The sequence below is a fragment of the Enterobacter dykesii genome (genome assembly GCF_008364625.2).
Taxonomy (GTDB): Bacteria; Pseudomonadota; Gammaproteobacteria; order Enterobacterales; family Enterobacteriaceae; genus Enterobacter; species Enterobacter dykesii.
In genome coordinates, this window is sequence record NZ_CP126604.1 from 1038090 (window position 1) to 1152234 (window position 114145).

Annotated in this window: 106 protein-coding genes and 1 tRNA gene (2 of these 107 only partly in view); 53 read left to right on the plus strand and 54 right to left on the minus strand. The window is 57.9% G+C overall.

The window, feature by feature from the left end:
• From adk to F0320_RS04845, 3 genes are all read left to right on the plus strand, one after another.
• Window positions 1–393: the 3' portion of an adenylate kinase gene (adk, locus tag F0320_RS04835; protein ID WP_006809841.1), read on the plus strand. Its footprint begins 252 nt before the window's first position; 393 of the gene's 645 nt are visible here — the last part of the coding sequence; the start codon falls outside the window, past its left edge; it ends in the stop codon at window positions 391–393.
• A gap of 125 nt (window positions 394–518) precedes the next feature.
• Window positions 519–1481 carry a ferrochelatase gene (gene hemH, locus F0320_RS04840; protein ID WP_126329086.1) on the plus strand — a complete coding sequence of 321 codons (963 nt, stop codon included), beginning with the start codon at window positions 519–521 and terminating at the stop codon, window positions 1479–1481.
• A 62-nt stretch (window positions 1482–1543) separates the two neighbouring features.
• Window positions 1544–2848 carry an inosine/guanosine kinase gene (locus F0320_RS04845; protein WP_029741032.1) on the plus strand — a complete coding sequence of 435 codons (1305 nt, stop codon included), beginning with the start codon at window positions 1544–1546 and terminating at the stop codon, window positions 2846–2848.
• An 86-nt stretch (window positions 2849–2934) separates the two neighbouring features.
• On the opposite strand, the gene ybaL is transcribed toward F0320_RS04845, so the two are convergent.
• Both ybaL and F0320_RS04855 read right to left on the minus strand, forming a co-directional pair.
• Window positions 2935–4611 carry a YbaL family putative K(+) efflux transporter gene (gene ybaL, locus F0320_RS04850; RefSeq protein WP_126329085.1) on the minus strand — a complete coding sequence of 559 codons (1677 nt, stop codon included), beginning with the start codon at window positions 4609–4611 and terminating at the stop codon, window positions 2935–2937.
• Between the two features lie 228 nt (window positions 4612–4839).
• Window positions 4840–6048, minus strand: a complete 1209-nt coding sequence (locus tag F0320_RS04855; RefSeq protein WP_126329084.1) for an MFS transporter — start codon at window positions 6046–6048, stop codon at window positions 4840–4842.
• 169 nt (window positions 6049–6217) lie between these two features.
• Here F0320_RS04855 and ushA point away from each other — a divergent pair, with 169 nt between their 5' ends.
• Window positions 6218–7870, plus strand: coding sequence for a bifunctional UDP-sugar hydrolase/5'-nucleotidase UshA (gene ushA / locus F0320_RS04860; protein ID WP_126329083.1), 1653 nt, complete (start codon window positions 6218–6220; stop codon window positions 7868–7870).
• Window positions 7871–7915: 45 nt separating this feature from the next.
• Here ushA and ybaK read toward each other — a convergent pair whose 3' ends face one another.
• The 3 genes from ybaK to copA all read right to left on the minus strand — a co-directional run bounded on the left by ybaK (window position 7916) and on the right by copA (window position 11938).
• Window positions 7916–8395 (minus strand): Cys-tRNA(Pro)/Cys-tRNA(Cys) deacylase YbaK, encoded by a 480-nt coding sequence (ybaK, locus tag F0320_RS04865; RefSeq protein WP_023310615.1) that lies wholly within the window; start codon window positions 8393–8395, stop codon window positions 7916–7918.
• Window positions 8396–8594: 199 nt separating this feature from the next.
• Complete coding sequence (locus tag F0320_RS04870; protein WP_045400748.1) at window positions 8595–9389, minus strand: TraB/GumN family protein; 795 nt, start codon at window positions 9387–9389, stop codon at window positions 8595–8597.
• Window positions 9390–9439: 50 nt separating this feature from the next.
• The gene (gene copA / locus F0320_RS04875) at window positions 9440–11938 is read right to left on the minus strand and encodes a copper-exporting P-type ATPase CopA (RefSeq protein ID WP_126329082.1); all 2499 of its coding nucleotides are present in this window, start codon (window positions 11936–11938) and stop codon (window positions 9440–9442) included.
• A gap of 108 nt (window positions 11939–12046) precedes the next feature.
• Between copA and cueR the strand changes: the two genes are divergently transcribed.
• Complete coding sequence (cueR, locus tag F0320_RS04880) at window positions 12047–12457, plus strand: Cu(I)-responsive transcriptional regulator (RefSeq protein WP_023310618.1); 411 nt, start codon at window positions 12047–12049, stop codon at window positions 12455–12457.
• Here the strand turns inward: cueR and F0320_RS04885 are convergent.
• The 3 genes from F0320_RS04885 to F0320_RS04895 are packed head-to-tail and all read right to left on the minus strand — an operon-like array spanning window position 12454 to window position 14713.
• Window positions 12454–12906 (minus strand): NfeD family protein, encoded by a 453-nt coding sequence (locus tag F0320_RS04885; protein WP_126329081.1) that lies wholly within the window; start codon window positions 12904–12906, stop codon window positions 12454–12456. The genes cueR and F0320_RS04885 overlap by 4 nt on opposite strands.
• Entirely contained in the window at window positions 12903–13817 is a 915-nt protein-coding gene (locus tag F0320_RS04890) for an SPFH domain-containing protein (protein WP_032661456.1), read from the minus strand. The genes F0320_RS04885 and F0320_RS04890 overlap by 4 nt, the downstream gene beginning before the upstream one ends.
• Window positions 13818–13861: 44 nt before the next feature.
• Entirely contained in the window at window positions 13862–14713 is an 852-nt protein-coding gene (locus F0320_RS04895; RefSeq protein WP_126329080.1) for a hypothetical protein, read from the minus strand.
• A gap of 143 nt (window positions 14714–14856) precedes the next feature.
• On the opposite strand from F0320_RS04895, the gene fetA reads away from it, so the two are divergent.
• Entirely contained in the window at window positions 14857–15528 is a 672-nt protein-coding gene (gene fetA / locus F0320_RS04900; protein ID WP_126329079.1) for an iron efflux ABC transporter ATP-binding subunit FetA, read from the plus strand.
• The gene (gene fetB, locus F0320_RS04905; protein ID WP_244997241.1) at window positions 15470–16303 is read left to right on the plus strand and encodes an iron efflux ABC transporter permease subunit FetB; all 834 of its coding nucleotides are present in this window, start codon (window positions 15470–15472) and stop codon (window positions 16301–16303) included. Before fetA ends, fetB begins: the two co-directional genes overlap by 59 nt.
• Before the next feature lie 54 nt (window positions 16304–16357).
• Here fetB and F0320_RS04910 read toward each other — a convergent pair whose 3' ends face one another.
• The 3 genes from F0320_RS04910 to tesA are packed head-to-tail and all read right to left on the minus strand — an operon-like array spanning window position 16358 to window position 18693.
• Window positions 16358–17212, minus strand: a complete 855-nt coding sequence (locus tag F0320_RS04910) for a co-chaperone YbbN (RefSeq protein WP_126329078.1) — start codon at window positions 17210–17212, stop codon at window positions 16358–16360.
• 58 nt (window positions 17213–17270) lie between these two features.
• Entirely contained in the window at window positions 17271–18041 is a 771-nt protein-coding gene (locus tag F0320_RS04915) for an SDR family oxidoreductase (RefSeq protein WP_014882827.1), read from the minus strand.
• Between the two features lie 28 nt (window positions 18042–18069).
• Window positions 18070–18693, minus strand: coding sequence for a multifunctional acyl-CoA thioesterase I/protease I/lysophospholipase L1 (tesA, locus tag F0320_RS04920; RefSeq protein WP_185807251.1), 624 nt, complete (start codon window positions 18691–18693; stop codon window positions 18070–18072).
• On the opposite strand from tesA, the gene ybbA reads away from it, so the two are divergent.
• The 3 genes from ybbA (at window position 18664) to F0320_RS04935 (ending at window position 23090) form a co-directional block, all read left to right on the plus strand.
• Complete coding sequence (gene ybbA / locus F0320_RS04925) at window positions 18664–19350, plus strand: putative ABC transporter ATP-binding protein YbbA (protein WP_047650473.1); 687 nt, start codon at window positions 18664–18666, stop codon at window positions 19348–19350. The two genes, tesA and ybbA, sit on opposite strands and share 30 nt — an antisense overlap.
• On the plus strand, window positions 19347–21761 hold the full coding sequence (gene ybbP, locus F0320_RS04930) for a putative ABC transporter permease subunit YbbP (protein ID WP_126329076.1): 2415 nt from the start codon (window positions 19347–19349) through the stop codon (window positions 21759–21761). Before ybbA ends, ybbP begins: the two co-directional genes overlap by 4 nt.
• A gap of 183 nt (window positions 21762–21944) precedes the next feature.
• A complete protein-coding gene (locus F0320_RS04935; protein ID WP_047650475.1) occupies window positions 21945–23090 on the plus strand; it encodes a porin in 1146 nt (381 codons plus the stop codon).
• 82 nt (window positions 23091–23172) lie between these two features.
• On the opposite strand, the gene mnmH is transcribed toward F0320_RS04935, so the two are convergent.
• The 6 genes from mnmH to ppiB form a co-directional block, all read right to left on the minus strand.
• The gene (mnmH, locus tag F0320_RS04940) at window positions 23173–24243 is read right to left on the minus strand and encodes a tRNA 2-selenouridine(34) synthase MnmH (RefSeq protein WP_047650476.1); all 1071 of its coding nucleotides are present in this window, start codon (window positions 24241–24243) and stop codon (window positions 23173–23175) included.
• Window positions 24244–24327: 84 nt separating this feature from the next.
• A complete protein-coding gene (purK, locus tag F0320_RS04945) occupies window positions 24328–25395 on the minus strand; it encodes a 5-(carboxyamino)imidazole ribonucleotide synthase (RefSeq protein WP_047650477.1) in 1068 nt (355 codons plus the stop codon).
• Window positions 25392–25901, minus strand: a complete 510-nt coding sequence (gene purE, locus F0320_RS04950; RefSeq protein WP_014882834.1) for a 5-(carboxyamino)imidazole ribonucleotide mutase — start codon at window positions 25899–25901, stop codon at window positions 25392–25394. Before purE ends, purK begins: the two co-directional genes overlap by 4 nt.
• Before the next feature lie 171 nt (window positions 25902–26072).
• Window positions 26073–26282, minus strand: coding sequence for a YdgH/BhsA/McbA-like domain containing protein (locus F0320_RS04955; protein WP_008499325.1), 210 nt, complete (start codon window positions 26280–26282; stop codon window positions 26073–26075).
• A 137-nt stretch (window positions 26283–26419) separates the two neighbouring features.
• On the minus strand, window positions 26420–27142 hold the full coding sequence (gene lpxH / locus F0320_RS04960) for a UDP-2,3-diacylglucosamine diphosphatase (protein ID WP_047650478.1): 723 nt from the start codon (window positions 27140–27142) through the stop codon (window positions 26420–26422).
• 3 nt (window positions 27143–27145) lie between these two features.
• The gene (ppiB, locus tag F0320_RS04965; protein ID WP_010428247.1) at window positions 27146–27640 is read right to left on the minus strand and encodes a peptidylprolyl isomerase B; all 495 of its coding nucleotides are present in this window, start codon (window positions 27638–27640) and stop codon (window positions 27146–27148) included.
• 174 nt (window positions 27641–27814) lie between these two features.
• Between ppiB and cysS the strand changes: the two genes are divergently transcribed.
• Window positions 27815–29200 carry a cysteine--tRNA ligase gene (cysS, locus tag F0320_RS04970; RefSeq protein ID WP_047650479.1) on the plus strand — a complete coding sequence of 462 codons (1386 nt, stop codon included), beginning with the start codon at window positions 27815–27817 and terminating at the stop codon, window positions 29198–29200.
• Window positions 29201–29290: 90 nt separating this feature from the next.
• Here the strand turns inward: cysS and F0320_RS04975 are convergent, their stop codons facing one another.
• The 3 genes from F0320_RS04975 to F0320_RS04985 all read right to left on the minus strand — a co-directional run bounded on the left by F0320_RS04975 (window position 29291) and on the right by F0320_RS04985 (window position 32489).
• Window positions 29291–29812, minus strand: coding sequence for a metal-dependent hydrolase (locus tag F0320_RS04975; protein ID WP_047650480.1), 522 nt, complete (start codon window positions 29810–29812; stop codon window positions 29291–29293).
• Window positions 29813–29886: 74 nt separating this feature from the next.
• Complete coding sequence (malI, locus tag F0320_RS04980) at window positions 29887–30903, minus strand: Mal regulon transcriptional regulator MalI (RefSeq protein WP_047650481.1); 1017 nt, start codon at window positions 30901–30903, stop codon at window positions 29887–29889.
• Between the two features lie 86 nt (window positions 30904–30989).
• The gene (locus F0320_RS04985; protein WP_047650482.1) at window positions 30990–32489 is read right to left on the minus strand and encodes a PTS transporter subunit EIIC; all 1500 of its coding nucleotides are present in this window, start codon (window positions 32487–32489) and stop codon (window positions 30990–30992) included.
• 831 nt (window positions 32490–33320) lie between these two features.
• Here F0320_RS04985 and F0320_RS04990 point away from each other — a divergent pair.
• Window positions 33321–33803, plus strand: coding sequence for a hypothetical protein (locus tag F0320_RS04990; RefSeq protein ID WP_126329075.1), 483 nt, complete (start codon window positions 33321–33323; stop codon window positions 33801–33803).
• Entirely contained in the window at window positions 33800–35428 is a 1629-nt protein-coding gene (locus F0320_RS04995; RefSeq protein WP_126329074.1) for an FKBP-type peptidyl-prolyl cis-trans isomerase, read from the plus strand. The genes F0320_RS04990 and F0320_RS04995 overlap by 4 nt, the downstream gene beginning before the upstream one ends.
• Before the next feature lie 61 nt (window positions 35429–35489).
• Here F0320_RS04995 and ybcJ read toward each other — a convergent pair whose 3' ends face one another.
• Together ybcJ and folD are read right to left on the minus strand one after the other, a co-directional pair.
• Window positions 35490–35702 (minus strand): ribosome-associated protein YbcJ, encoded by a 213-nt coding sequence (gene ybcJ, locus F0320_RS05000; RefSeq protein WP_047650484.1) that lies wholly within the window; start codon window positions 35700–35702, stop codon window positions 35490–35492.
• Window position 35703: 1 nt separating this feature from the next.
• On the minus strand, window positions 35704–36570 hold the full coding sequence (gene folD, locus F0320_RS05005) for a bifunctional methylenetetrahydrofolate dehydrogenase/methenyltetrahydrofolate cyclohydrolase FolD (protein ID WP_008499332.1): 867 nt from the start codon (window positions 36568–36570) through the stop codon (window positions 35704–35706).
• 310 nt (window positions 36571–36880) lie between these two features.
• Here folD and fimA point away from each other — a divergent pair, with 310 nt between their 5' ends.
• From fimA to sfmF, 6 genes are all read left to right on the plus strand, one after another.
• Window positions 36881–37444 (plus strand): type 1 fimbrial major subunit FimA, encoded by a 564-nt coding sequence (gene fimA / locus F0320_RS05010; protein WP_047650485.1) that lies wholly within the window; start codon window positions 36881–36883, stop codon window positions 37442–37444.
• Between the two features lie 68 nt (window positions 37445–37512).
• The gene (fimI, locus tag F0320_RS05015; RefSeq protein ID WP_023310642.1) at window positions 37513–38058 is read left to right on the plus strand and encodes a type 1 fimbrial protein subunit FimI; all 546 of its coding nucleotides are present in this window, start codon (window positions 37513–37515) and stop codon (window positions 38056–38058) included.
• Between the two features lie 34 nt (window positions 38059–38092).
• The gene (fimC, locus tag F0320_RS05020; RefSeq protein ID WP_126329072.1) at window positions 38093–38785 is read left to right on the plus strand and encodes a type 1 fimbria chaperone FimC; all 693 of its coding nucleotides are present in this window, start codon (window positions 38093–38095) and stop codon (window positions 38783–38785) included.
• A gap of 14 nt (window positions 38786–38799) precedes the next feature.
• The gene (locus F0320_RS05025; RefSeq protein WP_047650488.1) at window positions 38800–41361 is read left to right on the plus strand and encodes a fimbrial biogenesis usher protein; all 2562 of its coding nucleotides are present in this window, start codon (window positions 38800–38802) and stop codon (window positions 41359–41361) included.
• A complete protein-coding gene (fimH, locus tag F0320_RS05030) occupies window positions 41354–42361 on the plus strand; it encodes a type 1 fimbria D-mannose specific adhesin FimH (RefSeq protein WP_047650489.1) in 1008 nt (335 codons plus the stop codon). The genes F0320_RS05025 and fimH overlap by 8 nt, the downstream gene beginning before the upstream one ends.
• 9 nt (window positions 42362–42370) lie before the next feature.
• Window positions 42371–42892, plus strand: coding sequence for a fimbria assembly protein (gene sfmF, locus F0320_RS05035; protein ID WP_045620360.1), 522 nt, complete (start codon window positions 42371–42373; stop codon window positions 42890–42892).
• Between the two features lie 51 nt (window positions 42893–42943).
• Here sfmF and fimZ read toward each other — a convergent pair whose 3' ends face one another.
• The 3 genes from fimZ to F0320_RS05050 form a co-directional block, all read right to left on the minus strand.
• A complete protein-coding gene (gene fimZ, locus F0320_RS05040) occupies window positions 42944–43576 on the minus strand; it encodes a fimbria biosynthesis transcriptional regulator FimZ (RefSeq protein ID WP_008499339.1) in 633 nt (210 codons plus the stop codon).
• Between the two features lie 800 nt (window positions 43577–44376).
• A complete protein-coding gene (locus tag F0320_RS05045) occupies window positions 44377–45105 on the minus strand; it encodes a helix-turn-helix transcriptional regulator (RefSeq protein ID WP_047650491.1) in 729 nt (242 codons plus the stop codon).
• A 24-nt stretch (window positions 45106–45129) separates the two neighbouring features.
• The gene (locus tag F0320_RS05050; RefSeq protein WP_047650492.1) at window positions 45130–45828 is read right to left on the minus strand and encodes an EAL domain-containing protein; all 699 of its coding nucleotides are present in this window, start codon (window positions 45826–45828) and stop codon (window positions 45130–45132) included.
• A gap of 278 nt (window positions 45829–46106) precedes the next feature.
• On the opposite strand from F0320_RS05050, the gene F0320_RS05055 reads away from it, so the two are divergent.
• The 7 genes from F0320_RS05055 (at window position 46107) to pheP (ending at window position 54966) form a co-directional block, all read left to right on the plus strand.
• A tRNA-Arg gene (locus F0320_RS05055) sits at window positions 46107–46183 on the plus strand.
• Between the two features lie 102 nt (window positions 46184–46285).
• Window positions 46286–47116, plus strand: a complete 831-nt coding sequence (locus F0320_RS05060) for a CPBP family intramembrane glutamic endopeptidase (RefSeq protein WP_126329071.1) — start codon at window positions 46286–46288, stop codon at window positions 47114–47116.
• A gap of 356 nt (window positions 47117–47472) precedes the next feature.
• Window positions 47473–48489, plus strand: coding sequence for an iron ABC transporter substrate-binding protein (locus F0320_RS05065; RefSeq protein ID WP_126329070.1), 1017 nt, complete (start codon window positions 47473–47475; stop codon window positions 48487–48489).
• A gap of 24 nt (window positions 48490–48513) precedes the next feature.
• Entirely contained in the window at window positions 48514–50088 is a 1575-nt protein-coding gene (locus F0320_RS05070) for an ABC transporter permease (RefSeq protein WP_185807248.1), read from the plus strand.
• A 1-nt stretch (window position 50089) separates the two neighbouring features.
• On the plus strand, window positions 50090–51112 hold the full coding sequence (locus F0320_RS05075; RefSeq protein WP_126329069.1) for an ABC transporter ATP-binding protein: 1023 nt from the start codon (window positions 50090–50092) through the stop codon (window positions 51110–51112).
• Window positions 51113–51290: 178 nt separating this feature from the next.
• Window positions 51291–53474 (plus strand): TonB-dependent receptor, encoded by a 2184-nt coding sequence (locus F0320_RS05080; protein ID WP_126329068.1) that lies wholly within the window; start codon window positions 51291–51293, stop codon window positions 53472–53474.
• Between the two features lie 103 nt (window positions 53475–53577).
• Window positions 53578–54966, plus strand: a complete 1389-nt coding sequence (gene pheP / locus F0320_RS05085; protein ID WP_047650497.1) for a phenylalanine transporter — start codon at window positions 53578–53580, stop codon at window positions 54964–54966.
• 86 nt (window positions 54967–55052) lie between these two features.
• Here the strand turns inward: pheP and F0320_RS05090 are convergent, their stop codons facing one another.
• Both F0320_RS05090 and F0320_RS05095 read right to left on the minus strand, forming a co-directional pair.
• A complete protein-coding gene (locus tag F0320_RS05090) occupies window positions 55053–56297 on the minus strand; it encodes a mechanosensitive ion channel family protein (RefSeq protein WP_047650498.1) in 1245 nt (414 codons plus the stop codon).
• Window positions 56298–56362: 65 nt separating this feature from the next.
• Window positions 56363–57799 carry an MFS transporter gene (locus tag F0320_RS05095; protein ID WP_126329067.1) on the minus strand — a complete coding sequence of 479 codons (1437 nt, stop codon included), beginning with the start codon at window positions 57797–57799 and terminating at the stop codon, window positions 56363–56365.
• A 107-nt stretch (window positions 57800–57906) separates the two neighbouring features.
• Between F0320_RS05095 and F0320_RS05100 the strand changes: the two genes are divergently transcribed.
• Both F0320_RS05100 and F0320_RS05105 read left to right on the plus strand, forming a co-directional pair.
• Window positions 57907–58776: a helix-turn-helix transcriptional regulator gene (locus F0320_RS05100; protein ID WP_126329066.1), complete on the plus strand. Its 870-nt coding sequence runs from the start codon at window positions 57907–57909 to the stop codon at window positions 58774–58776.
• A 150-nt stretch (window positions 58777–58926) separates the two neighbouring features.
• Window positions 58927–59529: a hypothetical protein gene (locus tag F0320_RS05105; protein WP_126329065.1), complete on the plus strand. Its 603-nt coding sequence runs from the start codon at window positions 58927–58929 to the stop codon at window positions 59527–59529.
• A gap of 27 nt (window positions 59530–59556) precedes the next feature.
• On the opposite strand, the gene nfsB is transcribed toward F0320_RS05105, so the two are convergent.
• From nfsB to F0320_RS05120, 3 genes are all read right to left on the minus strand, one after another.
• The gene (gene nfsB, locus F0320_RS05110; protein ID WP_024906901.1) at window positions 59557–60210 is read right to left on the minus strand and encodes an oxygen-insensitive NAD(P)H nitroreductase; all 654 of its coding nucleotides are present in this window, start codon (window positions 60208–60210) and stop codon (window positions 59557–59559) included.
• A 120-nt stretch (window positions 60211–60330) separates the two neighbouring features.
• Window positions 60331–60699, minus strand: coding sequence for an MmcQ/YjbR family DNA-binding protein (locus F0320_RS05115; protein ID WP_023310662.1), 369 nt, complete (start codon window positions 60697–60699; stop codon window positions 60331–60333).
• Window positions 60689–61279 (minus strand): TetR/AcrR family transcriptional regulator, encoded by a 591-nt coding sequence (locus F0320_RS05120; protein ID WP_047650501.1) that lies wholly within the window; start codon window positions 61277–61279, stop codon window positions 60689–60691. Before F0320_RS05120 ends, F0320_RS05115 begins: the two co-directional genes overlap by 11 nt.
• 190 nt (window positions 61280–61469) lie before the next feature.
• On the opposite strand from F0320_RS05120, the gene F0320_RS05125 reads away from it, so the two are divergent.
• Both F0320_RS05125 and F0320_RS05130 read left to right on the plus strand, forming a co-directional pair.
• Complete coding sequence (locus F0320_RS05125; protein WP_126329064.1) at window positions 61470–62573, plus strand: MBL fold metallo-hydrolase; 1104 nt, start codon at window positions 61470–61472, stop codon at window positions 62571–62573.
• A 32-nt stretch (window positions 62574–62605) separates the two neighbouring features.
• Window positions 62606–62947 (plus strand): RamA family antibiotic efflux transcriptional regulator, encoded by a 342-nt coding sequence (locus F0320_RS05130; protein ID WP_047650664.1) that lies wholly within the window; start codon window positions 62606–62608, stop codon window positions 62945–62947.
• A gap of 57 nt (window positions 62948–63004) precedes the next feature.
• Here F0320_RS05130 and F0320_RS05135 read toward each other — a convergent pair whose 3' ends face one another.
• The gene (locus F0320_RS05135; protein WP_013097677.1) at window positions 63005–63253 is read right to left on the minus strand and encodes a DUF1158 domain-containing protein; all 249 of its coding nucleotides are present in this window, start codon (window positions 63251–63253) and stop codon (window positions 63005–63007) included.
• A 488-nt stretch (window positions 63254–63741) separates the two neighbouring features.
• Here F0320_RS05135 and F0320_RS05140 point away from each other — a divergent pair, with 488 nt between their 5' ends.
• The 3 genes from F0320_RS05140 (at window position 63742) to F0320_RS05150 (ending at window position 70764) form a co-directional block, all read left to right on the plus strand.
• Window positions 63742–66450: a cation-transporting P-type ATPase gene (locus F0320_RS05140; protein WP_126329063.1), complete on the plus strand. Its 2709-nt coding sequence runs from the start codon at window positions 63742–63744 to the stop codon at window positions 66448–66450.
• Window positions 66451–66555: 105 nt separating this feature from the next.
• Window positions 66556–67620 (plus strand): efflux RND transporter periplasmic adaptor subunit, encoded by a 1065-nt coding sequence (locus tag F0320_RS05145; protein ID WP_126329062.1) that lies wholly within the window; start codon window positions 66556–66558, stop codon window positions 67618–67620.
• A gap of 9 nt (window positions 67621–67629) precedes the next feature.
• Window positions 67630–70764, plus strand: a complete 3135-nt coding sequence (locus F0320_RS05150; RefSeq protein ID WP_126329061.1) for an efflux RND transporter permease subunit — start codon at window positions 67630–67632, stop codon at window positions 70762–70764.
• Here F0320_RS05150 and F0320_RS05155 read toward each other — a convergent pair.
• Complete coding sequence (locus tag F0320_RS05155; protein WP_126329060.1) at window positions 70715–71836, minus strand: YbdK family carboxylate-amine ligase; 1122 nt, start codon at window positions 71834–71836, stop codon at window positions 70715–70717. The two genes, F0320_RS05150 and F0320_RS05155, sit on opposite strands and share 50 nt — an antisense overlap.
• A 105-nt stretch (window positions 71837–71941) precedes the next feature.
• On the opposite strand from F0320_RS05155, the gene F0320_RS05160 reads away from it, so the two are divergent.
• Entirely contained in the window at window positions 71942–72832 is an 891-nt protein-coding gene (locus F0320_RS05160; RefSeq protein WP_126329059.1) for an oxidoreductase, read from the plus strand.
• Here the strand turns inward: F0320_RS05160 and F0320_RS05165 are convergent.
• Window positions 72829–73623 (minus strand): AraC family transcriptional regulator, encoded by a 795-nt coding sequence (locus F0320_RS05165; RefSeq protein ID WP_126329058.1) that lies wholly within the window; start codon window positions 73621–73623, stop codon window positions 72829–72831. The two genes, F0320_RS05160 and F0320_RS05165, sit on opposite strands and share 4 nt — an antisense overlap.
• Window positions 73624–73699: 76 nt before the next feature.
• On the opposite strand from F0320_RS05165, the gene F0320_RS05170 reads away from it, so the two are divergent.
• From F0320_RS05170 to F0320_RS05180, 3 genes are read left to right on the plus strand one after another with little or no spacing between them, the layout of a single operon-like run.
• Window positions 73700–75682, plus strand: coding sequence for an FUSC family protein (locus tag F0320_RS05170; protein WP_126329057.1), 1983 nt, complete (start codon window positions 73700–73702; stop codon window positions 75680–75682).
• Window positions 75675–75890 carry a DUF1656 domain-containing protein gene (locus F0320_RS05175; protein ID WP_047650509.1) on the plus strand — a complete coding sequence of 72 codons (216 nt, stop codon included), beginning with the start codon at window positions 75675–75677 and terminating at the stop codon, window positions 75888–75890. Before F0320_RS05170 ends, F0320_RS05175 begins: the two co-directional genes overlap by 8 nt.
• On the plus strand, window positions 75887–76750 hold the full coding sequence (locus F0320_RS05180; protein ID WP_126329056.1) for an efflux RND transporter periplasmic adaptor subunit: 864 nt from the start codon (window positions 75887–75889) through the stop codon (window positions 76748–76750). Before F0320_RS05175 ends, F0320_RS05180 begins: the two co-directional genes overlap by 4 nt.
• A gap of 16 nt (window positions 76751–76766) precedes the next feature.
• On the opposite strand, the gene F0320_RS05185 is transcribed toward F0320_RS05180, so the two are convergent.
• The 5 genes from F0320_RS05185 to F0320_RS05205 all read right to left on the minus strand — a co-directional run bounded on the left by F0320_RS05185 (window position 76767) and on the right by F0320_RS05205 (window position 79106).
• On the minus strand, window positions 76767–77192 hold the full coding sequence (locus F0320_RS05185) for a VOC family protein (RefSeq protein WP_126329055.1): 426 nt from the start codon (window positions 77190–77192) through the stop codon (window positions 76767–76769).
• 1 nt (window position 77193) lies between these two features.
• Entirely contained in the window at window positions 77194–77787 is a 594-nt protein-coding gene (locus F0320_RS05190) for a hypothetical protein (protein WP_126329054.1), read from the minus strand.
• A 129-nt stretch (window positions 77788–77916) separates the two neighbouring features.
• On the minus strand, window positions 77917–78309 hold the full coding sequence (locus F0320_RS05195) for an Imm63 family immunity protein (protein WP_047650666.1): 393 nt from the start codon (window positions 78307–78309) through the stop codon (window positions 77917–77919).
• A gap of 69 nt (window positions 78310–78378) precedes the next feature.
• The gene (locus F0320_RS05200; RefSeq protein ID WP_126329053.1) at window positions 78379–78798 is read right to left on the minus strand and encodes a helix-turn-helix domain-containing protein; all 420 of its coding nucleotides are present in this window, start codon (window positions 78796–78798) and stop codon (window positions 78379–78381) included.
• The gene (locus F0320_RS05205) at window positions 78795–79106 is read right to left on the minus strand and encodes a type II toxin-antitoxin system HigB family toxin (protein WP_047650513.1); all 312 of its coding nucleotides are present in this window, start codon (window positions 79104–79106) and stop codon (window positions 78795–78797) included. The genes F0320_RS05200 and F0320_RS05205 overlap by 4 nt, the downstream gene beginning before the upstream one ends.
• Before the next feature lie 269 nt (window positions 79107–79375).
• Between F0320_RS05205 and leuE the strand changes: the two genes are divergently transcribed.
• A complete protein-coding gene (gene leuE / locus F0320_RS05210) occupies window positions 79376–80020 on the plus strand; it encodes a leucine efflux protein LeuE (protein WP_126329052.1) in 645 nt (214 codons plus the stop codon).
• Window positions 80021–80183: 163 nt separating this feature from the next.
• Here the strand turns inward: leuE and F0320_RS05215 are convergent, their stop codons facing one another.
• The 3 genes from F0320_RS05215 to F0320_RS05220 all read right to left on the minus strand — a co-directional run bounded on the left by F0320_RS05215 (window position 80184) and on the right by F0320_RS05220 (window position 81866).
• Complete coding sequence (locus tag F0320_RS05215) at window positions 80184–80639, minus strand: hypothetical protein (protein WP_149323813.1); 456 nt, start codon at window positions 80637–80639, stop codon at window positions 80184–80186.
• Window positions 80640–80666: 27 nt separating this feature from the next.
• Complete coding sequence (locus tag F0320_RS21770) at window positions 80667–80732, minus strand: hypothetical protein (RefSeq protein ID WP_230122858.1); 66 nt, start codon at window positions 80730–80732, stop codon at window positions 80667–80669.
• Window positions 80733–80981: 249 nt separating this feature from the next.
• Window positions 80982–81866 carry a LysR family transcriptional regulator gene (locus tag F0320_RS05220; RefSeq protein WP_126329050.1) on the minus strand — a complete coding sequence of 295 codons (885 nt, stop codon included), beginning with the start codon at window positions 81864–81866 and terminating at the stop codon, window positions 80982–80984.
• 109 nt (window positions 81867–81975) lie between these two features.
• On the opposite strand from F0320_RS05220, the gene gstA reads away from it, so the two are divergent.
• Window positions 81976–82581, plus strand: coding sequence for a glutathione transferase GstA (gstA, locus tag F0320_RS05225; RefSeq protein ID WP_126329049.1), 606 nt, complete (start codon window positions 81976–81978; stop codon window positions 82579–82581).
• An 81-nt stretch (window positions 82582–82662) separates the two neighbouring features.
• Here gstA and F0320_RS05230 read toward each other — a convergent pair whose 3' ends face one another.
• On the minus strand, window positions 82663–82929 hold the full coding sequence (locus F0320_RS05230) for a hypothetical protein (RefSeq protein ID WP_072015502.1): 267 nt from the start codon (window positions 82927–82929) through the stop codon (window positions 82663–82665).
• 253 nt (window positions 82930–83182) lie between these two features.
• Window positions 83183–84064 (minus strand): LysR family transcriptional regulator, encoded by an 882-nt coding sequence (locus tag F0320_RS05235; protein ID WP_038417608.1) that lies wholly within the window; start codon window positions 84062–84064, stop codon window positions 83183–83185.
• Between the two features lie 105 nt (window positions 84065–84169).
• Here F0320_RS05235 and budA point away from each other — a divergent pair, with 105 nt between their 5' ends.
• From budA to F0320_RS05260, 5 genes are all read left to right on the plus strand, one after another.
• Complete coding sequence (gene budA / locus F0320_RS05240) at window positions 84170–84949, plus strand: acetolactate decarboxylase (protein WP_047650518.1); 780 nt, start codon at window positions 84170–84172, stop codon at window positions 84947–84949.
• A gap of 58 nt (window positions 84950–85007) precedes the next feature.
• The gene (gene alsS / locus F0320_RS05245) at window positions 85008–86642 is read left to right on the plus strand and encodes an acetolactate synthase AlsS (RefSeq protein WP_233443231.1); all 1635 of its coding nucleotides are present in this window, start codon (window positions 85008–85010) and stop codon (window positions 86640–86642) included.
• 20 nt (window positions 86643–86662) lie between these two features.
• Complete coding sequence (locus F0320_RS05250) at window positions 86663–87433, plus strand: (S)-acetoin forming diacetyl reductase (RefSeq protein WP_024906954.1); 771 nt, start codon at window positions 86663–86665, stop codon at window positions 87431–87433.
• Between the two features lie 131 nt (window positions 87434–87564).
• Complete coding sequence (locus F0320_RS05255; RefSeq protein WP_126329047.1) at window positions 87565–88038, plus strand: cold-shock protein; 474 nt, start codon at window positions 87565–87567, stop codon at window positions 88036–88038.
• 108 nt (window positions 88039–88146) lie between these two features.
• Complete coding sequence (locus F0320_RS05260) at window positions 88147–88845, plus strand: GNAT family N-acetyltransferase (RefSeq protein ID WP_126329046.1); 699 nt, start codon at window positions 88147–88149, stop codon at window positions 88843–88845.
• 33 nt (window positions 88846–88878) lie between these two features.
• On the opposite strand, the gene F0320_RS05265 is transcribed toward F0320_RS05260, so the two are convergent.
• The 5 genes from F0320_RS05265 to betI all read right to left on the minus strand — a co-directional run bounded on the left by F0320_RS05265 (window position 88879) and on the right by betI (window position 95387).
• Window positions 88879–90573, minus strand: a complete 1695-nt coding sequence (locus F0320_RS05265) for a thiamine pyrophosphate-binding protein (RefSeq protein ID WP_126329045.1) — start codon at window positions 90571–90573, stop codon at window positions 88879–88881.
• A gap of 33 nt (window positions 90574–90606) precedes the next feature.
• Window positions 90607–91347 (minus strand): SDR family oxidoreductase, encoded by a 741-nt coding sequence (locus F0320_RS05270; RefSeq protein WP_126329044.1) that lies wholly within the window; start codon window positions 91345–91347, stop codon window positions 90607–90609.
• Window positions 91348–91620: 273 nt separating this feature from the next.
• Window positions 91621–93300: a choline dehydrogenase gene (betA, locus tag F0320_RS05275; protein ID WP_126329043.1), complete on the minus strand. Its 1680-nt coding sequence runs from the start codon at window positions 93298–93300 to the stop codon at window positions 91621–91623.
• A 13-nt stretch (window positions 93301–93313) separates the two neighbouring features.
• Entirely contained in the window at window positions 93314–94786 is a 1473-nt protein-coding gene (betB, locus tag F0320_RS05280) for a betaine-aldehyde dehydrogenase (protein WP_126329042.1), read from the minus strand.
• A 13-nt stretch (window positions 94787–94799) separates the two neighbouring features.
• Entirely contained in the window at window positions 94800–95387 is a 588-nt protein-coding gene (gene betI, locus F0320_RS05285; RefSeq protein ID WP_024906969.1) for a transcriptional regulator BetI, read from the minus strand.
• Window positions 95388–95515: 128 nt separating this feature from the next.
• On the opposite strand from betI, the gene betT reads away from it, so the two are divergent.
• The 3 genes from betT to nadS all read left to right on the plus strand — a co-directional run bounded on the left by betT (window position 95516) and on the right by nadS (window position 98359).
• Window positions 95516–97549: a choline BCCT transporter BetT gene (gene betT / locus F0320_RS05290; RefSeq protein ID WP_149323812.1), complete on the plus strand. Its 2034-nt coding sequence runs from the start codon at window positions 95516–95518 to the stop codon at window positions 97547–97549.
• 137 nt (window positions 97550–97686) lie between these two features.
• Window positions 97687–98034 (plus strand): type II toxin-antitoxin system RelE/ParE family toxin, encoded by a 348-nt coding sequence (locus F0320_RS05295; RefSeq protein ID WP_126329040.1) that lies wholly within the window; start codon window positions 97687–97689, stop codon window positions 98032–98034.
• Window positions 98035–98074: 40 nt separating this feature from the next.
• On the plus strand, window positions 98075–98359 hold the full coding sequence (gene nadS / locus F0320_RS05300; RefSeq protein WP_033144885.1) for a NadS family protein: 285 nt from the start codon (window positions 98075–98077) through the stop codon (window positions 98357–98359).
• A gap of 92 nt (window positions 98360–98451) precedes the next feature.
• Here the strand turns inward: nadS and entD are convergent, their stop codons facing one another.
• Together entD and F0320_RS05310 are read right to left on the minus strand one after the other, a co-directional pair.
• Window positions 98452–99108 carry an enterobactin synthase subunit EntD gene (gene entD, locus F0320_RS05305; RefSeq protein WP_126329039.1) on the minus strand — a complete coding sequence of 219 codons (657 nt, stop codon included), beginning with the start codon at window positions 99106–99108 and terminating at the stop codon, window positions 98452–98454.
• Window positions 99109–99188: 80 nt separating this feature from the next.
• Window positions 99189–101429, minus strand: coding sequence for a TonB-dependent siderophore receptor (locus F0320_RS05310; RefSeq protein ID WP_126329038.1), 2241 nt, complete (start codon window positions 101427–101429; stop codon window positions 99189–99191).
• A gap of 146 nt (window positions 101430–101575) precedes the next feature.
• Here F0320_RS05310 and fes point away from each other — a divergent pair, with 146 nt between their 5' ends.
• From fes to entF, 3 genes are read left to right on the plus strand one after another with little or no spacing between them, the layout of a single operon-like run.
• Window positions 101576–102775, plus strand: a complete 1200-nt coding sequence (gene fes / locus F0320_RS05315) for an enterochelin esterase (protein ID WP_126329037.1) — start codon at window positions 101576–101578, stop codon at window positions 102773–102775.
• Between the two features lie 10 nt (window positions 102776–102785).
• On the plus strand, window positions 102786–102998 hold the full coding sequence (locus tag F0320_RS05320) for an MbtH family protein (protein ID WP_126329036.1): 213 nt from the start codon (window positions 102786–102788) through the stop codon (window positions 102996–102998).
• Complete coding sequence (gene entF / locus F0320_RS05325; RefSeq protein ID WP_126329035.1) at window positions 102995–106852, plus strand: enterobactin non-ribosomal peptide synthetase EntF; 3858 nt, start codon at window positions 102995–102997, stop codon at window positions 106850–106852. The genes F0320_RS05320 and entF overlap by 4 nt, the downstream gene beginning before the upstream one ends.
• Window positions 106853–106940: 88 nt before the next feature.
• Here entF and fepC read toward each other — a convergent pair whose 3' ends face one another.
• Genes fepC through fepD form a run of 3 tightly spaced genes read right to left on the minus strand, consistent with a single transcriptional unit; the run spans window position 106941 to window position 109731 of the window.
• Entirely contained in the window at window positions 106941–107741 is an 801-nt protein-coding gene (fepC, locus tag F0320_RS05330) for an iron-enterobactin ABC transporter ATP-binding protein (RefSeq protein WP_126329034.1), read from the minus strand.
• Window positions 107738–108727 carry an iron-enterobactin ABC transporter permease gene (fepG, locus tag F0320_RS05335; RefSeq protein WP_126329161.1) on the minus strand — a complete coding sequence of 330 codons (990 nt, stop codon included), beginning with the start codon at window positions 108725–108727 and terminating at the stop codon, window positions 107738–107740. The genes fepC and fepG overlap by 4 nt, the downstream gene beginning before the upstream one ends.
• Complete coding sequence (gene fepD / locus F0320_RS05340) at window positions 108727–109731, minus strand: Fe(3+)-siderophore ABC transporter permease (protein WP_126329033.1); 1005 nt, start codon at window positions 109729–109731, stop codon at window positions 108727–108729. Before fepD ends, fepG begins: the two co-directional genes overlap by 1 nt.
• A gap of 108 nt (window positions 109732–109839) precedes the next feature.
• Between fepD and entS the strand changes: the two genes are divergently transcribed.
• The gene (entS, locus tag F0320_RS05345) at window positions 109840–111087 is read left to right on the plus strand and encodes an enterobactin transporter EntS (RefSeq protein WP_126329032.1); all 1248 of its coding nucleotides are present in this window, start codon (window positions 109840–109842) and stop codon (window positions 111085–111087) included.
• Between the two features lie 45 nt (window positions 111088–111132).
• Here entS and fepB read toward each other — a convergent pair whose 3' ends face one another.
• Complete coding sequence (gene fepB / locus F0320_RS05350) at window positions 111133–112092, minus strand: Fe2+-enterobactin ABC transporter substrate-binding protein (protein ID WP_126329031.1); 960 nt, start codon at window positions 112090–112092, stop codon at window positions 111133–111135.
• 188 nt (window positions 112093–112280) lie between these two features.
• Here fepB and entC point away from each other — a divergent pair, with 188 nt between their 5' ends.
• Window positions 112281–113456 (plus strand): isochorismate synthase EntC, encoded by a 1176-nt coding sequence (gene entC, locus F0320_RS05355; protein ID WP_149323811.1) that lies wholly within the window; start codon window positions 112281–112283, stop codon window positions 113454–113456.
• A 9-nt stretch (window positions 113457–113465) separates the two neighbouring features.
• Window positions 113466–114145 carry the start of a (2,3-dihydroxybenzoyl)adenylate synthase EntE gene (entE, locus tag F0320_RS05360; RefSeq protein ID WP_126329029.1) on the plus strand. 931 nt of this gene lie beyond the right edge of the window, so the window shows 680 of its 1611 coding nt (coding positions 1–680); it begins with the start codon at window positions 113466–113468; its stop codon lies beyond the right edge, outside the window.

Here is a 114145-nt window from a genome sequence, read left to right on the forward strand (position 1 = left end):
GGCTTCCCACGCACCATTCCTCAGGCTGACGCCATGAAAGAAGCGGGCATCAACGTGGACTACGTTCTGGAGTTCGACGTACCGGACGAGCTGATCGTTGACCGCATCGTTGGCCGTCGCGTACACGCTGCTTCTGGCCGCGTTTACCACATCAAATTCAACCCACCGAAGGTTGAAGGCAAAGACGACGTGACCGGCGAAGAGCTGACCACCCGTAAAGACGATCAGGAAGAGACCGTGCGTAAACGCCTGGTGGAATACCATCAGATGACCGCGCCGCTGATCGGCTACTACACCAAAGAAGCGCAGGCGGGTAACACCAAATACGCCAAAGTTGACGGCACCAAAGCCGTGGCTGACGTACGTGCAGAGCTGGAAAAAATCCTCGGCTAATTGCATTACTCTCACCCGGGTTCTCCGGGTGAGAAATATTCTCATCTTACCTATTACAGCAATGGGTTTCGTTTAAACGCATTTCCGCTACAATTGACAACCTATCAAATGGTTAAGAGGCGTGAATGAGTCAGGCGAAAACCGGCATCCTGCTTGCCAATCTGGGCACTCCAGAAGCACCTACATCAGACGCGGTAAAACGCTACCTGCGACAATTTTTAAGCGACACGCGCGTCGTGGATTTCCCGCGACTGCTTTGGTGGCCGCTGCTGCGTGGCGTCATTCTGCCGATTCGTTCCCCGCGCGTCGCCAAACTCTATCAGTCCGTCTGGATGGAAGAGGGCTCGCCGCTGATGGTTTATAGCCGTCGTCAGGAAAAAGCGCTGGCCGCCCGCCTGCCGGATATGCCCGTCGCGCTTGGCATGAGCTACGGAAAACCGTCCCTCGAAAGCGCGGTGGAATCCCTGCTGGCGCAGGGCGTGGACCATATCGTCGTGCTGGCGCTCTACCCGCAGTACTCTTGCTCGACGGTGGCCGCCGTCTGGGACGAGCTGGCCCGCATTCTGGCGACCCGCCGCCGCATTCCGGGCGTGACCTTTATTCGCGACTACGCGGATAACGATCTCTACATCCAGGCGCTCGCCAACAGCGCGCGCGCGTCGTTTGAAAAACACGGCGAGCCGGATCTGCTGCTGCTTTCCTATCACGGGATCCCGCAGCGTTTCGCCAATGAAGGGGATGATTATCCGCAGCGCTGCCGCGATACCACGCGCGAGCTGGTCTCCGCCCTTGGCCTGCCGCCGGAAAAGGTGATGATGACCTTCCAGTCGCGCTTCGGTCGCGAGCCGTGGTTGACGCCTTATACCGATGAAACCCTCAAAATGCTCGGCGAGAAGGGCGTGAAGCACATCCAGGTAATGTCGCCGGGCTTCTCGGCCGACTGTCTGGAAACGCTGGAGGAGATCGCGGTGCAAAACCGGGAATTTTTCCTTGAGGCTGGCGGCGAAAAGTACGAGTACATTCCGGCACTTAACGACTCCCCTGAGCATATCGACATGATGGTCTCGCTGGTAACGAACGGCCGCTGATCGCACTCCGGGCCGGGTTTGTGCTACCATTCCCGGCCCATATTCTTCGTACAGTTCAGGCCATGAAATTTCCCGGTAAACGCAAATCCAAACACTACTTCCCCGTTGATGCCCGCGATCCGCTCCTGCAGCAAATCCAGCCAGAAAACGAAACCAGCGCGGCGTGGGTCGTCGGTATCGATCAGACGCTGGTGGACATTGAAGCGAAAGTGGATGATGCGTTTGTCGCCCGTTACGGTCTGAGCGCGGGTCACTCGCTGGTGATTGAGGACGACGTTGCCGAAGCGCTGTACCAGGAGCTGGTGCGCGAAAACCTGATTACCCATCAGTTCGCCGGTGGCACCATCGGCAATACCATGCATAACTACTCCGTGCTGGCCGACGACCGCTCGGTGCTGCTCGGCGTGATGTGCAGCAATATCGAAATCGGTGGCTATGCCTACCGCTATCTCTGCAACACCTCCAGCCGTACCGATCTCAACTACCTTCAGGGCGTCGACGGGCCTATTGGCCGCTGCTTTACGCTGATTAGCGATTCCGGCGAGCGTACCTTTGCCATTAGCCCGGGTCATATGAACAAGCTGCGCGCCGAGAGTATTCCGGAAGAGGTGATCGCGGGCGCCTCGGCGCTGGTGTTGACCTCCTACCTGGTGCGCTGCAAGCCGGGCGAGCCGATGCCGGAAGCGACCATGAAAGCGATTGAGTACGCGAAGAAATACAACGTGCCTGTCGTTCTGACGCTGGGCACAAAATTTGTTATCGCCGATAACCCGGAGTGGTGGCAGGCGTTCCTGAAAGAGCACGTCTCGATTCTGGCAATGAACGAAGAAGAGGCCGAAGCGCTGACCGGTGAAAGCGATCCGCTGCTGGCGTCTGACAAAGCGCTGGACTGGGTGGATCTGGTGCTCTGCACCGCCGGCCCGGTTGGTCTGTACATGGCGGGCTTCACGGAAGAAGAGAGCAAACGCAAAACCCAGCACCCGCTGTTGCCCGGTGCGATTGCCGAGTTCAACCAGTACGAGTTCAGCCGCGGCATGCGCTACAAAGATTGCGTGAATCCGCTGCGTATCTACTCTCATATCGCGCCATACATGGGCGGACCGGAGAAGATCATGAACACCAACGGTGCGGGCGACGGCGCGCTGGCCGCACTGCTGCACGACATCACCGCTAACGCCTACCACAAAACCAACGTGCCGAACTCCAGCAAGCACAAGTTCAGCTGGCTGACCTATTCCTCACTGGCGCAGGTGTGTAAATATGCCAACCGCGTGAGCTATCAGGTGCTGAACCAGCACTCCCCGCGCTTAACGCGCGGCCTGCCGGAACGGGAAGACAGCCTCGAAGAGGCCTACTGGGACAGATAAAAGCAAAACGGCAACCCTGGTTGCCGTTTTTAGTGTTTATACCCTCTCCCTGTGGGAGAGGGTAAGGGCATCAGACCGCTCAAAACTTAACTCGTCACAGCCTCTTCAACCGGCGGATTCTCCAGCAGCGTCAGCATCGTGTTCGCAATTTCGCGCTCGCCCATCACCACCTTATTAGCACCGCGCTCGGTAATGTACTCCACCTCGTCGTCATAGTGCGCCCGGGCGATAATCTCAATCGTTGGGCACTTCTCGCGTGCGGAAGCCACAATCTCACCCGCTTCATAGCCGTTAGGTATGGTCAGCAGCAGCCAGCGCGCGCAGTCAAGATGCGCCAGATTCATGATCTCTTCGTTTGCCGCATTGCCCAGCACCGCACGAATACCGCGCTCGCGCAGCTCGTCGACGCGGGTGCGTGAGGTCTCGATCACCACCAGCGGAATGCCCTGCGCCATCAGCTTCTCACCGAGCAGGCTGCCCACGCGGCCAAAGCCGACCAGCAGGGCGTGATTGCAAATATCCACCGGGATCTGCTTCTCTTCTTCGATGGCCTCTTCGAGCGTCTGTTCTTCCAGCGTTTCGGTTTTATCGAGGTATTTTTCCAGCAGGGCAAACAGCACCGGGTTCAGCATAATCGACAGGATCGCCCCCGCCAGCACCAGATTTTGCCCCGCCTGCGGCAGCAGGTTCAGGGCCATGCCCAGACCGGCCAGAATAAAGGCGAACTCACCGATCTGTGCCAGGCTGGCGGCGATGGTCAACGCCGTGCGCGGGGAGTGGCCGAACATCCGCACCAGGAAGAAGGCGGCAAGCGACTTGCCAAAAATAATGATCGCCAGCGTGCCCAGCACGGCCAACGGCTGCTGGATCAGCACCAGCGGATCGAACAGCATCCCGACGGAGACGAAGAACAGCACGGCAAACGCATCGCGCAGCGGCAGCGTGTCGTGCGCCGCACGGTGGCTCAGCTCGGATTCGTTCAGCACCATCCCGGCGAAGAACGCGCCCAGGGCAAAGGAGACATCAAACAGCTCAACGGCACCAAACGCGATTCCCAGCGCCAGCGCCAGCACGGAGAGGGTAAACAGCTCGCGCGAGCCGGTTGCCGCGCTGCGGGACATGATCCACGGCACCAGACGGCGTCCCACCAGCATCATGATGGCGATAAACGCCACCACTTTACCGATGGTGATGCCCATATCCAGCGCCAGCGAGGCAAAACCGACGTTGTCTTTTTCCATCATCCCGGCGACGGCAGGCAGCAGTACCAGCGTCAGGACCATCACCAGGTCTTCAACAATCAGCCAGCCAATCGCGATCTGACCGCGCTGGCTGTCTATCAGCTGTCTCTCCTCAAGCGCGCGCAGCAGCACCACGGTACTGGCGGTTGAGAGACACAGGCCAAATACGATGCCGGTCATTAACGACCAGCCCAGTACCGCCGAAAGCGCCATCCCCAGCAGCGTCGCCACCCCAATCTGGGCGATCGCTCCCGGTATGGCGATCGACTTTACCGCCATCAGATCCTTCAGGGAGAAGTGCAGGCCGACGCCAAACATCAGCAGAATCACGCCCAATTCCGCCAGCTCAGGGGCCAGCTTGGTATCCGCCACGAAGCCTGGCGTAAACGGTCCCGCCAGTACACCCGCTAACAGATAGCCGACAAGAGGAGAAATACGCAGCTTATTGGCAATCATGCCGAGGATAAAAGCGAGCACAAGTCCACCAACAATGGTGGTGATAAGCGGTGTGGCGTGGTGCATTCCGTCTCCTTTCGTTGTGGGTGTTCCTTTTTGGCGAAAACCAAAAACCGAGTAATAGTTTATGACAATTTTTACCCTTATGTTTATGAATTATTGTTGAAGTTTGAATAAAACAGCAATATGCACGTAAAAAAGCGCGTTTTGATAAATTCAGTGAGGTGAGGAAGAAGAAACCCTTATGGCATCAGGGTATCAGGTAGCCAAAGTTAAACTTTGGCTACCCGTAATTTACGCTTTGTGACGGTTATCAGGCAGGAATATGGTCAACATCCCAAGAAGCGGCAGGAAAGCGCAGATTTTATAGACCAGGAAGATGCTGGTGTGATCCGCCACCATCCCCAGCACCGCCGCGCCAAGCCCGCCCATGCCGAAGGCGAAACCGAAAAAGAGACCGGAAACCATACCGATACGGCCAGGCAGCAGCTCCTGGGCATAGACCAGAATGGCGGAAAAGGCGGATGCGAGAATAAAACCAATGATCACGGTTAAAATCCCCGTCCATTCAAGGCTTGCGTACGGCAAAATAAGGGTAAACGGCGCCACGCCGAGGATAGAGCCCCAAATAACGTATTTACGCCCAATCTTATCACCCACAGGCCCGCCAATAACCGTACCGGCCGCGACGGCGAACAGGAAGGCAAACAGGTGGATTTGCGCATTCTGCACCGATAATCCGAATTTTTGCATCAGGTAAAAGGTGTAATAGCTGCTGATGCTCGCCATATAGAAGTATTTCGAGAAAATCAGTACCAGCAGCACGGAAACCGCCAGGATAACCTTGTTACGCGGCAGGGGATTGATAATCTTCGCTTTAGGTTTACCTTTATTCACGCGATGCTGAGCGGCATACCAGCGGCTGATCTGCGCCAGCACGATAATGGCCAGCAGTGCGGCCAGGACAAACCAGGCCACGTTGCCTTTGCCGTAAGGGGCAATAATCACCGCGGCCAGCAGCGGGCCCAGAGAGCTACCGAAGTTACCGCCTACCTGGAACAGCGACTGCGCCAGGCCGTGACGTCCCCCGGAGGCCATGCGCGCCACGCGTGAAGACTCCGGATGGAAAACGGACGAGCCGGTGCCCACCAGCGCGGCGGCAATCAGAACGGCTTCAAAACTCCCGGCCATGGCCAGCAGCACCAGCCCGCTTAGGGTAAAGCACATGCCAATCGGCAGCGACCACGGCATCGGGTATTTATCCGTCCAGTAGCCCACCACGGGCTGCAGAAGCGAGGAAGCCAGCTGGAAGGTCAGGGTGATCATCCCGATCTGCACGAAGGTTAACGAAAACTCGGACTGAAGTAGCGGATAAATGGCCAGAATCAACGACTGGATCATGTCGTTGAGCAGGTGCGAGAGACTGATTGCGCCTAAGACCTTAAAGGAGGTGCGCGACGCCGGTGCGCCCGGAACGGGCTGGGTTGATTCACTGATTGCCATAGAGAGAAGTACCACGTCTTTAGTTATTAGTTATGCAGGGTGTAATTATTATCCGACTAACATACCCGCCCGGGACATTTGAAGAAAGTCGCAATTCTGAAAACTTATTTGTCTATTCTTGTTAGTCACTGTAATTTTTGCCTTTATCTATTGGTCAGGGAGAGAGAAGATGAAGTTAATGAAGCGGGGCGTCGCGCTGGCGCTCATCGCCGCATGGGGCCTGGTAAGCCTGCCCGCGCAGGCGTATGAAAAAGACAAAACCTATAAAATCACCATTCTGCATACCAACGATCACCACGGTCATTTCTGGCGCAGCGAATACGGCGAATATGGACTGTCGGCACAAAAAACGCTGGTGGACGGCATTCGTAAAGAGGTGGCAGCCCAGGGCGGCAGCGTGCTGCTGCTGTCGGGGGGCGATATCAATACCGGCGTGCCGGAATCCGATTTACAGGACGCGGAACCTGATTTTCGCGGCATGAACCTGATTGGCTACGACGCGATGGCCGTGGGTAACCACGAATTCGATAATCCGCTGACCGTGCTGCGTCAGCAGGAAAAGTGGTCAAAATTCCCGTTCCTCTCCGCCAATATTTACCAGAAAAGCACCGGCGAGCGTCTGTTTAAGCCGTGGGCGCTGTTTAAGCGTCAGGATCTGAAGATTGCGGTCATCGGCTTAACCACCGACGACACGGCAAAAATTGGCAACCCGGAGTTCTTCACCGATATCGAATTCCGTAAACCGGCAGACGAAGCGAAGCTGGTGATTCAGGAGCTGCAGCAAAACGAAAAGCCGGACGTGATTATCGCCACCACGCACATGGGGCACTACGACAACGGCGAGCACGGCTCTAACGCGCCCGGCGACGTGGAGATGGCGCGCAGCCTGCCTGCGGGCTCGCTGGCGATGATTGTGGGCGGTCACTCACAGGATCCGGTGTGCATGGCCTCGGAGAACAAAAAGCAGGTGGACTACGTCCCGGGCACGCCGTGCGCGCCGGACCGTCAGAACGGTATCTGGATTGTTCAGGCGCACGAGTGGGGCAAATACGTCGGCCGGGCAGATTTCGAGTTCCGTAACGGCGAGATGAAGCTGGTGCACTATCAGCTCATCCCGGTCAACCTGAAGAAGAAAGTCACCTACCCGGACGGGAAAAGTGAGCGCGTACTCTACACGCCAGAGATCGCTGAAAACCAGCAGATGCTCTCCCTGCTGACGCCGTTCCAGAACAAAGGCAAGGCGCAGCTGGACGTGAAAATCGGCACGCTGAACGGTCGTCTGGAGGGAGACCGCAGTAAAGTTCGCTTCGTGCAGACCAATATGGGGCACCTGGTGCTGGCGGCGCAAATCACGCGCACCGGCGCTGATTTTGGCGTGATGAGCGGCGGCGGTATTCGTGATTCCATCGAGGGTGGAAACATTACCTATAAGGACGTCCTGAAGGTGCAGCCGTTCGGCAACGTGGTGGTCTATGCCGACATGAGCGGGAAAGAGGTGGTTGACTACCTGACCGCCGTGGCGCAGATGAAGCCGGATTCCGGGGCCTATCCGCAGTTTGCCAACGTCAGCTTTGTGGTGAAAGACGGCAAGCTTAACGACCTGAAGATCAAAGGCGAGCCGATTGATCCCGCCAAAACGTACCGTCTGGCAACGTTAAGCTTTAACGCCACGGGCGGCGACGGCTATCCGCACATCGATAACAAACCGGGATACGTGAATACCGGCTTTATTGATGCGGAAGTGCTGAAGCAGTTCATCGAGAAGAATTCGCCGATTGACGTGAATGCCTACGAGCCGAAAGGTGAGGTGAGCTGGCAGTAGTGGGGTTGTGTTGCCCGGCGGCGCTGCGCTTGCCGGGCACATTCATCAATCCCTGCGCGCAATATCCGCAAACTTCGCGTCCAGCATTTTCGCCAGATCGCCCGCGGCAAGCTCGATATCCAGCCCGCGTTTGCCGCCGGATATAAAGATGGTTTCAAATTCCTGTGAAGGGGCATCAATCAGCGTCGGCAGGCGTTTTTTCTGCCCGAGCGGACTGATCCCGCCCACCAGATAGCCCGTGGTGCGTTGCGCAACCATCGGGTCCGCCATATCCACCTTCTTCGCCCCCAGCGCTTTGGCGACTTTCTTCAGATCCAGCTGCCCCGCCACCGGAGTGACCGCGACGGCGAGGTGTTTCATATCGCCATTCACCGCCACCAGCAGCGTTTTATAAACCTGGTCGGCATTCAGCCCCAGCTTGCGCACCACTTCATCACCAAAGTTAGTTTCATTCGGATCGTGATCGTAAGTGTGGATCCGGAAAGAAATGTTGTTTTTTTCGAGTAATTTAACGGCGGGAGTCATAGCTATCCTTCTTACGACAGACAAATCATGCACACAGCATACGCCTGACGTTTGTCTAAAAAATAGCACCATCTTGCGCAATAGTATTGGCAGTGATGGTTACTTTGAGCGACAATCGGCTCAACCGAAGGTCTCCTTCGGCATAATAAAAACGATGAAATTCCTCTTTGACGGGCCAATAGAAATATTGGCCATTTTTTTATTTCAACAGTGACGGCAAATTCCCTTCTCCGTACAAATGTAACGCCCCAACCGCCACCACGTAATGCCCCGCAGGTAACGCATGCAGCGTCTGCCGCCAGGCTTTGTTACGCGCATTCATCAACACATCGTATAACGATTCGCTGAACGTCGACGGTAACGCCAGCTTACCGTCCGCTGGCGGCGCGTCCAGCCACCAGCCAATCATGGTCTGCAGCAGGCGCGCGTTGGTGTGCCAGTGGGTCAACGTATCATCCAGCAGCATCAGGCCGTCGTCGGGAAGCTGCCGCAGAAGCGCAATCTGGCTGTCCGTGCCTTCCAGCTCGATGATGGGCATACTGCGCGCCCTTGCCGCGTTAAGCAGCTGGTAATCAATGCCGTAGTCACCGCGAAGTCCCAGACGCTGCGCCTGCGTGGCCTGCAGCACCATCGCGATTTGCCAGAGCGGCAGGGTGTCAATCATGGAGAGCGACACGCCGGTTTCATCCGCGACGCGCGTCAGCTCCGCAAGCTGGGTTTCATTCAGGCGCTCCGCCAGGGTGAGATCGCTCTCAAGTCCGGCAAACGGCGACTCCTGACCCGAAATGTCCGCCTCAACGATCAGCGCATCAGCGTGTTTCAGCAGTTTAATCAGGCCGGGTGGCAGGGGAGACATATCCTGCGTACCCATATGAATACTGCCGACCAGATGCAGGTGCTGCCCGCCGGGGAGAGAGATATCCAGACCGGGCCAGGCATAACGGCGAGGAAAGAGGGCGCGAAACGATGCTTTTATACGATTAAACAGACCCATACGCGCTCCATGAACGGAAAGGTTCATGCTAGCGCGTACGGGTACAACGTTCAATCCTTCGGTTTAAACCGCAACAGACGGTTGGCGTTACTCACCACGGTGATGGAGGAGAGCGCCATCGCCGCACCCGCGACCACCGGATTAAGCAGCGTGCCGGTCAGCGGCCACAAAATACCGGCCGCGATTGGGATACCGAGGGTGTTATAGACGAACGCTCCCAGTAAGTTCTGCTTCATGTTGCGCAGCGTGGCTTTTGAAATGGCCAGCGCATCGGCAACGCCCATCAGGCTATGGCGCATCAGCGTAATGGCCGCGGTTTCAATGGCCACATCGCTGCCGCCGCCCATGGCAATCCCCACGTCTGCCTGGGCCAGCGCCGGGGCATCGTTGATGCCGTCGCCGACCATCGCTACCTGACGACCCTGACTTTGCAGTTTCTTGATGGCGTCCGCTTTACCGTCCGGCAGCACGCCTGCAATGACCTCATCAATTCCGGCTTCTTTCGCGATGGCGTTTGCAGTGGTCGGATTGTCCCCGGTCAGCATCACCAGACGGTAGCCCGCACGGTGCAGACGCTGCAGGGCGTCCACGCTGTCCTGGCGAAGCGGATCGCGCACGGCCAGCAGCGCGGCGGCTTTGCCATCCACCGCCAGCAGAACCGGGGTGGCGCCCTGAGACGCCTGCGCCTTCAGCTCGCTTTCCAGGGCGGCGGTATCAATACCGTTTTCATTGAGCAATGCCTGGTTGCCCAGCAGCAGCGCGTGGCCTTCTGCTTCGCCGCTGACGCCGAGCCCGCGCAGGGTGCGGAAATTGCTGACCTGCGCCACGGCAGAAGCATTCGCTTTATCGAGAATGGCGCGCGCCAGCGGATGGCTGGAGCCTTGCTCCAGCGCGGCGGCGAGACGCAATGCCTCCTCTTGCGCAATGCCTGCGGTAGTGACGGCCACCACCTGCGGTTTGCCTTCGGTCAGCGTGCCGGTTTTATCAAACACCAGCGTGTCAAGGGTGCTGGCCCGCTGCAGTGCGTCCGCGTCCCGCACCAGTACGCCAAATTCGGCCGCGCGGCCTACGCCGGAGATAATCGACATCGGGGTCGCCAGGCCAAGGGCGCAAGGACAGGCGATGATCAGCACCGTGGTGGCGATCACCAGGGTGTAAACAATCTGCGGTGCCGGGCCGAAGAAATACCAGATCGCCGCGCTCAGCAGGGCAATGCCGACCACCACCGGCACAAAAATGGCCGAGATTTTGTCAGCAAGCTGGCCAATTTCCGGCTTGCTGCTCTGCGCCTGGCGCACCATGCGGATAATACGCGACAGCGTCGTGTGGCTGCCGACGGCGCTGGCGGTAAACAGCACGCTGCCGTCCTGCACCACCGTACCGGCATGAACGGCGTCGCCGTCTGCTTTCTGCTGGGGGATAGGCTCGCCGGTCAGCATCGCTTCATCCAGCCAGGCTTCGCCCTGGGTTATCTTGCCGTCAACGGGAACGCGATCGCCCGTCGTCAGGCGCAGCGTCATGCCGGGCTGAACTTCCGCCAGCGGGACGCTTTTTTCCCCTTCGTCCGTGACCACGCGGGCCGTCGGCGGGGTTAAATCAAGCAATCTTTCCAGCGCTTTCGAGGAGCGCTGGCGGGCGCGGGCTTCCAGCATGTGGCCCAGGTTAATCAGGCCGATAATCATCGCGCTGGCTTCATAGTAGAGATGGCGCGCCTCCATCGGGAACCACTGGGGCCAGACGTTCACGCTCATTGAATAGAGCCACGCCGCGCCGGTACCGAGCGCCACCAGCGTATCCATGGTCGCGGTGCGGTTTTTCAGGCTCTTCCAGGCGCTGGTATAGAAATGCCCGCCTGCAAACACCATCACCGCAAGGGTAATCAGGCCAATCACCAGCCACAGCGTGCGGTTGTCAGCGGTGACCATCATGTTGTCACCCATCATGCCCCACACCATCACCGGAATACCCACCAGCAGGGCGACGATCGCCTGCCAGCGGAAGCGCTTCATGGTGGCGATAGCCGTTTCCTGCTGGCGCTCGCGGCGCTCGGCATCATCTTCGATGGCCTCTGCGCCATAGCCCGCTTTCTCAACGGCCTGCACTAAATCTGCGGCGGAGGCGCTGCCCATCACCAGCGCAGTGCGCTCCGCGAGGTTTACCCGTGCCTGCGCGACGCCCGGAACGGCCTGCAAGGCGTTTTGTACCCGGGAGACGCAGCTGGCGCAGCTCATGCCGTTGATCAGCAGCTGTTGGCTGTCATCAATATCATCCGCTGCCGGAAGCTCAGGAGTGGCCGCTGTCAGTGCTTCCGACGGGGATGATGACTCTGCCAGCGGTTTAGCCTTTGGGTGGCTTAACTCCGCCCCGTAACCGGCCTGCTTGATGGTATCGATCAGCGCATCCGCGCTGGCGCTGCCGGTCACGGCGGCATGATCGATAGTCACGTCAGCGCTTTCAACGTCAGGGCGCTGTTCCAGGCTTTCTTTAACGCGTTTGACGCAGTGGCCGCAGGAGAGGCCGTCCAGCGTCAGGTCGATAGTGTGAGACATAACAAAACTCCCGTATAATGATCTGGTCAGTTGTTGACCGATACAGTGCTTTTCACTGACTGTTATAAAGGTTAAACCTTCCATCAAGGGGAAGGTCAAGGGGGAAATGTGAATATCAGTGACGTGGCAAAAAAAACTGGCTTAACCAGCAAGGCAATCCGCTTTTATGAAGAGAAGGGGCTGGTGACGCCGCCGCTGCGCAGTGAAAACGGCTACCGCAGCTACACGCAGCTGCATCTGGATGAACTGACGCTGCTGCGCCAGGCAAGACAGGTCGGTTTTAATCTGGAAGAGTGCGGCGAGCTGGTTAACCTGTTTAACGATCCGAAGCGTCACAGCGCCGACGTGAAAAAACGCACGCTGGAAAAAGTGGCCGAGATTGAACGCCACATCATTGAGCTGCAGGCGATGCGCGAACAGCTGCTGCAGCTCGCGGAATCCTGTCCGGGGGATGACAGCGCCGACTGCCCGATTATCGACAATCTTGCCGGCTGCTGTCATCGTAAGGCTTCTGCTTAGCAGGCTTTCACCCGCAGGGTAATGCCTTCCACCGCAATGACCTCAACCCGCGTGCCGGCGCTGAGGTCGTCGTCGGCGACCACCGGCCACGAGCTGTCGCCCACCCGCATGTGCCCGCGCCCGTTCACCAGCGCGGTGTCGAGCGTAAAACGCTTGCCGACAATCTGCTGTCCGCGCTGGTTAAGGTGCGCGTCCACCGGTTTCTGCTCGATAACCCGCCGGTTGAGCCAGCGCCACCACAGCCACGCGGCCACCAGCGTGAGCACGGCAAACAGTGCGCCCTGCCACGCCCAGTCCAGGGGAAGGATCCAGACCAGAAGGCCCGTAATGACGGCGGCAACACCGCTCCAGAGCAGGTAGCCGTTGCCGCCCAGCATCTCCGCCGCCAGCAATAAGCCACCGAGGCTTAGCCAGAAGGCGTGAGGATGTGCAACAATCAGCTCAATCATTTTTTACGCTCGTTTCCGCTGTCTTTAATCAGCTCGGCAATACCGGCGATAGAGCCCATCAGGCTGCTGGCTTCCAGCGGCATCATCACCACTTTGCTGTTGTTCGCGGAGCCTATCTCTTTCAGCGCATCGGTATATTTTTGCGCGACAAAGTAGTTAACGGCCTGGATATCACCGGCGGCAATCGCCTCAGACACCATCTGAGTGGCGCGGGCTTCCGCTTCGGCCGAACGTTCACGCGCTTCTGCCTGTAAGAACGCGGACTGACGATCGCCTTCCGCTTTCAGGATCTGCGACTGCTTTTCCCCTTCCGCTTTGAGGATCTCGGCCTGACGCACCCCTTCGGCTTCCAGGATGTAGGCGCGCTTGGTTCGCTCGGCCTTCATCTGAGCGTTCATGGAGGCGATCAGCTCCGCCGGCGGACGCACGTCGCGGATCTCGATGCGGGTGACCTTGATCCCCCACGGATTGGTGGCCTCATCGACAATGTGCAACAGGCGGGTGTTAATGCTGTCGCGCTGGGAAAGCATCTCGTCCAGCTCCATCGAGCCGAGTACGGTACGGATGTTGGTCATCGTCAGGTTGACGATCGCCAGCTCCAGGTTGCTGACCTCATAGGCCGCTTTCGGCGCATCAATCACCTGAATAAAGCAGACGGCGTCGATGGTGACGTTGGCGTTATCCTTGGAGATGATCTCTTGAGACGGAATGTCCAGCACCTGTTCCATCATGTTGATCTTACGACCAATCCGGTCCATGAACGGAACAATCAGGCTCAGGCCTGGCTGGAGGGTGTTGGTGTAGCGACCGAAACGCTCAACGGTCCACTGATAACCCTGGGGAACAATTTTGACGCCTGCGCCCACAATAACCAGCGCAACGAAAATAAGGACAGGAACAACGATAAGCATAAAAACCTCCTGTTTTGCATGCTGTGATGAGTGAAAGTGTGTGTTTATTGCTCGTAAGTATAGGTAAAGTCAGAGATGAATCCATCACCCGCTTCGGCAATGGCTTTGGATAATCCCTGGTAGTACTTCTCCAGCCCCAGCGCTTCGATACGCTGGATCTGTTCGCGAATGGGGGCGCAGAACAGAACGGCATTCCCCGCTTCAACGCGCTTGTTATTGGGGGGAAGGTCGCCCGCGATGGCTTTAAACCAGGTTCTGACACCCTGCTTTAAATTATGCGGCGCTTTAGTCAGATTATCCATGCCCGTCAGGACCTGCAGGGTGGGGAATTCATCGGCCAGCACGGCGGTTTTCATGCGCGCAAAGAACTGGCTGAATAGCTCAAACGATCCCAGATCGGTAACGCGCGGTTTGGTGGTTTTACCGTTTTTATTGCCGATTTTCCCTGCGGCTGACGCTGCGGCCGGAACCGCATTCACCTTTTCCAGCTCCAGCCCGAATAACAAATTACAGTGCGCACGGCGCTCTTTCAGAGGGTAGGACATCAGCACGTCAATGAACCGGGTGGCTTTTACATCCGCAAGATCGTGGTTGATAAGCCACTGGGTACGAGAAAATTCAGCGGGAGAGACGAACCAGTCGGGTACTTCACTGAAACGTTTTGATTTTCCCTTGCCGTCAAATTCCAGAAAGTGTGTCCCGTTGTCGAAGGCGAAATAGCAATTTTTGAAGCTGCCGATCGTGGTGTTCACGATGAGCGCCTTCTTAACAAAATCCACCACCTCTGCACCAATCACAAAACGCGTGAGTTCCGACGATTTTATGACTTCCATTAATGTTTCGACATCAGGAACACCAGGCTTCAGGGAAGGAAACTCATAAAAGATATGTGCCATGCTGCTTACTTCCTGTAGTGATGGTGGAGACAAATGACAAACAAAAAGTTTAACACTTGCTTTAGCGTGAGGCTATTCGCGCTGTGCGCACGAAAGGATTATGCTACAGGCGGTTATTACACGAAGCGGTTAACGGAAGCGTAATGAACGATAAAAAAGAACTATTACAACTCAGGGATATTGGATTTCGTGTTGGAGAAAACATTATTCTTCAGCACGTCGGGTTTAGCCTGTCGCCGGGCGAGTTTAAATTAATCACGGGCCCCTCAGGCTGCGGTAAAAGCACGCTGCTGAAAATTGTGGCCTCACTCCTCAGCCCGACGGAGGGAACCATTCTGTTTGAAGGAGAGGATATCGCAACGCTGTCCCCGGAAAGCTACCGCCAGCAGGTCTCCTACTGCGTGCAAACCCCCGCGCTGTTTGGCGATACGGTTTATGACAACCTGATTTTCCCGTGGCAAATCCGCAATAAAACGCCGGAGCCGGAAAAGTTTCTCCACGATCTGGCCCGCTTTGGCCTGGCGCAGGAGACGCTGACCAAATCCATCACTTCGCTGTCGGGCGGAGAAAAGCAGCGGGTCTCGCTGATCCGCAACCTGCAGTTTTTACCCAAGGTGTTGTTGCTGGACGAAATCACCAGCGCGCTCGATGACGTCAACAAGCGCAACGTCAACGAGATTATTCATCGCTACGCCCGGGAGCAGAATATTGCCGTGCTGTGGGTGACGCACGACGCTAACGAAATAACCCATGCGGATGACGTTATTACGCTCCAGCCGCACGGCGGGAAAATGCAGGAGGCAAACCGTGGGTGAACATAACATTACCAACGAATCGCTGGCCTTTTCGATGGTGCTGGTGCTGATTGCGATTGTGGTCAGCTACCGGGAAAAGCTGGGGCTGGAAAAAGATATTGTGTGGAGTATCTGCCGCGCGGTGATTCAGCTCATCATCGTCGGCTATGTCCTGAAGTATATCTTCAACGTTAACCACGCGGTGCTGACGCTGCTGATGGTGCTCTTTATTTGCTTTAACGCGGCGTGGAATGCGAAAAAGCGCAGTAAATACATTGATAAGGCGTTTATCTCGTCGTTTATCGCCATTACCACCGGGACGGCGCTCACGCTGGCGGTGCTGGTGCTCTCCGGCTCGATTGCGTTTACGCCGATGCAGGTTATCCCTATCTCCGGGATGATTGCGGGGAACGCCATGGTGGCCGTTGGGCTGTGTTATAACAATCTCGGTCAGCGCTTCAGCAGTGAACAGCAGCAGCTCCAGGAGAAATTAAGCCTGGGGGCGACGCCAAAAGTGGCCTCGGCACGGCTGATCCGTGAGAGCATTCGTTCATCGCTGATCCCAACGGTAGATTCAGCCAAAACGGTGGGGCTGGTGAGCCTGCCTGGCATGATGTCGGGGCTGATTTTTGCCGGTATCGATCCGGTAAAAGCGATTAAGTATCAGATCATGGTGACGTTTATGCTGCTCTCCACGGCAAGCCTGTCAACCATCATTGCCTGCTACCTGACCTATCGGAAGTTCTACAACGCGCGCCACCAGCTGGTGGTGACGCAGTTGAAAAAGACGGGGTAATATCGGCTTTTGTCGGCCCGGTAAGGCGAAGCCGCCACCGGGCTTTTTTTTTTATCAGTACAGCAGGGCGTACAGCTGACGACGATACTTCGACGCCAGCGCGTCTCCGGTGCCCAGCGCGGCCAGGATCTCCTGGAACATCTTACGCGCCTGACCGTCTGCGGCGGCTAAATCTTTTTGCAGATGGCTGAAGAGCAGCTCAAGCGCCTCTTCGTTACGCCCCACCTGATGCAGCTGCAGCGCCAGCTGGCTTGCCAGCGCGGCATCGGCCGGGTTGTCAGCAACCTGCTGCTGCAGCTGCTGAATTTCCGGGGTGTCCGCCGCCTGTTTCAGCAGCTCAATCTGCGCGACCAGACCCTGATAGCGGGTGTCCTGATCCTGCAGCGGAACCGTCTTCAGTACGGCTTCAGCGTCTTCTGAACGGTGCAGGGCGATCTGCGTTTCCGCCAGCAGCAGGCCAATCTGGCTGTTCTGATTCGACAGCTGCCATGCGTCTTTGAGCAGCGGCAGCGCCTCGTCGTATTTACCTTCCTGCATCAGCGCCATGCCTTCCTGCGCTTTCAGCTCTTCTTCGCGCGGCAGCACTTTATCCAGCAGGGCGCGGATCGCCTCTTCCGGCTGCGGCCCCTGGAAACCGTCAACGGGCTGGCCGTTCTGGAAGAGATAGACGGTAGGAATGGCGCGCAGACCAAACTGAGACGCCACCATCGGCTCGGCGTCACAGTCCAGCTTAGCGAGGATGAACTGACCGTTGTACTGGGCAGCAAGGCTTTCCAGCACCGGCGTCAGCTGCAGGCAGTGTTGGCTGCGTTCAGACCAGAAGTAGAACAGGACCGGTTTGTTCATCGACTGTTCAAGGGTCTGTTGCAGGTTAGCTTCTGTAATATTGACGATATTCTGTACGGACATGCGGCTTTCTCTTTTGTCGGTTTGTTCTTTACATGGGGATGAGCGTCGTCGCTTCAACTCAACCGTGCAAAATTTTGTCCATCATCCGGCCCGGCAGCAGGCGCTTTAACCAGCCTACGGCGTGGGTGACCAGCGTTACCGGATAGCGCATTTTGGGATGTTCACTCTCAAAAGCATGGCGCACTTTGGCCACCACCGCCTCTGGCCCGAGGGTAAAACGTGCGGCAATGCCGGGGTTTTCGACCGGTTTATCCGCCTGGGTCTGGTTCACGTTTTCGGTAAAGCGGGTGCGGATCGGGCCGGGCTCAATCAGGCTGACCTTGATGCCGCTGTGGCGTAGCTCCATGCGCAGGGCGTCGGACCAGGCCTCCAGCGCATATTTGCTGGCGGCGTAGGCGCCGCGGCCCGGGGTTGAAATCAGCCCCATCACTGACGACGTCATCACGATGCGCCCTTCACCGTGGGGCAGCATCGCGGGGAGCAGACGCATGGTGAGCTGATGCACGCCGAAGAAGTTGGTCGAAAACTGTTTCTCCAGCGTTTCGCGGGAGAGCGTATCCAGCGGGCCATACACGCCGTAGCCGGCATTGTTAAAGAGCCCGTACAGACGATTATCGGTCAGCGCGATCACTTCATCGGCGGCGCGTTCAACGCTCTCCGGCGAGTCCATATCCAGCAGCACGCCGGTAAAGCCTAGCCCGTTCATGCGTTCGACATCGTCGGGTTTGCGACAGGCTGCCAGCACCCGAAACCCCTGGCGCTTCAGTTCGAGCGCGCTTTCCAGGCCGATTCCACTGGAACATCCTGTAATTAAGACCGATTTTTGCATAACTTTACCTGTCAGGATCTCCGCTTAATCAGGAGTCATGTTTAACTAAAGGAGCCAGCCGCGTTGCCATCCAGTCGGCAATAAACGGCTGAGCATCGCGATTGGGGTGGATCCCGTCGTCTTGCATCCACTGGGGTTTGAGATAGACCTCTTCCATGAAAAATGGCAGCAGCGGAATATCAAACTCTTTGGCAAGCTTAGGGTAGATCGCGCTAAAGGCTTCATTATACCGACGACCGTAGTTGGCGGGCAGGCGAATTTGCATCAGCAGCGGCTGGGCGTTTGCCGCTTTGATATCCTGCAAAACGGTGCGCAGCGTTTGCTCGGTTTGCTGAGGCTGGAAACCGCGCAATCCATCGTTACCGCCAAGCTCCACCAGCACCCAGCGCGGCTGATGCTGTTTGAGCAGCGCAGGCAGGCGCGACAGGCCCTGCTGCGAGGTATCACCGCTGATGCTGGCGTTGATTACAGCGGTCTTGCTCTGCCATTTGTCGTTGAGCAGAGCGGGCCAGGCCGCGCTGGCCGCCATGCGATAGCCTGCGCTGAGGCTGTCGCCGAGAACCAGTAACGTGTCCGCTGCCGCCGCGCGGAAGGTCATCAGAATCAAAAACAGGAAGGGCAAATGCCAGCGGAAAACAGTGTTGAAGTTCATCATCTTAAGAAGTCCGTCGGTCAGGGGGAACACGAGCTTTCCATCCTTACCGGAGTTGAACTCGTTGTCAAACGCGCTGAAACCATCGCGCTGATTGGCGAATCCGGCTCCGGCAAGTCCACGCTGCTGGCGATTTTGGCCGGTCTGGACGACGGCAGCAGCGGCGAGGTCCACCTTGTCGGGCAACCGCTGCATCAGCTTGATGAAGAGGCGCGGGCCGCGCTGCGCGCGCGTCACGTTGGTTTTGTCTTTCAGTCCTTTATGCTGATCCCAACCCTGAACGCGCTGGAAAACGTCGAACTCCCGGCGCTGTTGCGCGGTGAAAACAGCCGTGAAAGCCGGGCGCACGCGAAGGCGCTGCTGGAGCAGCTCGGTCTGGGCAAGCGTCTCGACCATCTTCCCGCCCAGCTCTCCGGCGGCGAGCAGCAACGCGTGGCGCTGGCGCGGGCGTTTAACGGTCGTCCCGAAGTCCTGTTTGCCGATGAGCCCACCGGTAACCTTGACCGTAAGACCGGCGACAAAATTGCCGACCTGCTGTTTTCGCTCAACCGCGAGCACGGCACCACGCTGATCCTCGTGACCCACGATCCGCAGCTCGCCGCCCGCTGCGACCGCCGCCTGCGGCTGGTGAACGGTATTCTTCAGGAGGAGGCATGATTACCCGCTGGTTCTGGCGCGAGTGGCGCTCGCCCTCGCTGCTGATTGTCTGGCTGGCGCTAAGCCTGGCGGTGGCCTGCGTGCTGGCGCTCGGAAGCGTCAGCGACCGCATGGAAAAAGGGCTTAGCCAGCAGAGTCGGGAATTTATGGCGGGTGACCGGGCGCTGCAAAGCTCCCGCCCGGTGCCGTCGGGCTGGATTGCAGAGGCGCGCAAAGAAGGGCTGAAGGTGGGAGAGCAGATAAGCTTCCAGACCATGACCTTTGCGGGCGACACGCCGCAGCTCGCCAGCGTTAAAGCCGTCGATGATATCTACCCGATGTACGGCGAGCTGCAGACCAACCCGCCAGGGCTGAAGCCGACGCCCGGTAAGGTGCTGCTGGCATCACGTCTGATGGCGCTTCTGAACCTGAAACCCGGCGATAGCATCGACGTCGGCGACGCCACCCTCAACATTGCCGGGGAGGTGGTGCAGGAGCCCGATTCCGGCTTTAACCCCTTCCAGCTCGCGCCGCGCCTGCTGATGAACACCGCGGATGTCGCGGCAACCCATGCTGTACAGCCCGGCAGCCGCGTCACCTGGCGCTATAAGTTTGGCGGCACGCCTGCCCAGCTTGAGGCGTACGAAAAATGGCTTCTGCCGCAGCTCAAACCAGAGCACCGCTGGTACGGGCTGGAGCAGGACGAAGGGGCGCTGGGTAAATCTCTTGAACGTTCTCAGCAGTTCCTGCTGCTGTCGGCCCTGTTGACCCTGCTGCTGGCGGTGGCGGCGGTTGCCGTGGCGATGGGGCATTACTGCCGCAGCCGTTACGACCTGGTGGCGATCCTCAAAACCCTGGGGGCGGGCAGGGCGCAGCTGCGCAAGCTGATTGTTGGCCAGTGGCTGATGCTGCTGATTCTGTCCGCGCTGACCGGCGGAATAATGGGGCTGCTGTTTGAAAAACTGCTGATGGTGATGCTGAAACCGGTGCTCCCGGCCGCCTTGCCGCCGGCCAGCCTCTGGCCGTGGCTGTGGGCAATCGGCGCGATGACGGTGATTTCGCTGCTGGTGGGGCTACGCCCCTACCGCCTGCTGCTCGCGACGCAGCCGCTGCGCGTGCTTCGCAACGATGTGGTGGCGAACGTCTGGCCGCTGAAGTTCTACCTTCCGGTGATTATTGCCGTGGCGGTGGGGCTGCTGGCGTGGCTGATGGGGGGCAGCACGCTGCTGTGGGCGGTACTGGCCGGGGCGGTTGTGCTGGCGCTGCTGTGCGGCGTGCTGGGCTGGATACTGCTTAACGTCCTGAAGCGGCTCACGGTGAAATCGCTGCCCGTGCGCCTGGCGGTCAACCGCCTGCTGCATCAGCCGTGGTCAACGCTCAGCCAGCTGTCGGCGTTTTCGCTGTCGTTTATGCTGCTGGCGCTGCTGCTGGTGCTGCGCGGCGATCTGCTGGATCGCTGGCAGCAGCAGCTTCCACCGGAAAGCCCGAACTATTTCCTGATCAACATTGCCCCTGAGCAGGTCACGCCGCTGAAGGGCTTCCTGGCGGAGCATCACATCATTCCCGAGTCGTTCTATCCCATCGTTCGCGCGCGTCTGACCCAGATCAACGGTCAGCCAGCGGAGGGGAACAAGGACGAGTCGCTGAACCGCGAGCTGAACCTGACCTGGCAGGAGAAACGCCCTGACCACAACCCGCTTACCGCAGGCACATGGCCGCCGAAAGCGGGGGAAGTGTCGATGGAAGAGGGGCTGGCGACGCGGCTGAACGTGAAGCTGGGGGACAGCGTCACCTTTACCGGTGATACCCAGGATTTTACTGCGAAAGTCACCAGCCTGCGTAAAGTGGACTGGGAAAGCCTGCGGCCAAACTTCTTCTTTATCTTCCCGCCGGGCGCGCTGGACGGACAGCCGCAGAGCTGGCTCACCAGCTTCCGCTGGGAAAACGGCAACGGCATGCTGACCCAGCTTAACCGGGAGTTTCCGACGGTCAGCCTGCTGGATATTGGGGCGATCCTGAAGCAGGTGGGGCAGGTGCTGGAGCAGGTGAGCCGCGCGCTGGAGGTCATGGTGGTGCTGGTGACGATCTGCGGCGTACTGTTGCTGCTGGCCCAGGTGCAGGTGGGCATGCGCCAGCGTCATCAGGAGCTGGTGGTCTACCGGACGCTGGGAGCCGGTAAGCGGCTGCTGCGCAAGACGCTCTGGAGCGAATTTGCGCTGTTGGGGCTGGTGGCGGGTCTGGTTGCGGCCATTGGCGCAGAAACGGCGCTGGCGGTGCTGCAGACAAAGGTCTTCGACTTCCCGTGGGAGCCTGACTGGCGTCTCTGGTTGATCCTGCCTCTCAGCGGCGCGGTGCTGCTTTCTCTTTGCGGAGGCTGGCTCGGCACGCGGCTGTTAAAGGGGAAAGCCCTGTTCCGTCAGTTTGCGAGTTGATTTAGCACGGTGATAGTTGCGCGCCGGGTTTTAATGCCGGCGCGAAGCGTTTAAATAGCACAAAGTGATAATACCATCTCAATTAGTAGCACAAAACATTAAAAACCCGACCCCACGGCCCGATTATTTCCAGTTAATATTCACCCGCTAAATATTTAGCAGCGTGTCTATTAAGGAAAAATAATGACTATAAAAAAATCAGCGCTGGCGGCAACGATCGGCGCGGCAGTGGCATTGACGTCCTTCGCTTCTCAGGCGGAAATCACCGTTCTTAAGCAGGATCCTCAGGCGGGTAACCCGCTGAGCCGCCTGAACTTCACCGTCGGCGGCAGTATTCGTCCTCAGTTCCAGAACATGACCGGCGACGACGGTAAAAACAGCTACAAGCGTAACGGCTTTGACGGCGGCACCCGTTTCCGTTTCGCGGCTGATTACTACCTGTTTGATGACATCAGCTGGATCAGCTACTACGAGCTGGGTGTCAATATTCCTGCGCAGTTTAACTGGGATCACCACTACGCCGACGGCGCACACGACACCACGCGTCGTATGCTCTACACCGGTCTGAAGAGCGACACCTGGGGTACGCTGACCTTCGGTCAACAGAACAGCGTTTACTATGATGTAGTTGGCGCGAAAACCGATATCTGGGACTACGACATGATCGGTCAGGCGCCAGGTAACGGGATCAACGGCGATTACGACGGTTCTTACCGTTCACGCCAGATGCTGAAATATAAGAAAACCGTCGGTGATGCCGACATTTATGCATCCTACCTGTTTGAAGACAGCGAATACCTGCCGGGCAACGGCCTGCGCTACAAGCGTAAAGGCGGCGGTTCACTGGGTCTGGATTACCACCTGACCACCGACCTGACCTGGGGCGCGGCGTGGAACTATACCCGCGCGGACATGCGTAACCCGGACAACGGCGACAGCAAAACCTACGACCAGAACATCCTCGGTACCGCGCTGAGCTGGACGCCGGACAACTGGACCTTCTCCGCAGGCGGCGGCTGGTACCAGAACTTCCTGACCACCAAAAAAGTGTCTGTTAACGACTACTTCGCCGGTGATGCATGGGGTATTGAATACTTTGCGGGCTACAAGTTCCCAATCGGTCAGTACGCGGTTAAATCCATCCAGCCTTACTTCATGGGTGACCGTATTGAATACGTGAACGGCCGTAACTACCAGCGCATCGACAACGGCGTGGGTATCAGCTTCCAGCTGGATTACGGTTTCCGCGTGGATTACGAACACGTGTTCACATCCAGCACCGACAACCTGGGCGATATGAACCTGGTGCGTCTGCGTTACGACTTCTAAGTCGTCTTGTTGGGTGCGGTCTGATGCCCTCACCCTGACCCTCTCCCACGGGGAGAGGGAACAAACCACCCGGCTTTATTTTTCAGCGATCAAGCCACTCAGCAATTTCTTCAAACGTCCCGCGATAGACAATCTTCTCCGCTTTCTTCTCCAGCTGATAGCCGTACATCGGGTCGTAATAGTCCTTCAGCAGCGGCGCAAGCCAGCTGAAGTGCACGTCAGTGCTGCCAGTACGTTGTTGTTCGACAAGCGCGGCGTCCAGTAAGGCGGTGAATTCCGCAAAGCGCTGCAGCCCCAGACGGCGGCGAATGGCGAACAGGCCGTGGTGCAGATACTCGCTGTACTCCTTCCAGCCTGCTTCCTCGCCGTATGCGGCAGAAAAATCCGCCCACATGTGGTCAAAATACTCTTCGCGCAGACGTTCAAGACGAATTTCAAACGGGTCTTCGACAACAACGATAGGGGCTTCAACCATGCGGTCGCGCAGGCACTCCGGCAGGTGGTTGGAGCCAATCATCCGGCCCTCGTCTTCCAGCACCCAGCGCGCGGCGTCTTTTTTCAGGAGCTCAACCGCAAGGTGGTTTTCAAAGCTGGCCTGGGAAAGCTGCGGCGTCAGCGTGCGGCCAAACGACGAACCGCGATGGTGCGCCAGCCCTTCCAGATCGATACCCTGCGCGTGCTGCTTCACCAGCAGGGTTTTACCGTTTCCGGTGCAGCCGCCAATCAGCACCATCGGCTTTTGTGACTGCTCGATGGTCACCTGAATCGCCGTCTGGCGCAGGGCTTTGTAGCCGCCGCGGATAAGCGGGTAGTCGATGCCCGCCTCTTTCAGCCAGGCCTGCGAGATATGCGAACGCTGGCCGCCGCGCGCGCAGCAGAGATAGCCCTCAGGATGGGCAAGGCTTGCTTCCCGCCAGGCGTTGATGCGTGCCTCACGCGTCTCGCCGCTCACCAGCTGATGGCCGAGCGCCAGAGCGGCCTCGGGGCCCTGGCGTTTATAGCAGGTGCCGACGGCAGCGCGCTCGTCGTCGTTCATTAAGGGCAGGTTGACCGCCGCAGGCATCGCGCCCTGGGCAAATTCGATCGGCGCGCGAACGTCGATTAAAGGGGTATCAGACGCGAGGATCGCGCGATAGTCCGTTCCATCGTTCATGGTTATTCCAGAAGAAAACTCAGCAGCAATGGGCGGGAATTGTACGCCGGGGAAGGGGAAGATCAACTCCCCGGCGCAGATGTCTTACTTGAGCTTTGACTGTGCCCAGACAATACCGCTCGCATATTCCGGCGGCAGGAGCGGGATCATCGCTTCCAGGGTAGCACTCAGGCGGCTCGTGTCGCTGTCGTTCAGGTTCAGGTGACCGACCTTACGACCTCCGCGAACCTCTTTGTCATACCAGTGCAGATGCACGAGCGGCAGCTTCAGCCAGTCGTAGTTCAGATCGGTGCCGATCAGGTTGATCATCACCGACGGGCTGTTGACCACCGGCTGCGGCAGCGGCAGGTCGGTAATCGCGCGCAGGTGCAGCTCGAACTGGCTGATGGACGCGCCGTTTTGCGTCCAGTGGCCGCTGTTGTGCACGCGCGGCGCAAGTTCGTTGATCAGCAGACCGGACGGGGTGATAAAGCACTCCATCGCCATGACGCCCACATACCCGAGTTCGTGCATGATGGCAGAGAGCATATCTTCCGCCTGCGCCTGCTGGTCAGCATTGGCGTGCGGGAAGGCGACGCTGGTGCGCAGAATGCCGTCCTGATGCAGGTTATGCGTCAGCGGATAAAAGACGGTATGCCCGTCGTGCCCGCGGGCGCCAACCAGCGACACTTCACCGCTGAAGTTAATGCCCTGCTCAACGATGCACTCGCCGTAGCAATCGTCCGGCAGTTCTGCCGTTTCATCTGCACGCAGGCGCCACTGGCCGCGGCCGTCATAGCCGCCCACGCGGCGCTTCACGATTGCCAGCTCGCCCAGCATCGCGAAAACGTCATTCCACTCGCTTTTATCAGACAGGAGCTGCCAAGGCGCGGTTGGCAGACCGAGCTTGTCGAACAGCTGCTTTTGCGTCAGACGGTCGGCAATGATCGGGAACACGTCGCGGTTAACGAAGGCGTTATGACGCGCCAGCTCGCGGGTCAGAGCCGTTTCCGGCCAGCGTTCGATCTCGGCGGTGATCACGCTCTGGTGGAACGGTACGGCTTCAGGTTCAGCATCCAGCCCGACGGGCCAGACGGCAATACCCAGCGGCTCACCGGCCTGACGCAGCATGCGGCCTAGCTGGCCGTTACCGAGGACGCAAACCTGCTTCATGCCGCACCCCGCGGGTCCGGATTGTCCAGCACCTCGTCGGTCTGGGCTTTACGCCACTCCGCCAGACGCTGGTGTAATGCTTTATCGTGCGTCGCAAGAATTTGCGCCGCCAGCAGGGCGGCATTGGCAGCACCCGCTTTACCAATCGCCAGCGTGCCGACAGGAATACCGCGCGGCATCTGGACGATGGAGTAGAGGCTATCCACACCGCTTAACGCGGCGCTTTGGACCGGAACGCCCAGTACCGGCACCAGGGTTTTGGCGGCAATCATGCCCGGCAGGTGTGCTGCGCCGCCCGCACCGGCGATGATCACCTCATAACCGTTCTCTTCGGCGCTTTCGGCGAAGCTGAACAGTTTGTCCGGTGTACGGTGCGCGGAGACCACTTCAACGTGGTGCGGAACATTCAGGATTTCAAAGATTTCGGCGGCGAACTGCATGGTAGCCCAGTCGCTTTTGGACCCCATCACGATGGCGACACGCGCCGGATTATTGCGGGAAGACATGCGTCTTAAAACTCCTGTGGTGCGAAACACACTGCTTTCGAGGGCACAGAGAATAGCATGTTATACGGTCAAGGAAAACGGTTGCGCGGTTAAATCTTGAGCCGTTGTTGCCATCAATTCATAACAAAACAGACCGCATTCTGGCGGTCTGCTTTTGCCGATGGGCAATCATTATTTCGTCAGTTCTGCGGTCATATACACGCGGTTGTCGACCTTCGCGCTGGTGATTTTGTAAGACGCGCCCTGTTCAGCAGCCTGCGCGGCAATTTTCGCTTCTGCGCGGTCAAGGGTAGAGGCGGTTGCGCTCACGCTTTGAGCGAAAGAACCGAAAGAAACCAGAGAAAGAGCGGCAACTGCAACGAAAGTTTTGATGGATTTCATGGTCGTATTCCTTAAGTATTTTATCTGGGATAGGGCGTGTTGCCCTGATGTGATAAATAATAGGCCGACCACAGGCTGATTAAAATCGAAACAATTTGCCGATATTGTTCAAAAAAATAGAATGATAGTGCGAGGGGTTAAAACGGAAACGCGATCAGCTCCACGCCCTCTGGCGTGACTTTGACCATGGAGCCTTCGGTGTGCCAGGCACCTAATACCACGCGATGGGCCGGTTCGCCGTTGGCGAGAAGGGAATGGACGTCAGGACGATGGGTGTGACCGTGGATCAACCACTGAACGCCATGCTTTTCCATCACGCTCACCACGGCCTGCGGGTTCACGTCCATGATGGTCATGGATTTGCTGCTGTTGGCGGCTTTACTGTCCGCGCGCATTCTGGCGGCGATGCGGTTGCGGATAAACAGCGGTAGCGCAAGGAACACCTTCTGGATCCACGGGGTGTGGACTTTGGCGCGAAACGCCAGGTAGCCGGTATCGTCGGTGCAGAGCGTGTCGCCGTGCATGATCAGAACCTTGCGGCCATAGAGGTCGAGCACCTGCTCTTCCGGGAGCAGCGTCATGCCGCTTTCGCGGGCGTAGCGCTTGCCGATCAGGAAATCACGGTTGCCGTGAATGAAGTAGCAGGGGACGCCGGAATCTACCAGCGCGTGAATGGCGGCGGCCATTTCACGGTGCAGCGGATTAGGGTCGTCGTCGCCAATCCAGGCTTCAAAGAGGTCGCCCAGGATGTACAGCGCATCGGCGCTTTTCGCTTCACCGCGTAAAAAACGCAGAAAACCGGCGGTAATCGCCGGTTCTTCTGTTTGCAGATGCAGATCCGCAATAAAGAGTGTCGCCACGAATTACTCGCTGACGGTCACGCTTGTAATCACAACGTCTTCTTTTGGAACGTCCTGGTGCATACCGCTGCGGCCAGTAGAGACGGCTTTGATCTTGTCAACCACGTCCATACCTTCAACCACTTCTGCGAATACGCAGTAGCCCCAACCCTGCAGGCTTTCGCCGGAGAAGTTCAGGAAGTCGTTGTCAGCCACGTTGATGAAGAACTGTGCGGTGGCAGAGTGCGGAGCCTGAGTACGGGCCATTGCCAGCGTACCGCGGGTGTTTTTCAGACCGTTGTTCGCTTCGTTTTTGATCGCTTCTTTGGTCTCTTTCTGGTTCATGCCAGGTTCGAAACCGCCGCCCTGGATCATAAAGCCGTTGATCACGCGGTGGAAAATGGTGTTGTTGTAGAAACCTTCGCGGCAGTAGTCCAGGAAGTTTTTAACTGTTTCAGGCGCTTTGTCATCAAAGGTTTTGATTACGATATCGCCATGATTAGTGTGGAAAGTAACCATTTTTGCATCCTGTTCCGTTATTGTGGTACGTCGACCCGCCTTCGGGTCATCTATAGGGGCTTGTTATAGCATAACCACAGGATGCGATCACCTTGCATTGTGTGCTGCTTCGGGTTTGAATTACGGGTAGAATAGCCGGTTTTCAACCACACACGTGTTTACATGGAATCTTCGATGTTAAAAATCTTTAATACAATGACGCGCCAGAAAGAGGAATTTAAACCTATCCATGCCGGGGAAGTCGGCATGTACGTGTGTGGTATTACGGTTTACGATCTCTGTCATATTGGCCATGGCCGTACCTTTGTCGCCTTCGACGTGGTGTCACGCTACCTGCGTTTTCTGGGCTACACCCTGAAATACGTGCGTAATATCACCGACATCGACGACAAAATCATCAAGCGCGCTAATGAAAACGGCGAAAGCTTCGTTGCGCTGGTCGATCGCATGATCGTCGAAATGCACAAAGACTTCGACGCCCTGAATATTCAGCGCCCGGACAGCGAGCCGCGCGCGACCCACCATATTCACGAAATCATCGAGATCACCGAAAAGCTGATCGCCCGCGGTCATGCCTACGTTGCGGACAACGGCGACGTGATGTTCTCCGTACCGACGGATCCAACCTACGGTTCGCTTTCCCGTCAGGATCTGGACCAGCTGCAGGCGGGCGCACGCGTTGACGTGGTTGACGTGAAGCGTAACCCGATGGACTTTGTGCTGTGGAAAATGTCCAAAGAGGGTGAGCCAAGCTGGCCATCCCCGTGGGGCGAAGGTCGTCCGGGCTGGCACATTGAATGTTCCGCGATGAACTGCAAGCAGCTGGGCAAGCACTTCGATATTCACGGCGGCGGTTCAGACCTGATGTTCCCGCACCACGAAAACGAAATCGCGCAGTCCACCTGTGCCCACGGCGGCGAGTATGTGAACTACTGGATGCACTCCGGGATGGTCATGGTTGACCGCGAGAAGATGTCTAAATCGCTGGGTAACTTCTTCACCGTGCGTGACGTGCTGAAGTATTACGATGCGGAAACCGTGCGCTACTTCCTGATGTCCGGCCACTATCGCAGCCAGCTGAACTATAGCGAAGAGAACCTGAAACAGGCGCGCTCTGCGCTGGAGCGCCTGTATACCGCCCTGCGTGGTACCGACAGGTCCGTTCCTGCAGCCGGCGGCGAAGCGTTCGAAGCCCGCTTTGTTGAGGTGATGAACGACGACTTCAACACCCCGGAAGCGTACTCCGTGCTGTTCGACATGGCGCGCGAAGTGAACCGCCTGAAGTCAGAAGATATGGCTGCGGCGAATGCCCTGGCGTCCCATCTGCGTAAGCTCTCCTCCGTGCTCGGCCTGCTGGAGCAGGATCCGGACGTGTTCCTGCAGAGCGGTGCGCAGGCGGACGACGGTGAAGTGGCGGAGATTGAAGCGTTGATCAAAGCGCGTCTGGAAGCGCGTCAGGCAAAAGACTGGGCGGCGGCAGATACGGCGCGTAATCGTCTGACCGAGATGGGCATCATTCTGGAAGATGGCCCGCAGGGCACCACCTGGCGCCGTAAGTAAGTCTGGTGCGCGCTGATGCCCTCACCCCAGCCCTCTCCCACAGGGAGAGGGTGTAAACACTAAAACGGCAACTGAGTTGCCGTTTTGCTTTTATCTCCGCCTCCACCACAGCAACCCCATCAGCACGACTCCCGGCAGCCACACCCACAGCAGCTCTGAGATAATCACCTGATGCCCGTACGGCGTGGTGTAGCGCGACAGCGCAAACGGCGCGACCTTAATCACCTGCCACGGCGCGAAGAAGCGTTCATCTGACCACGGCCACAGCCAGCCGACGCCTTTCCCGCCCGTGGTAATCGAATCCAGCAGGCTGTGCGACAGCAATGACACGGTTAAAAACAGCCAGCACCGCGTCAGGCTGGCCCGGAACCATCGTCGTCCAGTCAGCACGCAAAGTATCGGCACCACAAAGGCGAACAGCAGGGAGTGGGTAAAGCCGCGATGGCCGAAAACATTGCCGTACGCGACGCCGAACTTGAACGCCAGCACGTCGGCATCCGGCAGCATGGCGAGGACAATCCCGGCAAACAGCAGGCGGGGAGGAATCACTTTGGTTCCGAGGCCTAAGCCCAGACAAAGCGGAACAGCAGCGTGTGTAATAACGGTAGGCATTGCGATTATCCATGGCAAATCACGGAAATATAGCAGCAATCCCGCGCCGGCAGACCCGCGTCAAATTCTTATTTTTACGCCGACTCGCGCGCGATTAGCTGCCCGGAAAGCGTAATGCGCTGGGTTTGCAGCGTCGGCTCCTTCAGCGTGCGAATAATCAGCCCGGCAGCCTGACGCCCGGTCTCTTCGCTGGCGGATGAGACGTAGGTAAAGGACGGTGAGGTGAGGTTAACGTGGAGCATATCTTCGAAACCGACCAGCGCGACCTGCTGCGTCAGAAACACATCTTTACCCACCGTTCGTCCGACCTGATGAATACCGGAGATGGAGCCGATCATCGCATCCGGAGAGTGGCAGAGCAGGGCGGTGATGGTGTTGTTTTTTTCCAGCAACTGGCGGGTGGCGAAACCCGCTGCCAGGGTGTCATCGCTGCAGGCCGGAGAGTATTCATCTCGCCAGACCAGCCCGTTCTGCGTCATCGCGCTGCGAAAACCGAGCAGGCGCTGCTCGCGGATAAGGCAGCCTTCACGCCCGCCAATGTAGGCGATATTGCGATGGCCGCGCTCGATAAGATAACGCACCGCCAGGTTTGCCGCCTGGCGGTTATCGCGCATCACCAGATTGCATTTTTCATCCAGCAGCGACTGAGAGACCACCACCAGCGGCAGCGGGCAGCGGCGAATCTGCTCCGGCAGGGTGGAGGTACGGGTATCCGAGGCCAGATAGATCACCCCGGCGACGCCCTGCTGCTTAAACGACAGCAGGCAGCGCTCAAGATGGTCATGGTCGTTCTGGGGCTGGCCGAGAAACACCATATATCCCTGTTTCTCAAGATCCTGGACGATGCTCGCCATCACCTTGATGGAGAAACTGTCGCTAAAGTCACGGAGGATCAGGCCAATCAGATTGGACGTATTGGCGCGGAGGTTGGCAGCGGCGACATTATGAACATAGCCCAGCGCATTGATGGCGGCGTTGACCTTCTCGATCGTTGCCTCTGAGATTTTCCCTTTCTGGCGCAAAACCAGCGAGACGGTTGAGACCGACACGCCCGCGTGCTTTGCGACATCAATAATGCTGACTTTCTTCAAAACCGCTCCCTGAAATTCACCGATTATCAGTCAGATACGACAATGCGTCTCCCAGACTACAGGAGACGCGTCGTTCAGGCATCTTATTATTTGCCGATCATAGTGGACATGGTCTGGGCGATAAACTGTGCTCTCGCACCGAAAATCACCTGAATACCGTTGTCGCCGACGAAGACCACGCCGCGCGCGCCGAGTCCGTTCAGGCCGTCCTTATCGACCACCTCGCTTTTTGCCACTTCCAGGCGAAGGCGGGTGATACAGGCGCCGACGGAGTCGATGTTGTGCGCCCCGCCCAGCAGGGTGATGATCTCGGTCGCGAGTTCTGAATCAGACTTATCATCCGCGTTGGCGGTCACTTCAGTGCGGCCCGGCGTTTTCACGTCGAAACGACGGATCACAAAGCGGAACGTGAAGTAATAAATCAGGCCCATTGGAATGCCGATGATAATGGCATTAAGGAAGTTGGTCTGGTAACCGTTAAATGACGGCAGGATCCCGAATGACAGATAGTCTATAAAGCCCGCGGAGAACGACTTGGCGATATGCGCATGCAGCAGGTACATGGTCATGTAGGCCAGACCCGCCATGATGGCGTTAAAGACGTACAGGATCGGCGCCACGAAGATAAAGGTAAACTCGACCGGTTCGGTGATCCCCGTCAGGAAGCAGGTCAGCGCCGCAGAGAACAGAATACCGGCCGCGATTTTCTTATTCTTCGTATGGGCTTCGTGATACATCGCCAGGCACGCTGCGGGCAGCGCGAACAGCATCAGCGGGAATTCGCCCTGCATGAATTTACCGGCATTCTGGTAGGTGTCGCTGCTGAAGGACTTCACCCCTTCTTCCAGCATCTTGAACCAGATGGTCTGGTCGCCGTGGATCACCTGTCCCGCCTGGGTGGTGTAATCCCCGAACGAATACCAGAACGACGGATACCAGATGTGGTGCAGGCCGAGCGGGATCAGCGCGCGCTCTACCAGACCGAAGATAAAGGTCGACGCCGCCTGATTATCGCCGTTAACCACGACGGAGAGCGCGTCGATACCGGCCTGGATATGCTGCCACACGTACGGCAGCAGCAGCCCCATCAGGAACGACAGAAACGCCGTTGCAATGGCCACGAAGCGCTTGCCGGAGAAGAAGCCCAGGAATTCTGGCAGCTGCATGGTGTGGAAGCGGTTATAGCACCAGGCCGCGAGAATACCGCAGATCAGGCCGCCGAAGACGCCCATCTGCAGCGTCGGAATACCCACTACCATGGCGTACTTCCCGCCCTGGGAGGCCATTTCCGGCGTGATGCTCAGCACGGTGCTGATGGTGATATTGGTGACAAACACCGACACCGCCGCAGACAGCGCCGCGATGCCGGATTCTGACGCCAGACCCACGGCGGAGCCAATGGCAAACAGCATCGGCAGGTTATCAAAGATCACCCCGCCCGCGTTCATCATCAGCGGCAGATGGAACTTATCGCCGAAGGCCAGCAGCAGGCCCGCAGCGGGAAGCAGTGAAATTGGCAGCATTAAGGCGCGACCAATCATCGATAACTTAGACAGCGATTTAACAAACCCTGATATCAGACTCATGCTGATTTCCCCCGAGTAGCGCTTTTTTGGCGCTGTTATTGTAAGTAGAACGTTTTAGTAGAACGTTCTACTTATCGTGGGCAAAGAGTGAAAAACGCGCAACAGAATTTTCATGTTTCAACAGATGAAATAGTGATTATTTGAAGTTGATCGATAAATAACCGCGATGGGTGTGAGGAGATGCTGAAAGAAATTGCCGGGTGGCGGCTTCGCCTTGCCCGGCCTGCAAACGGCGTTCGGACTGTACAGCGCCGGGGTGAGGGCATCAGCGCGCACGTTTTCTCCACCACAGCACTCCCATCAGCACCACACCCACAGCAGTTCTGACACGATCCGTGGAGGAATGACTTTCAGTCCCAGACCCAGGCAAATGGCACGGCAACATGTGTAATAACCGTAGTCCTACATCCGCTATCCATGTAAAACAGATAATCACACCCATCGTCTTTGAATATGCAGGTGGGCTTCCTTCACTCGCCCGAATTAATTACCTAAGTAAGTTCATCGGGACTTGTTCAGTTGCCGCCTTCCTGTAACTCGAATTATTTAGTTTATGAATTATTAATAGTATTACATGAAGTCATAATATTATCTTTAGGATTGTGAAGACACCGCCATTATTTCATGAGGAGCTCTACTTTTTGCAGATAGATTTTGAATCGTCTAATTTTGGACAAGAATAATTTCTTTTCATCATTATTTTGTGAAAATTTCAATGTAACATATATGGATGATATGTCGCGTCCCTACCATGTTCAGCTATGAGGCGGTCTTTTGGTTCATATGTAAAAGATTTCTATAAATGGTTTCGTTATATTAAGGATAAATATTGTGATCGTCATTAGTAGATTGCGCGAAAAACATACTATAAATCATTTGTTTTCTTTGCTCTTTATTTCACATCTCTTGATGTTGACGGGTTGTCAACATTCTCAATCCAATGAAGTTCGCGCAGGATCGGAAATACCAGCATCACTCTCTTACGTACCAGCACCTGTGATAACACCGAAAGCTCCTGCGCCTAAGATAGCCCGGCCAGAATTAACATCGTCCGAATCGGGGGCGGCTTCAACCTGTCAGCGAGAGCTGATAGTGTTATCGAAAGTTAACCAAAGACTTTACGCACAGAAAAAAGCAGCCTTTGATGAGTTAATCTCAAGTGTGTCTGTTTACACGGCTGTACGCGAAGATATCAATCCACAAACGAAAGATACCATGGACGCTTTCTATAAATTTAAAACGCAAAAAATCTGCAGTGATATTGAGCAGGCTGTAAGGCAGGCGCTCATTAATCGCGTGGAGAACTTTAAATGAGTGCATTCAGAATGAAGCCGTTGATCATCGCTCTGCCGATGGTATTTGGCTGTTCGATTGCTCTGCAGGTTCAGGCGAGTGATACAACGGCTGCGGTAAAGTCTCTCGATTCGATAGCTTCGCAATCTAGTGAAATACCTTCCTTATTACTGGAGAAAAATGTCACGCTTCCTGAACCTGTTGTTTCTGCACAGGAGTCACGAGCAACATCTGTACCTAAAAGTGCCCGCTATCGTTTGCAGACCTCGCAGGCACAGGCGGATGCGTTGAATGCCCAGATAGCGACGATGAAGGCAGCGCAAGAGAAAAAGATAGCAGAGTTGACCCGACAAATTTTGCAGGCTCAGGAGAGCGCGTCTAAATCGGGCGAAGCCCAGCAGCAATTAAAAGAGATGCAGAAGCAGCTTGCTGATATGCAGACGAAGTGGCAAAACGCTACACAGCAACTGGAAAACGCTAATAAACGGATTGCTGAGCTGTCAGCGGGGCGTCTGGATGATGGGCAGGAAGTCGAGCAGTTGAAACAGTCTTTGACAGACACTCAGAGTCAAAATGTTGAGCTAACGAAGAAGATTACTGCACTGTCAGCGTTGCAGGATACTAAAGCAGTGGAACTTGCCACGGCGAAAAAAGCATTAGCGGACAGTGATGTAAAGCGTGCTGATGCGGAGAAAAAGTGGCAAAGCGCTTCTCAACAACTTGAAATGGCGAACAAGCGAGTGGTGGAAATGAATGCCAGCCACCTTGAGGACAGCCAGCAAGTCATAAATCTGAAGCAATCATTAACAGAGACTCAGAAGCAGGCTGTGGAACTAACCAAAAAAATGACCGCGCTTAACGAACAACAGAATGCTAAAACCACTGAACTCGCGGCGGCAAATAAAGCGTTAACCGAGAATGAGGCGAAGCGAGCGGCGTTAGAGAAAAAATGGCAAGAAGCAAATAGCAAACTGGAAAGTCAGAGCAAGCAACTCGCTACTCTGCATACGGAGCCTGAGACTCCCGTCCCCACCAGTAAAGACGATATCCGCGCTTACGCCCTCGGTGCATTTTGGGGCCACGACGTGCTGAGTGCGATGAAAAAAGTGGAAAGTGACGGCTTTACCCTTTCTCAGCCACAGGTCATCAGTGGTGTCATGGATATGATGCGAGGGAAATTTAAAATCCCTCAGGAACAAATGTTGGCCGAATTAAAAGATATGGATACCAGCGTTATGGCCAAATCATCGCAACCTTCCACCTCTGAAGATGAGGGCAAAAAGTTCATCGCCGCCTACAGTAAGAAACCAGGCGTGAAGCGTGCTGATATGGGGTATTACTACCGTATAACAGAAAAGGGGCGCGGGGAAATTAAGAATTCTGATATCGTTGCCATTGCGGTAACAGAGAGCTTGTCGAATGGTAAGGTCATTAAAGATATGAATAAATTAGGCAAAGTGCTGGTGCTTCCGCTGGAAAAGTTCCCGCCTCTGTTTAAAACTGCAATTAGCAAATTGAGCAATAAAGGCACACTACAAATGGTTGTGCCACCCGAGCTGGCTTATGGCAACGCTGGCAGCCCGCCGAATATTCCGCCTAATTCTACGATGATCTATGACGTGAAAATTGTTAACGTTACCCACTAACAACTGCGGCGCCAGACATGTACTGGCGCCGTTTTTTTAGGCCGATTTCCGTGCGACAAGTTCAGGCGGTGATTGTAATGCTCTTTCCTTCAAAGCTCACGGTCTGACCCGCGACAATCTTGCAGCGCTTGCGGGTTTCCACCGCACCGTCGACTTTCACTCGCCCGTCGGCGATAACGATTTTGGCCTGCGCACCGCTTTCGCTCCAGCCTTCCAACTTGAGCAGATCGCACAGCTCAACGTGCGGGTGTTTACCTAATGAAAAAGTCGCCATCTTACGCGTCCTCTACGTCGTGATATTCTTCGCACGCCTGCAAAGTATTCTGAATCAGCGTTGCTACGGTCATCGGGCCTACGCCGCCCGGTACGGGGGTAATGTAAGACGCGCGCGCAGCGGCATCTTCGTACACCACGTCGCCGACCACTTTGCCGTTTTCCAGACGGTTAATCCCGACGTCCACGACAATCGCGCCCTCTTTGATCCACTCGCCCGGAATAAAGCCCGGCTTGCCGACCGCGACGATCAGCAGATCGGCGTTCTCGACGTGGTGACGCAGGTTTTTGGTGAAGCGGTGGGTCACGGTGGTGGTGCAGCCTGCCAGCAGCAGCTCCATGCTCATCGGGCGGCCCACGATGTTGGAGGCACCGATAACCACGGCATTCAGACCGTAGGTGTCGATGTTATAGCGCTCCAGCAGCGTCACAATGCCGCGCGGCGTGCACGGGCGCAGACGCGGCGCGCGCTGGCACAGGCGGCCAACATTGTACGGATGGAAACCGTCCACGTCTTTATCCGGTGCGATACGCTCCAGCACCTTCACGTTGTCGATACCCGCCGGCAGCGGCAGTTGAACCAGAATACCGTCGATCTCTTTGTCGGCATTCAGGGTGTCAATAAGTTCCAGCAGCTCTGCTTCGCTGGTGGTTTCCGGCAAATCGTAAGAGCGGGAGACGAAGCCCACCTCTTCACACGCTTTGCGCTTGCTGCCGACATAAATTTGCGATGCCGGGTTGCTGCCAACCAGCACAACGGCCAGCCCGGGGGCGCGTTTTCCGGCAGCTTTACGCGCCTTCACTTTTTCCGCGACCTCAGAGCGCACCTGCTGCGCAATCGTTTTACCGTCAATAATCTTTGCTGCCATCAGAGAGAAGATTCCGTCTGTAACGTTTGAAAGGGGGGATGGCGTGTATTTTGTCAGAAGCGAGCGTCGCTGTCAGTCACCCTTTACGCGTTTTTATCAGTGAGACGCAAAAACCCTTCTTAGGGGATGGTCAATTTCTTAGGCGGGATTAGGATGTGACCTGGCGAAATGGCAGCGTTTTGACATATTTAAAAAACGCGTCCTGAGCTACTTTGTCTCCTCCGAAATAAGCTTTCAATTCATCAATTGAACGTATTTCTTATTCCCGATTATTCGCGGGAAGGGTTATTTACATTTTAAAGGAATAGACATGAAACTCAGCAACATTGCTTCTACTGTTATTGCTACTTTGGCCCTGGTTGCAGGTGCCGCAAATGCAGCAGATCCGGCTGCGCCGGTTTCCGTTAATGGCGGTACCGTACATTTCAAAGGTGAGCTGGTGAATGCGGCTTGTTCAGTAAATACGGATTCTTCCGAGCAGACCGTTAATCTGGGCCAGTATCGTACCGCGAAATTTACCAAAGTGGGCGACACCACCTCTAATATTCCATTCAACATTGAACTGAATGATTGCGATCCGCTGGTGGCCAAAACCGCAGCCGTTGCGTTCACCGGTCAGATCGACCCAACCGACAAAACCCTGCTGGCCGTGACCTCCGGTAACAACGACAACACCGCGAAAGGCGTGGGTATCGAAATCCTCGACAGCAAATCCAGCGTTCTGACCCCAGACGGCGCGACCTTCTCTGCTGCGCAGACGCTGATCGAAGGGACCAACACCCTGAAGTTCACCGCGCGTTACAAGTCAACGGCTGCCACCACTGAGCCAGGCAAGGCGAACGCTGACGCCACCTTCGTAATGAAATACGAGTAATTCCTCCGCACAGGGATGTTCAGGCCTCACGGACGAGGCCCGTCATACGCAAATGCCAGGAACGAAGGATGACAAGGACTGGAACACTACTGCTGTTAACCCTTGCGATGGCTTGCCCGGCATCGGCGCATACCGTGGTGATCGAAGGTGGGAAGGTTCATCTCAGAGGTGAACTGGTGAACGGCGGCTGCGCCGTGGCGCCCGACAGCCAGAATATGCGCATCGACATGGGGCAGTACCGAACCAATTCATTTTCCGGCGTGGGTAGTTTTTCCACGGTTAACGTGCCTTTTACCGTGCGGCTGCTGGACTGCAGCGTTGATGTTTCGCGCACCGTGGGGATCCAGTTTCAGGGCGTGACGCCCGCAGAAGATCCGCAGGTATTTCTGGCGACATCGCGGCCGGGGGAAACGCCCGTCAGCAGCGGCGTGGGGCTGGCGCTCTTTGACGAACAGCAGCGTCAGATTATCCCAAACGCCACGGCCGTCAGCTGGCTGCCGATCGATACCCGCGAGCTCGCGTTCCATTTTAGCGCCCGCTATCGGGCTATTTCCGAACACCTCGAGCCAGGCAAAATTCAGTCGGATGTCTGGTTTACGTTGATTTATCCATAACACCTGCGAACACATTATTAAAGGTACGGTTGTGATGAATACCCTAATTAAACCAGGACTTTTTTTATCGTTTATTTTGATGATGGTTTCTGCCTGCGCAAATGCTTCCGGCGGTATTGCTCTGGGGGCCACGCGCGTTATTTATCCCGCAGAGGCGAAGCAAACGTCGCTGGCGATCACCAACAGCAACAAACAGGAACGCTATTTAATTAACGCGTGGATCGAAAATGCGAGCGGGCAAAAAGAAAAAACCTTTGCCGTCACTCCGCCCCTGTTTGTTAGCGAGCCGAACAGTGAAAACACGCTGCGTATTATTTATGCCGGACCGGCACTGCCTGCCGATCGCGAATCGCTCTTTTACATGAACGTGAAGGCGATCCCGTCGGTGAACAAAGCGAAAACGGAAAACAATAACGTGCTGCAGCTGGCGATCCTCTCACGCATCAAGCTGTTTGTGCGCCCGAACAACCTGGCGATGCAGCCGGAAGAGGCGCTTTCCCAGCTGCGGTTTGAGCGCGCGGGCAACCATCTCAAAGTCAGCAACGCTTCCCCGTATTACATCACCCTCGTCAATCTGAAGCTGGGCGGGCAGCAGCTGGATAACCTGATGGTTGCGCCGAAAAGCTCTGCTCAGCAGGTGCTGCCAGCCGGTGCCAGCGGCACGCTTTCCTGGCAGAGCGTGAATGACTACGGTGCCATTACTCCGGCGCGTAGCGTCAACCTGTGAGCAGAGTCAGGGCGATGAAAAACCACCAGAGACGTTACTGCCCGGTTGCGCTGGCGCTGATGGCTGCGCTCTGGCCGCAGGCTGGCTGGAGCGAAAGTTATTTCAACCCGGCCTTCTTGTCCGACGACACCGCCAGCGTGGCGGATTTGTCGCGTTTTGAACAAGGACACCAGCAGGCACCCGGCGTTTATCGCGTAGATATCTGGCGTAACGATGAGTTTATCGGTACCCAGGACGTGCGTTTTGAGCAGGCCGAGAACACGCCGCCGGTGGCGGGCGGTTTGTCGGCGTGCATTACGCGCGCGATGCTGGATCGCTTTGGCGTCAACGTCGCGGCGTTTCCCGAGCTGGCTAAGGTGCAGGGCGATACCTGCGTTCCGTTGACCACGGCCATACCCGGCAGCGAAACGGTATTCAACTTTGCCTCTCAGCGTCTGGACGTCAGCCTGCCGCAGGTGGCGTTGCAAAACAGCGCCCGGGGCTACATTCCGCCTGAACAGTGGGATGAAGGCATTCCCGCCGCGCTGGTGAACTACAGCTTCACCGGTAACCGGGGAAGCGAAGACGACAGCTATTATCTGAACCTGCAGAGCGGGCTGAACTATGGCGCCTGGCGTTTACGTAACAACGGCGCATGGCGGTACACGCAGAATAACGGGCAGCGGCACAGCGAGTGGCAGAATATTGGCACCTGGGCTCAGCGCACCGTCATCCCGCTTAAAAGCGAACTGGTGCTGGGCGACAGCAATACCGGGAATGACGTCTTCGACAGCATGGGGTTCCGCGGCGGGCGGCTCTTCTCGTCTGACAGCATGTACCCGGACAGCCTGCAGGGCTACGCGCCGACCGTGCGCGGGATCGCCCGTACGCCTGCCAAAGTGGTGGTTCGCCAGAACGGCTACGTTATCTATCAAAGCTATGTCCAGCCGGGCGCATTTGCGATTACCGATCTTAACCCGACCTCCTCAAGCGGTGACCTTGAAGTCACGGTCGAAGAGAAAGACGGCACCCAGCAGCGCTATACCGTGCCGTACTCCACCGTCCCGCTTCTGCAGCGTGAAGGGCGCTGGAAGTATGACCTCGTTGCGGGGGATTACCGCAGCGGTAACAGCGATCAGGATACGCCGTTCTTCACCCAGGGCACCCTGATTACCGGCCTTGCCAACGGCTTTACGCTCTACGGCGGGACGCAGCTGGCGTCACGCTATACCGCGGTGGCCGTCGGGGCCGGGAAAAACCTGGGCGACTGGGGCGCGGTCTCGCTCGATATCACCCACGCCCGCAGCCAGCTCGCGGACGACAGCAAGCATGAAGGGCAGTCTTTGCGCTTCCTCTACGCAAAATCCCTTAACGGCTTCGGCACCAACTTCCAGCTGCTGGGCTACCGCTACTCCACAAAAGGGTTTTACACCCTCGACGATGTCGCCTGGCGCTCAATGGAGGGCTATCAGTATGCCGATAGCCAGAACGATAACGATGTGCCGGACGTGCAGAGTTATCACAACCTGACGTGGAATAAAAAAGGCCGCTTCCAGCTCAACGTTTCTCAGTCGCTGGGGGACTACGGCTCGGTCTATATCTCCGGTAGCGAGCAAACCTACTGGGGAACGGACGAGACTAACCTCTGGTACCAGCTGGGCTACGCGGGGGGCGTGAAGGGGATCAACTACTCCGTCTCGTGGTCGTGGAATAAATCCGTGGGGATAGACGGCACCGATCGGATCGCGTCGTTTAACGTCTCCGTGCCGTTCAGCCTCTTTACCCGTCAGGGCTATCGCCGGGACAGCGCGATTGACCGCGCCTACGCTACGGCATCCGCCAGTCGAAACAGCGATGGCGACACAAGCTGGCAAACCGGCGTCAGCGGAACGCTGCTGGAGGATCGCAACCTGAACTACAGCGTGACCCAGGGACACGCCAGCACCAACGGCGCAAGCGGAAGCGCTAGCGCCAACTGGCAGGCGACCTACGGCACGCTGGGGGTGGGCTACAACTATTCCCGCGACCAGCACGATCTCAACTGGCAGCTCTCCGGCGGGGTGGTCGGCCACGCCGACGGCGTGACCTTCAGCCAGCCGCTGGGCGACACCAACGTGCTGATCAAAGCGCCGGGGGCATCGGGCGTCAGTATTGAAAACCAGACCGGCGTGAAAACCGACTGGCGAGGCTACGCGGTGATGCCGTATGCCACCGTCTATCGCTACAACCGCGTGGCGCTGGATACCAACACCATGAGCAACAACACCGATATCGAAAACAACGTGAGCAGCGTGGTGCCGACCAAAGGCGCGCTGGTACGCGCCAGCTTTGATACCCGCATTGGCGTGCGCGCCCTGCTGACGGTAACGCGCGGCAACCAGCCCGTGCCGTTCGGCGCGGTGGTGCGTGAGACCAAAAGCGGCGTCACCAGCATGGTGGGGGATGACGGGCAAATTTACCTGAGTGGGCTGCCGCTGGAAGGTGAACTGCTAATCCAGTGGGGCGACGGGGCGCAGTCCCAGTGTCGCGCACCTTACAGCTTGTCTGAACAGAGCCTGCAACAGGCAATCACACTGAAGGGGATTCGCTGTGAATAAAACCCATATCTTTGCCTTGTCGCTTCTGGCGTTACTGCCCGCGACAAACGCGTTAGCCACCGTGTGCGTCAATGAAAAAGGCGTGCCGACGGAGGTGCATTACGACCTGACGGATAAATTCAACAGCTCGAACAATCACATTGGGCAAGTGGTGACGCTCAACGAGAAGACGCAGTGGGTCGGGGTGAATGCCGTCTGCCCGAAGGGGACGACCGGAAATACCACCAAGCGCAGCTATGTCACCGATTATCCGGTAACGGGAACGAGCGATGGCTATCAATATCTGAAGCTTAACGACTATCTGGACGGGGCGATGAAAATCACGGACAGCTATGCTGGTGCGTTTTATCCACCCAAAAGCTATATCCAGATGGGGAGCCATCCTAACGTTTCCAAAAACAAACCGTTTGGCGTTCAGGACTCCAGCCTGGTCTTCCGTCTTAAGGTTACCCGGCGTTTTATCAACATGGTGGTGATCCCGCGTGCCACCATGTTCCGCGTTTACGTCACCACGACTTCTTCCGATCCGCTCACCACGCCGGTCTATACCATTAGCTACAGCGGAACCATTCAGGTACCGCAAAGCTGCGCCATTAATGCCGGTAACGTGGTGGAGTTTGATTTCGGCGACATCGGCGCCTCTTTGTTCAGCAAAGCGGGCGTGGGTAACAAGCCGGAAGGCGTCTCATCGCAAAGCAAAACCATCGCCATCAAATGCACCAACGTGGAGGCGAACGCCATGCTGACGATGCGCGTCGAGGCGGAAAAAGTCTCTGATAATGTGCTGGTGTCGGATAACCCGGACGTGGGGTTCATCATTGCCAACGAGAGCGGGGCGCCGCTGACGCCCAACAACCTGACGAGCAAAATTCCGTTCCGCCTTGACGACAGCGCGCAGGCGCAGGTGGGGATCCGGGTCTGGCCGGTGAGCGTGACGGGCAATAAGCCAGCGGAAGGGCGCTTCACCTCGCGCGGGTATTTGCGCGTGGATTACGACTAAGGAGCCGATATGCGAAACGGGATCCGTTTTATCACCGTGGCGCTCTTTGCGCTTTGCACACAGGCTCAGGCGGACACCGCCCTGGGCGAGATTAACATTCGGCTTTACGGCAATATCGTCGATTTTACCTGCGTTGCCGAGGGCAGCGACAGCGACAAGGCCGTCCCGCTGGGCACCTGGCCCACGAAACAGCTCAGCACCACCGGGAGCCGCACGCAGCCTATGCCGTTTACGCTGAAGCTGACCGGCTGCCCGCCGGGCGCGGCGTCCATTACGTTTTCGGGTAAAGCCGACGGGAGCAATAGCGGCCTGCTGGCGCTGAATGACGCCAGTACAGCAAGCCATGTCGCCGTTGAGATCAGGGATGCGGATAAAACGCGGCTGGCGCTTCAGCAGGCCAGCCAGCCGGTCTCGGTTGATGCGCAGGGAAATGCGATTCTGTCATTTTATGCCAATTATATTGCCACTGCCGATAACCCTCAGCCCGGACGGGCCGATGCGGATGCCACCTTCATGATTAATTATAATTAGCACTGACCGCACTCCCTGCAGCTCAGATAAGCTGCGGGGAGTGAATTCAGGTTATAGCAGCTCGTGGGCTTTAGCGTAATCAATTAATTCCACGATGCTTTGCACACCCAGCTTGGAATAAATATTGGATTTGTGCGCGCTAATGGTCTTGTTGCTTAATAGTAGCTGTTCAGCAATTTCCTTGTTGGATAATCCATTCGCCAGATACCGTAATACCGTGACCTCGCGATTCGATAATGGCATATCGACAGCCATCCCTTTCCCTGACCCCAAATGGTTTATAAAGTTCAGGGTTTCCGACGGGAAAAAGGAATAGCCCATCAGGATCATTTCTACGGCGTTGTAGATCTCACCCAAATCTTTTCGTTTACTGACGAAGCCATTTGCCCCGGCGCGAATAGCGCGACCCGCGTAAAATAACTCTGATTTAGACGAGAGGAACAGAACCTTAATGTCTTTGTTTAAGTTTCTGATTCTCTTAAGTAAAGCGAAAGCATCCGTGCCCGTGAGTTCAATGTCAAGGATCACCAGATCGATAGGGTGATTGCGGATACAGTCAAGGACTTCATGGCTATCGCCAGACTTGAGCTTGACTGTGATATTCTTATTTTTCTGTAGCAGGACTTCTATCGACATTCTGACGATAGGATGTTCGTCCATAATGATAACGGATGCCGGTTTCATTTTTAATGCCTCAGATTGTTAAAAGCGTTATGCAGAGTTTGGTAAAACTCTCGAAATGCCGGAAGGATATAATGTGCAGATCCCTATACCGTAGTATTTCCCTGGAAAGAGCGAAAGCATCCTTGTTTACGTAATGAAAAGAACTATGCCTCAGCGCGGTCATCTCATTAGGCTGGTGTTGGCAAAAAGGTTTTTCTTATTCATATTTGATACGCATCTTATTATACAGGGTAAGTTTTTTCCGAAAACCCTGTAAATTAATATGAGGGTATTGGTTTGTATTATCTTCTGGATCTGAATCGCTATTTTTTTAAAATTAGCGGAAATATCCTGTTATCTCATTTACCGCATATTTTCATCTTTATGTAATAACAAAAAATAACAGATATCTCTGTATGTTGATTAATTGTTAACAAAAATACACCTCTTTTAAAGGGACAAACCCACAGAGGTGAGGTTGAAAATTGCCCTCGCAGGCCGTCAGACCTTCATCTGAAAGCGCCCAGGTTTACCCGAAGGCCCGCATCTCCTGTACAGGAGAACATGCTATCCGCTTCGCTTTTTCCTCCTGGCAGTTGTCGCTAAGTTGCTTGTTTTTACATCATTATCATCCTGTTAACGCCTTCTTCATTCACTTAACGGATGGAGGAAAGTGCTGCCGTTTCGTTAATCTGTGGCATTTCACAAGGTTCACACCCATAAATTAGGAATAGTTATAAATTCGATTTTATTGTTAAAAATTAACATTTTTGCAACGATGGTGGTAAGTAAATTCTTAAACCGCTTTAGGAAATAAGGGGTTAGGACGTGAGTGAAAACGTGCAGTCTGAGAGGTTATTAAGAAGATGCAGTAATTCCTGGCGATGGCTTAGCCCCAGCTTCAGCAGGATGCAGCTGAGACGATAGATAATGCGGCTATAGGGGCGATTTTGCATAAGGGCAATCTGACGCAATGTCTTGCCCCGGGAAAGTTCCTGCAGGATGGGCCATTCGTTGCGCGAGAACCAGTCTTTCTCGGTACCCGGCGGAGGGAGGGTATCCAGCAGGCTGTGCTGGAGCGCAGCGGCGTTCAGCTGACGTTCGAGCACATGAAAGGGACCTGCCGCTTTGCAGAAGAGGCGGGTGTCGTAATTATCGGCCCGGACCAACAGCCATGGCGTCAGGAACGGAGGAAACAGGCTATGCCGTCTCAACTGATCCAGTTTCTCCAGAAGCCCCGTGGATCGGCTTTCAATATCCACGACCAGACGGGCTGAAGGCCACTGCGTTTGAGCGATAAGGGCGTCGTCCAGCGTGGCGTAGTCGCAGCAGCTGCTCAGGGGAAACTGCCCGTTGAGAAAACCGGTGCGCAGGTAGTGATCCTCCGTCACCAGAAGGATAAACGGGGCGTCGGTTTTGCGGGGCTGGCTGATAGACTGGCTCAAGAATTCGAGCCGGTCGAAAAAGGGGGGAGCAAAAGGTGAGCGCGTAAATCCCAGTGCATCACTTCCTGTACGCCGCCGCCGGTAACGGCGCACTGTCATTCGCATGGTCTCCCTCCTGGAAATGGCTTTTTAATCCTCCGGCCATGTCCAGGACGGCCAGTAATATCCCTGGCCGAGGTCTGCGCCTGCCTGCAGTGCCCAGGTACGATCGCGTTCAGTCTCAATACCTTCAATAAGCACTTTCCCGGCAAGCTGAAAGCAAAGGGAAACCAGTTGCCTCAGCGCAGGGGTGTCGCGTAAACGCCAGAATGCTTCCTTATCTATTTTGATGCCGCTTAACGGGAGTCGGTAGGATAAAAAAGACTGCACAGTGACGTCATCCACGTCATCAAGCCAGATAGCGTGTCCCTGTTTGCTAAGTTGCCGCAAATTTTGAACCACATGCTGCTTCTGTACGAGGGACAGCGCCAAAAATGACGCGAGGTCGACAATCTCAATATTGAGCGGCACGCCTGGCAACCGGATAAGTCGCTGAAAAGACGCGGGCTCTGTCAGGACGGTTATCGGCAAATTAATAAAAAGATTATGACCGTGCGGCGTATTTTTTAACGCGGCAAGCTGCGCTTCAAGCAGCGTTATCGACCACTCTGCGGACCGATCGCAAAAAAAGTCCTCGCTGTTCCGCGTGTCGGCCAGGACGCTAAGTACCTCCACGCCAACCTGGCGCAGGGAGGAAAGGGCGACGATGGGCTCAAGCTTAATGCCGACGATGTCCTGAGAAATGTACTGTAACCGGGGGGGCGTATCGATCGGGTTTTGCGCTGTCACTCCATTGTCCTGTTGTCTGTCAGCCTCCAGGCGGCCGGGATACCTGACTCTAGTGTGACGAGCTGACGTTCAGGAAAACAGCAGGCGTTACTTAAATGCAACTAAGCCTTTTCGCAGCGCTAAATTTTACGGTGAAACAGGACGAAATGTTGAGAAAATAGCCGTATTTACAATCGGCTAGCGGTAATTGCCGTGGAAAACGGAAAAGGCATTGACTCACCTGCCATTGACCGTATAATTCTTCGCGTTTCACCACCGCGAAGTACACGCATATCAGTGCGCCCTTAGCTCAGTTGGATAGAGCAACGGCCTTCTAAGCCGTAGGTCGTAGGTTCGAATCCTACAGGGCGTGCCATTTCATTTCATAGAGTTACGCCTCCTTCACATCCTCCTGATTTTCGTTGTGGGACATATTTGGGACATCGCCCCTAAAATTTACCGGTCAAGAAGGACATTTATGTGGTATCTACTCGCAACTTCGCTTGCCGCACTCTCCCTTAATAGAAGCCTGGCTTACCTGATGCTGGGATTAACGGCATTTCTCGGCTGGAAACAAAGTATTCTTGACGCCCCGGCGCTGCTGGTTATTGCATCCATCGTTGTTGGCTGGTCTGTTGTTGAATGGCTACGTAATAAAAATAATAAATATACATATCTGGTCGAAGGCCTGTGCGTGGCCATCGCCGTTGCGCTGGTTTTGCATGTGATCCCGGGTTTTCATAACCCCAAAGTGCTGGATGCTGTCGTCGTTGGTCCGCAAAGCATACCGTTCAGTATGTACTTTAATATGGACAAGGCATTGGTGCCGTTCTTTTTAATCACGTGCATGCCAACGTTATTCGTAGCAAAACCACTCTATAAAGCGGGTAAGGTTGGATGGGGAATATTGATTCTTGCGATACCCGCGCTGTTACTTCTGGCTGTTGCATTAGGTGGGCTGAGAATTGAGCCGCATGCGCCAGAATGGTTCGCTCAATTTGCCCTTGCGAATATTTTCTTCGTCTCTTTGGCCGAGGAAGCCTTGTTCAGAGGCTACCTGCAGCAACGCTTGTCCCGGATTATTCATCCTGTTGTCGCGCTGCTGATTGCCTCAGTCATCTTTGGGCTGATGCATTATAGCGGCGGTTTACTACTGATTATTTTTGCCAGCCTCTCCGGCATTATTTACGGCCTGGCGTGGATGTGGAGCGGCAGGCTTTGGGTTGCAACGTTATTCCATTTTGGGCTGAACTGCGTGCATTTATTGTTCTTCACCTATCCGATGTATTCCCCTCACGCAGCAATGTGATGCGTTTTAAAATAGTAGCCTTATAAATTTGGCTACTTCCGGATAAGCATAAAAAGCCCCGAAATACTGGGGCTTTTTATATATAACGGGCGCGTGAATAACTGATTTACCTTCGCGTCATAATGAATAGAAGGCTAATGAATTTCATTGTATGCAGGCTTAAGGTTTTCTTAATCTAAAAATTATCTCTCATTAAAATTTGGATTTTTATCATTCTAAAATCTTCTAAAAAGAAATTTTACACTTTTACGCCTAAACTCGATTGATACTAATTATCATTAGCGTTGTTGTATGCTTTAATCCTGTCCCACAAAGCTATGAGTCGTTAATCACGTTGGTCAATTAAGGATGTGTTCATGAATTCTCGCCTGCTGTCCTGCTTCTCGCTTGCCTTGTTGTCTTCATCCCTTTTCCTTTCCACACAAGCGGTTGCCGCCGATAACAACGAAGGTATCGTTGTTTATAACGCGCAGCACGAAAACCTGGTGAAGTCGTGGGTTGACGGTTTTACCAAAGACACCGGCATTAAGGTCACTCTGCGTAATGGTGATGACAGCGAACTGGGTAACCAGCTGGTTCAGGAAGGCAGCGCGTCCCCGGCAGACGTATTCCTGACGGAGAACTCGCCTTCAATGGTGCTGGTGGATAATGCCAACCTGTTTGCGCCGCTGGATGCAGATACCCTGAAACAGGTACCGGCAGAATATCGTCCGGCGCACGGTCGCTGGATCGGCATTGCGGCACGCAGCACGGTATTCGTCTATAACCCGGCAAAACTCAGCGAACAGCAGCTGCCTAAGTCGCTGATGGATCTGGCAAAGCCTGAGTGGAAAGGCCGCTGGGCGGCATCACCGTCAGGCGCGGATTTCCAGGCCATCGTGAGCGCAATGCTGGCTCTGAAAGGCGAGAAGGCCACCCTGGAATGGCTCAAGGCGATGAAAGCCAATTTCGTCGCCTATAAAGGCAACAGCACCGTGATGAAAGCCGTCAATGCCGGTCAGATTGATGGCGGCGTGATTTATCACTACTACCGTTTTGTCGATCAGTCCAAAACCGGTGAAAACAGCAAAAACACCCAGCTCTACTACTTCAAACACCAGGATCCGGGCGCGTTTGTGAGCCTCTCTGGCGGTGGCGTGCTGGCGTCCAGCAAACACAAAGCGCAGGCGCAGGCCTTCATCAAGTACATTACCGGTAAAGAAGGCCAGGAAAGCCTGCGTACCAACAATGCCTTTGAATACGCAGTGGGCGTGAACGCGGCCTCCAACCCGAAACTGGTCCCGCTGAAAGATCTTGACGCACCGAAAGTTGAACCCTCAACGCTCAACAGTAAAAAAGTTATCGAGCTGATGACGCAAGCCGGTCTGCTGTGATCCTGAGAGTGAAGTGAACGCCTTATGTCTGGTCTGAGTCTCGACATCGGAAAAAACAGAGTGCAGGAGCCTGCCCGCAAGCGTCCTGCACTGCCGATGGTTGCGTTAGCTGTTTTGTTTTCATTAATGGCGCTTCTGCCTTTGGGTTTTATCATTGCCATTGGCATTGAGACCGGCTGGGAAACCATTAAGGCGCTGGTGTTTCGCCCGCGTGTTGCAGAGCTGCTCAGCAACACGCTGTGGCTGATGGCTTTAGCGGTTCCGCTGTGTATCGTGACGGGAGTGGCGATAGCCTGGCTCACGGAGCGCACGCAGCTTGCCGGGCGAGGGATCTGGTCCGCACTGGCGGTCGCCCCGCTGGCGATCCCCGCGTTTGTGCAAAGCTATGCCTGGGTGAGCGCTGTCCCGTCTATGCATGGGCTCTCCGCGGGCGTGTTCCTTTCCGTTCTTGCCTACTATCCGTTTATCTATATGCCGGTTGCGGCGGTGCTGCGTCGCCTTGACCCGACGCTTGAAGATGTCGCCGCTTCGCTGGGTACGCCGCCGTGGCGGGTCTTTTTCCGCGTGGTGCTGCCCCAGCTCAAGCTGGCTATCTGCGGCGGCGCGCTGCTGGTGGCGCTGCACCTGCTGGCGGAATATGGCCTGTACGTGATGATCCGCTTTGATACCTTCACCACGGCAATTTATGACCAGTTCCAGTCTACCTTCAGCGGCCCGGCGGCGAACATGCTGGCGGGCGTGCTGGCGTTATGCTGCCTGGCTATCTTAGTGCTGGAAGGCGTGACGCGCGGAAAAGCACGCTACGCGCGCATTGGCGCCGGGGCCGCGCGCGAGCAGAAACGCTGGCCGCTGAAGCCTGTGGCCGCCGCGCTGGGCCAGCTGTTTTTCATCGTGCTGATCGTACTGGCGCTGGGCGTACCGTTAGTTGTTCTGTGTCGCTGGATTTGGCTCGGCGGCGTGCAGAACTGGATGAGTGCCGATCTCTGGCACTCCCTGCGCCAGACGCTGATGCTCGGCGTGGGCGGTGCGCTTCTGACGACGGCGTGCGTGATCCCCATCGCGTGGCTGGGTATTCGCTATCCGCACCGCATCTTCCGGATGCTGGAAGGGTGCATCTATATCACCAGTTCGCTGCCGGGCATCGTCACGGCGCTGGCGCTGGTCACCGTCACCATTCATTACGCCCGTCCCATTTACCAGACGGAAATTACCCTGTTCCTGGCCTACCTGCTGATGTTTATGCCCCGCGCGCTCATCAACCTGCGGGCGGGGATTGCGCAGGCGCCGGTTGAGCTGGAAAACGTGGCGCGCAGCCTGGGCAGCACGCCCGCGAAGGCGCTCTGGAGCGTCACGATGCGGCTGGCCGCGCCGGGTGCGGCAGCGGGGGCCGCGCTGGTTTTCCTCGGCGTCAGCAACGAGTTGACCGCCACGCTGTTGCTCTCTCCGCTGGGTACGCGCACGCTCTCCACCGGATTCTGGGCGCTTACCAGTGAAATTGACTATGTTGCCGCCGCGCCTTACGCGATGCTGATGATCCTGATTTCACTCCCGCTGACCACCATTCTCTATATGCAGTCGAAAAAAATTGCAGGGCTATGACATGCTTGAATTAACCGCCATTTCTAAATCGTTTTCTGATGTGCAGGTGCTCGACAGCTTAAACCTGAGCGTGGCGCCGGGGAGCAGGACGGCGATTGTCGGGCCGTCCGGGTCGGGGAAAACCACGCTGCTGCGTATTCTGGCCGGGTTCGAAACGCCTGACACCGGGCGCATTGTCATGCAGGGGAGAACGCTGTTCGATGAAAACAGTTTTGTTCCCGCCCACCTGCGCCGGATCGGGTTTGTGCCTCAGGAAGGCGCGCTGTTCCCGCACCTCAATGTGGCAGACAACATCGCCTGGGGGCTGGACGGCACTCGCCAGGAGAAGCGCCAGCGCGTTGAGGCGCTGATGGAGATGGTTTCTCTGGACAGGCAGCTCGCAACGCACTGGCCCCACGAGATTTCTGGCGGTCAGCAGCAGCGCGTGGCGCTTGCCCGGGCGCTGGCCCAGCGTCCTTCACTGATGCTGCTGGATGAACCTTTCTCGGCTCTGGATACCGGCCTGCGCGCCATGACGCGTAAGGCAACGGCCGATCTGCTGGCCGAAGCGGGCGTGGCCTCGATTCTGGTCACCCACGATCAGAACGAAGCGTTGTCCTTTGCCACGCAGGTTGCCGTCATGCGCTCAGGGCGCTTCACGCAGGTCGGTACGCCTTATGAGGTTTACACCCGTCCGGTTGACGAAGAGACGGCGCTGTTTCTTGGCGATGCCGTGATCCTGCCTGCTCAGCTTGCGGCCGGGTATGCCGTGTGCGCGCTGGGTGAAGTGCCGACGGACAACGCGCGTGCGACAGGACAGGGCAGGGTAATGATGCGCCCTGAACAATTACGCGTGACGGCATGTGCAGCGCATGAAAGCCCGATCTCGATTCTCGACGTCGACTTCACCGGCCAGCTGTCGACGCTCACCCTTGCGTTAGCCGGGGAGAAACAACCCGTAATTCTGAAGACCGTCAGCCAGCCTGGATGGAACCCGGGCACGGCGGTGCGCATTGATGTTGCAGGTATCGCGCGCGTTTTGTGATATTCACCGCCCCGAAACGGGGTGGTTGTTCCCCTCTTTTCTCGGCAAACCTCCTCATGAACGCGGTTACACTTGCTAACGCATAGATAATACGTATAGTTCTCATTTGCATTGTGTTCAACATATTCTAAGGCCCGACAACGGGTCATTTTTGCGCGCACTTTAAAATGAGTTAACGATGAACAACACCATCATGCACAAAACGCTGCTGGCGCTCGCCGTTGGCGCGGCGACACATTCCGCCATTGCGGCGGACGATAAAAAAGAGGACACCCTCGTTGTCCAGGCTAAACCTGCCAGCGATTTCAAACCCGGTGGCGACCAATTGGTACCGGCCTTCCTTGACGGACAGGTGGCGAACGGCGGGCGCATGGGGATGCTGGGCCAGCAGAACGCCATGGACGTGCCGTTCAACATCATCAGCTATACCTCGAAGCTGGTGGAAGATCAGCAGGCGAAAACCATTGCCGATGTCGTCGCGAACGACGCGGGCGTGCAGTTCGTTCAGGGGTACGGCAACAGCGCGGAAACATACCGCATCCGCGGCCTGAAGTTCGACGGCGACGATATGACCTTCGGTGGCCTGTCCGGCGTGCTGCCGCGCCAGGTTGTGGATACCCAGATGGTTGACCGCATAGAGATCTTCAAAGGGGCCAACTCGCTGATGAACGGCGCGGCAAGCTCCGGCGTGGGCGGGATGATCAACCTTGAGCCCAAACACGCGGGGTCACTCCCGCAGGCGAAAGTCGGCGTGGACTACACCTCGGACTCCCAGATTGGCACTACGCTGGATGCGGGCCGTCGCTACGGCGACAGCGACCAGTTCGGCGCGCGCGTGAACCTGGTCCATCGCGAAGGGGAAACCGGCATACCGAATGACCACCGCCGCACCACGCTGCTCTCAACCGGTCTCGATTACACGGGCGACCGCTTCCGCACCTCGCTGGATCTGGGCTATCAGAAGAAAACCTTCCACGGCAGCCCGACCAGCGTCAATATTTCCGCGGTGGATTTCGTGCCCGAGCCGCCGAAAAACGATCGCAACTTCTCGCAGAAGTGGGCCTACAGCAACATCGAAAACGAATTTGGGATGTGGCGCAGCGAGTACGACATCACCGACGGCTGGACGGCCTATACCGGTCTGGGCGCGCAGCACGCGCATGAGGAAGGCATCTACAGCGCGCCGAAGCTGGTGGATAAAAGCGGCAAGGCAACGGTCAGCCGCCTTGATACCAACCGCATCAGCGATTCCGTCAGCGGCATGGCGGGCGTTCGCGGTAACTTCAGTACGGGCTTCGTCTCGCACAAGGTCAACGTCGGCTATTCAGCGATGACCAAAAACGAAAAAATCGCGTGGAAAATGTCGGCGACGAAGGATAACCCGACCACCAACATCTACCACAACACCGGCGTCGATATGCCGGACAGCACCAACCTGAACGGCTCTGGCGGGAAGTACAGCGATCCGCTGACCAGCGGGCGCACCCGTACCCAGGGCTGGCTGCTAAGCGATACGCTGGGCGTGCTGGACGACAGGCTGCTGTTCACCGCAGGCGCCCGCCATCAGAAAGTGGTCGTTCGCGGATATAACAAAGTTACCGGTGCGGAAAACGCGGCGGACGGCTTCGACGGCAGCCGCTGGATGCCCACCTACGGCGTGGTCTACAAGCCGTGGGAGGAACTCTCCCTCTATGCTAACCATACCGAAGCGCTGCAGCCGGGCAAAACCGCGCCTAACACCGCCACCAACTATGGCCAGAGCACCGGTATCGTTCACTCTAAGCAGAACGAAGTGGGCGTGAAGGCAGACTTCGGCCGCGTGGGCGGATCGCTTGCGCTGTTTGAAATTAAGATGCCGTCGGCGATCCTCGACGACAGCGGCCACTACGGCCTGGACGCCGAGCAGCGAAACCGTGGCGTGGAGCTGAACGTCTTCGGCGAGCCAGTGCTGGGGATGCGTCTGAACGCCAGCGCCACCTGGCTGCAGGCCGAGCTGACCAAAACCAAAAATGGCGTGAATCAGGGTAATGATGCCATTGGCGTGCCGAACTTCTATGCCGTGCTGGGCGCAGAGTACGACATCAAGCCGATTGACGGCCTCACCGCCACCGCCCGCGTGAACCACTCCGGCGCGCAGTACGCTGACCTGGCAAACACCAAAAAGCTCGACAGCTATACGACGCTGGATCTGGGGATGCGCTATCGCTTCGCGGTGAACCACAATGAAAACCAGATGACGGTTCGTGCGGGCATCGACAACGTGACCAATGAAAACTACTGGGCCAGCGTGGACGATTCCGGTACCTATATCACGCAGGGCGAGCCGCGCACCTTTGAGGTCTCGGTTGGCTACGAATTCTAAGCGTTCCATCTCGTTATCCGGGGCAGGGATGCCCCAATCCCTTGCTACCTCCAGCATGAAGTGTTAAAACGTGCCCCTTCTAAAAAAGAGACAGGGGTAGGACGTGAAAGACGCGTCATCCGCTTCAGGCCATGGTAGCGCTGAAGCCTCGTCGGATCAGAATCCGACGCTGCAACGTGGTTTGCAAAATCGACATATTCAGTTAATTGCCCTTGGCGGCGCGATCGGTACCGGGCTGTTTCTCGGCATCGGCCCCGCTATTCAGATGGCTGGCCCGGCGGTGCTGCTGGGTTACGGTATCGCCGGGATTATCGCCTTCCTGATCATGCGCCAGCTTGGCGAGATGGTTGTTGAAGAGCCGGTTTCAGGCTCCTTCGCGCACTTTGCTTATAAATACTGGGGCCCGTTTGCAGGCTTCCTGTCCGGCTGGAACTACTGGGTGATGTTCGTGCTGGTGGGGATGGCGGAGCTGACCGCCGCAGGCATTTACATGCAGTACTGGCTGCCGGATGTCCCGACGTGGATCTGGGCGGCCGCCTTCTTCATCATTATTAATGCCGTTAACCTCGTCAACGTGCGACTGTATGGCGAAACTGAGTTTTGGTTTGCGCTGATCAAGGTGCTGGCGATTATCGGGATGATCGGCTTTGGCCTGTGGCTGCTGTTCTCCGGCCACGGCGGCGAGCGCGCCACGATCGACAACCTGTGGCAGCACGGCGGCTTCCTCGCCACCGGCTGGAAAGGGCTGATTCTCTCCCTGGCAGTGATCATGTTCTCCTTCGGTGGATTAGAGCTGATTGGTATTACCGCCGCGGAAGCGCGCGACCCGCATAAAAGCATTCCAAAAGCGGTCAACCAGGTGGTGTACCGGATTCTGCTGTTCTACATCGGCTCGCTGGTTGTGCTGCTGGCGCTCTATCCGTGGGTGGAAGTGAAGTCCGACAGCAGCCCGTTCGTGATGATTTTCCACGATCTGAACAGCAACGTGGTGGCCTCGGCGCTGAACTTCGTCATTCTGGTGGCGTCGCTGTCTGTCTATAACAGCGGCGTTTACTCCAACAGCCGTATGCTGTTTGGCCTCTCCGTTCAGGGCAACGCACCGCGCTTCTTAACCCGCGTCAGCCGTCGCGGCGTGCCGGTGAACTCATTATTACTTTCTGGTGCCATTACGTCGCTGGTGGTGCTGATCAACTATCTCCTGCCGAAAGAGGCCTTTGGCCTGCTGATGGCGCTGGTTGTTGCCACGCTGCTGCTGAACTGGATTATGATTTGCCTGGCGCACCTGCGCTTTCGCGCCGCGATGCGCCGCAAGGGACGCGAGACGCAGTTCAAAGCGCTGCTCTATCCGGCGGGGAACTATATCTGTATCGCGTTCCTGGGGCTGATTCTGGTGCTGATGTGCACCATGGATGAGATGCGTCTTTCGGCGATGCTGCTGCCGGTGTGGGTTATCTTCCTGTTTGTGGCGTTTAAGCTTTCCCGCAAAAAGTAGCACGTTTTTCTCCCTCTCCCTGTGGGAGAGAGCCGGAGTGAGGGCACCAGACTGCATCTGCCTTCACGCCCGGCGGCGCAAGCTGATTATCTGGCGATAACGCCCGCCAGGGAGCGAATATCGTTCCCTGTCGGAGACTGGTGAATACGCAGCCCAAATTCATCCACCACCGCGAAAATATGGTCGAAGATGTCGGCCTGAATCTCCTCATATTCTGCCCAGATCACCGTGTTGGTGAAGGCATATATTTCAATCGGCAAACCATTCGCGTCAGGCGCTAGCTGGCGCACCATCAGCGTCATATCTTTGCGAATGCGCGGGTGGTTGCGCAGATATTCGTTCAGGTAGGCGCGGAAGGTACCAATATTGGTCATCTTGCGCAGGTTTAATACCGATTCCCCTTCACCGTTCTGCTGATTCCACAGATTAATTTCCTCATGTCGCGCGGCCAGATAGGGCTTCAGCAGCTTCGCCTGAATAAGTTTCTGCTGTTCCTGCTCGTCGAGAAAATGAATGCTGGTGGTATCAATGTTCAGGCTGCGCTTAATGCGTCGCCCGCCGGAGGCCGACATGCCGCTCCAGTTGATAAAGGCGTCGGAGACCAGCGCCCACGTCGGAATGGTCGTAATCGTATTATCGAAATTGCGCACCTTAACAGTGGTCAGACCGATGTCCGTCACCGTGCCGTTGGCACCGTATTTCGGCATCTCCAGCCAGTCGCCGAGCTTGAGCATGTCGTTGGCGGAAAGCTGAATACCCGCCACAAGTCCGAGTATCGGGTCTTTAAACACCAGCATCAGGACGGCAGCCATGGCGCCCAGACCGCTTATCAGAATCGCCGGGGACTGGCCGATGAGCAGGGAGATAATCAATATCCCCACCAGGATGGCGCTCACCAGCTTGATGCCCTGGAAGATCCCCTTCAGCGGCAGCTGTGATGCGGTGGCCATTTTTTGCGACAGATTAAAAATCACGTCCAGCAGCGAGAAGAAGGAGAGCAGGGCATACACCATGACCCACAGCTTTGCGCATGTCGTGAGAATTTCCGCCGCTTCGCTGCCCTTTTGCAGCCACAGTACCGCCTGGACGTTGACGATTATCCCCTGAAGGGTGAAGGCCAGACGGTGAAATAATTTATTCTGGGTAATGATTTGCAGCCATAAATGGCTGCTGGCCTGCGCGCGTTTTTCGAAAGCGCGAAGCACCCCTTTGTGCAGAATAAAATGAACGATGATGGCGGTAAGAAAAATAATACCAAAGATAATCACTAAAGAGGTGGTCTGATTAATTTCAATGCCTAACTCTTCAACCTGAGCAATTAATTCCTGCATAACGTCTCCTGTATTGATGCAGCCCCATAATGGCGGCTGCGGATCTATTATGCAAATTCACGGGCTTATTTGGTGGCCTGGCAGACCTTCACCACCGGTAGGCACAGTCTATGGCGGATGCGCAGCGTTGCCAGGGCAAGCACCACCATCATCGCCGTTTCCACCATCAGGAAGACGTTCACCGCCTGGGTGTAATCGCCGTGATGGTTCTGCAGCGCGTGCAGCAAAATCGCGCCGAAAATGGCCGGGCCAAGCCCCAGCGCGGCCTGCTGCAGCGTGCTGAGAATGGCGCTCGCGGCCCCCGCGTCGTCAGGCTGAATATCGCGCATCCCGATGCGGTAGAAGCTGTTCACAATCAGCGCCTGCCCGTAGCCGACCAGCCCGGTCGCGGGCGCCAGCGTCAGGGCGGTATTCTCCATTCCCCAGACGCGGAACGTGGCGATCAGCGCCAGCAGGCCGGCAATCTGGATCGCCAGACCCGTCAGCAGAATGGTACTGGTGCTGTAGCGAGCAATCAGCCGCGGCGCGAACCACGCCGAAATAAAGTAGGTTACGCCCAGCGCGATAAAACTGTTTCCGGACTGCCACGGCGCCATCCCCAGACCGGTTTGCATGGTCAGCGCCATACAGAACATAAATCCGGACCAGACGCTGAAAAAGAGCATCGCAATCAGAATGCCAAAGCGCACGCTGCGAAGCTGCAGCAGGCGCGGCGGGATCAGCGGGTGGGCATTCTCACGCTCCTTTTTGCGCGCATTCAGCGCCGTCAGCCAGCCCAAAGGAAGAATGGCGAGAAGCATAACCTTCAGCGGCCACGACCAGTGCCACTGGGGGCCGAGCGCCATCGGGAACAGCAGGCAGCAAAGAATGATCGCCAGCAGCACGGTTCCGGTCCAGTCGATGCGTGACGGCGTCTCGCGACGGGTTTCGGGTACGAAACGGCGACTCAGCGCCAGCACCACCAGACAGATCGGCACGTTGATGAAGAAGGCGTTACGCCAGCCCAGCCCGGCGATATCCGCCGACACCAGCCAGCCGCCGCCCATTTGCCCGACGATAAACGCAATCCCACCGATGCCGCCAAACAGGCTGATGGCCTTAGCGTGGGCGGTACCTTTCAGCGTCACGTGCAGCGTGGCAAGAATTTGCGGCATGATGAGTGCGGCACCCGCCCCCTGAACGATGCGCGCGGCCAGCAGCTGTTCAATGTTCCCCGCCATCCCGCAGAGCAGCGAGGCCAGGCCAAAGCTCGCGACGCCCCACATGAACAGACGCCGACGGCCAAGGTTATCCCCCAGCTTGCTGCCGAGCGCGAGGCAGACGGCGAAGGCCACGCCGTAGAGTGCGACAATCAGCTCCAGCTCGGTGGCGGTCGCGTGCAGCGAATGGGTGATGGCGTCCAGCGCCACGTTGGTGATTGAGGTATCAATCATCGGCAGCATCTGGCCGGTTAGCAGCAATATCAGGCCAGCGCGGCCCGGTGAAACAACTGACGTATTCATGGTAACTCCATTGCGTCATTCAACAGATGGTCGTAGCATCAACCATCTAATAAACGGGTACCAGTTCTTGCTTATACTGGTACTGGCACTACCATGCAGGGGGATTTATGGCCTTGATGTCTGAACCCGTCGTCTCTCTTCAGGATGACACCCGAAAACAGCTGGGGGCATTTTTGCGCGCACGACGTGAAAGCCTCGATCCGCAGCGTCTCGGCCTGCCGCGCAGCGGTCGTCGCCGCACGCCGGGTCTGCGCCGGGAAGAGGTGGCGATGCTCGCGGACGTGGGCGTGACCTGGTACACCTGGCTTGAGCAGGGCAGGGACGTTAATCCGTCCAGCACGGTGATGGCCGCTGTGGCAAAAGCGCTGCAGTGCACCCCTACCGAGGCCCGACACCTGTTTCTGTTAGCGGGTTTACCGCCGGGCGAAGCGCCGCAGGCGGTCTGCTGCGAGGGCATCAGCGAGGGCACGCGTCGCCTGCTCGACACCCTGCTGCCAAAACCCGCCAGCATTCAGAAGCCCAACTTCGATATCGTGGCGTGGAACGACAGCTTTGGGCACCTGATGGGCGTCGACTTCAATGAAATTCCGCCGGAAGACCGCAACTGTATTTACCTGTTCCTCACCCATCCGGCGTGGCGAGCGCGTCTCGGCAGACGCGACGACGTGCTGCCGATTTTCGTCTCGTACTTCCGCGCGGCGATGGCCGAACACCGGGGAGACCCGCTCTGGGAAGCGAAGCTGGCGCGTTTTTTTGCGGTGTCTGAAGAGTTCAAAACCCTGTGGCACCAGCGCAACGACGTGCGCGGCGTGGAAAACCAGCTCAAGCTGTTTACTCATCCCGAGCTGGGGGATTTTACGCTGCAGCAGATGTACTGGTACTCTGCGCCGCGAAACGGCTCGCGGCTGCTGGTGTATCTGCCGGTGGATGAAGCCGGAGAGAGGGCGATGGCGTGGCTGGCGGAGCAGGGGAAATAATTTTTGCGAGGGGCTTTCAGGGAGTAAGAGCCGAGTCTGCTGAATGGATGAAACAGGTGTAAGTTGGGGTTTAACGTAAACCCCTCGAATGAATCGACATCATTTCGATGGGGTGTTAAGTCGTCTATACTCACGCCATGAGAAACCACCATGTCGCCACTGATGATTGATTCCGCAGATTTCAGCCAAAAATTAAGCCTTATCTCCCGAAACGTCGAACATACTGAAGCGTTTCTTGCGCGAGGCACGGTGGATTTTCACCTGCCCGGATTTATGCTGCCTGTGGGATATCGCCTGTTAAAATCGCGTTACGGCGATGATTATCGTCTCGTGACTACCGACGACGGAAAACCTTATACGGCGTATGCCGTTAAGTTGACGTTTCATAAAGAAATTACTTTTCCCCACGGGGCTGCGACACAGGTTATGGTCTGGCGTACGCCACGCGCGGTTCATCAGCGTGTCATCAGTGGTTTACCACAATCCTTCTTCCAGTGGGTGCTAAGCGAATACGACATTGTGGTTTCTGACAGCGAGCAAACCGGAGACGGGCAGCGGTTTTGGTTACGTATGATCGACTGGGCGTTCAGTATGAATTATCAGATAAGCGTGGCGGACGGTACGGTAGGCGAAGAGTGGCACTTAACACCGGTGAGTTCATACGCCGAGCTGGAAGAGCGCTGGATTGCGTTTGCCTGGGGATACGATCGCGATGTCCATCCACATCGCAGGTTAGTCATCAGTAAAGCGTAACGGGCCGCATTGCGCGGCCCGTTTTGTTCAGCACTCGGTTACAATCGTGCTCAGCGGCAGGCGAGACTTCGGCAGCGTGGCGTTGAAATCTTCCACGCTGTGGTGCCCAACCGGTACCACCACCAGGCTGGTAAAGCCTTTCTCTTTCAGGCCAAATTCTTCGTCGAGAATGGCGGCGTCGAAACCTTCAATCGGTACCGCGTCCAGACCCATCGCGCCTACGCCCAGCAGGAAGTTACCGACGTTCAGGTAAACCTGCTTCGCCATCCACTGGTCGTCATCTTTCAGATCCACGCGGTGCATATCGGCGAAATAGGTGCGGCCCTTGTGGTTTGCGGCTTTGGCTTCCGGCGTGTTGAAGCGACCGTCGGCCTCTTCCTGATCGACGACGCGTTCCAGCCAGGCGTCATCCATCGCGGTTTTCGCGCAGAACACCACCACGTGGGAAGCATCCAGCATTTTGCGTTCGTTGAACACGTAGGTACCCGCGGCAGATTTCGCCACGCGCGCTTTACCTTCCTCGGTGCTGGCCACAATGAAGTGCCACGGCTGGGAGTTGGTGCTGGACGGGCTGTACTGCAGCAGGGTTTTGATTTTTTCCGCTTCTTCCGCGGTCAGTTTTTTGCTTGCGTCGAACGCCTTGGTAGAGTGACGTTTCAGGGCGACAGAAATGATATCCATAACAACTCCTGGTGATGAAATTCGCCCGCTCTCGGGCGCGAAAGTAATGCAGATTACAGCGGGACGCGGAAAAAGATAAGTGCAATTCGAGCGCTTAATCTGTTCGTCTCAGACGAACAATCAGACCGGCCGGATCCACTTCTGGTCTTTTTTCGGCAGCTTATCGACCACCAGATTCCACGAATCCGCGATCAGGTCGGCGACCAGTTCAGGCGTGATGTCGTCAGTGCCGTAAAGCGAAATCCAGTGTTTTTTATTGAGGTGATAGCCCGGCTCAACGCCGCGATAAATTTGCTGATTTAACAGGGATTTTTCTGGGTCTGACTTCAGGCTGACGTGCGGTCGTCCGCGTACGGTGGCCATCAGCATAAAAATTTTCCCGCCCACCTTAAACACGTCGTACTCGGGACCGAACGGCCAGCAGTGTTCGGTGAACGGCAGCTCCAGCGCCACGCGTTTTGCATGCTCCTGCAATGCCTTACTGTCCATCGTTCTCTTCCTGGGCAAGCCCGCGCCACATCACCTCGAAGCCGAGCGCTTTAAAGTCAACGGCGCGGGAAGGGTCGCGAGTGGCAAATTCCATCGTAGATTCGGCCAGCGATAAGAAAAGCGCATCGCCAAACGTTTTAAATTCATCTGACATAAACACCTGACGCACCGAGCGGCGGCACAGCTCATGGAGTTCCGGGAACATCTCTTTCACCGCCTGTTCCGTTTCGGCGCTCAGCTTTTCACTGACGCCGATCTGGCGGATCGCCGCATGAGCAACGGGGTTACGAATCCCCCAGTCCACATAGCTGTTCCAGATATTGCGGGTATGTTCTTTTGGCAGCGTAATGGTGCGATCGAGGTTTGCCAGCATGGTCTGGCAGAGATCCTGCTTCAGATGGAGATAAAGGGCATTCAGCAGATCGTCTTTGGTAGCAAAGTAGCGGAACAGGGTGCCTTCGGCGACACCCGCCTTGCGGGCAATTAACGCCGTTGAGGCGGCAATACCTGACTGTGCAAACGCCACCGTTGCGGCTTCCAGTAAGGCCTGTTTTTTATCTTCACTCTTCGGACGTGCCACTAAATTTTTCCCCCTGTCAATTATAAAAACCCTGATTGAAACACGTGCTTTGACACGCTGCAACGCGGAATGTCAAAGATCGAAAACGTCTTGACGACTTTATCATCATATCTATAATGAGTGCTTACTCACTCATAATCAAGTTTACCCCGCGCAAACTATCGGATGGGGCGCGTTTTCGGGTCTGGATATGAAAAAACCTCTCTTCATCTGCGTGGTGTTAATCATGATCATAGCTTCAGCTGCGAGTTTACCGTTTGTTCTGAATGCCGGATTCGGCCAGCCACCGCAGGGTGAGCAGCTCACTGAAGTGGAGGCCTCTCCCCAGTATCGCGACGGGAAATTCCACAATACGCTGCCGACGCCGGGCTATAACGGCGACAAAAATATGCTGGTCGCGACGTGGGATTTTCTGACCAAAAAAACCGAAAACGCGCGACCGGCCCAGCCGCTGCCGCTGGTGAAAACCGATCTTGCGAGCCTGCCGCTGGAGCAGGACACCCTGGTGTGGCTCGGCCACTCCTCGTGGTACCTGCAGCTCGCGGGTAAACGCATCCTGATCGACCCGGTGCTCGGCAACTACGCCGCGCCGTTCTCGTTCCTCAATAAAGCCTTTGCCGGGGAGTACCCGTGGCGCGCTGAAAGCATGCCGGACATCGACCTGCTGATTATCTCGCACGATCACTACGATCATCTGGATTACGCCACCATCAGAGCGCTACTGCCGAAGGTAAAGCACGTGGTGACCCCGCTGGGCGTGGGATCCCATCTGCGCTACTGGGGGATGAAGCCTGAGATTATTGACGAACGCGACTGGAACCAGTCGGTACGCATCAGCGATGAACTGACGGTGCATGTTCTGCCGGCGCGCCACTTCTCCGGACGCGGCATCAAGCGCGATCGGACGTTGTGGGGGAGCTTTATGTTCGTCACGCCGGAGCAGAAGGTGTATTACAGCGGGGATTCCGGTTACGGCCCGCACTTTAAGGCCATCGGCGAACAGTTTGGCGAGGTGGATTTAGCCATCATGGAAAACGGCCAGTACGACCAGGACTGGAAGTACATTCACATGCTGCCGGAGGAAACGGCGCAGGCCTCGGCGGATCTCAACGCCAAAGCCGTGGTGCCGGGGCACAACGGACGCTTCGTGCTGGCGAAACACGCCTGGAACGATCCGCTGATCCAGCTGGCGCGCGCCAGCAAGGACAAAAATTATCGGCTGCTGACGCCGGAACTGGGTGAGCCCGTGCGGGTGAGTGACACCGCGCAAACCTTTCGTGCGTGGTGGGAATAATGTTTAAGCGAGAAGCAGAGGGGGACAGCAGTATGACCATTTCCGCTCAAGTCATCGACACTATCGTCGAATGGATCGACGACAATCTACACCAGCCATTACGTATAGAAGAGATTGCCCGCCACGCGGGTTACTCGAAATGGCACCTGCAGCGGCTGTTTATGCAGTACAAAGGGGAGAGCCTGGGGCGCTATATCCGTGAACGCAAGCTGCTGCTGGCGGCGCGCGATCTGCGTGAATCCGACGCCCGGGTGTACGACATCTGCCTGCGTTACGGGTTTGACTCGCAGCAGACGTTTACCCGTATCTTCACGCGTACGTTCAACCAGCCGCCTGGCGCGTACCGCAAGGAGAACCACAGTCGGACGCATTGAACGCAAACCAAAACAAGCCGGGTCAGGCGAAGCCGCCACCCGGCTTTTTTTATGGGCTTACGACGCCAGTGAAAACCAGCGTCGCCAGACGAAACGCAGCACGAAGAATTCGATGGCACCCAGCAGCAAAAACCACACGCAGAACAGAATGGTATAGAGCTGGTTCAGATCGACCATGTGAAAGGTCTGAACCAGCTTCTGCGCCAGCACCAGGCCCAGCGACGGCGCGGGTAACAGCAGGCAGGAGAGCAGGGCCAGCAATAAAATGCCGCCTGCCGTAAGCAGCGATTCTAACGGGTGTTTCATCGTAATGTTAATCGTCAGTTAAAAATGTCATTGTCCGGCATCCCGGAACGTAAAGCAATATAAACCCGCCCATCCGATTTCAGGAAAATAAACGCCGTTATCTGCGCGGTAATCGTAGAAATAAAATAATATTCTGCAGGCAATTAAATTAATATCGTGTTGTGTCAATAAATGTCTGCGTTAAGAAAATAATTTTACAAATGTATAAGTGCTATAACCAATTAACGTGGCAATAACAATGGCTGCGATAATGTATAACGCCAGGCGACGCCCGCGATAAATACCAAACATGGATCCTCCTCGTTTAGATTTGGTTTAGAAATATTTTGTAAAAATTGGCTCATCAAAATAGTTTTAAGCAGTTTTGAATAACCGAGAAGTCATTATATTGCGGTAGATCAATTTTACCCGCAAGACTTTAAAATGAATTTATTTATGCCCGAAAGGAATTCAGGCTTCTTTTCACCGGATATTGAAGGAAAAATACGATGACCGAGAAAAAATTATCCCCAAACGTGCCGCCTTCCGGCGGGCTGGCATATCAGCAGACCACAGAGCAGGTGCTTGCTCACATGAAGAGCCAGGCCAGTGGTCTGGACCGTGCAGAGGCGCAGGCGCGTCTGCAAAAACATGGCCCCAATGCGCTGCCGGAGAAAAAAGGCAAGCCTGCCTGGCTGCGTTTTTTGGCCCATTTTAATGATGTCCTGATTTATGTCCTGCTGGCCGCCGCCGTATTAACGGCAATCATGGGCCACTGGGTTGATACGCTGGTTATTCTGGGCGTGGCGGTAATCAATGCTTTAATTGGCCATATTCAGGAAAGCAACGCGGAAAAATCCCTGAAGAGTATTCGCAATATGCTCTCCAGCGAGGCGCGCGTTATTCGTAACGGCAACCACGAAACGATACCCACAACTGAAATAGTCCCGGGCGATATTATTGTTTTACGCGCGGGAGATCGTATTCCGGCGGATATGCGTTTAATTGAAGCGCATAATCTACGCGTGGAAGAGGCAATTCTGACCGGTGAATCCACCGTGGTGGATAAACACGTTAATCCGCTGAGCGGTGAACTGCCGCTGGGCGACCGCACCAATATGGCCTTCTCCGGGACGACCGTAAGCGCGGGCGGCGGCGTCGGCGTGGTCACTGCCACCGGTCAGGATACGGAACTCGGCCATATTAACCAGATGATGGCGGGCATCGAAAAGCACCGCACGCCGCTGCTGGTGCAGATGGACAAGCTGGGTAAAGCGATCTTCGCCATTATCCTGGCGATGATGGCCGCGCTGTTTGTCTTCAGCCTGGCGTTCCGCGAGATCCCGATGGGCGAGCTGCTGCTCTCCCTGATTAGCCTGGCGGTGGCCTCCGTGCCGGAAGGTTTGCCGGCGATTATCTCCATCATACTCTCCCTGGGCGTGCAGGCGATGGCGCGCAAGCGGGCGATTATTCGCAAGCTGCCTACGGTTGAAACCCTGGGCGCGATGACCGTGGTCTGCTCGGATAAAACCGGCACCCTGACCATGAACGAGATGACGGTTAAAGCCATCATCACCGCCGACGCCTGCTACCGCGTGGACGGCAACAGCTACGAGCCGGTGGGCAACCTCTACCTGGAAGGCAGCGACGAGCCGGTCCACATCCAGCCGGGCACCGTGCTGGAGCAGTACCTGCGCACCATCGACCTGTGTAACGACAGCCAGCTGATTCAGGACGAGCACGGCCTGTGGGGCATCACCGGTGGCCCGACTGAGGGCGCACTGAAGGTGCTGGCGGCGAAGGCCAGCCTTGAGCCGGTCTTGACCACGCTGGTTAACAAGATCCCGTTCGACTCGCAGTACAAGTACATGAGCACCCACTACCAGATTGGCGGTGAGGAGCAGATCCTGATCACCGGCGCGCCGGACGTCATTTTCGCTCTGTGCGCCGAGCAGCAGACCCGCAACGGTGCGGAAGCCTTCAACCGCGCGTACTGGGAAAGCGAGATGGAGCGCTATGCGCGTCAGGGGCTGCGCATGGTCGCCGCGGCGTTTAAACCGGCGAACGGTGAGCAGGAACTGACGCACGACGACCTGAGCCACGGCCTGATCTTCCTCGGTATCGCCGGGATGATGGATCCGCCGCGTCCGGAAGCCATTGACGCGATTAACGCCTGCCAGCAGGCGGGGATCCGCGTGAAGATGATCACCGGGGATCACCCGCAGACGGCGATGAGCATCGGCCAGATGCTGGGGATCACCAACAGCGAGCAGGCCATCACCGGCTACGAGCTGGAGAAGATGGACGACGCCGCGCTGGCGGAAGCGGCGGTGAAGTATGACATCTTCGCCCGTACCAGCCCGGAGCATAAGCTGCGCCTGGTGAAAGCGCTGCAGGACAAAGGCGAAATCGTCGGCATGACCGGTGACGGCGTGAACGATGCCCCGGCGCTGCGTCAGGCTGACGTCGGCATCGCGATGGGCATCAAGGGCACGGAAGTGACCAAAGAGGCGGCGGACATGGTCCTGACGGACGATAACTTCGCCACCATTGCCAGCGCGGTGAAAGAGGGGCGTCGCGTTTACGACAACCTGAAGAAGACCATCCTGTTCATCATGCCGACCAACCTCGCGCAGGGGCTGCTGATTGTGATTGCGCTGCTGGCGGGGAACATCATTCCGCTGACGCCGGTGCTGATCCTGTGGATGAACATGGCCACCTCCGCCACGCTCTCCTTCGGCCTGGCCTTCGAAGCCGCCGAGCGCAATATCATGCGCCGTCCGCCGCGTCAGACCGGGCAGCACGTGATGGACGCCTACGCCGTGTGGCGCGTGGCCTTCGTCGGCACCATGATTGCCATCGCCGCCTTTGCGCTGGAAGCCTGGCTGGCCCCGCGCGGCCACAGCGCGGAGTTCATCCGCACCGTGCTGCTGCAGATGCTGGTCTGCGCCCAGTGGGTGTACATGATTAACTGCCGCAACACCGAAGGGTTCTCCCTGAACCGCGGCCTGCTGGCGAACAAAGGGATCTGGCTGGTGACGGGCGTGCTGTTCCTGCTCCAGGCGGCGATTATCTACCTGCCGTTTATGCAGATGTTGTTCGGCACCGAAGCCCTGCCGCTGCGCTACTGGTTTGTGACTCTGGCGGTGGCGGGCGTGATGTTCTTCGTCGTCGAAATCGAGAAGCGACTGACCCGCAGGTTCCGTAAGTCTGCATAACCTTTTGCCCTCACCCTAACCCTCTCCCACGGGGAGAGGGGACTGTGACCTCCCTCTCCCTGTGGGAGAGGGCCGGGGTGAGGGCAACAACCCTGAGGTACTCCCATGAAGCTCCCACTCCTGTTCGCACTTCTCGCCTGTACCCTGCAACCCGTATTCGCTGCCGCCATTCCCGTTCGCGTCGCCACCGTGGAGCAGACCGCCCACGCCTCCGAGCGCCAGATCCCGGGCCGCATCGAAGCTATCCACACCGTTGAGCTGCGCGCACGTACGGAAGGCGTCATCACCAAAATCAACTTTCGCGACGGGCAGTACGTGAAGAAAGGCGACGTGCTGTTTGAGCTCGACGACGCCGAGCCGCGCGCCGCCCTGCGGCTGGCGCAGGCCGAAGTGAGAAGCGCCGAAGCCACGCTGCGCCAGGCACAGCAGCAGCTTTCCCGCTTTGAAAGCCTGGGCAGCAGCAACGCCATCAGCCGTCACGACGTGGACAACGCCCGCATGCAAAGGGACGTGGCGAGCGCCGCGCTGGAGCAGGCCAAAGCCCGGCTCGAAACCCGTAATGTCACCCTGAACTACACCCGCATCACCTCGCCGATTGACGGTCGCGTAGGACACAGCCGGTTCCACGTCGGCAGCCTGGTCAACCCTGCCAGCGGCGTGCTGGTGGAGGTCGTACAGCTTGACCCCATCCGCATCGCTTTTGCGCTGGAAGAGGGTGCGTTTGCCACCAAAGCCGGACAGCATGCGGATATCATCGCCATGAAGCAGGCCTGGCAGGCGTTCATTGACAGCAACGGCCAGCGCGTCAGCGGAGAGCTTACCTCGGTGGACAACCGCATCGATCCGCGCACCGCCAGCGTGATGCTGCGCGCCGAGTTCGCCAATCCGCGCCATCAGCTCCTGCCCGGGGGCAACGTGAATGTCATTCTGCGCCCTGCCAGCGAGCAGCCCGCGCTAACTCTGCCTGTCGCCGCGGTCCAGCAGAACGGCGACGGGTTCTTTGCCTGGGTGGTTAACGCCGACGGCAAGGCAGAAATGCGCCCGCTCAAGATCGACGGACAGATCGGACAGCAGTTCCGGATTACCTCCGGGGTGAAGAACGGTGAGCGAGCAATCACTGACGGCGCGCAGCGCGTGCAGCCGGGCGCTGCCGTCCAGATACTGAATTAAGGAGCCATCATGCTGACGTTTTTCATCAAACGCCCGCGCTTCGCGATGGTGATTGCGCTGGTCATTACCCTGCTGGGGGCCATCGCGCTGAGGATTATCCCGGTGGAGCAATATCCGCAGATTACGCCGCCGGTGGTGAATGTTTCTGCCAGCTGGCCGGGCGCCAGTTCGGCCGACGTGGCGGAGGCCATCGCCACGCCGCTGGAGACCCAGCTGAACGGCGTGGATCACATGCTCTACATGGAGTCCACCAGCTCGGATGAAGGCTCGTACAGCCTGAACATCACCTTCGCGGCGGGCACCGATCCGGACCTCGCCGCCATCGACGTGCAGAACCGCGTGGCGCAGGCCGTGGCGCAGCTGCCGACCGAGGCGCAGCAAAACGGCGTGCAGGTGCGCAAGCGTGCCACCAACCTGATGATGGGGGTAAGTCTTTACTCACCGGACAACACCCACACGCCGCTGTTTGTGAGCAACTATGCCAGCACCCAGGTGCGCGAGGCGCTGTCCCGCCTGCCGGGCGTCGGGCAGGTTCAGATGTTTGGCGCGCGCGACTACAGCATGCGCATCTGGCTGCGTCCGGACCGCATGAACGCCCTGAACGTCACCACCGACGACGTGGCGCAGGCGCTGCGCGAGCAGAACGTGCAGGGGGCGGCAGGCCAGGTCGGCACGCCGCCGGTGTTTAACGGCCAGCAGCAGACCCTGACCATCAACGGGCTGGGGCGCTTAAGCCAGGCCGAAGACTTTGCCGACATCATCATCCGCGCGGGCGAGATGGGCCAGCTGGTGCGCCTGAAGGACGTCGCCACCATCGAGCTCGGCTCGCGCAGCTACAGCTCCGGCGCGCAGCTGAACGGGCACGATTCCGCCTATCTCGGCATCTACCCGACGCCGTCCGCCAACGCCCTGCGCGTGGCCGACGCGGTGCGCGCGGAGCTGGATCGCCTCTCGACGCGCTTCCCGGACGACCTGGTCTACGAGGTAAAATTCGACACTACCTCATTTGTTGCGGCCACGATTAAAGAGATCGGCGTCTCGCTGGCGCTGACGATGCTGGCGGTGGTGGTCGTAGTGTCCCTGTTCCTGCAAAGCTGGCGCGCGACGCTGATTGTCGCGCTCGCCATTCCGGTATCCCTGGTGGGCACCTTCGCGGTGCTCTACACGCTGGGCTACTCCGCCAACACGCTCAGCCTGTTCGCCATTATTCTGGCGCTGACCATGGTGGTGGACGATGCCATCGTGGTGGTGGAGAGCGTTGAAACGCTGATGGCGGAAGGGCAGAGCCGCACGGCGGCGACCGCGCTGGCCCTGCGCCAGATCGCCGGTCCGGTCATTGCCACGACGCTGGTGCTGCTGGCGGTGTTTGTGCCGGTGGCGCTCCTGCCGGGGATTGTCGGCGAGCTGTACCGCCAGTTTGCGGTGACGCTTTCCACTGCGGTGACGCTCTCAAGCCTGGTGGCGCTGACCCTGACACCTGCCCTGTGCGCGATGCTGCTGCGTCCGCGCCCGGCGCAGCCCGCGGCGATTTTCCGTGGGTTCAACCGGGGGCTGGAGGCCACGCGTGGCGTCTACACCCGCATCGTGACTATGTTCAACCTTCGCCCGTGGCTGGCGCTGCTGGTCACCGCAGGCGCGGCGGCCGTGGTGGCGTTCAGCTTTACGTCGATGCCTAAAGGCTTCCTGCCGCAGGAGGATCAGGGCTACTTCTTTGCCAGCGTTCAGCTGCCGGAGGCGGCCTCGCTGGAGCGCACCGAAGCGGTGATGACCACGGCACGCGAACTCATCGCTAAAAATCCGGCGGTGGAGGACGTGATTCAGGTCTCCGGGTTTAACATTCTCAACGGCACCAGCGCCTCCAACGGCGGGTTTATCTCCATCATGCTGAAGGACTGGAGCGAGCGTCCGCCGCTGGATGAGGTGATGGGCACCCTGCAGCGCCAGCTGCTGGCCCTGCCGGAAGCGACCATCATGACGTTCGCGCCGCCGACGCTGCCGGGGCTGGGCAACGCCTCCGGCTTCGACCTGCGCATCCAGGCGCAGGCGGGGCAGAGCCCGGCGGAGCTGGAGCGTGTGACGCGTGAGGTGCTGGCGAAAGCCAACCAGCACCCGCAGCTGAGCCGCGTGTTCACCACCTGGAGCAGCAACGTGCCGCAGCTGACGCTGACCGTTGACCGCGAGAGCGCCGCGCGTCTCGACGTGCCGGTGTCGCGCATCTTCAGCAGCCTGCAGACCGCCTTTGGCGGCACGCGCGCCGGGGATTTCAGCGTCAACAACCGCGTCTACCACGTGGTGATGCAGAACGAGATGCAGTGGCGCGAGCGCGCCGGGCAAATCAGCGAGCTGTTCGTGCGCAGCAACAGCGGCGAGCGGGTGCGCCTGAGCAATCTCGTCACCATTACGCCGAGCGTCGGCGCGCCGTTCCTGCAGCAGTACAACCAGTTCCCGTCGGTGTCGGTGAGCGGCTCGGCGGCGGAAGGGGTGAGCAGCAGCACCGCGATGGCGGCGATGGCCGAGATCCTGGCGGAGAATTTGCCTGCCGGGTACGACTACGCCTGGAGCGGCATGTCGTATCAGGAGCAGCAGACCGGCAATCAGGCGATATGGATCGTGCTGGCGGCGGTGGTGATGGCGTGGCTGTTCCTCGTCGCCCAGTACGAGAGCTGGACGCTCCCGGCGAGCGTGATGCTCTCGGTGCTGTTCGCCATCGGCGGAGCGCTGGTCTGGCTGTGGATGGCGGGCTACGCCAACGACGTGTACGTGCAGATTGGTCTGGTGCTATTGATAGCCCTTGCCGCCAAGAACGCAATTCTTATCGTGGAATTCGCCCGCGCGCGGCGCATGGACGGGATGGCGATTGTCGATGCCGCGCGGGAAGGGGCCTCGCGCCGTTTCCGCGCGGTGATGATGACCGCCGTGTCGTTCATTATCGGCGTCCTGCCGATGATGCTGGCGACCGGGGCGGGTGCCCAGAGCCGCCGCATTATCGGCACCACGGTCTTCAGCGGCATGCTGGTGGCGACCGTCGTGGGGATCCTCTTTATCCCGGCGCTGTTCGTACTGTTTCAGCGCCTGCGCGAGTGGGGCCACGGCCTTACGGACTCGTCGCCCACAGCTCGCAGTGCTTCTGAACCAGAGAAATAAGCGAGCCGCCGTCGGCGATAAACTCCCGCATGCGCTGCGCCTCGCTCTTGCCCTGCTTTAACAGCAGGGCAATTTCATTGACTGCGCTCGTCGCGCCGAGCTTCTCGGCCGACGGCGCAACCTGCTCCAGCAGCCACGCAATGTCTTCCGCCACGGTTTTGTGCTCGCCGGTGTGCACGTCCGTCAGGATCCCCTCCAGACCGTAGCGACACGCCTGAAAGCGGTTAAAGCGGTAGAGCAGAAAATCTTTTTCCTGATGCTTATACGGCCGCGCGGTCAGCAGCCAGTGCGATGTCGCCTGAATAAGCCCGGCGATGTTAATGGCGTGGCCGAGCGTCAGCGGCGTATCCATCACCCGCACCTCCACGGTGCCGAAGTGCGGGCTGGGGCGGATGTCCCAGTGCAGATCCTTAATGCTGTCGATCATGCTGGTGGAACTCAGGCGGCGGAACAGCCCCTCGAACTCCTGCCAGCTGTTGACCCACGGCATCTGGCCATTATCCGGAAATCCCGAGAAAATGTTGAGCCGCGACGAGGAGAACTTCGTGTCCGTACCCTGCATATACGGCGAGGCTGCCGCCAGGGCGATAAAGTGCGGCACGAAGCGCGACAGGCCGTGCAGCAGGTAAATCGCGTCGTCCCCGGTCCGGCAGCCGACGTGCACGTGTTGGCCAAATACCGTCGCCTGCAAAATCAGGTAGCCAAAGCGCTCCAGCGTGACGTTATAGCGCTCGTCGTCGCACACCTCCTGACGCTGCCACTTCTGGAACGGGTGCGTCCCGCCGCCGCAGATCTGGATATGCTGATCCGCCGCCGCGCGCAGGATGCTCTGCTGCATCACCGAGAACTGCGCCGCCGCCTGGTCGATGTTCTGGCATACGCCGGTGGCGATTTCGAGCATGCTTTCGGTGATGTCGTGTTTGACTTCGCCGCCTTTAATGTCGTCTTTGACGGCGGCGATGAGCGCGGAGGAGTCCTGGCTCAGATCGTAGCCCGGCGGGTTAACCACCTGCAGTTCGAGTTCGATGCCGAGGGTGAAAGGTTCAGAGGACTTAAAATCGGGTAAAGGCATGGCGCACTCCGTTGTCTGTTGTGTGTTGAGTATAGACAACGACGTGGCGCTCACTTTTGAGGGTGGTATAACTATTAGCAGGCTTAGCGAAAAGGGGAGTTAACCATGTCTGACAATCCAGTGATTGCGCTGATTGGGCCTGGCGCAATTGGGACCACCATTGCCGCGGTGTTGCATGACGCGGGCCGTACGCCGCTATTGTGCGGACGCACCGCGCACGCGGAATTACGCCTGCGCCACGACGAGGGTGAAACGGTGGTGCCCGGTCCGGTATTAACCGATCCGGCCGTCATCACGCGCCCCGTCGATCTGGTTTTTGTGGCGGTAAAAACGACGCAAAATGCCGACAGCGCCGGGTGGCTGCGGGCCCTGTGCGATGAAAACACCGTGGTCTGCGCCCTGCAAAACGGCGTGGAGCAAAAAGCCCAGCTTGAGCCGTGGGTTAACGGCGCGGCGGTGCTGCCGTCGGTGGTCTGGTTCCCGGCCCAGCGCGAGCCGGATGCCTCCGTCTGGCTGCGCGCCAAACCGCGCCTGACGTTGCCGGACGTGCCGCAGGCGCAGCGGGTGGTGGAGGCGCTTCGCGGTACGCGATGTGCGGTTGAGCTTTCGGCTGATTTCGCCAACGTCGCGTGGCGCAAGCTGCTGCAAAACGCGGTCGCCGGGCTGATGGTGCTTTCTAACCGCCGCGCCGGGATGTTCAGGCGCGAGGATATCAGCGAGCTTGCGCTGGCCTACCTGCGCGAGGGGCTTACCGTCGCCCGCGCCGAAGGGGCGAAGCTGGACGATGACGTAGCGCAGGAAATTCTGGCGAACTTCCAGCGTGCGCCTGAGGACCTGGGCACCTCGATCCTGGCCGACCGTCAGGCCGATCGCCCGATGGAGTGGGATATCCGCAACGGGGTGATCCAACGCTACGGCCGCAAGCACGGGATTGCGGTGCCCATCAGCGACGTGGTGGTGCCTCTGCTGGCGGCGGGGAGCGAGGGGCCGGGCTAACGGCCGCTGTTTTTCCGTTCGGCAAAGTAATGGGCGGGCGTGCTGCCCATCGATTTTCGGAACATGGTGATAAACGCATTCACGGATTCGTATCCGAGCGTTGTCGCCACGTTCTGGACGGGCACGCCGCTTGCCAGCTCACGCAGGGCAATAATCAAATGCAGCTGCTGACGCCAGCGCCCGAAGCTCAGCCCGGTCTCGCGCTGCATCAGGCGGGCAAACGAGCGCTCGCTGAGGGCGAGCCGTTTCGCCCACTCCTTCAGGGTGCTTCTGTCCTCAGGGCGGCTGACCAGCGCGTCGGCCATGGCGCGAATTTTCGGATCGGCTGAGACCGGCAGGCTCAGCTTCTGCTGCGGCATGCTGGCGAGCTCGTCAAGCGTGACCCGGGTCAGCCTGGCGACGTGGCCGTCCGGGGAATAATCCACGCCTTCGCGCGTCAGACGATCGACCAGCTCCTTAATCAGCGGCGAGATCGCCAGCGTGCAGCATTTTTCCGGCAGCGCCGCCGCGCCGGGCTCAATAAACAGATAGTTGAGATGCGCGTTCCAGGTCGCTTTGGCGCTGTGCGGGATCCCGCCGGGGATCCAGACGGCGCAGTCCGGCGGCACGATCCAGATATCATTCTCCGCGTAACAGCTAACCGCACCGTATCGGGCAATAATCAGCTGGCCCTTGCGGTGGGTATGCACCGGCACTTCCGCGGCGTAGTCCACGAAGTCCAGATGACGCGCCACTGCCGGGCTGGCGGTAGAGTCGGGGTCATACAGCGTAGTAGCAGGTTGAGGTTTCACGATTCTGGCAGCTTTTAGGTATTTTTTGACAGAATAGAGTATTTAAGCGGGTCTGCAAGCCGGTAATAATCCCGGCATGAAAAACATCCTATCTCATTCCGTTCGTCTCCCCGCCGCGCTGCGAAACGATGCGGGCGCGCTGATCTACTCTGCGAAGAGTTTTGCCGCGGCGATGCTGGCTTATTACATTGCGCTGTCGATCGGCCTCGAGCGTCCCTCATGGGCGATTATTACGGTTTACATCGTGTCGCAGACCTCGGTTGGGGCATCGCTGAGCAGAAGCCTCTACCGGCTGGCCGGTACCGTGGCGGGTGCCAGCGCGACCGTTGTGATTGTGCCCGCCTTCGCGAATACGCCAGTCCTGTGCAGCGTGGTGCTGACGGGCTGGATCGTATTCTGCCTGTGGCTCTCCCTGCTGGAACGCACGCCCCGGGCTTACGCGTTTGTGCTGGCAGGCTACACCGCGAGCCTGATTGGTTTTCCTGCGGTGTCCGATCCCGGCGGCATCTTTAACGTCGCCATTGTCCGCGTGCAGGAGATCGCGATTGGGATTTTCTGCGCGGCGCTGATCCACCGCTACGTGCTGCCCGCGCGGGTATCGGGCCAGTTCAACGCTAAGCTATCCCAGACGCTACAGGCCGCGCGCGGGCGGGTGGCGGATACCTTAGCAGGCAAACCCGACGCGGCTTCCGGCCCACTGCATCTGGCTCTGGCGCTCCAGTTCCTGCAGGGCATCAGCCACCATATTCCGTATGATTTTGCCCTCTCAGCCCCGGTGCGGCAGGCCAGAAAAGCGATCCACGACCGGCTGGCGCGGCTGGTTATCGTCAACTGTGAACTGCACGATCGCCTGCCAGCGATCGAAACCCTGCCCGCCGACGCGCAGGCGTTGATGGAGGACGTTCAGGCCTGGCTTGCCGCTGAAGGCGCTGGTGCCAGCAGCACGGCAGACGCGCTGCGGCTCCGCTGTGCGCTTCTCATCGATCGGTATGCCGCGCAGGCGCAGACGTTTGACGACGCGCTGCAGGTCAGCTTTATCCGCTACCTCTCGGAGGCGATCGCGCTTCTGCAGCAGTGCGAGCGTCTTTCCGGGGCTATCCGCCATGCAAAACCCGTGTTTGGGGAGATGCAAACCCGCGCGGCGAAAGGCTACGTTTTCCACCGCGATCCCCTAACTGCCGCCCGCACGGCGCTGGGGGCTTTCGCCATCATCCTGAGCGGCTGTCTGGTCTGGATCTTCTCAGCGTGGCCGGATGGCGGTACGGCGGTTTCGATACTCGGCGTCTGCTGCACGCTGTTTGGCAGCTTCGACACCCCGGCGCCGCACATCGTGAAATACATCATCGGCTCATTCTGGGGCGTGGTCATTAGCCTGTTCTACAGCTTTGCGCTGCTGCCGCTGGTGAGCGATTTCCCGGTGCTGGTGGCGGTGCTTGCCCCGGCGTATCTGCTGGCCGGGTCGCTTCAGGCGCGTCCGCCCACCACGTTTATGGCGATGGGCATCACCCTGACCTTGCCCATTCTGTGCGAGCTGGGGGCGCGCTACAGCGGAGACTTCGCCGTTGCGGCCAATACTGCCATTGCGCTCTTTGCCGCGACCGGCTTTGCCGTCATCAGCATGAGCCTGCTGCAAACCGTGCAGGCGGATGGCGCCATCACGCGTCTGCTGAACCTCTGCCAGCGCGACATTCGCCGCAGCGTGAAGGGCTCGCTGCGGGTTGATGAAACGCACTGGATCAACCTGATGATTGACCGAACCGCCCTGGTGCTGCCGCGCCTGCAGCGCAGCGCGCGCGCGCCGGAGCAGGCGCTCGATCGGCTGCTGAACGCGCTGCGTCTGGGGCTGGCGGTCATGCATTTACGCCGCAGTGACGCACCGTCCGGCAGGGAGGTTGACGCGCTTTTTCATCGGATAAACGCCGCGGACCGCCACGCCTTGCGCGAACGCATCGTTACCCTTATCGAACGCTATCTGCCTGCGGCAGATGAGCATACGCGCCAGTTGGTCTTCAGGCTGGTGGATCTGCACTGTGCATTACGAGGGCCAGACCATGGTTAACGATCTCAATATCGGCGGCGTTTTTATCCCGGGGCTGCTGACGGTCGCCCTCGCGGCGCTGGTCTGCACGCTGGGCCTCGTCGCGCTTTTCTCGCTCAGCAGGCTCTACCGGCGCTTGCCGTTTCGCCCGCTGATGGATGTTTCAACCTGGATCGTCACCTTTTTCCTGCTGATGCAGGGTCTGACCGCGTTGGGGTTATTGTCATGAAATCACTGCTCTCTTTACTGGCTCGCTATGCGCTGACCTTAAGCGCCGTCGCGGCGGCCACGCTTCTGGCCTTTATGATGTGGAAACACTACGCACAAACGCCGTGGACCCGCGACGGCCGCGTGCGGGCGGACGTGGTGCAGATTGCGCCGGACGTCTCCGGGCCGGTCATCAGCGTGGCCGTGCGGGATAATCAGTGGGTGAACCGGGGCGATGTGCTTTACACCATCGATCCGCGCTGGCTCAGGCTGGCGGTGGTCAGCGCGCAGGCGGACGTCGAGTCGAAGCGCCATGAGATGCTGATGCGCCAGGATGCGGCCCACCGACGAACGCTGATTAAAAACGCCATCTCCAGCGAGGATTTACAGCAAACCGGCAGCGCGGCGAACGTCGCGGCGGCCAATTATCACGGTGCGCTGGCCGCGCTGGATCTGGCAGAGCTGAATCTGGCGCACGCCACCGTGCGCGCGCCGGTCTCGGGGTACGTCACGCACCTGCGGCTTCGCCCCGGAGACTACGCGACGGCGGGGGAGACGAAGGTCGCCATCGTCGATGCGCACAGCTTCTGGGTGGTGGGGTACTTTGAGGAGACCAAGCTGCGCCATATTCGCGTCGGGGATGCCGCGCAGGTGGTGCTGATGGGTTACGAGCCTGTCATCACGGGTCACGTGGAGAGCATCGGGCATGGGATCGGGGACAGTAACGACGAAACGGGCGGGCTGGGTCTGCCCGACGTCGAGCCCACCTTTAGCTGGGTGCGGCTGGCGCAGCGCGTGCCGGTGCGCATTCATATCGACAGATTGCCGGAGGGGGTTGAGCTGGTGGCGGGGCTGTCGGCGAGCGTGGAGGTGGGGCGGTAGATAAGGATTGAAGCGACTATTCCTCGCCTACAAACTTATCGGCTTCAGGAGAGTAATGCTGATAAACGCATGCGAGCTTATGCCCGTCAGGATCGCGCAGATAGGCAACATAAAAGTCGGGGCCGTAAGCGCTTCGCGTACCAGGCTCGCCTTCATTCGTTCCACCCGCAAGGAGGCCAGCTGCGTGGAACCGTCTGACAAGATCCGCGTTATCTGCACTGAATGCGAACATTGTCCCGTTTCCCGCCGTCGCGGGCTGCTGGTCAAAAGGAGGGCAAATACAGAAGCTGAACCCCTCGCCGGGATTATTTTCATCTCCCCACATTGCCCAGCTTTCAGTCCACGCCGGCAGACGCGAGTAGCCGAGAACGTTAAAAACAGCGTCATAAAAATTCACGGAGCGCTGAAAGTCGTTTGTACCTATAGTGATATAAGCCAGCATCTTATGACTCCCGTCCTTCAATATTCGATTTAACAGCCTTCAGCGTCCTTTTACGGATCCAGCCGCTTCCCGCCCGTATTACCAGCCAGTAAGCCGACATTTTTAGCCGAGTGCGTCTGTCCGGACAAGAGATGAATGTTTCCGTAGAGAGTTCATGCTTGCCGGGTGCCAGCTCCGTTACCGTGTAGCGCAGCAACAGTTTCGCGCTGCCGGGCGCGGCTGGGGTCTGAAAAGCGCTGGCATCCGGCACGTTTTCCAGACCAAAATCGGAACGCCAGAATTGTCCTCTTAAGCCGTAACAGATTTCTGATGCTGAATTTTTCAAAAGGGTAAAACTGTGCAAACCAAAGTTGCCGATCGACTGTGCCTTCTGGTTGCGCAGAAATTTTTGCGGTATTTGACGCAATGACATTAACCGCCGAATCACGGCATCTTGCCGGACGTCAAAGCTGGCAATCATTGGCAGAATATTTTCAGGGCGGCTAGTGTGAATGACCGTTAGGTGTTTCTCATGAAACTGGAACTGGGGGAGAAAAGCGGGAACATCCTGCCACTGAGCAAGCGCTTTGCGGGTAACGAATCCAGGGTTTAGCATCTCTCTTCCTTGTCTTCCCTTGCGTCCTGCCAGAGTAACAGATGGTGTGTCGCAGGCAATTATCAGGAAAAGAGAGGGGAACAGGGAAGTAAATGAAACGAGCCGGTTGGGTTAATAACGTTCGCTTATTCACGAATGGAGAAGCTCAGCGATTTCTTTGCGCTTTCTTGTTGCCCATTCAGGTTTGATAGAGAGCATTAAACTGTATTGTCTTCTGAAGTAAACCTCTCTAAATTCTCGTTCAGAAGAATGGCTTGCTGCATAGGTTGAGGCCATCCCCGCCACGGCACTCTCCACAAACCAATACAGAATTTCATCGTCACTGAGCGTTACTTTTCGCTGTATCTCAAGGCCTCTTTCACTGACGATAAAATGATATTCTTTGCCATGAATTTCAAGATAGGGAGTTGCAACCCCATCGGGTTGGTCAGGGATAAAGAAGTAATGGTTTGGCCTTGTCCCTCCGCCTAACTGCTCACCTATTTTTAGAAGCTCGTTTCGTAGTTCTTCAATGGTTTTCATAAACAGCTCTTTGTTTTTGTATGTAAACGACTCATTACCGCGGATTGGTTACAAAGCGCCTGCTCTCGATCACTTCCCCACAAACGCACTCACCGGCAAACCAAAACGTTTCGCCAGCGCACGCATATGATCCAGCGTTAACGTGCGCTGTCCGTTGAGGATTCGACTCACCAGAGACTTCTTGCCAATTTCGTTCTCGAAGTCGCTCTGAGTGAGTTGGTACTGATCTATCAGCGTTCGCAATAACGCAACGCCTGACGGAATGCTGGCAACACGCGCGTTAAATTCCGCAAACTCCGGAGACTCGTTTTCGTATTTATCGATTTTGGTGGTGAGCATCTCTACCAGCGGGCTATCGGGTTCATGTTCGATCAGATACTCCACCAGCGCCAGCGCATCTTCGTAATCTTCTCGCGACGGGCTTGAGCCCAGGAAAGGGAGCGCGTTTGTCAGGTCGTTTGCCGCTTTGATGGCTGCTGCATAATTCATTCTTTCATTCTCCGGTAGAGGTCCGTGAGCTTGTCATACTCTGCGTGAGTGCTGATGTGTTTGATGAAAATTGTTCCTCGCTCAAAATCAGTAAAAAACATCACTCTTAAATGCCCGCCACCCACATTAATGACCCACCATTTCTCCCGGTACTTCATCCTGTCCAGGCTGGGGAAGCGCTTTCGCATGTCGTCTGGTGACAGGTAATGCTCCTTTTTTAGTACCCGGTAAAGATCGTCCAGGGCGAGTGCTTGATTAGGAAATTGTCTGGTGGCTGCGTCGAAAGGTGCTCTTGAGACTACGTGCATCCTTGCCCCTTGTTTCCAGACTGGAAACATTATGGGTGACGGTTGGTGGGTTGACAATGTGGAAACTTTGATGGAGTACAGTGTTCATATGCTCGTGATGATGGCGGTCATTTAATTAGTGTGAACACTGTATGAGGTGGCTGTGAAAAAAATGTCCGCTTTGTGCCAACAGCAGACATTGGCTTACCAGGAAAGTTGCCGTGATGTGTTTTCATCTACGCTGGTTACATTAGAATAGCTTCGTTGAAAACGAGAGAACCGGAGTGAAAATGTTTGCTGATTTTGGTGTCGTGAATTTCTGGACGTACCTGCTTGGTGCAACGCTGATAGTCCTTGTACCTGGCCCTGAAACCATGTTCGTGATTAAAACGAGCATTACCAGCGGCATCAAGCGGGGCTTTGCTGCAATATTTTCCATTCTGCTGAGCGACGTTATTCTGGTTCTGCTGGCATGGTGTGGGCTGGCGGCGGTCATAAGCTCAACTCCTGCCTTGTTTAACGCCATCAAGTACGCAGGCGCTGCTTATCTTTTCTATCTCGGTGTCCAGACAATACGCGCTATCTTCAAGCCAGCTGTCGAAACGAGTGAGGAAAAGAAAGCTTCAGCTGATGCCGGGGGGATCATCGGACGCGGAATGTTGGTTACGCTATTGAATCCAAAGACGCTGCTGTTCTATATCTCTTTCTTCGCCCAGTTCATTAATGTTCAGGCTGAACACTCCTGGATGGCTTTTATCATTCTGGCAGCAGTAATGTTCGCAATTACTTTCGTTTATTTCGGCTTTCTCGTTTTCTGCGGCTCTTATCTGCTCAGCCGTCTTAAAGGCAACCGTAGGTTATCTGCCATAGGAAATGCGCTGGTAGGGATGTTCTTCATTGGATTTGCAGCACGTCTCGCAAGCGCAACTTCTTGACTTGATAGCTTAACCGCCGTGAGGCGGTTTTTTTTATGTTCTTTTGATGGATAGGCCGTCTGCTATTCGCTCTTAACGGACATTCCACAAACAACTCTGTACTTTGAGTAAGGCCGAAATCCTGCTTCTTACCTCGCAGAATTCCGGCCTTCAGTCACCCGCCTCAGTGCGCCTGGATATAAGGCTCCTTCACAAACTCCGCCAATAACCAGACCATATCATGCAGCAGCCCGGTGAGTTCTTTCGCCACGCTCGCAGGCAACGTCCCGCCCATCACTGCCAACGTTAACGCTACGGCATAGTCCACCTGCAACGTCGTCTCTTGCCAGCAGTCGGGCACGCAGGAAGCAATCTTTTCCCCCGCAATCAGTTGTTCAACCAGATGCGAAGGCAGCTCGGCATCGCAGCACTCCCGCAGTCGCTTCAGCGCAGCCAGCAATCGCGTACAGAGCGTGGCAAACGTCACCGCGTCGTCAGTTTCCACCAGCACGCTTACATACGCAGTGCAGGCGTCAGCCAGTTCGAAGAGATTCGCAGAATCGGGAAGTTGCAGGTGGATAAGGTGATAAACAGCGCTTTCTTCAGTAAGCGCGTAAGAAAATCCAGGGATAGTAGCCATAAGGCATCCTCTTTATGCAAAAAAATATTAACCGCCCGATGAGTTCCTACGCTCAGAGGGGGTAGCGCTGACGGAGGTAGGAATGCCGTGCATAAAGAAAAACGGCCAGCCTTTCGGCTGCTCCGCCAGCGCCACCGTGATTCTAACGGGATATGCGCTGTCGCGACAAAAAATATCGCTTTATGCTAACGGGTTCCTACGCCCGGTTACGGATGTGCCGCAACGCAGGCACTTTACGGCGGCGAAAAATGGAAGGAAAGGAATAACCCTGAATTACATAAGGTTGCTTGAAAGTTTGCGAGGCGGCTTCCAGAAGGGCACTGCCGGGTGGCGGCTACTCCTTCACGCAGACCTTTTCATTTTGAGCAACCCTTCTAATAACGCCTGCGTCGCGCGGGAGGATTTGCCCGCCTGCGAACAAACCAGCCCAAACTCCCGGCACAGCGAAGGTGCTACGGGCACGACGCACAAGCCGCGTAATTCATCCGGCAGAGCGGATTCAGGTATCAGCGCGACGCCCATGCCTTCGCGCACCAGCAGGCAGGCGCTGATCCAGTCGCGGACGGTCACCCGCACGTCAGACAGCTGCAAGCCAGCCTGTTCCATCAGGCTTTTTCCATTGACGGCACAACCGCCCGTTGCGAGCACGAAGGGCTGGTCTGCCAGTTCCTCAAGGGGGATGCCCCGCAAACGCGCATAGCGAGCCTGACGGTGACTGGCTGGCAGCACCGCGACCCACGCATCCTGCCCTAAGATCGCTTCAGCACGCCCGGGAACAGGGTTCATGACCACGCCCAGATCAACCGTATCTGCCGCCAGCCACTCTTCGACCTCCTGGTCCGTACCTTCCAGTACGACCACCTCGATTTCAGGATGCAGGCGCTTAAAGTCGCGCAGCAGTCCGGGTAAAAATGTGGATGTCACCGAAGGAAAACTGGCAAGACGAATACGCCCGCCGCTCAGCCCCCGGCTCTCATCCGCCAGTGCACGGATGGCATCCAGCCGCGCCAGCATACTCCTTGCTTCTTTGACAACCCGCTCGCCCAGGGCAGTCATGCCGATGTGGCGTCGCTCTCGCGTGAATACCGCAAATCCTAATGAGGCCTCTAACTGAGCGATCGCCTGGCTGGCACCCGACTGCGTCATGCCAACCTCTTCAGCGGCACGCGAAATATTACTGGCATCGGCCACTGCAATCAGTAAGCGCCAGTGTAAAAGATTCATCATGAATATCAGTAGCTCAGCTAATAGTTATTTTATGAATCATTAATTTTACAGTGAGAATGGCTTTAAGCACAGTGTATGTAAATTACACAGACGCTTTAACGGAGAGATTATGAAACTCTATTACGCCCCGGACACCTGTTCACTCTCACCCCATATCGTGCTTCGCGAACTGGCGATTGAGTTTGAACTGGTTAAAGTGGACAACAGGAGCAAGCTTACCGCTGACGGGCGCGACTTCCTGACCATCAACCCTAAAGGTTATGTCGCAGCGCTTGAGCTGGATGACGGGAAAATCCTGACCGAGGGGCCAGCCATTTTGCAGTACCTGGCAGACATCAAGCCAGAAAGTGGGCTGGCACCACGAGCAGACAGCTGGGAGCGAGTGCGGCTTCAGGAATGGCTAAACTTTATCACCAGCGAAATACACGCGGGATCTGCACCTCTTTTCAACCGCGAGCTGCCCGAAGAGGCCAAATCGATTTTTCGTGAGAAGCTGTTCAGGTGGTTCGATTTTCTTCAGGAAACGCTCTCCACAAGCGCTTATCTGACGGGAGCGTCTTTCAGCGTGGCGGATGCCTATCTTTTCACCGTGCTGGGATGGTGCTCGTTCTTCTCAATTGAACTCAACGACTGGCCCGCGCTAGTGGCGTACAGGGAAAAAATCAGCGCCCGTCCCGCGGTGCAGGCGGCATTACGTGCGGAGGCGAAAGACTAGGTCTGCGTATTCCGCCGCAGGTATTCATGCCTAAAGCAGGAGGCAAATGAGGATGAGGAGCCAGGATGCGTTAGCATACTGTCACTCTGCATCTGATTGCCTGGCGCTTTTCACGGCATCCTGCTTCCCCGGATTGCATTGCTGTTTTGTTCCTGGAAGATAAAATTTTCCCGACGCGTCCGGATCTGTTCCGCCCGGACAACCTGCGCGGCCCGGAGCTGAGACGGTGCCATCCGAACCGTTTCCTCCATCAGAACCGTTTCCGCCATCCCCACCATTACCGCCATCGGCAGCATTTACAGCGAATGCGCCGAGTATGAGCAAAAATGCAATAACTCGTGTAGTCATCAAAACCTCCATTGTTCAGGGTATTTCAAGGCATCTTGCCAGCATGGATTCAGCATCTCTCTTCCTTGTCATCCCTTGAGTGCAGCCAGAGTAACAGATGGTTTGCGGCAGACAATTACCAGGAAAACGTAGTACCGAAGCGTGCATCAGTAAGACCTTTACCGTTCCAGGATCCCGTGATTTGACAACAAAGGCTGACTTGCCGGGTGGCGGCAACGCCTTACCCGGCCTACAAACCAGCAGCGCTGCGCCGTCACCCCTCGCTCATCATCATCAAAAACCGCTTCACCGTCCGCGAGCGTTCAAAGCGTCGCCAGCAGAGCGCGATATCGGTATAAAGCTCCGGCGAGCTCAGCGCATGATAGGTCACATTCGGCGGTGAAATGGCCGCCATGGATTTCGGCACCAGCGCAAACCCGCCGCCAGCGGAAACCATGCTCAGGGAGGAGGAAAGCTGCGACGACTGCAGCGCGTGCTGCACGTCAATTCCGGCCCGCTCGCAGCAGCCGTGAACCCGTTCGTACAGTCCCGGCGCGACCTCCTGCGGGAACAGCACCACCGGCGTATCCCGAAGCTGCTCTAACGCCAGCGAATCGCACGCCGCCAGCGGATGATCGCGATGCAGCGCCACCACCATCGGCTCCCGGTCGAGGATTTTTAGCTCGAACGCCTTGCTGCTCTCGCACGGCAGACGCACGAAGGCAATATCCAGTTCACCCTCCGCCAGCATCGTCGTCAGCGACGACATATTGGCTTCCACCTGGTGAACCTGCACCGCCATGTTCTGCACCTGAAACTGGCGGATCAGCGCGAAAATTTTGGGATGAAAAGCGTCGGAGCTGGTGATGCCAATCGACAGATTGCCGTTCAGCCCGCGCGCGATGCCGCGGGCTTTTTCCAGCGCGGCGTCGCTCAGCGCCAGAATTTTGCAGGCGTCCTCGTAGAAGGCTTCTCCCGCCTCGGTCAGCTCCACGCCCCGCGTCAGGCGTCTGAACAGCGGCGTGCCGACTTCCTCTTCGAGCCGTTTGATCTGCTGACTCAAAGGAGGCTGTGAAATACCCAGCGCTTCGGCCGCCCTGGTGAAGTGTCGCTCGCGTGCAACCGCGACAAAATACCGCAGATAACGAAGTTCCATATCTAAAACGTCTCAAACCAGCATGGTTTCTATATTGGAACTCTCTGCTGAATCGGGTCAACATTTATTTAACCTTTCTAAATAAAGTTGAAGAGGACGAGCACGATGATGCATTCATCTGCCTGCGACTGTGAGGCCAGCCTGTGCGAGACCCTGCGTGGGTTCTCCGCCCAGCATCCTGACAGCGTGATCTATCAGACATCGCTAATGAGCGCCCTGCTAAGCGGCGTGTACGAAGGAGAGACCACCATCGCCGATCTGCTGGCACACGGTGATTTTGGTCTGGGCACCTTCAACGAGCTGGACGGCGAAATGATTGCCTTCAGCAGCCAGGTGTACCAGCTGCGCGCCGACGGCAGCGCCCGGGCCGCGAAGCCTGAGCAGAAAACGCCGTTTGCGGTGATGACCTGGTTCCAGCCGCAGTACCGCAAAACCTTCGATGCGCCGGTCAGCCGTCAGCAGATCCACGACGTCATCGACCAGCAGATCCCCTCCGACAACCTGTTCTGCGCGCTGCGCATCGATGGCAACTTCCGCCACGCCCACACCCGCACGGTGCCGCGCCAGAAGCCGCCGTACCGCGCGATGACCGACGTGCTGGACGACCAGCCGGTGTTCCGCTTTAACCAGCGCGAAGGGGTGCTGGTCGGGTTCCGCACGCCGCAGCACATGCAGGGTATTAACGTGGCCGGCTATCACGAGCATTTCATCACGGACGACCGTCAGGGCGGGGGCCATCTGCTCGACTACCAGCTGGAAAGCGGCGTGCTCACCTTCGGTGAAATTCACAAGCTGATGATTGACCTGCCCGCCGACAGCGCGTTTTTACGGGCCAACCTTCACCCCAGCAATCTTGATGCAGCGATCCGTTCCGTCGAAAACTAACAGGAGAACTACCGTGAACAGTGAGAAACAGTCACGTCAGTGGGCGCACGGCGCCGATATGGTTGTCGGCCAGCTGGAAGCGCAGGGCGTGAAGCAGGTGTTCGGGATCCCGGGTGCGAAAATCGACAAAGTTTTTGACTCTCTGCTGGACTCCTCCATCGAGATTATTCCCGTCCGCCACGAGGCCAACGCGGCGTTTATGGCGGCGGCGGTAGGGCGGCTGACCGGCAAGGCCGGGGTAGCTTTGGTGACCTCCGGGCCCGGCTGTTCCAACCTGATCACCGGCATTGCTACCGCCAACAGCGAAGGCGACCCGGTCGTGGCGCTGGGCGGGGCGGTGAAGCGGGCGGATAAAGCCAAGCTGGTGCACCAGAGCATGGACACCGTTGCCATGTTCAGCCCTGTCACCAAATACGCCGTGGAGGTCAGCTCACCGGACGCGATTGCCGAGGTGGTATCGAACGCGTTTCGCGCCGCCGAGCACGGCAGGCCGGGGGGCGCGTTCGTCAGCCTGCCGCAGGATATCGTCGACCAGCCCGCGACGGGGGCGATTTTGCCCGCCAGCGGCCCGGCGCTGATGGGCCCGGCACCGGAGTCGGCCATCAACGACGTGGCGAAGCTTATCGAAACCGCCAAAAATCCGGTCATTTTACTCGGCCTGATGGCCAGCCAGCCCGCGAACAGCGCCGCGCTGCGCAAGCTGCTGGAGAAAAGCCGTATTCCGGTCACCAGCACCTATCAGGCCGCCGGGGCGGTGAACCAGGAGCACTTCACCCGCTTCGCCGGACGCGTCGGCCTGTTCAATAACCAGGCGGGCGACCGGCTGCTGCATCTGGCGGACCTGATTATCTGCATCGGCTACAGCCCGGTGGAATACGAGCCGTCCATGTGGAACAGCGGCGACGCGACGCTGGTGCATATCGATGTGCTGCCCGCCTATGAAGAGCGTAACTACGTGCCGGATCTGGAGCTGGTGGGGGACATCGCCGAAACGCTGAACCTGCTCGCTAACCGCATCGATCGTAAGCTCGAACTGAGCCAGCGTGCCTCCGAAATTCTGGTCGATCGCCAGCACCAGCGGGATTTGCTCGATCGCCGCGGCGCCTCGCTTAACCAGTTTGCCCTGCACCCGCTGCGCATCGTGCGCGCCATGCAGGACATCGTGAATAACGACGTGACGCTCACCGTTGATATGGGCAGCTTCCACATCTGGATCGCCCGCTACCTCTACAGCTTCCGGGCGCGTCAGGTGATGATCTCCAACGGTCAGCAGACCATGGGCGTCGCGCTGCCGTGGGCGATTGGCGCGTGGCTGGTGAACCCGGGCCGCAAGGTGGTTTCGGTCTCCGGTGACGGCGGCTTCCTGCAGTCGAGCATGGAGCTGGAAACCGCGGTGCGCCTCAATGCCAACGTGCTGCACATCATCTGGGTGGATAACGGCTACAACATGGTGGCGATTCAGGAAGAGAAAAAATACCAGCGGCTTTCCGGCGTCGAGTTCGGCCCGGTCGATTTCAAAGTCTATGCCGACGCCTTTGGCGCGAAAGGCTTTGCCGTGGAGAGCGCCGACGCGCTGGAACCCACGCTGCGTGCTGCGATGGACGTGGATGGCCCTGCCGTGGTGGCCATTCCCGTCGACTACAGCGATAACCCGCTGCTGATGGGCCAGCTCCATCTCAGCCAGATTTTGTGACTCAATATAAGGACAGAGAAATGCAAAAAGTTGCTCTCGTAACCGGCTCAGGCCAGGGGATTGGTAAAGCGATCGCGCTTCGCCTGGTGAAAGACGGCTTTGCCGTCGCCATCGCCGACTATAACGTTGAGACGGCAAGAGCCGTCGCCGATGAAATCATCCGTAACGGCGGCAACGCCGTCGCCGTGAAGGTCGATGTCTCTGACCGCGAACAGGTATTCGCAGCGGTGGAGAAAGCGCGCACCGCGCTTGGCGGCTTTAACGTGATCGTGAATAACGCCGGGATTGCGCCGTCCACCCCCATCGAATCCATCACGCCGGACATTGTCGACAAGGTCTACAACATCAACGTGAAAGGGGTGATCTGGGGGATCCAGGCCGCGATTGACGCGTTTCGCAAAGAGGGGCACGGCGGCAAGATCATCAACGCCTGCTCCCAGGCGGGCCACACCGGCAACCCGGAGCTGGCGGTCTACAGTTCCAGCAAGTTCGCGGTACGCGGCTTAACCCAGACCGCCGCGCGGGATCTTGCTCCGCTGGGGATCACCGTTAACGCCTACTGCCCGGGCATCGTCAAAACGCCGATGTGGGCGGAGATCGACCGTCAGGTCTCCGAGGCGGCGGGTAAACCGCTCGGCTACGGGACCGAAACCTTTGCCAAACGCATTACGCTTGGCCGTTTGTCCGAGCCGGAAGATGTGGCCGCCTGCGTTTCATACCTGGCAGGCCCGGATTCCGACTACATGACCGGCCAGTCGCTCTTAATCGATGGTGGAATGGTGTTTAATTAAATTCTAATAAGCTCTGACATGAGTTTTCCCCTGCACCCGTGCAGGGGCTTTTTTTTGTCTCCTCATCCATTGTGCATTACACTGCGCGCTGCAAAACTTTAGTCATTACGATCTGACAGGCGGTAACAGCGATGAACGGTACAATCACAACGTGGTTTAAAGATAAAGGCTTTGGATTTATCAAAGATGAAAACGGTGACAACCGCTATTTTCATGTGATTAAGGTCGCGAATCCCGATCTGATTAAGAAAGATGCCGCGGTGACCTTCGAGCCGACCACCAACAACAAAGGCCTTTCTGCCTATGCGGTGAAGGTGATCCCTGAAAGCAAACATCTCTTTATTGCGGGCGAGCGCGTGAAGCTCACCTCGATCAAATCCTTCGTGGTGTTTAACGAAGAAGAGCCGGTTGATGCCAAAATCGACAAAGAGAACGCGGTGCTGTCGGTGGGGCTGCTGATGAACAGCATCAAGCCGAAATCCGAGAAAAAACCGGGCGAAATGCGCACGGTGAAGAAGCTGGCGATTACCACCTTCCAGAACACGACGCTGATCTTCACCGAAGATGAGATCGACATCGACGCCACGGTGAAGCTGCTGAAGTAATCTTTTTGCCGGGTGGCGGTTCCGCTTTACCCGGCCTGCAAATCCTCTCTTTTCGCCCGCTTTTTAACCTGCTATAACAAACTCCTTACCTTTCAGGGAGTCACCGCCGTGCCCGAAATCAATCAACATGGTCAAACCGTTAACGATATCGTTCCCGACTGGAGAGGCGCGCGCGTATTAACCCGCACGCCGCTGTTCGGCCAGTATTGCCGCCTGGAGCCGCTGGATGCCGATCGCCACGCGGCCGATCTCTATGAGGCCTACGCGCTGGGCGACGAAAGCGACTGGACGTGGCTTGCCAGCACGCAGCCAGCGAGCGTGGAAGCCACCGCCCACTGGATCGTGGCTAAGGTTATGGACGATGAGCTGGTGCCGTTTGCCGTCATTGATTTACGCACCGAACGCGCGGTGGGGCTGGTGAGCTATATGGCTAACGAGCGGCTGCTGGGGTCGGTGGAGATCGGGCACGTGACCTGGTCGCGCAGGATGAAAGGAACCCGGATGGGCACCGAAACGGTATGGCTGCTGCTGAAAAATGCGTTTGAGCACGGCTACCGGCGCGTCGAGTGGAAGTGCGATTCCATGAACGTTGCGTCGCGCAGCGCGGCGGAGCGGCTGGGGTTTGTCTGGGAAGGACGCCTGCGCCAGAAGCTGGTGCGCAAAGGGCGCAACCGCGACAGCGATATGCTTTCTATTATTGACGGCGAGTGGCCGCAGCGCGATGCCGAACTGCGCGCCTGGCTGGCGACGGAGAATTTTGACGGGGAAGGGCGGCAGATTAAGCGGCTTGAGTTGTTTCGGTTATAAGTGTTTTATGTAGGGTACATCTGAAACGGTCGATCAATCTGCGGAAATGGCAATTTCAATCAAATTGGTTTTTCCGGACTGTAGCCCCTGCATCACCGCCGTGGCGATATCCGCGGCCTGGGTCACCCGGCAGCAGCGGATACCCATCGCGGTGCCCAGCGACTGGAAATCAATTCGCGGGTTAATCAGATCCATCCCGATAAAACGACCCAGCTGTGTTGAACTGTAGCCCGGCTGTCCTTTCATGAAGTTTTTCAGGATGTTGTACTCCAGGTTATTCATCACGATAAAGGTGACGGGCAGATTTTCGTGCGCCGCCGTCCAGAGCGCCTGCGGCGAGTACAGGGAGGCGCCGTCGCCAACCAGACACACTACCGGCTCGCGCCCCATCCCCAGCGAGTGACCTACTGCTGCAGGCATTCCCCAGCCCAGACCGCCGCCGCGCATAAAGTAGTAGCGCGGGTGCTGCTGGTCGGAAATAAACCGGCGAACGTGTCTGGCCGTTGCAATCGCCTCGTCGACAATCGTTATGCCAGGCGGAACGGACTTTATCACCTCGTAGGCCGCGACCATCGGCGAAATTGCCGGGCGCAGCCGCTCGGCTGCCAGACGCTCTTCCTGCAGTTGCCACTCTTTTTCACGTTCAGCGCGTGCCGCTTTGAGCAGCCGCTGATGCGTCAATTTGCTTGCCACCCGGCGCTGCTCAAGCTTCGGCAACAGTTCCTTCAGGGAGAGCGTGATATCCCCCATCACCGAGAGGCGGGTGGCGTAGGTGCGTCCCAGCTCGTTCATATCCGCCGAGAGCTGATACACCGCGCAGGTTTCCGGAATGGCCTCGCCCTCGCTATACAGAATGGTAATCAGGCTTCTGCCGCCGATGATAAACACCGCATCGTAGGCATTAACGACGCTGGCGATTTCCTTTGCGGTGGTGGGCATATTGCCTCGCCAGAGCGCGTGCTGCGTGGGGAAGGGCAAATTCAACGGCCAGGAGGAGCCGTAGACGTGGGCGCCTAGCGCTTCAGCAAGCTGGACAATCTCCTGCGTCGAGCCGCTGGAGTGAACTTCATCCCCCGCCACAATCATGATCCTGCCGGGGGTAACCTGGCTCAACTCTTCGGCCAGTTCGTCCAGCGAGCCCGCCACGGTGTGGTAGTTCACTTTAGAGGCCGTTTGTATCCCGGCGTCGCTGAGCTCTTCCATGACGTTCATCGGAAGCGAAAGCAGAACCGGGCCGGCCGGAGGATAGCTGGCGGCGTGAAATGCGCGACGCACCAGCACCGGGAGCTGATCGGCGCTGGTGACCTCCTGCGCCCATTTCACCACCGGCGATCCAATGGAGACAATGTCATCATACAGGAGCGGGTCGCGCACGTAGTGCCGGGTATCCTGTTGCCCGACGGTGACAACCAGCGGCGTTTTCATGATCCGCGAATTAATGAGATTCCCCATCCCGTGTCCGAGACCGCTGGCGGTATGCAAATTGATAAAACCGGTCTTGCCGGAGGCTTTCGCGTAACCGTCGGCAATGGCGACCACGCTGCTCTCCTGGAGTGCCAGAATATAGTGAATATTTTCATGGCGAAGAAGGGCATCAATGAGCGGAAGTTCGGTGGTGCCGGGGTTGCCAAAAATATATTCCACACCTTCACTCTCCAGCACTTCAAGGAGAATGTCGGCACCCGATCGCATATTTAAATCTGACAGGAACGTTAATGATTTAATCATAATGACACCTCATCCAGCGTTATTTAACTCATGCTAAAATTCTTCCTGCGTAGGACGGACAATTATTTCATTTACATCAACGTCGCCAGGCTGTTCGATAGCAAATAATACGGCTCTGGCAATCGACTCTGCCGGAATAGCCTGCTTATAAAATTCATGCAGGAACTGTTTGCTCGGGGCATCAGAGCTGCCAAACTGCAGTTCGCTTTCGACGGCACCGGGGGAAATAAGCGTCGTGCGGATGGTTTTACCTGCCTCCTGACGTAAGCCTTCACTCAGGGCGCGGACGGCGAATTTCGTGGCGCTATACACCACGCCGCCAGGGGCAAGGACCTTGATACCCGCCACGGAGGCCACGTTAATAAAATGTCCGCTCCTCTGACGCTGGAATACAGGGAATGCCGCTGCGATACCGTACAGCACGCCTTTAATATTGGTATCGATCATCCGGTCCCACTCGTCGGTTTTCAGCTCGCTGAGGGGGGCAATCGCCATAAAGCCCGCGTTGTTGATCAGAACATCCACGCGCTGGTAGGCGGCAACGGCAGCGTCAATCGCGCGCTGAACCTCGTCCTGTCGGGTCACGTCCGCCTTCACGGCAATCGCCCGGCCGCCCTGCTGAATAATGCGATCCACCAGGGCGTTAATTCTCTCCAGACGACGGGCAACCAGCACCAGGGAAAAAGGTTTATTTGCCAGATGAAGGGCAATGGCCTCACCAATACCGCTGCTGGCACCGGTGATAACAACAACTTTGTTTGCACTATTATTCATGATCTTATCTCGCCGTTGAGTGATGCAAAAATAAAGGCAGGGGAGAATTAAAGAATAATGACGCTTTCTTTAATTTCAGGTTTGAATATATTGTATATTACTAATGGAAAGATATTCAGTTAAACTTAGTTGAATTGCGGGGACAGTGTCAACAGACTTTTAAATAAACAAAATAATTGCAGGGTAATATTTATTTCTTATAGGTATCGAAAAATATTATCGTAATGAAGAGATGTATTGAAAACCCTCTCGTTTTACGGAGAGGGCAGAATATTAAACGTTCTGTAATGCCTGACGAACCGGCGCCCCGTTCGCCACATAATACGCCGCCGTGCTCTTCGCCAGGGGCTCGCGCCCGCGGATCGCGTCGGCAATTTTTTCGCCAATCATAATAGTGGTCGCGTTCAGGTTGCCGGTGATGATCTGCGGCATGATCGACGCATCCACCACGCGCAGCCCTTCCAGCCCGTGAACGCGGCCTTCGCCGTCGACCACCGCCATCTCGTCATAGCCCATTTTGCAGGTGCCGCACGGGTGGAAGGCGGTTTCCGCGTGGTTACGCACGAACTCGTCCAGCTGCTCGTCGGTCTGGCATTCGACGCCCGGGCTGATTTCGCGACCGCGATATTTGTCCAGCGCGGGCTGGTGCATGATCTCGCGGGTGATGCGGATAGCGTCGCGGAACTCCTGCCAGTCCTGCTCGTGGGACATATAGTTGAACAGGATCGCCGGATGCTGGTGCGGATCGCGGGACTTAATCCGCACGTGCCCACGGCTCGGGGAGCGCATGGAGCCAACGTGGCACTGGAAGCCGTGCTCTTTAACCGCGTTCGAGCCGTTGTAGTTAATCGCTACCGGCAGGAAGTGGTACTGAATGTTCGGCCACTCGAACTCTTCGCGGCTGCGGATAAAACCGCCCGCTTCGAAGTGGTTGCTCGCGCCCACGCCGGTGCCGCCAAACAGCCACTCGGCGCCAATCTTCGGCTGGTTCCACCACTGCAGGGCGGGGTAGAGGGAGACCGGCTCTTTGCACTCGTACTGGAGGTACATCTCCAGGTGATCCTGCAGGTTTTCGCCCACGCCGGGCAGGTCGTGCACCAGCGGAATATCGAACTGCTTCAGCAGCTCCGCGTTGCCCACGCCGGAACGCTGGAGGATCTGCGGGGAGGCAATCGCGCCTGCGCACAGCAGCACCTCTTTATTCGCCGTCGCTCTGGACGGGATGGTGCTTTCGCCCTCCAGCCACTCGACGCCCACCGCGCGCTTGCCGTCAAAAATAATATGATCGGTCATGGCGTGGGTGCGGATGGTCAGGTTCGGGCGCTTTTTAGCCTGGTCCAGATAGCCGCGCGCGGTGCTGGCGCGTCGGCCCTGCGGCGTGACCGTGCGGTCCATCGGGCCGAAGCCCTCCTGCTGATAGCCGTTGAGATCGTCGGTGCGCGGGTAGCCCGCCTGCACGCCCGCCTCCACCATCGCCTCAAACAGCGGGTTCACGCCCGGTTTCGAAGTGGTGACGCTCACCGGACCGTCGCCGCCGTGATAGTCGTTCGGCCCCACGTCGCGCGTCTCCGCCTTGCGGTAGTAGGGCAGGCAGTTGAGGTAGCTCCAGTGCTCAAGGCCAGATTCTTTGGCCCAGTTGTCGAGATCCATCGCGTTACCGCGGATGTAGCACATGCCGTTGATCAGCGACGAGCCGCCCAGCCCTTTGCCGCGTCCGCACTCCATGCGGCGGTTGTTCATGTACGGCTCTGGCTCGGTTTCATACGCCCAGTTGTAGCGCTTGCCCTGCAGCGGAAACGCCAGCGCGGCGGGCATCTGGGTGCGGAAGTCAAAGCGGTAGTCCGGCCCGCCCGCTTCAAGCAGCAGGACGGTGGTGTTCGGATCTTCAGTCAGTCGCGTTGCCAGTACGTTGCCGGCAGAGCCGGCCCCGATAATGATGTAGTCAAATTGCAAATAAACCTCCCGGTTAAAATATGGACTGGAATTTACCCATCTCAACCTGGATGGACTTCACCTGGGTGTAGCTCTGCAGCGTCATCACGCCGTTCTCGCGGCCAATGCCGGAGTGTTTGTAGCCGCCGACCGGCATCTCTGCGGCGGATTCACCCCAGGTGTTGATCCAGCAGATGCCCGCTTCGAGCTGATGAATGGCGCCGTGCGCGCGGTTCAGGTCGACAGTGACGATGCCCGCCGCCAGACCGTAGTCGGTATCGTTGGCGCGGCGAATGGCTTCTTCTTCGCTTTCATAGGTGAGGATGGACATCACCGGGCCGAAGATCTCTTCGCGCACGATGGTCATCTCGTCGGTGCAGTCGGTGAACACGGTCGGGGCCACCCACGCGCCGTTATCGAAGCCTTCGCCCTTCAGCACGTCGCCGCCGCACAGCACGCGCGCGCCTTCCTCTTTGCCTTTAGCGATGTAGCGCAGCACGCTGTCGCGATGCGGGAAGCTGACCATCGGACCGAAGTTGGTGTTTTCATCGAACAGATCGCCCGCGCGGATGCGGCCCACGCGCTCAACGATTTTCTGCTCAAACGCGGCCTTGAATTTCGCGGGTACGAACACGCGGGTGCCGTTGGTGCACACCTGGCCGGAGCTGAAGAAGTTCGCCATCATGGCGATGTCTGCCGCGAGATCGAGATCCGCGTCGTCGAAAATAATCAGCGGGGATTTGCCGCCCAGCTCCATCGTCACCTCTTTCAGGGACGAGGCCGCCGAGTTGGCCATCACCTTCTTGCCGCTGGCGACGCCGCCGGTGAAGGAGACTTTAGCGATGCCCGGATGTTCGGTGAGGTACTGGCCGGTCTCCGCGCCCACGCCCGGCAGGACGTTAAACACGCCGTCCGGCAGGCCCGCTTCGGTGTAGATCTCCGCAAGCTTCAGGGCGGTGAGCGGCGTCACTTCGCTCGGCTTGAAGATCATTGCGTTGCCCGCCGCCAGCGCCGGGGCGGATTTCCACAAGGCGATCTGGATCGGGTAGTTCCACGCGCCGATGCCCGCCACCACGCCCAGCGGCTCGCGGCGGGTGTAGACGAACGAGGTCTCACGCAGCGGGATCTGGCTGCCTTCCAGCGCCGGGATCAGCCCCGCGTAGTACTCCAGCACGTCCGCGCCGGTGACAATATCGACGGTGGAGGTTTCGGAATACGCTTTACCGGTGTCGAGGGTTTCCAGCTTCGCCAGCTCATCGTTGCGCTCGCGCAGGATATCAACGGCGCGACGCAGAATGCGCGAGCGCTCCATGGCGGTCATCGCCGCCCAGACTTTTTGCCCGCGCGTTGCGCTTTCTACGGCGCGATCGACATCTTCGCGCCCGGCGGCCTGTACGCTCGCCAGGACTTCACCGTTGGCCGGGTTGATGGTCTCGAAGGTGCGACCGCTGGTGGCGGAGGTATAACCACCATTGATATAAAGCTGCTGTTCTGCCATTCGGGACATAAATTCTCCTCGGTTATTCGGTCGGTAAATGCTGGCTGATGAAGTGGCTGGTGAGCGACTGCGCCAGGGTCTTATCCAGCGGCTTGCCGCTCAGCGCGGCGCGTAGCCACAGCCCGTCGATCAGCGCCGCCAGGCCATAGCCCGCCTCTTCGGCCTGCTCGCGCGGCAGCTCACGGCGGAACTCGTACACCAGGTTTGACAATAAACGACGGCTGCTCACCTGCTGCAGGCGGTAGAGCATCGGCTGGTGCATGCTGCTCGCCCAGAAGGCCAGCCAGGCCTTCATTGCCGCTCCGCTGGTCTGGGTTTCATCAAAATTGCCGCCCACAATTGCCTGCAGGCGCTGCTCCGCGCTGGCGTCCGGCAGGGCGCGTAAGCGGCTCAAAACCGCGTCGCGCAGCTGGCCAGTGATGTCGCGCATGGTTGCTTCCAGCAGACCGTTTTTGTCTTTGAAGTAGTGACTGATGATCCCCGTGGAAACGCCCGCCCGACGGGCGATCTGCGCGATCGTCGCGTCATGCATTCCCACTTCATTTATTGCTTCCAGCGTGGCGTCGATAAGCTGCCTGCGCCGGATCGGCTGCATCCCCACTTTGGGCATTGTTGCCACTCCATTCATCAGCGTTGGTTATACATTAAAGCGGTTTTTGATTGGACGTTCAATATAAAATGTGTCTTAATTGTTGCGGATTTGGATTTTAATAGTTACAAAAACAGTGGGGATACTGGATGACAGACCTTTCACAAGACAGAGAAAAAGACAAAATCAACCCGGTCGTTTTTTATACCTCCGCCGGGCTGATTTTGTTGTTTTCCCTGACGACGATCTTCTTTCGTGATTTTTCTGCCGAGTGGATTGGGCGCACCCTGAACTGGGTGTCGAAGACCTTCGGCTGGTACTATCTGCTGGCCGCGACGCTCTATATTGTCTTCGTGGTCTGCATTGCCTGCTCGCGCTTCGGGTCGGTAAAGCTCGGGCCTGAGCAGTCCAAGCCCGAGTTCAGCCTGCTGAGCTGGGCCGCGATGCTGTTTGCCGCAGGCATCGGCATCGACCTGATGTTCTTCTCCGTGGCGGAACCGGTCACGCAGTATATGCAGCCGCCGGAAGGGGCAGGGCAGACGATGGAGGCCGCGCGCCAGGCGATGGTCTGGACGCTGTTCCACTACGGCCTGACGGGCTGGTCGATGTACGCCCTGATGGGCATGGCGCTCGGATACTTTAGCTATCGTTATAATTTGCCCCTCACCATCCGCTCCGCCCTGTATCCGATCTTCGGTAAAAAGATTAACGGCCCGATTGGCCACAGCGTCGATATCGCGGCGGTGATCGGCACCATTTTCGGCATCGCGACGACGCTCGGGATTGGCGTGGTGCAGCTCAACTACGGGCTGAGCGTGCTGTTTGATATCCCGGATTCGATGGCGGCGAAAGCGGCGCTGATTGCGCTCTCCGTCATTATCGCCACTATCTCGGTGACGTCGGGCGTCGATAAAGGCATCCGCGTGCTCTCCGAGCTGAACGTGGCGCTGGCGCTGGGCCTGATCCTGTTCGTGCTGTTTATGGGCGATACCTCTTTCCTGCTCAATGCGTTAGTGCTCAACGTGGGCGACTACGTAAACCGCTTTATGGGCATGACGCTGAACAGCTTCGCCTTCGACCGTCCGGTGGAGTGGATGAACAACTGGACGCTGTTCTTCTGGGCGTGGTGGGTGGCGTGGTCGCCGTTTGTCGGCCTGTTCCTGGCGCGTATTTCGCGTGGCCGCACCATCCGCCAGTTCGTGATGGGCACGCTGATTATCCCGTTCACCTTTACCCTGCTGTGGCTGTCGATTTTCGGCAACAGCGCGCTGCATGAGATCATCCACGGCAACGCGACTTTCGCGCAGGAAGCGATGTCGCACCCGGAGCGCGGCTTCTACAGCCTGCTGGCGCAGTACCCGGCGTTTACCTTTAGCGCCTCCGTTGCGACTATCACCGGCCTGCTGTTCTACGTCACCTCGGCGGATTCCGGCGCGCTGGTGCTGGGCAACTTCACTTCGAAGCTGAAGGACATCAACAGCGATGCGCCGAACTGGCTGCGCATCTTCTGGTCCGTCGCCATCGGCCTGCTGACGCTCGGTATGCTGATGACCAACGGCATTTCGGCGCTGCAGAACACCACGGTGATCATGGGCCTGCCGTTCAGCTTCGTCATCTTCTTCGTGATGGTCGGGCTGTATAAATCCCTCAAGGTGGAAGACTACCGCCGCGTCAGCGCCAGCCGCGACACCGCGCCGCGTCCGATGGGCGCGCAGGACAGGCTGAGCTGGAAGAAACGTCTCTCGCGCCTGATGAATTACCCGGGCACGCGCTACACCAAACAGATGATGGAGACGGTCTGCTTCCCGGCAATGGAAGAGGTTGCGCAGGAGCTGAAGCTGCGTGGCGCCTACGTGGAGCTGAAAAACCTGCCGCCGGAGGAGGGCGAGACCCTGGGGCACCTGGATCTGCTGGTACACATGGGCGACGAGCAGAACTTTGTCTACCAGATCTGGCCGCAACAGTACTCGGTGCCTGGCTTTACCTACCGGGCGCGCAGCGGGAAGTCGACCTACTACCGGCTGGAGACCTTCCTGCTGGAAGGAAGCCAGGGGAATGATTTGATGGATTACAGCAAAGAGCAGGTGATTACGGACATTCTGGACCAGTATGAACGGCACCTGAACTTTATCCATCTGCACAGGGAAGCGCCGGGGAATAGCGTGATGTTCCCTGATATCTAAATGGATTCTTAAAAAACAATAAACCTGTATATAAATACAGTTATTCAGTGCGATATTACTCATGGAAGAGTCATATTGCAGCAAAAGTCTGATGCTGACGCATTGAGGCTTTTGCTGCATCAGGGAAGGTATGATGCATGAGCCACGCGATAGAATTTATCGAAACATCACTTTTTACCCGACAATTCAAAAGCATTGCTACGGATGATGAATTAAGGGATCTCCAAAAGGAACTCATTGCCTGGCCTCATAAAGGCGATTTGATCCAGCATACAGGCGGGCTACGTAAAATAAGAATGGCTGTTGGCTCAAAGGGAAAAAGCGGCGGGGCCAGAGTCATATACTTTCTGGCTACTGAAGAGGTGATTTTTTTCCTTATGGCCTATCCAAAAAGCATGAAGGACAGCCTGACCGATGTAGAGAAAGCCGAACTCAAAAAACTCACGTCTGTTCTCATCAATAGCGCTTCCAGTTCCATCAATTAAAGGTGTACTATGTACTCCATCAGGCAACAAGGGGCAGGCAATGAGTATCTTTGATGAACTGAAGGCTTCACTTGAAGAGGCAGCCGAGATCCAACGTGGTAAGAAAACGCCATCACGAGTCACTCGCTATGAGGTCGCGGACGTTCGCGCGATAAGAGAGCAGTTAAATGTCACTCAAAGCGAAATGGCGAAGGCTCTGGGTACAAGCGTTGATACGATTAAAAGCTGGGAGTCGAAACGGCGAAACCCAACGGGATTAGCGGCGAAAGTGCTAAATGTGATTAGAGATAATCCCGCGTTTTTCAGAGCGCTTGCGGGGCAGTGAGCTGATATCTATCTGTACACTCTATGCCGGGTGACGCTGCGCTTACCCGGCATACAAACCGGTTTACCGTAGGCCTGATAAGCGCAGCGCCATCAGGCTTTTAGCAGCGTAAACACGCTCGTATCATTATTCTGCCAGACGAGGGTGAAGCGTTTACCCTCAGGATAGTCTCCAGCCGGATGCGAAAGCGCCAGCGTGATTGTTTTTTCCGTTAACTCAGTGACTCTCGCCCACTCAAACCCCATGAAAGTATTCGCTTTCGGAAAGAGCGCCTTAAACAAACTCTCTTTGGCGCTAAAAGCGAGCGTCAGCGCCAGCGCAAAGGGGGAGCCCGAGTGCGTCAGGCATATCACTTCCTGCGCATCAACGATGCCGTCCTGGATTTCGCGGGCTTCCCGGTCTGGAAGAATGGCTTCGCAATCAATACCTACGAGCGCATCTTGATGACGGACGGCAACCGCCATCGCCTGCGTGCCGCTGTGGGTGATGCTCCCCGAAACCCCTTTCGGCCAGAGCGGTTCGCCGCTGGGGCCGATGCCGGGGATCGCGCGTTCATTTATCACGCCGAGCGCATGCGCGGCGGCAATGCGGCCAGCCAGATGCTCGGCTTTGCGTTTGCGCCCGGCGTTTGCAAGCTCTGCGTGGTGGGGGAGCCAGAGAAGGTCGGCGTCGGTGAAGGTGGTGGGGTCGAAGGTGACGTGGTGGACGGTGTGGCCGGCAAGAGAAAATGTGCTGTGGGTAGTGTGCATGGTTTTCCTTCAGAATTGTGCGGCCTGATGCCCTCACCCCGGCCCTCTCCCATAGGGAGAGGGAGGAGTTACTGCCTGAATCAGAATCGCGTATTCACGCTCATGTACCAGGTTCGGCCCGGTTCATTATACGTGTACGCTCCCGCACCGTACATATACGCACCGGTGGTGGCATTTCCGGTCGTCTGGGCATTACCCGCGCGCCACTGACGCTTGTCGAAGACGTTATCCACGCCGCCGGTCAGGCTGACGTTTTTGGTCATGTCCCAGGTCGCGCTCAGGCCAACGATGCTGTAAGGGCTGACTTCGTCTTTCTCAGATCCTGTCACCGGCTGACCTTTGTAGTTGTACTTCTTCGGCTGCTGCTTGCCGTACCAGGTAAAGGTCGACTGGAGCGACACGTCCTGATGCACCTGCCAGCTCAGGGTCGAGTTCAGCGTGTACTCCGGAATGATCGACAGACGGTCGCCGGTCTCCTTGTTCTTGCTCTGCAGCATATAGGTGATGTTGTTGGTCCAGTTGATCGTGTCGCTGACCGGCACGTTCAGGGAGCCTTCCAGCCCTTCGACAACCGCTTTCGGAACGTTTTCCCACTGGTAAATATCCGTCTGCACTTTGCCGGAAGAGGTATGACCAATCGGCGCGTAGCCCGCTTCAATTTTGTCGCGATAGTCGTTGCGGAACCAGGTCACGCCCGCCAGCCAGCCGTCGCGCTTCCACTCCAGACCAATCTCTTTGTTGATGCTGGTTTCGGCTTTCAGGTCATCGTTGCCCATCATGTAGCAGCCCACGCCGTCCGAGCTGGCGTAGCAGCCCTGGCCTTTGCTGTAGAGCAGGTAGTTCGGGTTGGTCTGGTACAGGCTCGGCGCTTTGTAGGCGCGCGCGATCCCCATCTTCAGCGTGAAGTCATCCCCCAGGCCTTGCGACAGGTTCAGGGACGGGCTCCAGTTATTGCCGACGATGGTGTGGTGATCGAAGCGCAGGGCAGGGGTCAGCATGGTGCTGTCGGTCAGCTCCATGTTGTTTTCAGCGAACAGGGAGAAAATCTCCGCCGAGGTGTACGGGCTGCGGTCGTTTGTCATGCCCGGAATGGTGCCGCCCTGTAGGGTTTGCGTGAACGAAGTCGAGTCCTTCATGCGCTGCTGGTTCCACTCGGTGCCCAGCGTCAGGTTCTGGTTGACGAGGAAATCAATCGGCAGGTTGATCTCGCTGTGCAGCATCACGTCGGCCAGGTCGGTGTCGGTGAATTTATTGCTGTTGAATAACCCTTCCGTCCCGCCCGCCAGCCCTTCGCCCAGGCGGGAGTTGCGGGTGTGCTCGTACTGCGCCCAGCTGCTGGTGGTGATGCCGTTATCCCAGCCGCCGTTCCAGGTCACCGCGAAGTTCTGGCGATAGATACGGTTAGTCTCTTTACCGTAATTCTTCTTCACCAGCGCGCTGTCGTTGTTGGTGTTCTGCGTGTCGCCCGCGTAGAGGTTGTTCTGGCGGCTGTAGCCCGCTTCGAACTCCAGGGACTGCATAGGCGCGAAGTCCCAGCGCACCACGCCGTTGATGTCTTTGTTTTCCACGCCCTCGCGGCCAGCCGGCAGGGTGTTGGCGTAGGCACCGGTACGATCGGACTGATGACCCTGGTTGATATCCCACGCGTCGGCCTGGGTTTTATCCAGGTTACCGAACATGCGGAAGCTGAAGTCGCCGCCCAGCGGGCCGCTCAGGCTGAAGTTGGTGCGTTTGGTGGAACCTTCGTCCTTATGTTCTGGCGCGTTCAGGTAGGTGTTCCAGGAGCCGTGCCACTGGTCGTCGAATTTTTTGGTAATGATGTTCACCACGCCGCCTGCCGCGCCGTTGCCGTAGCGCGCGGCGGCCGGACCGCGGATCACTTCGATGCGCTCGATCATCTCCGGCGGCACCCAGCCGGTATCGCCGCGGGTGTCGCGCTCGCCGCGCCAGCCCAGACGGATAGAGTTACGGCTGGTCACCGGCTTGCCGTCGATCAGGATCAGCGTGTTTTCCGGACCCATGCCGCGAATGTCAATCTGACGGTTATTTCCGCGCTGGCCGCTGGTGGAGTTCCCGGTGAGGTTAACGCCCGGCATGGTGCGGATAATTTCCGCCACATCGCGCGCGGGCGGATTTTTGCGGATCTCGTCGGCGGTGATGGTCGATACGCCCGGCGCCTGTAAATTCTGCTCGGCGGCGGTGATTACCATGGTGTCTTCGTGCTGCGCAGAGGCGGTGTTGTCGTCTGCCATGGTGGGCAACGCGACACCATAAATCCCTAAATTGACCAGCAAGGCCAGAGAGTGAATCTTCTTATTCATTGTACGTCCCGCTTTTATGGTTATTTAATGAACGCGCTTCCCACAGCGCGGGCATTACGCTATTGCAAATGCAAATAGTTATCAATAATATTATCAATAAAATTTGCGCTGAAACAAAAAAGACTGTGAAACATGGGGTTATAGGGGTGACGACGTTAACAACCGGAAGTGAAGCGTGGTGGCAGTCGAAAAATGGGCCTGAATGGAAGCCGGAAAAGGGAAAATATCGCGTCACGTTCTGGTGGCGTGACCCGGCAGGAACGCAAAGAACGTCACCGATCAAACGCGTCTGGCTCTACGTCACCGGCGTGACCGATCACCACCAAAATGCCCGCCCGCAGTCTCTCGAACGCATTCCGGATACCGACGTCTGGCAGTGGCAGGGTGAGTTCAGCCCCGAGTGGCGCGGAAGCTACTGTTTTATCCCATCCGTGAACGAAAACGATTTTACCGATACCGTCTTTGAAGGCGAGCAGCCGGACCGCATGGCGCTGCGCGAAGGCTGGCGTAAACTGCTGCCGCACGCGGTTTCCGACCCGCTGAATCCGCAAAGCTGGCGCGGCGGGCGCGGGCATGCCGTCTCCGCGCTGGAGATGCCGGAAGCGCCGGTTCAGCCGGGCTGGAATCATCCCGATACGCCGTATCAGCCGCCGGTCTGCATTGAGTGGGAAAGCGCGCGCCTGGAAAATCGCCGTCGCGTCTGGATTTTCACCACCGGGGGTCACGACCCGGAGCGTCCGCTGGCGGTGCTGCTCGACGGGCAGTTCTGGGCCGAAAGTATGCCCGTCTGGCCTGCGCTGGCATCGCTCACCGCCCAGCACAAATTACCGCCCGCGGTCTACGTCTTAATCGATGTTATCGACATGGAGCATCGCAACCGCGAGCTGCCGTGCAATCCCGATTTCTGGCTGGCGGTGCAGGAAGAACTTCTCCCACTTGTAAAAAATATCGCCCCCTTCAGCGACCGCGCCGACCGTACCGTGGTGGCGGGCCAGAGCTTTGGCGGACTCTCTTCTCTTTATGCTGGCCTCAACTGGCCGCAGCGGTTTGGCTGCGTGCTGAGCCAGTCCGGCTCGTACTGGTGGCCGCACCGCGGTGGGCAGCAGGAAGGGCGCCTCATCGAACAGCTCAGAGCAGGTGAACTAACCGCGAGCGGGCTGCGCATCGTCCTCGAAGCCGGACGTAACGAGCCGCTGATTTTCAATGCCAATGAGGCGATTTACGCCGAACTACACGCGCAGCAGCAGGTTACCTGGCGTCAGGTTGACGGCGGACACGACGCGCTTTGCTGGCGCGGTGGGCTGACGCAGGGGCTGATGACCCTCTGGCAGCCGCTTATTCACTAACGGAGTCTGTATGGAATTCAGCAATCCTTTCGATAATCCGCAGGGACAGTTCGCCATTTTGCAAAACGACCAGGGGCAGTACAGCCTGTGGCCGCAGCAGTGCGAACTGCCGGCGGGGTGGCGCGTGGTGTGCGAAGCGCAGTCTCAGGAGGCATGCCAGCAGTGGCTGGCCGAACGCTGGGAAACGCTTGAGCCGTCTTATTTTGCGGGGGATAACGCATGAACCGTCTTCCTCTCGTCGCCGCCCAGCCGGGGATCTGGATGGCGGAACAGCTGTCCACGCTGCCAAACGCCTGGAGCGTAGCGCACTACACCGAGCTGAAAGGCGATATCGATGCGCCACTGCTGGCAAAAGCCATTGCCGCGGGCATGATGCAGGCAGACACCCTGCGGATGCGTTTTGCCGAAGAAAACGGCGAGGTGTGGCAGTGGGTGGATGAGAGCTTCGTTCTTCCGGAGCCGTCCGTTATTCGCGTTGATTCCCACGCAGCCGCCGTGGCGCTGATGGAATCCGATCTTAACCAGAACCTGCGCGTCGACAGCGGCCAGCAGCTGGCGTTTCACCAGCTGCTTCAGGTCGGTGAAAATCACTGGTACTGGTATCAGCGCTATCACCATCTGGTGGTGGATGGCTTCAGCTTCCCGGCCATTACCCGCCAGATCGCCGCGATTTATGCCGCGTGGAAAAAGTGTGAACCGACGCCCGCATCTCCGTTTACGCCATTTGCCGAAGTGGTGGAGGAGTATCAGCGCTATCGCGACAGCGAGGCATACGCGCGCGACGGCGCCTTCTGGGCGGAGCAGCGCAGGCAGTTGCCGTCTCCGGTCTCGCTCTCTTCCGCGCCGCTGCCGGGACGCGCCGCCACCACCGATATTCTTCGCCTGAAGGTTGACGCCGACGGTCGCGCCTTTAGCCAGCTTGCGCAGGCGGCAGGGCAGACGCAGCGTACCGATCTGGCCCTTGCGCTGGTGGCGCTGTGGCTGGGCCGTTTGACCGGAAGGCTGGACTACGCCGCCGGGTTTATCTTTATGCGCCGCATGGGCTCCGCCGCGCTGACCGCGACCGGGCCGGTGCTCAATGTCCTGCCGCTGGCGGTGAATATAAACCCTCATGAGTGCCTGCCGGAACTGGCGCTGCGCCTGGCTAATCAGCTGAAAAAAATGCGCCGCCATCAGCGCTACGACGCCGAACAGATCGTCCGCGACAGCGGGCGTGCCGCAGGCGATGAAGCCCTGTTTGGTCCGGTGCTGAACGTGAAGGTGTTTGATTATCAACTGGATATCGACGGCGTGGAGGCCATCACCCACACGCTCGCAACCGGCCCGGTGAACGATCTGGAGCTGGCGCTGTTCCCCGACGAGCAGGGCGGATTGAGCATTGAGATCCTCGCCAGTAAGCAGCGTTACGATGAAGCGACGCTTTCCGGTCACGTGGCGCGTCTGAACGCGATGCTGATGCAGTTTGCGGCTAACCCGGATTTGCGCTGCGGCGAAGTGGAAACCGTTTCAGAACAGGAATACCAGAGGCTTGCGCGCATCAACAATACCGGACTGGCGCTGCCGGCCACCACGCTGGCGGATCTGGTGGCGGAGCAGGCGAGCAAAACGCCGGACGTCCCCGCGCTGGCGGATGCAAACGTTGAGCTGAACTATCGCCAGATGCGCGAGCAGGTGGTCGCGCTGGCAAACCTGCTGCGCACGCGCGGCGTGAAGCCGGGCGACAGCGTGGCGGTGGCCTTGCCGCGCTCGGTGTTCCTTACCCTGGCGCTGCACGGCATCGTCGAGGCGGGGGCCGCATGGCTGCCGCTCGACACCGGCTACCCGGACGATCGTCTGCGGATGATGCTCGAGGACGCGAAGCCGTCCCTGCTCATTACCACCGACGAGCAGCTCCCGCGCTTTAGCGATCTGCCGATTAGTGCATTTAGTTACAACACCCTTTTACCGGCTGCGGATGCAAAACCGCTGCGGCTGGCGAAGCCGGAGCAGACGGCGTACATCATCTTTACCTCCGGTTCGACGGGACGTCCGAAGGGCGTCATGGTCGGGCATACCGCCATCGTTAACCGCCTCAAGTGGATGCAGGATCACTACCCGCTGGACGCGACGGACGTGGTGGCGCAGAAAACGCCGTGCAGCTTTGACGTGTCGGTGTGGGAGTTCTGGTGGCCGTTTATCGCCGGGGCGAAGCTGGTGATGGCCGAGCCGGATGCGCACCGCGACCCGCAGGCGATGCAGAGCTTCTTCGCGCGGTACGGCGTGACCACTACCCACTTCGTGCCATCGATGCTGGCGGCGTTTGTCGCCTCGCTGGCGCCTGAAAACGTCGACTGCTGCAAAACGCTTAGGCAGGTGTTCTGCAGCGGCGAAGCGCTGCCGACCGAACTGTGCCGCGAGTGGGAGCAGCTCACCCGTGCGCCGCTGCACAACCTCTATGGCCCAACCGAAGCGGCGGTAGACGTGAGCTGGTATCCGGCGTTTGGCCCCGAGCTGGCGGCGGTGGAAGGCAACAGCGTGCCAATCGGCTTCCCGGTATGGAACACCGGGCTGCGCATTCTTGACGCCATGATGCGCCCGGTGTCGTTCGGCGTGGCGGGGGATCTGTATCTCACCGGCATTCAGCTGGCGCAGGGGTATCTTGGCCGTCCGGATCTCACCGCCAGCCGCTTTATTGCTGACCCGTTCGCTCCCGGCGAGCGCATGTACCGCACCGGCGACGTTGCCCGCTGGCTGGACAACGGCGCGGTGGAATATCTCGGCCGCAGCGATGACCAGTTAAAAATTCGCGGCCAGCGCATCGAGCTGGGCGAAATCGACCGGGCGATGCTGTCGCTGCCGGACGTGGCCCAGGCCGTGGCGCACGCCTGCGTCTTCAACCAGGCGGCGGCAACGGGCGGCGATGCCCGCCAGCTGGTGGGGTACGTGGTTTCCGAATCCGGCTTACCGCTGGATCGCGACGCGCTGTTGGCATCGCTCAAAGCGCAGCTGCCGCCGCATATGGTGCCGGTGGTGCTGCTGCAAATCAGCGCGCTGCCGCTCAGCGCGAACGGCAAGCTGGACCGCAAGGCGCTGCCGCTGCCGGAGCTGACGAGTAAAACCTCCGGCCGTGCGCCGGAAAGCGAAACCGAAATCGCCGTCGCGCAGGCTTTTATCGCGCTGCTGGGCTGTGAGATCAACGACATCGAGGCGGATTTCTTTGCCCTCGGCGGACACTCGCTGCTGGCGATGCGCCTGGCGGCACAGCTTAGCCGCGCGTTCGAGCGCAAGGTTACGCCGGGGCAGATTATGGTCGCCTCCACGGTGAGCAAGCTCAGCGCGCTGCTGGACTCGCAGATGAGCGACGAGCAGGCGCAGCGTCTGGGGTATGAAACCCTTCTGCCGCTGCGCGAAAGCGACGGTCCGACGCTGTTCTGCTTCCATCCGGCGTCCGGCTTTGCCTGGCAGTTTAGCGTTCTGGCACGTTACCTCAGCCCGCGCTGGTCCATCGTCGGCATTCAGTCGCCGCGTCCGGACGGTCCGATGCAGCAGCGTGCGGATCTGGATGGGGTGATTGAGCATCACCTGGCTACGCTGCGTAAGCAGCAGCCGCAGGGGCCGTATTACCTGTTTGGCTATTCCCTCGGCGGCACGCTGGCGCAGGGTATTGCCGCCCGTCTGCGCGAGCAGGGTGAAGCGGTGGCCTTCCTCGGCCTGCTGGACACCTGGCCGCCGGAAACCCAGAACTGGGCGGAAAAAGAGGCTAACGGCCTCGACCCGGCGGTGCTGGCGGAGATCGAGCGCGAGCGTCAGGCGTTTATCGCCGCCCAGCAGGGGCAGGGCTCCAGCGAGCTGTTTAACGCTATCGAGGGCAACTACGCCGACGCGGTGCGGCTGCTCACCACGGCGCGCAGCGCGCGCTTTGACGGCAAAGCGACGCTGTTTGTCGCCGAGCGCACGCGAACGATGGATCCGCAGGTCGCCTGGGCACCGTGGGTGGCGGAGCTTGAGGTATACAGCCAGGACTGCGCCCACGTGGACATCATTTCACCGCAGGCGTTTGAGAAGATAGGGCCGGTGTTGAGGGAGATATTGGGGTAGTGATTTCCCCTCACCCTAACCCTCTCCCCAACGGGGCGAGGGGATGCTTTGCTCCCTCTCCCTGTGGGAGAGGGCCGGGGTGAGGGCATCAGACCGCACGTTTTCCCAGCGGCACCACCAGCGGCGTACCCGCCACCGGATCGTCAATAATTATGCAGCGCATGCCGTAGATCCGCTCGATCAGGTTCGGCGTGACAATCTCTTTCGGCGCGCCCTGCGCCACAATCTCACCGTCGCGAAGCGCAATCAAATGCGTGGCGTAGCGGCACGCCTGGTTTAAATCGTGCAGCACCGCCGCTAGCGTATACCCCTGCGTGCGGTTCAGCTCGCTCAGCAGCTCCAGCAGATCAATCTGATGGCTGATGTCCAGCCACGTTGTCGGCTCGTCCAGCAGCATAATGGAGGTCTCCTGCGCCAGCACCATTGCGATCCACGCGCGCTGACGCTGTCCGCCGGAGAGGGTGTCCACGCTCTGCTGCGCCAGATCGGTAATGCCCGTCGCCCGCATCGCGCGGTTCACCGCCTCATCGTCTTCCTTGCGCCAGCGGGTAAACAGCGGCTGGTGCGGGTAGCGCCCGCGCGAGACCAGCTCTTGCACCGTGATGTCTCCCGGCGTGGTGGCGTTTTGCGCCAGCAGCCCGATGCGTCTGGCCACCTCTTTGCTGGCGAAGCGCTGGATCTGCTCCCCGTCGAGAAACACGCTGCCTTCAGCCGGCGTCATCAGGCGGCTCAGCGTGCGCAGCAGGGTCGATTTGCCGCAGCCGTTCGGGCCGATAATGGCCGTGAAGTGCCCGTCCGGAATGGCGACGGATAACTCACGGGCAATGATTTTTTTGCTGTAGCCGAGGGTTAAATTTTCGCCGCGCAAGCGGGTGGTTGAATCAGTCATTTCTTGCGTGACTCCTGAACGAGCAAGACGATGAGGTAAATCCCGCCGAGGCTGACGGTCACCACGCCCACCGGCAGTTGATAAGGCATAAACAGCCGCTGGGCGCAGAGATCGGCGGCCAATAGCAGCAGCGCGCCGCACAGCGCCGCCTGAGTTAATCCCCAGCGCGCCGTCCCGCTAAGGCGCCGCGCGATGTGCGGTGCCACGAGGGCGATAAACGAGATTGGCCCGGCAATCGCGGTGGAGGCGGCGGTCAGCAGTACGGCGACCAGCATCAGCATCAGGCGCGAGCGTTCAACGCCCACGCCCAGCGCGCAGGCGCTGTCGTCGCCCATCTCCAGCAGGCGCATACGGCGCACCAGCAGCAGCGCGCCGATAAACATCAGCACAATCAGCGGTGCCGCGGGCCAGGTTTTGCCCCACGTCAGGCCGTTGAGCGACCCGGCGTACCACAGCCCGGCGGAGAGCGCGGTTTCCAGCGAGGCCTGCAGTAAAAGCCAGGTGTTAAAGGCCATCAGCATGGCGCGGATGCCGATCCCGATGATGATCAGGCGGAAGGTGTCGATACCGTTGCGCCAGGCCAGCGCCCAGATCAGCAAGGACGTCAGAATGCCGCCCGCCATCGCCGTAAAGGTAATGGCCGTCAGGTGCTGACCAAACAGCACCATCGCCACCAGCACGCCGCTCCAGGCCCCTGTGTTAAGGCCCATCACGTCCGGGCTGCCGAGCGGGTTGCGCATCAGCGACTGGAATATCGCACCGCTCACGCCGAGCGCCGCGCCGACCAGAATCGCCATCGCCACGCGCGGGAGACGCCACTCCGTCACCACCATCGTGATGTTGCGCGGCGCGCTGCCGAGCAGGGCGTTGAAGACCTGAGTAAAGTCGAGCGTCACCGCGCCGCTGCGCAGGCTCCAGACCGCCAGCAGCAGAATGAGGATACTTAGCAGCGAAACGCTGGTGAGTAAACGACGGGACGGGGCCATCATGCGCCACCTCCGCGTTTACGGCGTACCAGGAAGATCAGCACCGGCGCGCCGATAAAGGCGCTGACCACCGAGACGCGCAGCTCGCCGGGCACCAGCAGGCGGCCCAGCACGTCGGCAAACAGCAGCAGGGCAGGGGTGGCAAGCAGCGTCACCGGCAGCGACCAGCGGTGATCTGCTCCCACCAGCCAGCGCGCCATGTGCGGCATCATCAGGCCAATAAAAGCGATCGGGCCGACCACGGCGGTCGCGCTGCCGCACAGTACGGTGATGGCGAACAGACCAATCAGCTGCGTGCGCGCCACGCGGTTGCCGAGGGCGGTCGCGGTGTCGCTGCCGAGGCTCAGGCTGTTGAGCGACCGGCTTAAAAACAGCGCCACGGCGGCAGCGATAATGACCGGGATCGCCACCACTTTTAGGGTTTCAAGGGTACGGATATCCAGCGAACCGGCCTGCCAGAAGCGCAGCTGGTCGTAGACGTCCGGGTTGAGCAGGGCGATGCCGTTGGACAAGCCTTCCAGCACCGCCGCGAGCGCTACGCCCGCAAGGGTCAGGCGTACCGGGCTCAGCTGCCCGCCGCCCTGGCTGCCGGTAAAGGCGACGACCAGCGAGGCGGCCAGCGCGCCGCAGAAGGCCATCACCAGCTGTTCAGAGGGCGAGGTCAACCCGAACAGCGCCGCGCCGAGCACGATAGCAAAGCTGGCGCCGGAGTTAACACCGAGGATACCGGGGTCCGCCAGCGGATTGCGGGTAAGGGTTTGCATCAGGGCACCGGCAAGGCCGAGCGCGCCACCGGCCAGCAGTCCGGCAAGGGTGCGGGGCAGCCGGGCGTCGAGCACGATGACGCAGTCGGCGCTCTGGCAGGTGCCGGAGAGCGCATCAACAATAACGGACGCGGGCAGCGGCTTCGCGCCAACCAGCAGACTGAGTGCAATTGCAAGGCTCAGGAGCAGCAATAAAACGGGCACGGCAACGGCGCGCACCGAAGAAGAGGAAAACGACATAGCAACATCCATGATTTGATAATGATAGTGATTATCGTTATCTATCTTATTTGGCTATGTTAGCATGTGCGCCCATGGAATGGGTAGAAATAGACTCAAGGCTTTGTCATGAATCAAAAATCCTGGCTGCTCAACCTCAGCCTGCTTAAAACGCACCCGGCCTATCGCGCCGTGTTTATCGCTCGCTTTATCTCCATTTTGTCCCTCGGGCTGCTTGGCGTGGCCGTGCCGGTACAGATCCAGACCCTGACGCACTCCAGCTGGCTGGTGGGGTTATCCGTCACCTTAACCGGCGGCGCGATGTTCATCGGCCTGATGGTCGGCGGCGTGCTGGCGGACCGCTACGAGCGCAAGAAGCTGATTCTGTTGGCGCGCGGCACCTGCGGCGTGGGCTTTATTGGGCTGTGTCTGAACGCGATGCTGCCGGAGCCGTCGCTGATCGCGATTTATGCCCTGGGACTGTGGGACGGCTTTTTTGCCTCGCTGGGCGTGACGGCGCTGCTGGCGGCGACGCCCGCGCTGGTCGGGCGCGAGAACCTGATGCAGGCGGGGGCGATTACCATGCTCACCGTGCGTCTGGGCTCGGTGATTTCGCCAATGGTGGGTGGCCTGCTGCTGGCGACCGGCAACGTGGCCTGGAACTATGGGCTTGCGGCGGCGGGAACCTTTATCACCACGCTGACGCTGCTGCGCCTGCCGCTTCTGCCCCCTCCGCCGCAGCCGCGCGAGCATCCGCTGAAATCGCTGATGGCCGCTATTCGTTTCCTGTTCAGCAACCCGCTGATTGGCGGCATTGCGCTGCTCGGCTGCCTGCTGACGATGGCGAGCGCCGTGCGCGTGCTCTACCCGGCATTAGCGGGAGAGTGGCAGATGAGCGCCTCGGAGATTGGCCTACTGTACGCCGCCATTCCGCTCGGTGCGGCGTGCGGAGCGCTGACCAGCGGCAACCTGGCGCAGAGCGCGCGTCCGGGGTTGATTATGCTGCTTGCCACGCTGGCCTCGTTTATCGCCATCGGCTTCTTCAGCCTGATGCCGGTGTGGGCGCTCGGGGTGCTGTGCCTGGTGATTTTCGGCTGGCTGAGCGCCATCAGCTCGCTTTTGCAGTACACCCTGATCCAGACCCAGACGCCGGAAGGGATGCTCGGTCGCATCAACGGCCTGTGGACGGCGCAGAACGTCACGGGGGATGCGATTGGCGCGGCGATCCTCGGCGGGCTGGGGGCGATAATGACCCCGGTGGCCTCGGCGAGCTGCGGCGGGTTTGTACTGGCAATTATTGGCGTGATTTTATTCATGTCGTTGGCAGAATTGCGCCGATTCAGGCAGGAGAGTGTGTTGAACGACGGGGCGGCCTGATGCCCTCATCCCGGCCCTCTCCCACAGGGAGAGGGAGGAAAAGGCCTACTTAAATAACGTATTCAATCTGTCTAACACCAACATCGCGCTGTAATAATCCAGGCGGAACGTCTCGGTTCCCAATGCCCAGACCCGTTTGTTTTTCACCGACGGCAAATGCGCCAGCAGCGGGTTCGCGTAAATCGCATCCACGTCTTTCTGGTCACCGGCAAACACAAACAGCCCTTCGCCGTTCAGCCCCGTCGCCAGATTTTCACCGCCCAGCTGAATGATGTCGTGGCGTTTACCCTGGCTTTTGGAGGTCTGCAGCCCGGCGGGCAGCTCCGCCAGCATAAAGCCCAGTTGGTGCAGCAGCTTGCCCTGCGCGGATTCCGCAGTCCACAGGTTGGCGCTGTGCGCGGCGGCAGTGTAGACGATGGCGTTTACCGGCTGCGGCGGCAGCTTCATCTGCTCTTTAACCTGCGCGAGCTGTTTATCAAACGCGGCAATGCGCTCTGCGGCCTGTTTTTCCTGCCCGGTAATGGTGCCCAGCTGGGTCAGCAGTTCCTGCCAGCTCTTGTCGTCGTAGTTGATGATAAGCGTTGGGGCGATGGCGGAGAGCTGATCGTACAGCGCCAGCGCGGAATCCCCGCCGGTGGCGCTAATCAAAATTAGATCCGGCATTTGCGCGGCGACCGCTTCGGCGCTCGGTTCGCCAATGTACAGTCGTGCAACCTTGCGCTGTTTCGCAATATCGCCCCACTGACGCAAAAAGCCCTGCGCATCCGCCACGCGGTTGTTCGGCGTGGTGGCGCCGCTGGCAACGACCGGTGCGTCAATCGCCAGCAGGGAGCCGGTTAAGGTCACGCTGGTAGAGACAATGCGCGTCGGTTTGCTCTCAAGCGTGTGAACGCCGCGGCTGTCGGTCACCTGACGCGGCCAGTCGGCGGCAACGGCTGAGGCAAGTCCTAAAACAAAAAGTCCAGGTAAAAGCAGGGTATTACGGAATACGAAAGGGAATCTCACAGCGCGACATCCTGTTTTTGTTGAAGATAATGCTTCTCATTTTCATGGTTGCCGCGAAGGGATGCAAGCTTTTGTCGCATAAGTTATTTGCCCGACGGTTGACAGCGAAGCGATGTGGGATTAGGTTAGCCGACGAAAATATAAATGATAATCATTATTGCTTCTTTTATCATTTTGAGGAGGATGATATGGACACGTCCCTGGCTGAGGAAGTTCAGCACACCGCGACCACGCTGCAATCAGACAGCTTTTTCTTTATGTCGCCTTACCGCAGTTTTACTACCTCAGGCTGTTTTGCCCGCTTCTCTGAACCCGCCGTCGGCGGCGACGATCCGGCCGGGCACTTCCAGCAAAAATTAGCCCAGGCCTTCCGGAATGCAAAAGCCAGCGGCATCGCCCATCCGGTCATGGTTGGAGCCATCCCTTTCGATACCCGCAAGCCGTCTTCGCTGTTTATTCCCGAACGCTGGCAGACGTTTTCCCGCCCGGCACGTCAGCAGTCCGCACGCTATTTTTCCGGCTCGCAGGCGCTGAAGGTGGAAAAACGCACCGAGATCCCCCCGCAGCCCGTGTTCGAAGAGATGGTCGCTCGCGCCGCGTCGCTCACCGCAACGCCGCGGGTGAACAAGGTGGTGCTGTCGCGCCTGATTGATATCGCGACCGATAAACACATTGATAGCGGTGCGCTGATGGAGCGGCTGATCGCCCAGAACCCGGCGAGCTTTAACTTCCACGTGCCGCTGGAAGACGGCGGGGTGCTGCTGGGGGCAAGCCCGGAACTGCTGCTGCGTAAAGAGGGCGCGCACTTTAGCTCGCTGCCGCTGGCAGGCTCGGCGCGTCGTCAGCCGGATGACGTATTAGATCGCGAAGCGGGCAATAAGCTGCTGGCCTCCGAAAAGGACCGTCACGAGCATGACCTGGTGACCCAGGCGATGAAGGCCATTCTGGCTCCGCGCAGCCACCACCTGAGCATGCCGTCTTCCCCGCAGCTCATCACCACGCCGACCCTGTGGCATCTGGCGACGCCGGTTGAAGGCGAGGCGCGTGAAAATGAAAACGCCCTGACGCTGGCCTGTCTGCTGCACCCGACCCCGGCGCTGAGCGGCTTCCCGCATGAGGCGGCAAAAGAGCTGATTGCCGAGCTGGAGCCGTTTGACCGCGAGCTGTTCGGCGGCATCGTCGGCTGGTGCGACAGCGAAGGTAACGGCGAGTGGGTGGCGACCATCCGCTGCGCGCGTCTTCGTGAAAATACCGTTCGCCTGTTTGCCGGTGCGGGCATTGTGCCTGCCTCTTCGCCGGTGGGTGAGTGGCGCGAAACAGGCGTGAAGCTCTCCACCATGCTCAATGTTTTTGGCCTGCACTAAGGATCGCTCATGACCATTCCCTTTACCCGCTGGCCTGAGGAATTCGCCCGGCGCTACCGCGAAAAAGGCTACTGGCAGGATCTGCCGCTGACCCACATCCTGACGGATCGCGCGGACAGCGATGCCGTGGCGATCATCGACGGCAAGCGGCACATCACCTACCGCGCGTTTAATCAGGCGGTGAATAACCTGGCGTCCGCTCTTCAGGCGCAGGGACTTCACCGCGGTGAGACCGCGCTGGTACAGCTCGGCAACGTGGCCGAGTTCTACATCACCTTCTTCGCGCTGCTGCAAATTGGCATCGCGCCGGTTAACGCGCTCTTTAGCCATCAGCGCAGCGAGCTGAACGCCTACGCGGAGCAGATCAAACCCGCCGTGCTGATTGCCGATCGCGAGCACGCGCTGTTTGCGGGTGACGATTTTCTCAACACCTTTGTGGATGCGCATCGCTCGGTTCGCGTCGTGCTCCTGCGCGGCGATAAGGGTGAACATGCCCTGGAAGCGGCGATTGCGCGTCCGGCTGATAATTTCATCCCGAACCCGACGCCCGCCGACGAAGTGGCATTTTTCCAGCTTTCCGGCGGCAGCACCGGCACGCCGAAGCTGATCCCGCGCACGCATAACGATTACGACTACAGCATTCGCCGCAGCAACGAAATCTGCGGAATCAATGCACACACCCGTTATCT

What these genes read in the sequence shown, in the direction of transcription:
- hemH (WP_126329086.1), top strand. Translation starts at nt 519, where the DNA reads ATGAGTCAGGCGAAAACCGGCATCCTGCTTGCCAATCTGGGCACTCCA.
- F0320_RS04845 (WP_029741032.1), top strand. Translation starts at nt 1,544, where the DNA reads ATGAAATTTCCCGGTAAACGCAAATCCAAACACTACTTCCCCGTTGAT.
- ybaL (WP_126329085.1), bottom strand. Translation starts at nt 4,611, where the DNA reads ATGCACCACGCCACACCGCTTATCACCACCATTGTTGGTGGACTTGTG.
- F0320_RS04855 (WP_126329084.1), bottom strand. Translation starts at nt 6,048, where the DNA reads ATGGCAATCAGTGAATCAACCCAGCCCGTTCCGGGCGCACCGGCGTCG.
- ushA (WP_126329083.1), top strand. Translation starts at nt 6,218, where the DNA reads ATGAAGTTAATGAAGCGGGGCGTCGCGCTGGCGCTCATCGCCGCATGG.
- ybaK (WP_023310615.1), bottom strand. Translation starts at nt 8,395, where the DNA reads ATGACTCCCGCCGTTAAATTACTCGAAAAAAACAACATTTCTTTCCGG.
- F0320_RS04870 (WP_045400748.1), bottom strand. Translation starts at nt 9,389, where the DNA reads ATGGGTCTGTTTAATCGTATAAAAGCATCGTTTCGCGCCCTCTTTCCT.
- copA (WP_126329082.1), bottom strand. Translation starts at nt 11,938, where the DNA reads ATGTCTCACACTATCGACCTGACGCTGGACGGCCTCTCCTGCGGCCAC.
- F0320_RS04885 (WP_126329081.1), bottom strand. Translation starts at nt 12,906, where the DNA reads ATGATTGAGCTGATTGTTGCACATCCTCACGCCTTCTGGCTAAGCCTC.
- F0320_RS04890 (WP_032661456.1), bottom strand. Translation starts at nt 13,817, where the DNA reads ATGCTTATCGTTGTTCCTGTCCTTATTTTCGTTGCGCTGGTTATTGTG.
- F0320_RS04895 (WP_126329080.1), bottom strand. Translation starts at nt 14,713, where the DNA reads ATGGCACATATCTTTTATGAGTTTCCTTCCCTGAAGCCTGGTGTTCCT.
- fetA (WP_126329079.1), top strand. Translation starts at nt 14,857, where the DNA reads ATGAACGATAAAAAAGAACTATTACAACTCAGGGATATTGGATTTCGT.
- fetB (WP_244997241.1), top strand. Translation starts at nt 15,470, where the DNA reads ATGACGTTATTACGCTCCAGCCGCACGGCGGGAAAATGCAGGAGGCAA.
- F0320_RS04910 (WP_126329078.1), bottom strand. Translation starts at nt 17,212, where the DNA reads ATGTCCGTACAGAATATCGTCAATATTACAGAAGCTAACCTGCAACAG.
- F0320_RS04915 (WP_014882827.1), bottom strand. Translation starts at nt 18,041, where the DNA reads ATGCAAAAATCGGTCTTAATTACAGGATGTTCCAGTGGAATCGGCCTG.
- ybbA (WP_047650473.1), top strand. Translation starts at nt 18,664, where the DNA reads ATGCCAGCGGAAAACAGTGTTGAAGTTCATCATCTTAAGAAGTCCGTC.
- tesA (WP_185807251.1), bottom strand. Translation starts at nt 18,693, where the DNA reads ATGAACTTCAACACTGTTTTCCGCTGGCATTTGCCCTTCCTGTTTTTG.
- ybbP (WP_126329076.1), top strand. Translation starts at nt 19,347, where the DNA reads ATGATTACCCGCTGGTTCTGGCGCGAGTGGCGCTCGCCCTCGCTGCTG.
- F0320_RS04935 (WP_047650475.1), top strand. Translation starts at nt 21,945, where the DNA reads ATGACTATAAAAAAATCAGCGCTGGCGGCAACGATCGGCGCGGCAGTG.
- mnmH (WP_047650476.1), bottom strand. Translation starts at nt 24,243, where the DNA reads ATGAACGATGGAACGGACTATCGCGCGATCCTCGCGTCTGATACCCCT.
- purK (WP_047650477.1), bottom strand. Translation starts at nt 25,395, where the DNA reads ATGAAGCAGGTTTGCGTCCTCGGTAACGGCCAGCTAGGCCGCATGCTG.
- purE (WP_014882834.1), bottom strand. Translation starts at nt 25,901, where the DNA reads ATGTCTTCCCGCAATAATCCGGCGCGTGTCGCCATCGTGATGGGGTCC.
- F0320_RS04955 (WP_008499325.1), bottom strand. Translation starts at nt 26,282, where the DNA reads ATGAAATCCATCAAAACTTTCGTTGCAGTTGCCGCTCTTTCTCTGGTT.
- ppiB (WP_010428247.1), bottom strand. Translation starts at nt 27,640, where the DNA reads ATGGTTACTTTCCACACTAATCATGGCGATATCGTAATCAAAACCTTT.
- cysS (WP_047650479.1), top strand. Translation starts at nt 27,815, where the DNA reads ATGTTAAAAATCTTTAATACAATGACGCGCCAGAAAGAGGAATTTAAA.
- F0320_RS04975 (WP_047650480.1), bottom strand. Translation starts at nt 29,812, where the DNA reads ATGCCTACCGTTATTACACACGCTGCTGTTCCGCTTTGTCTGGGCTTA.
- F0320_RS04985 (WP_047650482.1), bottom strand. Translation starts at nt 32,489, where the DNA reads ATGAGTCTGATATCAGGGTTTGTTAAATCGCTGTCTAAGTTATCGATG.
- F0320_RS04995 (WP_126329074.1), top strand. Translation starts at nt 33,800, where the DNA reads ATGAGTGCATTCAGAATGAAGCCGTTGATCATCGCTCTGCCGATGGTA.
- ybcJ (WP_047650484.1), bottom strand. Translation starts at nt 35,702, where the DNA reads ATGGCGACTTTTTCATTAGGTAAACACCCGCACGTTGAGCTGTGCGAT.
- folD (WP_008499332.1), bottom strand. Translation starts at nt 36,570, where the DNA reads ATGGCAGCAAAGATTATTGACGGTAAAACGATTGCGCAGCAGGTGCGC.
- fimA (WP_047650485.1), top strand. Translation starts at nt 36,881, where the DNA reads ATGAAACTCAGCAACATTGCTTCTACTGTTATTGCTACTTTGGCCCTG.
- fimI (WP_023310642.1), top strand. Translation starts at nt 37,513, where the DNA reads ATGACAAGGACTGGAACACTACTGCTGTTAACCCTTGCGATGGCTTGC.
- fimC (WP_126329072.1), top strand. Translation starts at nt 38,093, where the DNA reads ATGAATACCCTAATTAAACCAGGACTTTTTTTATCGTTTATTTTGATG.
- F0320_RS05025 (WP_047650488.1), top strand. Translation starts at nt 38,800, where the DNA reads ATGAAAAACCACCAGAGACGTTACTGCCCGGTTGCGCTGGCGCTGATG.
- sfmF (WP_045620360.1), top strand. Translation starts at nt 42,371, where the DNA reads ATGCGAAACGGGATCCGTTTTATCACCGTGGCGCTCTTTGCGCTTTGC.
- fimZ (WP_008499339.1), bottom strand. Translation starts at nt 43,576, where the DNA reads ATGAAACCGGCATCCGTTATCATTATGGACGAACATCCTATCGTCAGA.
- F0320_RS05045 (WP_047650491.1), bottom strand. Translation starts at nt 45,105, where the DNA reads ATGCGAATGACAGTGCGCCGTTACCGGCGGCGGCGTACAGGAAGTGAT.
- F0320_RS05060 (WP_126329071.1), top strand. Translation starts at nt 46,286, where the DNA reads ATGTGGTATCTACTCGCAACTTCGCTTGCCGCACTCTCCCTTAATAGA.
- F0320_RS05065 (WP_126329070.1), top strand. Translation starts at nt 47,473, where the DNA reads ATGAATTCTCGCCTGCTGTCCTGCTTCTCGCTTGCCTTGTTGTCTTCA.
- F0320_RS05070 (WP_185807248.1), top strand. Translation starts at nt 48,514, where the DNA reads ATGTCTGGTCTGAGTCTCGACATCGGAAAAAACAGAGTGCAGGAGCCT.
- F0320_RS05075 (WP_126329069.1), top strand. Translation starts at nt 50,090, where the DNA reads ATGCTTGAATTAACCGCCATTTCTAAATCGTTTTCTGATGTGCAGGTG.
- F0320_RS05080 (WP_126329068.1), top strand. Translation starts at nt 51,291, where the DNA reads ATGAACAACACCATCATGCACAAAACGCTGCTGGCGCTCGCCGTTGGC.
- F0320_RS05090 (WP_047650498.1), bottom strand. Translation starts at nt 56,297, where the DNA reads ATGCAGGAATTAATTGCTCAGGTTGAAGAGTTAGGCATTGAAATTAAT.
- F0320_RS05095 (WP_126329067.1), bottom strand. Translation starts at nt 57,799, where the DNA reads ATGAATACGTCAGTTGTTTCACCGGGCCGCGCTGGCCTGATATTGCTG.
- F0320_RS05100 (WP_126329066.1), top strand. Translation starts at nt 57,907, where the DNA reads ATGGCCTTGATGTCTGAACCCGTCGTCTCTCTTCAGGATGACACCCGA.
- F0320_RS05105 (WP_126329065.1), top strand. Translation starts at nt 58,927, where the DNA reads ATGTCGCCACTGATGATTGATTCCGCAGATTTCAGCCAAAAATTAAGC.
- nfsB (WP_024906901.1), bottom strand. Translation starts at nt 60,210, where the DNA reads ATGGATATCATTTCTGTCGCCCTGAAACGTCACTCTACCAAGGCGTTC.
- F0320_RS05115 (WP_023310662.1), bottom strand. Translation starts at nt 60,699, where the DNA reads ATGGACAGTAAGGCATTGCAGGAGCATGCAAAACGCGTGGCGCTGGAG.
- F0320_RS05125 (WP_126329064.1), top strand. Translation starts at nt 61,470, where the DNA reads ATGAAAAAACCTCTCTTCATCTGCGTGGTGTTAATCATGATCATAGCT.
- F0320_RS05130 (WP_047650664.1), top strand. Translation starts at nt 62,606, where the DNA reads ATGACCATTTCCGCTCAAGTCATCGACACTATCGTCGAATGGATCGAC.
- F0320_RS05135 (WP_013097677.1), bottom strand. Translation starts at nt 63,253, where the DNA reads ATGAAACACCCGTTAGAATCGCTGCTTACGGCAGGCGGCATTTTATTG.
- F0320_RS05140 (WP_126329063.1), top strand. Translation starts at nt 63,742, where the DNA reads ATGACCGAGAAAAAATTATCCCCAAACGTGCCGCCTTCCGGCGGGCTG.
- F0320_RS05145 (WP_126329062.1), top strand. Translation starts at nt 66,556, where the DNA reads ATGAAGCTCCCACTCCTGTTCGCACTTCTCGCCTGTACCCTGCAACCC.
- F0320_RS05150 (WP_126329061.1), top strand. Translation starts at nt 67,630, where the DNA reads ATGCTGACGTTTTTCATCAAACGCCCGCGCTTCGCGATGGTGATTGCG.
- F0320_RS05155 (WP_126329060.1), bottom strand. Translation starts at nt 71,836, where the DNA reads ATGCCTTTACCCGATTTTAAGTCCTCTGAACCTTTCACCCTCGGCATC.
- F0320_RS05160 (WP_126329059.1), top strand. Translation starts at nt 71,942, where the DNA reads ATGTCTGACAATCCAGTGATTGCGCTGATTGGGCCTGGCGCAATTGGG.
- F0320_RS05170 (WP_126329057.1), top strand. Translation starts at nt 73,700, where the DNA reads ATGAAAAACATCCTATCTCATTCCGTTCGTCTCCCCGCCGCGCTGCGA.
- F0320_RS05175 (WP_047650509.1), top strand. Translation starts at nt 75,675, where the DNA reads ATGGTTAACGATCTCAATATCGGCGGCGTTTTTATCCCGGGGCTGCTG.
- F0320_RS05180 (WP_126329056.1), top strand. Translation starts at nt 75,887, where the DNA reads ATGAAATCACTGCTCTCTTTACTGGCTCGCTATGCGCTGACCTTAAGC.
- F0320_RS05185 (WP_126329055.1), bottom strand. Translation starts at nt 77,192, where the DNA reads ATGCTGGCTTATATCACTATAGGTACAAACGACTTTCAGCGCTCCGTG.
- F0320_RS05190 (WP_126329054.1), bottom strand. Translation starts at nt 77,787, where the DNA reads ATGCTAAACCCTGGATTCGTTACCCGCAAAGCGCTTGCTCAGTGGCAG.
- F0320_RS05195 (WP_047650666.1), bottom strand. Translation starts at nt 78,309, where the DNA reads ATGAAAACCATTGAAGAACTACGAAACGAGCTTCTAAAAATAGGTGAG.
- F0320_RS05200 (WP_126329053.1), bottom strand. Translation starts at nt 78,798, where the DNA reads ATGAATTATGCAGCAGCCATCAAAGCGGCAAACGACCTGACAAACGCG.
- F0320_RS05205 (WP_047650513.1), bottom strand. Translation starts at nt 79,106, where the DNA reads ATGCACGTAGTCTCAAGAGCACCTTTCGACGCAGCCACCAGACAATTT.
- leuE (WP_126329052.1), top strand. Translation starts at nt 79,376, where the DNA reads ATGTTTGCTGATTTTGGTGTCGTGAATTTCTGGACGTACCTGCTTGGT.
- F0320_RS05215 (WP_149323813.1), bottom strand. Translation starts at nt 80,639, where the DNA reads ATGGCTACTATCCCTGGATTTTCTTACGCGCTTACTGAAGAAAGCGCT.
- F0320_RS05220 (WP_126329050.1), bottom strand. Translation starts at nt 81,866, where the DNA reads ATGATGAATCTTTTACACTGGCGCTTACTGATTGCAGTGGCCGATGCC.
- gstA (WP_126329049.1), top strand. Translation starts at nt 81,976, where the DNA reads ATGAAACTCTATTACGCCCCGGACACCTGTTCACTCTCACCCCATATC.
- F0320_RS05230 (WP_072015502.1), bottom strand. Translation starts at nt 82,929, where the DNA reads ATGACTACACGAGTTATTGCATTTTTGCTCATACTCGGCGCATTCGCT.
- F0320_RS05235 (WP_038417608.1), bottom strand. Translation starts at nt 84,064, where the DNA reads ATGGAACTTCGTTATCTGCGGTATTTTGTCGCGGTTGCACGCGAGCGA.
- budA (WP_047650518.1), top strand. Translation starts at nt 84,170, where the DNA reads ATGATGCATTCATCTGCCTGCGACTGTGAGGCCAGCCTGTGCGAGACC.
- alsS (WP_233443231.1), top strand. Translation starts at nt 85,008, where the DNA reads ATGGTTGTCGGCCAGCTGGAAGCGCAGGGCGTGAAGCAGGTGTTCGGG.
- F0320_RS05250 (WP_024906954.1), top strand. Translation starts at nt 86,663, where the DNA reads ATGCAAAAAGTTGCTCTCGTAACCGGCTCAGGCCAGGGGATTGGTAAA.
- F0320_RS05255 (WP_126329047.1), top strand. Translation starts at nt 87,565, where the DNA reads ATGAACGGTACAATCACAACGTGGTTTAAAGATAAAGGCTTTGGATTT.
- F0320_RS05265 (WP_126329045.1), bottom strand. Translation starts at nt 90,573, where the DNA reads ATGATTAAATCATTAACGTTCCTGTCAGATTTAAATATGCGATCGGGT.
- F0320_RS05270 (WP_126329044.1), bottom strand. Translation starts at nt 91,347, where the DNA reads ATGAATAATAGTGCAAACAAAGTTGTTGTTATCACCGGTGCCAGCAGC.
- betB (WP_126329042.1), bottom strand. Translation starts at nt 94,786, where the DNA reads ATGTCCCGAATGGCAGAACAGCAGCTTTATATCAATGGTGGTTATACC.
- betI (WP_024906969.1), bottom strand. Translation starts at nt 95,387, where the DNA reads ATGCCCAAAGTGGGGATGCAGCCGATCCGGCGCAGGCAGCTTATCGAC.
- betT (WP_149323812.1), top strand. Translation starts at nt 95,516, where the DNA reads ATGACAGACCTTTCACAAGACAGAGAAAAAGACAAAATCAACCCGGTC.
- F0320_RS05295 (WP_126329040.1), top strand. Translation starts at nt 97,687, where the DNA reads ATGAGCCACGCGATAGAATTTATCGAAACATCACTTTTTACCCGACAA.
- nadS (WP_033144885.1), top strand. Translation starts at nt 98,075, where the DNA reads ATGAGTATCTTTGATGAACTGAAGGCTTCACTTGAAGAGGCAGCCGAG.
- entD (WP_126329039.1), bottom strand. Translation starts at nt 99,108, where the DNA reads ATGCACACTACCCACAGCACATTTTCTCTTGCCGGCCACACCGTCCAC.
- F0320_RS05310 (WP_126329038.1), bottom strand. Translation starts at nt 101,429, where the DNA reads ATGAATAAGAAGATTCACTCTCTGGCCTTGCTGGTCAATTTAGGGATT.
- F0320_RS05320 (WP_126329036.1), top strand. Translation starts at nt 102,786, where the DNA reads ATGGAATTCAGCAATCCTTTCGATAATCCGCAGGGACAGTTCGCCATT.
- entF (WP_126329035.1), top strand. Translation starts at nt 102,995, where the DNA reads ATGAACCGTCTTCCTCTCGTCGCCGCCCAGCCGGGGATCTGGATGGCG.
- fepC (WP_126329034.1), bottom strand. Translation starts at nt 107,741, where the DNA reads ATGACTGATTCAACCACCCGCTTGCGCGGCGAAAATTTAACCCTCGGC.
- fepG (WP_126329161.1), bottom strand. Translation starts at nt 108,727, where the DNA reads ATGGCCCCGTCCCGTCGTTTACTCACCAGCGTTTCGCTGCTAAGTATC.
- fepD (WP_126329033.1), bottom strand. Translation starts at nt 109,731, where the DNA reads ATGTCGTTTTCCTCTTCTTCGGTGCGCGCCGTTGCCGTGCCCGTTTTA.
- entS (WP_126329032.1), top strand. Translation starts at nt 109,840, where the DNA reads ATGAATCAAAAATCCTGGCTGCTCAACCTCAGCCTGCTTAAAACGCAC.
- entC (WP_149323811.1), top strand. Translation starts at nt 112,281, where the DNA reads ATGGACACGTCCCTGGCTGAGGAAGTTCAGCACACCGCGACCACGCTG.